This window comes from Neisseria sp. 27098_8_112 (genome assembly GCF_041433235.1).
Taxonomy (GTDB): Bacteria; Pseudomonadota; Gammaproteobacteria; order Burkholderiales; family Neisseriaceae; genus Neisseria.
On sequence record NZ_JAPWBB010000005.1, the window covers coordinates 1 to 115343 of the forward strand.

The following is a 115343-nucleotide window of genomic DNA, read 5'->3' on the forward strand; positions in this document are numbered from 1 at the left end:
ATCATGGCTTGTGCGGTTTGCTGGAAGAAGGTGCTCATGAGAAATCCCCTAAATGTCTTGGTGGGAATTTAGGGGATTTTGGGGAATTTTGCAAAGGTCTCAGTCTTTCAGACGGCCTTGTAGCCAGGTTTGCTATAATGTGCGCAATTAATTTTTTGGAAAGGACAAACCATGACGGCAAACTTTCAAGAAACGCTGAAGGCTTTGGGCAAACAGGCGAAAAAGGAAGCCGCGGAGCGGGAAGCGGAAGCAAAGGCTAAAAAGCTGGTAGAGGATGTAGATTTCAGCAAGGCGGTTGGTAAGGTTATGCCGTTGAAAAATGCCGGCAACTATTATGAACAGCCCCGCGATAAATCGCCTATCAAACCGCGACCTAAAGAAATGGCGACTTTGGAGCAGGAAGATTATTTTTATGTAGGCAGTGGCGGCTGGGAAGAACCGCCGGCTTCGTTCAGTAAAAACGGGCAGGGTAAAAATGATTTGATGCGTTTGCGAAACGGTCATTATCCTGTTGTGGCTGATGTGGATTTGCACGGCTATACGCAGGAAGAAGCGCAGCAGGTATTGAACGAATTTATTGAGTTTACGAAAAAACGTGGCGTTTGCGGCGAGATTGTCCACGGTAGCGGCTTGGGTTCCGCAGGCTATAAACCGGTTTTGAAAAATATGACGCGCCGCTGGTTGATGCAGCATCCTGATGTGTTGGCTTATGTCGAGCCTCGACAAGGCAATGATGGCGCAGTCAGGATCTTGTTGAAACGCCAACGCCGAGACGATGATTGGAAACAGTAAAATAAAAAAAGCAGTGTCGATAAAATGACACTGCTTTTTTATGTTTGTCAGACTAAGAAGATTTCTTTTTGGAAACCGATTCGCAACCTTTGCCATTGGTCATTGTAGTTTTGGAATCTTTGGCAGAGTCAATATCAGTGCATTTGTAAGCATTGCCCAAACTATCCATCCAAATAGAAAGGGTATAGCCTGTTTTTGTGGGAATGGCTTTCAAACGATAAGCTCGGCTTTTATTGGTATCAATCATTTCAGCAGAGTATTTGTATTTGTCTGCCAAATCTTTATGGCCTTTGTATGAGGAAATAAAGTCATCCAACTGAGTTTTAATCTCATCAGTTTTCCACTTTGGATTTTTAACCATCTGGTTTTTAAAAGCAGAATTGATGGCGACTAACTCGGCATGCGCTTGTGATTGGTAGCCGCGTTCAATGTAGCGGTTGTAAGAAGGAATGGCAATGACGCTCAGGATGGCTAAGATGGCGACGGCAATCATCATCTCAACCAGCGTAAAGCCTAGTTGTTTGGTAGAGGTGGTATTCATTATATTATTCGCTGGCAACGTAAGACTGAAGAACGACTTGGGTATTGGCATTCTTACCCCATGCTTTGGCAGTAACGCGGTAAGTAATTCGACCCTCTGTCGTTTTACCTAAATATTCGATGATGTAGCGTGGATTATTTACGATGCCGCTTTTTTTATCTAAAGGATATTCCGTACCATTGGCGTCAATACACAGGCTTTTGTCGCATTTGCGCTTCCAAGCATCTACGGTTGGGTTGCCTTCTTCAGTAAAATCGCCATTGGATTTGACGTTTGGTGTGGAACATAAACCTTTTTCACATTTTGCGGTAAAAGTAGTCTTTTTACCTTCAATATCAAAAATTTGATTTTCACCTTCACGCAGTGCCGCTTCGGCTAGGGTGGTTGCCAGTTTGCGGTCGGCATCATTGGTGCTGATACGCTGTTCGGTATTGTAGGACTGGGTGGCTGTGACCACGAGCAGGGCGATGACGACCATCATCATTAAGACGATAAACAAAGCATAGCCCTGCTGCCGCTCAGGTTTGATTAGAGTGATCGGTCGGCGCATACGTTTCCTCCGCGGATGGTGGCATTAATATTATAGATATCGACTTTATTGTCTTGTTCTTTTGATGGGTTAATGCTGCCGTTATTCAGTACGATTTGGATAGAAGCCGGAGACTTGGCCTCAGCTGAGATATCCAATGCGTTTTTGTAATTAAATGATTCTGTATTCAATCCGCTGGCAGATGCATTTTCAGAATCAGGACATTCTGCATAGATATAGTGGATATCCATAGCAGTGATACCTTTAATTAACAGCTGCGGATTACTCCATGAGCCATCATTTGATAATTGGAAACGGAACAAACCGTTCTCTTCGCCAAGTTTACCGACAGCGTAGGCAATCATCTCATGTTTCATGATGGCGATACTGCCGTCTTGATCAGAGTCGGTAATTTTTAAAGCCAATTTTGCGGCAGCCAAATCTTTAATTTTTGTGTAAGGTTTGGCAATACCGGAGCAGCTGCTGGCAATGGCAGTTTTTTCAGTTGAGTCTGCTTTGTCGATACCGTATTGGAACAGTAGGGCTTTGCCAGTTTGAGCAAAGCCAGTATAGCTTAATTTATTGATTTCTTTAACCGGTAACAGCTTATTAACACCGGCTGTTTTCAAGGCATATTCAGCTGAGCTTTTGTCTTCTATCACTGCAGAGGCAGGAGAATTCGACATATTGAAGCAGCCGAAATTGCCTGCCATACGCGCATCACGGACGATCATATTGGCGGCGTTGCGCAAATCTTGTTGAATACCGATACGGGCGTTGGCAGACTTGTTTAATCCGCGCGCAGTAAAGTAGGTGGAGCTGACAGCCATTAAGACGATCATGCTGAGCAGGCTGGCAACCAGAAATTCAAGGATGCTGAAGCCTCGAATAGCACTTTTATTTGGAATATGGTTGAGTAAGCGTTTATTGTTCATTGTTAGTCTCTTACGCGTGATTGGTAGGTATAGACAACATGATGCCCCGATGTATTGAGATGTTTTGCGCTATTTTCTTCTTCGACATCTTGCAGCCATAAAACTTTAACAATGGTCGTGTCGCCTTTGCCATCGCAGTTTGCTTGGAAGCCATTTTCGTAAGTCGGCTCTGCACCGGAAGAATCTTTGCAGATGGTTGAGAACACTTGGGCTTCGGGAAGGGCTTTGGCTAAGTCGGCCTTAAACTGTGCAATTTGAGCCTGTGCAAGTTGGGCTTTGCTCATTTTGGCTTCAAATTTTCCAGTTTGTTTAGAGTCGGATTTTAGATAGGCATCATAGGATTTTTTATAACGGGTAGTTTTTTCGCCTGCAGTATCGGTTTCTTCAGAGAGAGTCGGATTAATGAGCATACCTTCGATTAGATTTTGTGTAATTTGGGCGACTGTGGTTTGATTTTCAGACTCGCGCACGCTGGATACGGTACGCAATTGAACAGCTAAAAGGGCGAGCACACCGATGGCAAGGACAAACATGGCAATCAAAACTTCAATCAGGGTCATACCTGATTGAAGTTTTGGAGTAAAGCTTGTTGAGCTCGTTTTCAGACGGCCTTTAAATGATCTGAGATGAGTAGGATTAGTAATGTTCATAAGATACCGTTGTTATTATTTGGAAGAGTATTCGCACATTTTGCGCTCATCGTTTTTAGCACAGATTTCGACATGCCCATTACCATTGATTAAAAGTACGGTAGCACGGGCTTTCTTGGTTTCAGCATCGGCGGCGGATTTATCCGTCAGGCTGATTTTGATGTGGCCGTCTGAAAATTGATAATTCTTTCTATCGGTTGAATGGCCAAATGTACCATTAGGCAAGAATCTCCACCAGACTTCTTTTGAAGCTGAGGTCGAGAGGGTGGAACGGTCATTGCCGATAGGAATATATTTGAAGCTGTATTCCACTTTGTCGGTGTCTCCATTGAGAATAATGGAGCGGATGGATAAATCGACTGTATCGTTTTTATAGTTGGAATCTCCGTTTTTATCGGCGTAGGCCAACATACCATTACCAGCATATTTGGAATCGCAACCATTATTGGGCGAGCCATCGGATTTGATTTTGACCGGGCAGATGTAAACGGGAAGATTGAGACGGACGGCTTCATTTCGCGCGAAGCGCAGCAGATTGGCAATTTGCTCTGCTTGCGATGCCGCACGTCTGGAGGCAATCCATTGATTCATATTGGGAAGTGCGATGACTGCCATTACTGCTGCAATAGTAATGACGATCAGCAACTCAATTAGGGTGAAGCCTTTTTGTGTCTGATACATGAGTGATTTTTTGGTAGTAATGTGTTGGGTAACTGACGTTTTCTCTTTTGCATTTGCCTGTGGCAATGCTTTTGCTTTTATTAGATTTATTCTAAACGATTTTGTAATGCGTGACTAATGAAATATGAAATTCGGTTAGTTTTTCAGACAATCTGTCTCAATCTTCCATCAACATGGATTCTGGAACATAGGCAGCATTATCAAATTTGGTAAATTGCCCCATCCAAGTGAGGAATACTTTCCCGACGGGACCGTTACGGTGTTTACCGATAATACATTCCGCCAAGCCTTTTGCGGGTGATTCTGAGTTGTAGTATTCATCACGATACATGAACATAATCAAGTCGGCATCTTGTTCGATTGCGCCGGACTCACGCAAGTCGGACATCATCGGGCGTTTGTCGGTACGTTGCTCAACTGTACGGCTCAACTGCGACAGGGCAATGACGGGAACTTGCAATTCTTTAGCCAATGCTTTGAGGGAGCGGGAAATTTCGCCAAGCTCGGAAGCACGGTTGTCAGAACGGCCGGAGCCTGACATTAACTGCAGGTAGTCGATGACGATCAAGCCCAATTTGCCGTTGAACTGGCGCGCAAGACGGCGGGCGCGGGCGCGCAGTTCGAGCGCGGTCAAACCCGGAGTTTCATCGATATACATGGGTGCATCGGAGAGTTTAACGACCGCCTCGTTCAGACGGCCCCAGTGTTCGTCTTGCAATCTGCCGGTTTTTAAAACGCTTTGATCCAAACGTCCTACCGAACCCAGCATACGCATAACCAGCTGCGCACCACCCATCTCCATCGAAAATACGGCGACAGGCAGCTTGCCCTCTACGGCAACGTGTTCTGCAATGTTGATGGAAAAGGCAGTTTTACCCATGGAAGGACGGCCTGCGACGATGATCAAATCGCCCGGTTGAAGGCCTGATGTTTTTTTGTCGAGGTCGATAAAACCAGTCGATATACCGGTTACTTCATCAGGATTGTCGCGTGAATAAAGCATATCGATGCGCTCGACCACTTCTTTCAAAAGATCGGGCATCTCAAGAAAGCCTTGTTTGGATTTGGCGGTACTTTCGGCGATTTGGAATACTTTGTTTTCTGCCTCGTCCAAAAGTTGGCCTGCATCGCGCCCTTGCGGATTGTAGGCGCTGCGTGCAATTTCCGTACCGACTTCGGCAAGCTGGCGCATGATGGAACGTTCGCGCACGATTTCGGCGTAGCGGCGGATATTGGCTGCGGATGGTGTGTTTTGCGCCAGCGTAATCAGATAGTTGAATCCGCCTGCCGCTTCCAATTCTTCATTGCGTTCCAAACTTTCTTGAACGGTAATGACGTCGGCAGGGCGGCTTTCGTTAATCAGGTTGGCAATGGCACGAAAAATCAGGCGGTGTTCGTGGCGGTAGAAATCTTCGCCGGAAACGACATCGGCAATACGGTCCCAAGCAGAATTTTCCAGCATCAGGCCGCCCAATACGGATTGCTCCGCTTCGGTGGAATGTGGCGGCAGTGACAATGCGCTGATTTCACGGTCTTCAGACGGCATATCGGAATAATTGCTCATGACGGGCATCTCTGGCTGGAAAATTGCAATCCACTATTATAGCGCAGTGTAAGTTCAATTGGTTTGTTTAGGCTAAAGCAGGTAAAATAGCAATGTTGTCGATTTGACAACACACACTACCAAAATATAAATATCAATAATTAGGAGCATAAAAATGGAACACAAGCTGCCACAATTGCCTTATGAACTGGATGCGTTATCCCCCCATCTGACCAAAGAGACTTTGGAGTTCCACTACGGCAAACACCATCAAACTTACATCACCAATTTGAACAATCAAATCAAAGACACTGAGTTTGAAGAAATGCCTTTGGAAGAAATCGTGAAAAAATCTTCCGGCGGTATGTTCAACAACGCTGCCCAAACTTGGAACCACACTTTCTACTGGCTGGGCTTTACCCCTAAAGGTCAAGGCAAACCTGCCGGTGAATTGGCTGCGGCCATCGACGCCAAATGGGGCAGCTTCGAGAAATTTCAAGAAGCGTTCAATGCTTGCGCGGCCGGTACTTTTGGCTCCGGTTGGGCATGGTTGGTGAAAACGCCTGCCGGTGAATTGGATCTGGTTTCTACTTCCAATGCAGGTACTCCGCTGACTACTGAAAACACTCCGCTGTTGACTTGCGACGTATGGGAACACGCCTATTACATCGACTACCGCAACAGCCGTCCTAACTACCTGAAAGGTTTCTGGGAAATCGTTAACTGGGATGAAGTTGCCAAACGCTTTGCCGCATAAAACGATATGAATGAAAAGGCCGTCTGAAAAATTTTCAGACGGCCTTTTTGTCGATATGGACGCGAAGAGATGGTTTAGATGAATGTTTTTTCTGTCTGATGCGCAAAATTATCATGGAGCAGAAAAAAGGATAAACGGGAGATTATGCTAAAATATTGTCAACAATTTTCTGATTCCGCATGATATGGAATCAGCGTTTGACACACATAGACAAGAGGATTTTATGAAATTTCTAGACCGTGAGGCGACCATTGCCAAACCCGGCTTTAATCGTTGGCTGGTACCGCCTGCCGCTTTGGCCGTGCATCTTGCCATCGGGCAGATATACGCTTATTCCGTGTTCAATGCGCCGCTGACCAAGCTTATCGGTATCACTGAGTCGGCTGCAGGAGATTGGAAGCTGACCACGGTTGGTTGGATTTTCAGTATTGCCTTGGCGATGTTGGGCGCGTCAGCGGCCATGTTCGGTACATGGATGGAGCGCGTTGGACCGCGTAAGGCGATGTTTGTTGCAGCCTGCTGCTTCAGCTTGGGCTTTTTTGTATCGGCGATCGGCGTCCATACGCACAATCTGTTTTTGCTTTATTTGGGCAATGGTGTGATTGGCGGGGTTGGCTTGGGCTTGGGCTATATTGGGCCAGTATCGACACTAATGAAATGGTTTCCCGATAAACCGGGCATGGCGACAGGTTTGGCGATTATGGGTTTTGGTGGCGGTGCGATGTTGGCTTCGCCTTTGTCGGTATCGCTGATGAGTTTTTTCTCCAGTGAAACTTCGGTTGGCGTCGCGCAGACTTTTGTGGTTTTAGGGTTGTTTTATTTGGTGTTGATGATGTTCGGTGCATTTACGATCCGTGTGCCTGCCGATGGCTGGAAACCTAAAGGTTATGTTGCGCCGAAAAACAAAAGCAAATTGGTCAGCAGCAATCATGTCAATGTTTCCGAAGCCATGAGAACGCCGCAATTTTGGCTCTTGTTTTGGGTGTTGTGTCTGAACGTGACGGCGGGTATCGGCGTTTTGGGTCAGGCTTCTGTCATGATTCAGGAGCTGTTTTCTGAAACTTCTGTCGGTAAACAGGCTGCCATTGGCGCGGGTGCGGCGGCAGGTTTTGTGAGTCTGTTGAGCCTGTTTAATATGGGTGGCCGCTTTTTATGGTCCAGCGTGTCCGACAAAATTGGGCGTAAAAATACTTATACCATTTTCTTTGTGCTTGGTTCGCTGTTGTATTTTGCCATTCCGTCGATTGGCGAGAGCGGGAACAAGGCTTTGTTTGTTATTGGATTCTGCGTCATCATTTCCATGTATGGCGGCGGTTTTGCAGCAATTCCGGCGTATCTGAAGGATTTGTTCGGCACTTATCAAGTCGGTGCAATCCACGGTAGGATTTTGCTGGCATGGTCAACTGCGGCCGTTATTGGTCCGGTGTTGGTCAACTATATCCGCCAAAGCCAAATTGAAAGCGGCGTTCCGGCTGCTGAAGCTTATAGCATTACCATGTATATTATGGCGGGTTTGTTGATTGTCGGTTTGTTGTGTAATTTGAGCGTCCGTTCGGTTCACGAAAAGCATCACGAAAAAAACATTAAGGTCGCGGCACATAGCGGCAATCCCGATGATGAAACCGCTGTGTCCGATGCCTATCTGATCAGCAAGAAAGTATCAGCCGGCGGTATCGGCGTATGGTGGCGCTGGGCTTTGGTCTGCATTCCTTTGGGCTACGGCGTCATTATGGTGTTTGTGAAAGCCTTAAGTTTGTTTAATTGATTGTTGAAAATGAAAGGCCGTCTGAAAGTTTCAGACGGCCTTTTAAAATATTAAGCAACTAATCTTTCGATACGCTGATGGTATGTTTAATATGTTTTAAATTCGCAACGATGGTAAAAGTCATCATCACCAATAAAGCCCATGAACTCCATTTGCTGATGTGTACCGATGCCCACGCGCCGATTTGGTTGGGATAGCGCCAAACGCCGAATAGGGTTCCCAAATTTTCCGCCAGCCAAATAAAAAATCCGATCAGGACGAAAGCGAGCAGGAGCGGCATTTTGCGAGTGGTGTCATAGGGCGTGTATAAGACCGTTGTCCGAGCGTATAGGCCGAGAGCAAAAGCAGCAAGATACCAGCGATAGTCGCCGATATAGTGATGGGTGAAAAAATTGATATAAATCGCCAGCGCGCACAAAGTACCCAGCCAATACGGCGGATGACTTTTGATTTTAAGGTCAAACAGCCGCCATGCTTGAATGATATAGCTGCCGACTGCGGCATACATAAAGCCCGCAAATAGCGGTACGCCGCCGATTTTGGTGTATGCCTCATCCGGATAGCTCCAAGACTGGATATCGCCTGATGTTTTGAACCATTCTAAAGCAAAGCCCACCAAGTGAAACAGCGTAATCGATTTCACTTCATCCCAAGTTTCCAGCTTGAAATACAGCATGGCTGCTTGCACGGAGACGGCAAAAATCAGCAGTAGGTCGTAGCGCGAAATTCCCAACCAGCCTGTTTTCGGAACGAGGAACATGGCAATGAAAAACAAGCCTGCAAATAAGCAGGCTCGTGCTTCTTTCAAACCGAAAAACCAAAATTCAACGATAAAGCGTCGCCAACCATACAAATCCTTGCGTTTGGGATGTTCAGTCAGCCAAGTATCCAGTTTGCCCAACATATTTTCAGACGGCCTCTTTATCTTGAAAATGTTTTAGGCAGATTGAATCGGAATGATACGGTTTTGCTTACGTTTTGCGCCACCTTCGCAGTAGTTGGTTTTGACATAATCTTCAACGATTTGTAAAAACTCGGCAGCGATATTGTCACCTTTGAGGGTCACTTTGCGTTCACCGTCTACATAAACCGGTGCAACCGGAGTTTCGCCTGTACCGGGCAGGCTGATACCGATATCGGCAAGCTTGCTTTCGCCCGGGCCATTGACTACGCAACCCATTACGGCAACGTTCAATGATTCAACGCCTGGATACTCAGTGCGCCAAATAGTCATTTTTTGACGTAAATAGTTTTGTACGTCTTGCGCCAATTCTTGGAATACGGTACTAGTGGTACGACCGCAGCCTGGGCAGGCTGTAACCATTGGTGTGAAGGAACGCAAGCCCATGGTTTGCAGAATTTCCTGACCGACAATGACTTCTTGTGTACGCGGGGAGCCAGGTTCGGGCGTAAGGGAAATTCGAATGGTGTCGCCGATGCCTTCTTGCAACAATACGGCCAAAGCTGCTGTGGAGGCTACAATGCCCTTGCTGCCCATGCCTGCCTCAGTCAGACCGAGATGGAGCGGGTAACGGCAACGGCTGCCTAATTCGCGGTAAACCTGAATCAAGTCTTGTACGGCGCTTACTTTGCACGACAAAATGATTTTGTCTTCGGGCAAGCCCAAAGCCACGGCTTTTTCTGCCGATTCCAGCGCCGAAACAATCAAAGCCTCTTTCATGATTTCTTCAGGCGGCTTTGGTGTGGCAGAAGCTAGGTTGGCATCCATCATGCGCTTGGCAAGGCTTTGATCAAGCGAACCCCAGTTCACACCGATGCGTACGGCTTTATTGTTTTCTGCCGCTGTACGAATCATAAAGGCAAATTTCTCATCGCCTTTTGCACCTTTGCCGACATTGCCCGGGTTGATGCGGTATTTAGACAGAGCCTTTCCACACTCGGGAAATTCAGCCAATAAGCGTTCGCCATTAAAATGGAAGTCGCCGATCAGGGGCGTGGTATAACCCATATCGTCTAAGCGGCTGCGGATTTCGGCGACTTTGGAAGCAGCTTCCGGAGTATTGACCGTGATGCGTACCATTTCCGAGCCGGCATCGCTCAACTCTTTGACCTGTCGGGCGGTTGCTTCTGCATCTGCGGTGTCGGTATTGGTCATAGATTGCACAACAACGGGCGCATCGGAGCCGATGATGAGATGGTCAATTTTGACTTGATGTGTCTGACGGCGTTTAGGTGTGGTCATTTTAGTTTTTTCCTGCAACAAAAGAGGCGGATTTTTCACCGGTAACACGGTATTTCAAAGGTTCGATAGGTGTGCCGCCGTAATTGGCTTCCGAGCCGGCTGCAATACCGATCCAAACATTGTAAGGTGCGCCGCCTCTCAGACGTTGTTCGCTTCCGGCTGGAACGATACGGCTGAATACAACTTTTCCATCTTTGTCTGTAATAATCAGATTGCTTCGGTATTGGACTTTAATCCAAAGTTCGTCTTTCTCAACTTTGACGGCAGGCTTCTCATCTTGTACGACGGCGGAAGCTGCTGAGGCTGCTTGATCATTAGCCACTTCAGGCTTATTGGTGATTTCTTTTTTGCCGTCTTCTGTCATTTCGCTAACGGCAACATTATCCGTTTTTAAGGCAGGCGTTTTCATCGTATCAGCAACATCTTTGCTGTTTTGAATATTTGCCTGTTCGTTTTCATAGCTAGATTTACTTTGCCAAAAGTAAACACCGCCTATTGCTAAAGCCAATGCGGCTACTCCCAATATCCATTTTGGGAAGCCTTGCTTTTCAGTGTCTTTGTAGCTTAAGCCGGTGTTGGCACTGCGTGTTACCGCGTATACATGGTCTTCAAGTTGCGGAGTAATGGAGCGCAAATGTTTGGCGATGGTTTGTTCATCGATTTTCAGAAATCGTGCATATGAACGCAGATAGCCTGAAACAAAGACTAAACCGGGAAAGCCTGAATATTCGCCTTTTTCCAAAGCATCAATTTGTTCGGTAGACAGTTTCAAACGTGAAGCAACATCTTGAATATCGATTTTGGCATCAGTTCTGTGTTTGCGTAATTCATCCCCCAATGTTTTGGCGGCTTGTGTGTCGTAGTTGATTTTATCGTTATTTTCCATTTAGTGGCCTGTTGTGACAGTTTGCAGTTCGTCTGAATAAGGGAAGTTTGCCCTAAGTTGGGCTTCGTATTCGTATGCGGCGTGTTTATTGCCTAGGGCGGTAGCCAAACGCCAGCCTAAAAGCAAGTCGTCAGCCTGAAGGACATCAACTTTGCTTTGGTATTGGCGGAAATAATAGTCGGCATCGTTCAGATTGCCTGCCATCATTTTGGTTCGGGCAAGTTCTTTGAAAGCAGGGAAGAATTGTGGATTGGCCGCCAAAGACTTTTCCAAATAGGCTTGAGCCAAAGAGTATTGGCCTAACCTTGCGCTGCAAATGCCTTTATTCATATTGGCAATAAAGGGGCTTGGGTAGGTTGGGTCGGCCAGTGCTTTGTCAAAATAAGCCAAAGATTCGGCTGGTGCATTCATTTGATTGCACAAGAACCAACCGTAGTTGTTGTTGACTTCCGCACTATCAGGTTTTAAAGACAATGCTTTAAGAAAGCTTTCCTGAGCTTTGTCTTTGACCTTCAAATACTGATAAATCTCGGCGCGTACCAGCCAAGCAATATCGTTTTTTGAATTGAATTTAAGTGCCTCTTCGATACTTTCGGTAGCTTGGCGGTAGTTTTGGCCGCGCATATATTCCACGGCAAGCTGGGTTTTGATATTGGAAACTTGAATGGCACGTTCTTTGGGGCTTGGTCCGGAAGAGGAAGCGCAGGCAGAAAGAGTCAGTGCGGTAAGTAAAGCGAATCCGAACTTGATTTTCATAATTAACCTTATTGTTCGACCAAAATTTGTTGCCATTTTTGTTGGCGGCGTGTTTTATCTTGTACTTGTCCGGCCAATTGTCCGCAAGCGGCATCAATATCGTCGCCGCGAGTTTTGCGGACAGTAACGACAAAGCCGGCTTGTTGCAGAATATCGCGGAAGACACGGATATTTTCGTTGGTAGAACGTTCGTAGCCGGAATTTGGGAAAGGATTGAACGGAATCAGATTGAATTTGCAGGGTACGTCTTTAACCAATTCAATCAATTCACGTGCATGTTGTGCTTTATCGTTGATGCCGTCGAGCATAACGTATTCAAAGGTAATAAAGTCGCGGGGGGCTTTGACCAGATAACGTTGACAGGCCGCCATCAATTCTTTGAGCGGGTATTTTTTGTTGAGGGGAACAATCTGATCGCGCACTTCATCGTTGGATGCGTGTAAAGATACAGCCAAAGCAACAGGCATTGCATCACGCAGTCTGTCCATTTGTGGAACCATGCCCGAAGTGGAAACAGTCACGCGGCGACGGCTCAAGCCGTAGCCGTGATCATCCAGCATAATGCTTAAAGCGGTAACAACATTGTCAAAGTTTGCCATGGGTTCGCCCATGCCCATCATCACAACATTGGAGATAACGCGTTCATTTTTAGGGGTAACGCCCATGGCTTTATTGGCCCACCAAAGCTGACCGATAATTTCAGCGGCAGTCAGGTTACGGTTGAAACCTTGTCGTCCGGTAGAGCAGAAAGTGCATTCCAATGCGCAACCTACTTGGGAAGAGATGCACAAAGTACCGCGTTCGGCTTCGGGAATAAAGACGGTTTCTACACCGTTGCCCGTGCCTACATCCAGCAACCATTTGCGTGTGCCATCAGTAGATTCTTGTGCCATCATTAATTTAGGCACTTCGATTGTGGCTTGTTCATTTAACTTGGCACGCAATGATTTGGCTAAGTCAGTCATTTCTTCAAAGTTTTGTGCACCCGCTTGATGCATCCAACGCATTACCTGCTTGGCACGAAAAGGCTTTTCACCCATTTCGGCAAAGTGTTGCGTCAGTCCGTTTAAATCGTAATTCAGTAGATTGGTTTTCATGTATTTTTATGTTTCTCAGTAAAGCTTTTAAAGCAAAGAGGCTTATTGGGCAGCTTTGCTTTAAAAGCCTTTGGGTTTTCAGACGGCCTTTAATTTGTAGGACATACAAAGCAGTTTTGCCGTCCGATATAAATCGGACGGCCGTAAAGCGGCTACAGGCTTTTACTCTTAGCGTGGGCAGATTTCGCTTTGGCTGAAGAAGTAAGCAATTTCAATTGCAGCATTTTCAACGCTGTCAGAACCATGTACGGCATTAACACTGACAGATTCTGCAAAGTCGGCACGGATTGTGCCCGGAGCTGCATCTGCTGGGTTGGTTGCGCCCATCAATTCGCGATTTTTGGCAACGGCGTTCTCACCTTCCAATACTTGAATCATGACAGGATTGCGAGTCATGAATTTAACCAAGTCTTCATAAAAAGGGCGATCTTTATGTACGGCATAAAACTCTTTTGCTTCACGCTCAGACAGATGTTTCATTTTCGCCGCAATAATGCGCAAGCCGTTTTCCTCAAAGCGGCTGTAAATCTTGCCGATGACGTTTTTTTCTACTGCATCGGGTTTGATGATGGAAATCGTACGTTCGATGGCCATGTTATGTCCTTGTTTTTATTAATAGGTAAGTTGCCGTAGCCAAGAGGCGAGGGAAGTGTATTCTACCAAATTTCGCCTCTTTTTGGGAAAGGCATTATTTGCTTAAAGTCAGGTGTGGTTGTTCCAAATAGACTTCGGATTGCATTTCGATCATACGGCTGGCTGTACGGGTAAATTCCTCGGCGAAATCGCCTTCGACATAAATATCGTTTACGCCAACTGCACTGGTGGCGCACAATTTCACACGGAAATCATATAAAACGTCAATTAACCATGTCAGACGGCGTGCTTCTGCTTTTTCTTGAGGGGTTAGGCGTTCTAATCCTGAAAGGAAAACCATCTCGTAATGTTCGGCTAAATACAGATAGTCAGCCTGTGAGCGTGGGCCAAAACATAATGCGCGGAAATCAAACCAGATGGCACGTTCTGACTGGGCTTTATGGGGAATTTCCCGTCCATGAATAATGCTGATGCCTGGGTTTAATTCAGAGATTCCACTCATTTCCTTAAATAAAGCAGCCAGTTTTTGCTCGTTCTCTTCATTATTAGGAACAAAGAAAATTTCGGCAGGACGCAAGGTACGCAAGCGGTAATCTTCGCCGCCATCCACATTTAAAACGGTCAGGTTGGACTCGATAAGGGCGATGGTTGGGAGAAAGCTGCTGCGGTTTTGGCCTTGAGGATAGAGTTCGGATGGGGCGTAGTTGGAAGTGGCTACCAAGACTACACCTTCACTCAACAGGTTTTCCAGCAAACGGCCTAGAATCATGGCATCGGCAATATCACTGACGTGAAACTCGTCAAAACACAAAACTCGTGTTTCTTTGGCAATTTCTGTTGCAACGGCTTTTAAGGGATTGGCTTCGCTTTTCAAGACTTTAAGGCGTTGATGGATTTCGGCCATGAAGGCATGGAAATGCACGCGACGCTTACGACGATAAGGGAGGCAGCCGAAAAAAGCATCCATCAAAAAACTTTTGCCGCGTCCTACACCGCCATAAAAATAGAGTCCTTTAGGTACTTGGGGGGAACGCAAGCTACGGCCGAGAAAACGGTTGCGTTTGCGTTTGAACATCATCAGCTCGGTCCACAAACGATCCAAATATTCAATGGCTCGCGCTTGGGCTTCGTCGCGGATGAAGTTGGGCTGCTCGGCTGCAGCTTGATACCAAGTCAATGGGCTGTGGTTTTCAAATGGAGGTGGTGTGAATAGTTGGTCTCTATTGCTCATGTGTAACCTTTATTATGCTTTACTGGCGATAGTTGAAACATCATCCGCAATAGTTTGGACAGTAGTTGGAATGATGTTTTCATTACAGAATAGTCGGTCTATTATAAATGATTTCAGACGGCCTGCGTTTTTTGCAAAAGCATTGTAGTAAATATAATTGAAATAGTGTGTAATTAAGGTATGCATGAAAAGAGCTGGCTTTGGTATTTCTTGAGAAAACAAAAAAACGCCGCATTTCTGCGGCGTTTTGCTACTAAGTATTAATGAGCACTTTCTTGCAATGCCAAGTCTACACGCTCACGCAACTCTTTACCCGGTTTGAAGTGAGGAACATGCTTTTCTGGCACTTCCACGCGTTCTCCGGTTTTCGGGTTGCGCCCGATACGGGCAGGGCGGTGGTTCAAGTCGAAGCTGCCGAAGCCACGGATTTCGATACGTTGTCCACGAGCCAGTGAGCGGGTCATGGTATCAACCAAGACTTTTACACTGTATTCGACATCTTTAGCCAGCAGTTGGTTGCCATTTTTTTCGGCAAACACTTCTGCGAGGCGAACCATCAATTCAGACTTCGTCATGTCTGCAACCTTATTCTTGGTCGCCGGACAGTTTGGCTTTCAGCAAGTCGCCCAGGCTGGTAGTACCGGCATTGGCAGTTGCAGCGGCGTTAACTGAATTCAGCGCTTCGCGGTTTTCTTTAGCGTCTTTCGCTTTAATAGACAGACGGATGCTACGGTTTTTGCGGTCAACGGTAACGATAACGGCTTCAACTTCGTCGCCTTCTTTCAGTTTGGTAGTCAGGTCTTCAACGCGGTCAGCGGCGAATTCAGAAGCAGGCAGGTAGCCTTCAACTTCTTCAGACAGAGCAACTACGGCACCTTTGGCGTCAACAGATTTCACAGAACCTTTAACCAAAGAACCTTTGTCGTTTACGCTGATGAAGTTGCCGAACGGATCACCTTCCAGTTGTTTGATACCCAAAGAGATGCGTTCTTTTTCAACGTCGATGGCCAATACAACGGCTTCAACTTCTTCGCCTTTTTTGTATTTGCGTACAGCCTCTTCGCCAGCCTCAGTCCAAGACAGGTCAGACAAGTGAACCAGACCGTCGATGCCGCCAGGCAGACCTACGAATACGCCGAAGTCAGTGATAGATTTAACCGCACCGGAGATTTTGTCGCCTTTGTTGTGGTTGGCGGCAAATTCTTCCCAAGGATTGGCTTGGCATTGTTTCATACCCAAAGAGATACGGCGGCGGTCTTCGTCGATTTCCAGGATCATTACTTCAACTTCGTCGCCCAATTGTACGACTTTGCTTGGGTGTACGTTTTTGTTGGTCCAATCCATTTCGGAAACGTGTACCAAACCTTCGATGCCTTGTTCGATTTCAACGAATGCACCGTAGTCGGTCAGGTTGGATACTTTACCGAACAGGCGGGTACCTTGTGGGTAACGACGGGTCAGGCCGCTCCAAGGATCTTCGCCCAGTTGTTTCATACCCAGAGAAACGCGTTGTTTGTCTTGGTCGAATTTCAGGACTTTGGCTTCTACTTCTTGACCAACTTCCAAAACTTCGCTTGGGTGTTTCACACGGCGCCATGCCAAGTCGGTGATGTGCAACAGGCCGTCGATGCCGCCCAAGTCAACGAATGCACCGTAATCGGTGATGTTTTTAACGATACCTTTGATAACTGAACCTTCTTGCAGGTTTTCCAGCAAGGCTTTGCGTTCTTCGCCCAAAGTAGCTTCCAGAACAGCGCGGCGGGACACAACAACGTTGTTGCGTTTTTTGTCCAGTTTAATCACTTTGAATTCAATTTCTTTGCCTTCGAAGTGAGAAGTGTCTTTTACAGGACGTACATCAACCAAAGAACCCGGCAGGAATGCGCGGATGCTGTTGATCATAACAGTCAGACCACCTTTGACTTTGCCATTGATAACGCCGGACAGGATGTCGCCGTTTTCCATAGCTTCTTCCAAAGCGATCCAGTCGGCAGCGCGTTTGGCTTTTTCGCGGGACAGTTTGGTTTCGCCGAAGCCGTTTTCAACAGATTCGATGGTAACGGTAACGAAATCGCCAACTTTAACTTCAATCTCGCCCTGAGCGTTTTTGAATTCAGCAACATCAATCAGAGATTCTGATTTCAGACCTGCGTTAACAGTAACGAAGTTTTGATCGATGCCGACTACTTCGGCAGTAATCACTTCACCTGGGTTCATCTCTTGCAGGGTAAAGCTTTCTTCCAGCAGCTGGGCAAAATTTTCCATAGTCATATATACTCTTTTCGGTACACCGCCAAGGGGTGTGGGTTAGGTTTGAAATGACCTGCCGTCCTTGGCGCGGCAGGTTGGGAAATGTTTTCAGACGGCCTTGTTATAGGATTAACAGGCCGCCTGAAATGAAAACTTCGCGATTATACTCCAAATTTTAAACTTTATGATACCAATCAAGCACTTTTTTTACAGCTTCTTCGATAGAAAGGTTATCGGTATCTAAAAGCAGGGCGTCGGGCAGTTGTTTCAACGGAGCAACAGGGCGGCGGCGGTCTGCTTCGTCGCGCGCTTCAATGTCCGACAAAATGCGCTCGAATGCAACGCCTTCGCATGGGATACCGAGTTGTTTGGCACGACGTTGGGCGCGGACATTGGCACTTGCTGTCAGGAAAATTTTTAATGCGGCATCAGGGAAAATAACCGAGCCGATATCGCGGCCGTCGGCGACCAAACCTTTTTCGGTCAGGAAGTCGCGTTGGCGTTGTAAAAGGGCGGCACGCACTTTAGGCAACTGCGCGACAGCAGATGCGCCCATGCCGATTGCTTCGGTGCGGATTTGCTCGGATACATCTTCGCCGTTTAATAATACGGCGCTGCCTTCAAATTGTGCGGGCAAAGTTTCTGCCAGTGTGCTGACGGCATCTTCATCTGTCCAGGCAACATTTTGTTTTTGTGCGTAAAGCGCAGTCAGGCGGTAAAGCGCACCGGAGTCGAGGTAAAGAAAACCCAAGGCTTCGGCTACGCGTGAGGCAACCGTCCCTTTACCGGATGCGCTGGGGCCGTCGATGGCAATGACTTTTTGCTTGAGGCTCATGTGTTCTCCTGAATGCGATAGTTATTTGAATTAACCGGTTATTATACGTTGCTTTGGCCGTCTGAAAACGAAAATTTTTGTGTGATTTAAATTTGAGGGAAAAGTGGCTCGGCCTTATCGGGTATAATGGCCAAAATCATAATTTAACCGCTTTATCTGATTGTTCGGGCCGTCTGAAACAAGGGGTCGGGAATGATCTTCGAATTTAGAAACATTATGTTACAAACCGATAATCTTACTTCTGCACAACCTCAGCGCATTATCACTGCTCAAAATATTTCCGCTCAGGAAGAATTGCTTGAACGCGCTTTACGTCCGAAAACTTTAGACGACTATATCGGACAGGATAAAGCAAAAGAGCAGTTGGCCATTTTTATTCAGGCGGCGAAAAAACGTGGCGAAGCGCTTGACCACACTTTGCTGTTTGGCCCTCCGGGTTTGGGTAAAACTACTTTGGCGCATATTATCGCCAAAGAGTTAGGCGTTAATTTGCGCCAAACCAGCGGCCCGGTTTTGGAACGTGCTGGCGACCTTGCAGCCTTGTTGACTAATCTCGAGCCGCATGATGTGCTGTTTATCGATGAAATCCACCGTTTAAGCCCAGTGGTTGAAGAAATCCTTTATCCTGCGCTTGAAGATTATCAGTTGGACATCATGATAGGCGAAGGACCGGCCGCGCGTTCGGTCAAAATCGATTTGCCGCCGTTTACATTGGTAGGCGCGACGACCCGCGCTGGTATGCTAACCAATCCTTTGCGCGACCGTTTCGGTATCGTGTCCCGATTGGAGTTTTATCAAAACAAAGACCTGGCGACTATTGTTGCCCGTTCTGCTCAACTATTGCAGTTGGATATGGGCGAAGAGGGTGCGATGGAAGTGGCCAAGCGCAGCCGTGGTACGCCGCGTATTGCCAACCGTCTTTTGCGACGTGTACGCGATTATGCCGATGTGAAAAACAATGGCATCATTGATGCGGAAATTGCCGATGCTGCCTTGAGTATGCTGGATGTGGACGGGCAAGGTTTGGATGTGATGGACAGAAAATTCCTTGAGGCGATTCTGCACAAATTCAGCGGCGGTCCTGTCGGTTTGGAAAACGTGGCCGCTGCGATTGGCGAATCGACCGATACCATCGAAGATGTGATTGAACCATATCTGATTCAGCAGGGCTTTTTACAGCGTACACCGCGCGGACGCGTAGCAACCGAACGAGCCTATCTGCATTTCGGTTTGAAGGTTCAAGAATAATAATGAAGGCCGTCTGAAAACCGCTTTCAGACGGCCTGATACTTTCAATTTCATATGATTGTCGGCAAATATCTGCCGATAATCGGTTAAAATATCCCCCTTTTCTTTTTTGAAGTTTCCCCATGAATATCTTATCCGTAGAAAATGCTTCTTTTGCCGTCGGCCACGTCGCCTTGCTCGACAAAACTTCTTTTCAACTAGACAGCGGCGAGAAAATCGGTTTAATCGGCCGCAACGGTGCGGGTAAGTCTTCGTTTTTAAAAATCCTTGCAGGCGTACAAAAGCTCGATGACGGGCAGATTATTGTTCAAAATAATCTCAAAATCGTTTATGTACCGCAGGAATCCTTTTTTGATAAGGACGCAACCGTATTTGATACCGTTGCCGAAGGTTTGGGCGAAATTCGTGATTTATTGCGCCGTTATCATCATGTCAGCCATGAGTTGGAAAATGGTTCGAGTGAGGCTTTGTTGAAAGAGCTCAACGAATTGCAACTTGAAATCGAAGCGAAGGACGGCTGGAAACTGGATGCGGCAGTCAAGCAGACTTTGGGGGAACTCGGTTTGCCGGAAAACGAAAAAATCGGCAACCTTTCCGGCGGTCAGAAAAAGCGCGTCGCTTTAGCGCAGGCTTGGGTGCAAAAGCCCGACGTATTGCTACTGGACGAACCGACCAACCATTTGGACATCGACGCGATTATTTGGTTAGAAAACCTGCTCAAAGCATTTGAAGGCAGCTTGGTCGTGATTACCCACGACCGCCGTTTTTTGGATAATATCGCCACGCGCATCGTCGAATTAGACCGCGGCATTCTGCGCTCCTATTCCGGCTCATTCTCCAAATACAGCGAGAAAAAAGCGCAAGAGTTGGTAGTCGAAGCAGAACACAACCGCCTGTTTGACAAATTTCATGCTCAGGAAGAAGCATGGATACGCAAAGGCATCGAAGCGCGCCGTACCCGTAATGAAGGTCGCGTGCGCCGTTTGGAAGAGCTGCGCCGCCAGCGCGCCGAACGCCGCAATGTGCAGGGACAAGTCAACTTCAAGCTCGACAGTGGCGAGAAAAGCGGCAAAATCATCGCCGAGCTGGAACACGCTTCGTTTGCCTATGGCGACAAAGTCATCATGGACAAATTCTCCGCCATTTTGCAGCGCGGCGACAAAATCGGCTTAATCGGTCCAAACGGTATCGGTAAAACCACCTTCCTCAAGCTGATTTTGGGCGAATTGCAGCCGACCTACGGCAGAATCCGTATCGGTAGTAAGCAGGAAGTTGCTTATTTTGACCAGTTCCGCAGCGCCTTGAATGAAAACGACACTGTGTTTTACACGCTCGGACAGGGCAACGATTACGTTGAAGTCGGCGGTAAGAAAAAGCATGTGATGAGCTATTTGGAAGATTTCCTGTTCCATCCAGCCCGCGCACAAAGTCCCGTTTCATCGCTCTCCGGCGGCGAACGCAACCGCCTCCTGTTGGCAAAACTCTTTACCCGTCCTGCTAATATTTTGGTCTTGGACGAACCGACCAATGACTTGGACATCGACACCCAAGAGCTGCTCGAAGATTTGCTGCGTGATTATCAAGGCACGGTATTCCTTGTCTCGCATGACCGTATGTTCTTGGATAATGTGATTACCCAAAGCATTGTTTTTGAAGGAAAAGGCCGTCTGAAAGAATATATCGGCGGCTATCAGGACTATATCGACGCAAAATCGCGGGAAGATAAAATTCAGACGGCCTCTGCTCCTAAAGCGGTTGCCGAGCCTGAAAAAGTCAAACCCAAAGCCAACCGCACGGTAAAACTTTCCTACAAAGAACAACGCGAACTCGACGCCCTGCCTGATGAAATCGCCGCTTTGGAAACCGAACAAGCTGAAATCAATATCCAGCTTTCCGATCCTGAAATTTTCAAAGATTACGAAAAAGCAGGTGCACTGCAAAGCCGTGCTGAAGAAATCGAGATGTCGCTTTTGGAAAAGCTGGAACGCTGGGAATGGCTGGAAGCGAAACAAAATGGCGAAGCGGTTTAAATTAGGAATTTTGTCCCAGAGTAGGGCAGATATTTTTCTAAATCATGCCGTCTGAACCCCGAATATTCAAAAACAAGGTCTACAACCAACATGAAAAAAGTCGAGAAAAACGTATTGGTGCTGCATAGCGCTAAGGAAATGTTTGAGCTGGTGGACAAAGTTGAGGACTATCCAAAATTTTTGCCGTGGTACAGCAAGACCGAAGTCATCGAACGCAAAGGCAATGAGCTAAAAGCGCGCTTGTTTATGGACTATATGCGTGTCAAGCAGTCGTTTGCAACGCACAACCACAATATCCCGGGGCAGGAAATCCGCATGGATTTGCTCGAAGGGCCGTTTAAAACCCTACGCGGCACTTGGAAATTTATCGACTTGGGCGATGATATGTGCAAAGTCGAATTCAGATTAGAATACGATTTTTCCAATGCCGTACTCTCTGCCATGATTTCCCCAGTGTTCGGCCATCTTGCCGGCACGCTGGTGGATGCTTTTATTAAAGAGGCCGACCGCCGCTATGCTTGAGATTGAAATTGTTTACGGACTGGCCGATAGGCAAGTGTTGAAGAGTATGACCGTTACCGAAGGTACAACCGTACGCGAAGCTGCCCTGCAAAGCGGTTTGGAGGTGGAGTTCCCAGAGTTGGATTTACAGCAAGCGCCTTTGGGTATTTTCGGCAAGGCAGTAAAAGACAAGACTGTTTTGCGCGATGGCGATCGGATTGAGGTTTACCGTCCATTGTTGATTGATCCGAAAGAAGCGCGACGTAAACGTGCCGGGCAAGAATAAATCGAAGGCCGTCTGAAACTTTTTCAGACGGCCTGTCAAACTGAAAGAACAGTAATGAGCTTGAAAATTAAATTAATCGTCGGTTTGGGCAATCCAGGCCAAGAATACGAACAAACGCGCCACAATGTCGGCTTTTGGCTGTTGGACGAACTGGCATGGAAATGGAAAGTTAATTTTAAAGACGAAAAGAAATTTTACGGCGAAGTAGCGCGCGCCACTATGCCTGATGGCGATGTTTGGCTGCTCAAACCCATGACTTTTATGAACCGCTCCGGTCAGGCTGTTGCCGCTTTGGCTCAGTTTTACAAAATCAAGCCGGAAGAAATCTTGGTGGTTCATGACGAGCTGGATATTCCATGCGGCCGTATCAAATTCAAACTTGGCGGCGGCAACGGCGGACATAACGGCCTTAAAGACATTCAGGCTCGTTTGGGTACGCCTAATTTCTACCGCCTGCGCTTGGGTATTGATCATCCGGGCGACCGTAATCTGGTTGTCGGTTATGTGTTGAATAAACCGTCAGCGGAACACAGACAGCAAATTGATGATTCCATCGCTAAATCCCTGCAAGGATTGCCGGCCGTGTTGAATGGCGAATGGGAAGAAGCAACACGTTTTTTGCACAGTAAGTAAGCGTACCCGAATCAAACGGGTTAGTCTTGCACATCATGTTCAGACGGCCTGAAAATAGACGGCGCGGTCTGGCTAGCGATAACCAATCAAAGAAACAGTAAATATGAACGAACTGACCAGTCTGATGCAGACCGAAGCCCCAGGCATTGTTGGCGAAACATTAGACTTCTGCCTTTACGAATGCAGTATTGAAGATGCCCCGGATGCAGAAGAAGTGGCACAATGGCGTGATATTTTGAAGACGCGGGGTGGGAAATTTGTCCGCTTGGCAGATATCTGCCAAACATGGTTGGATGAAGAGGCCGACAAATGAAAGCCTTACCATTAAACAAATTCACTGCCGCTGCCTTGATTTGGTTTGCCGCCGCCATTTATGCCTTGCTTTTCAAAGAGGGCGGCAATAGCGCTCCACCATTTCCCCATTTTGATAAAGTCGGCCATTTCGGACTGTTTTTCGGACAGGCATGGCTGTGCGCAAAAATATTTATTCAAGACAATAGGACTATTCCCTATAAAGGCATTCTGTTTGCTGCTTTATTGTTTGCAGTAGGAAGTGAGCTGGCGCAGGCACTTCTGACTGCTACGCGCCAAGGTTCGATCGCGGACGGTATTGCCGATATGGCAGGTACGGCTGCGGCGCTGTGGTTTGCAGAAAAAGTTAAAGCAGCAAAAAGTTAGACATATTTAAAGAAGTTAAAAGGCCGTCTGAAATCCTGAGAAACAGGTTTCAGACGACCTTTTTTTACTTAATGCTTGAAGCAATCGCTGCTTCATGCCAAGGATTCAAATATTAGAATTTTACGCGTACACCGGCAGATACTTCGTGAGAGTGTACTTTGGTCTCTTCAAATTTGCCCCAGTAGTTGTAGCGGTAGCCAGCGTCCAAAGCAACGTTAGGAGTTACTTCGTAGCTTACACCAGCCAATACCCCAATACCAGCTTGAGTTTTGCGATAGCTTTCTTCGAAATAAGAGTTGCTTACTTTGCTGGTTGAACTCTCATCTGAAGATACACGGTTAATTCCTAAGCGTGCTCCGACATAGGGTTTGACAGGTGAGTTGATGTCAAAATCGTAAATTGCCGACACACCAACACTTTGGAATTTAACTTTCTCTTTGTCAGTGGTAGTTGGAGTTTCAGAATCTGATTTAAAAGATTTATAGTGGGTATAATCAGCAGCAACACGGAAATCGCCGAAATCGTAACCGGCAGAGATACGTGGGCTAAAGCCTTTAACCGATTCACTTACATCATCATATTTTGCTTTTACAGTAGCATGACCAGCATCAGCCTGAACATAAAAACCTTTGGTTGCATCAGCCAATGCAAATGTAGGCAGGGAAAGAGCAATCAGTGTTACCAGAGCTTTTTTCATTGTTTTGTCCTTAACGTAGGATTAAAAGTAGTAGATAATCGTTGGGATTGTTCACTCCCAACAATTATCCTGATTGTATTTTCTTGTCGTAAATTAAGCAAATCTAAAAATGTTTCAACTGTTGTAAAAAAGCACTTATAAAAAACACTGTAACAAATCGTTTAAGAACAAACGGCCTTGTTCGGTCGGTCGGAACACGGTCGGGTCTGATTCAAGCAGGCCTTTTTGTCTGGCGGTTTCGATTTGTGCCATGATTTTTGCAGTGGGTACGCCGGTACGTTCTTGCAGCATTACGGCAGGTACGCCGTCGGTTAGGCGTAGGGCGTTCATCATGAATTCGAATGGAAGGTCTTCGACAGCAACGGTTTTACGTTCAACGGCTTCATGCGGATTGCTCTGCATGGCGGCAAGATAGTCGTTGGGATGACGACGGCGGACAGTTCGCTCGATACGGTCGGGATAGGAAATTTTACCGTGTGCGCCCGCGCCTATACCCAAGTAATCGCCGAACTGCCAGTAGTTCAAATTATGGCGGCACTGCATGGCAGGTTTTGCAAAAGCCGATGTTTCGTAGTGAATAAAGCCTGCTCCTTCCAATTCGCTATGTACGGCATCTTCAATATCCAATGCTGCTTCATCTTGCGGCAATCCTTTTGGCGGCGTATGACCAAAAGGCGTGTTCGGCTCCATGGTCAGATGATATGCGCTGATATGAGATACGCCTGTTGCAATAGCGGTTTGCACATCGTTTAAGGCCGTCTGAACCGTTTGGTTTGGCAGGGCATACATCAAATCGATATTGACTCTATCAAATAATTTCAATGCAGTATCAATGGCTGTCAGGGCTTCTTTACCATTGTGAACGCGTCCCAATCGAGCAAGCATATCATCGTTAAAACTCTGTACGCCGATAGACAGGCGCGTAATGCCCGCGTCTTTAAATCCCTGAAACTTCTCAATTTCAAATGTGCCAGGATTGGCTTCCAAAGTAATTTCCGCTTCGGGTTGTAAACGCAACAGCGAGCGCACGCCGCTTAACAAACGGTCAATTGATTTCGCTTGAAATAGGCTGGGGGTGCCGCCGCCGAAGAATATCGTTTCTACCGGTCTGCCCCAAATATTGGGCAACTCAAGCTGCAAGTCGGTTAATAGGGCATCGATATAGGCTTCTTCCGGCAGGCCGTTTTTCAGGCTGTGGGAATTAAAGTCGCAATATGGACATTTTTTGATGCACCACGGGATGTGGATATAGAGTGATAAAGGAGGCAGGGCGGTTAGCTGGCCGGGGCGTTGGAAAGTGATTTGGGTCATGGTATGTGTTGAGGCTCAAGGCCGTCTGAAATTTTTAGGCTGTTATTTTAACTGAAATGTCGGCGGGGAAAGTTATCAGTAGGAAATATGCGAAGTCTAAGCGCTCAAAAAAGCTTCAATTTCTTCTTCTGATAATTTGGAATTGCAGACAAATTTTATTTTGCCTTGTGAGATGTTGAGTAATGCGGGAACAGTTTTGATGCCGTATTGTTCACGAAAAGTTTTTAAAGCTGCTTTATTGCTGCTGTCAGTAAAGTGGATGGTAAGTTGCTTGTTTATGGAAACGGTAAATAGTTTTGCAACAAAACGGCGACAGTATGAACAGCTTGGTTTGCCTAGAAAGACGATAGCAGCTTCTTGACTGTCAATGAGTTGCAGAAGTTCGTCAGGTGTGGTTGGGATGAAGGCAGCAACGTGTTTTGCAAAGGCTGCCAATTCTTCAGGCGAGGGTTTGGGCATGGGAATGAATGTGAGGTAGGCCGTCTGAAGGTTTCAGACGGTCTGTTATCGATTTATAAGGATTCGATTTTTCTTAACAATTCACGCAATGCTTGGGCGCGGTGGCTTTCGGCATTTTTGATTTCAGGGTCAAGCTCGGCGGCGGTGCAACCGTGTTCGGCCAGATAGAAATGTGGGTCGTAGCCGAAGCCGTTTGTGCCGGCTGCTTCTGCCTGCCATTGTCCGCGCCAGATGCCTTCGGCGATGATGGGCTGCGGGTCGTTTTCGTGGCGGACAAGGACGAGTACGCAGACGTAGTAGCAGCTTTTGTCGTCTTTATCGGCAAGATCGGCAGATAGTTTGGCGTTGTTTGCGGCATCGGATTTGGGGTTTTCGCCTGCATAACGTGCGGAGAAAATGCCGGGTGCGCCGTTTAAGGCGTTGGTGCAAATGCCGGAGTCGTCAGCAAGTGCCGGTAAGCCGCTGTATTTGGCGGCATGGCGTGCTTTAGCCAGGGCATTTTCAACAAAGGTATGGTACGGCTCAGGGCATTCGGGCGTATTGAACTGCGATTGCGGCAGGACTTCGATGTTTAAGTCGGCAAAGAGGCGGGAAAATTCTTTGAGTTTGCCTGAGTTGCCACTGGCAAGGACGATTTTTTCAAACATGGTTTTTCCTTAATGGTTTTCGGTTTGCTGCATACGAGCCATTTGTGCGCGTGCTTTGTGGCGGATGTAAAGGGCAAGGCTGCCGATTTGGGCAAAAACGGCGGCAAAGGCAAACAGAAAGGCGGCAACGGCAAATTGTTTGCTGTGAATGCTCAGAAGATAAGCGCCCAACAGAATCAGTACGATAAACATCAGGGTAAACAGGGCGGTCAGGAGCAGATAGGCTTTTTGTCGGGTCATGGCAGCTTGGGGGAGGGGGAAAAATGTTCTGATTATAACGTCAGATTGGGAATTTGAAACCATGCCGTATTCGTTAAAAAGGCCGTCTGAATATTTCAGACGGCCTTAAGTCGAATAACGGATTAACGCAATTCTGTGTGCAGGCGGCTCAACAATGTGGAGGCATCGCTGCCTTTGTATGGGCTGCCGTCTTTATTCAACAGATGGAGGCGTGCGCCATTGTTGATAGGCTCAACATACACGATAATTTCAGGATAAGTTTTTGGCGCTTCTGCTTTGCCTTTGCCAAATACGCGTTTGAACAGGCCTGGTTTTTTATTGGCAACTGCTTCGCCTTCGGTTGGCGCTTGTTGAACCAAGAAGGCGCGGCGTTCGGCATTTTGACCGATAACAGTCAGGCCGATGCGCTCAAGCGCAAGGGCGGTACGGCGCCAGTTGCGGCCGTAATCGCCAGCCAGCAGCAGGGTGCCGTTGTCCATACGCGCCAATTCAGATGCATTGCTGCGGGTGGCAACGCTTTGGGTCAGAGCCTGTTCGGCTTGCTGACCGTCAACGCCCAAGTATTGCATAAAGCGGGCGAGGAATGCGGCTTCGAGGTTAGGGTCATTTTCCCCCGGCTGCCACATCGTAGTGTCTTTTTTACGGTCGGCATAAACTTCTTTCATGCCTTTGTGGGCGAAGAAGATGTCGGTCGAACCGTTTTTACCTTGTTCGATGCGGATGATGAATTTGTCGCGTTCGCTGGTAGAGTAGATACCGCCCAAGCCGACTTTGTCCAACAGGCGGCGCAGGCTGTCTTGAGGGATTTTGGCTCGGTTTTCAGCCCACTCGGTTTCCATTTGGCCGATGGCCGGTTCTTCAGATTTGATGTCGAAACCGTTTTCTTGCCAGAACACTTTCAGCAACGGCCAAATTTCGCGAGGCGATTTGCCATCGACAACCAACCAGCGTTGGTTGCCGTCACGCTCAAGGCGTACGCCTTTAACGGATTTCAAAACTTCTGCATTGGCAGGTTGTTGTACGGCTTGAGTGCGGCGTTTGTTGAAGTCGCTGGCGCGGACGGCGCCGCTGCCTGCCGGTAATTGATAGAGGTTGCCTTGGTCTGGGTTGTTCAAATCAGGTGGTACTTCCAGTTTGACCAAGCGGTGTGATTGACTTTGATAGTCGAGTTTGGGTTGTTCTTTTTTGCTGCCGGAACAGGCAGTCATGCTAATCAGGGCGAGGGCTACTACGATGGGTTTGATATAGGTCATCTTGTTTTCCTGTGGATGAAGTTCTTAACAGGGAGGCCGTCTGAAAAGGGTGTTTGGGATTCAGACGGCCTTATTTCCGGATCAGATTTGTCCTGATTTTTCCAGAGCGGCTCGGACTTTGGCTTGACCGGCTTCGGTCAGTGCTACCAAAGGCAGACGAACATGGGGTTCGCATTTGCCCAATAAGCTCAGGCCCCATTTAGGCGCGGCCGGGCTGGGCTCGCAGAACATGGTGTTATAAATTGGGATAAGTTGCTCGTTTAGACGACGGGCGGTCGCAATATCGCCCTCAAGGGCGGCTCGGCACATGTCGGCAAAGAGTTTCGGTGCAACGTTGGCTGCAACGGTTACCACGCCATGACCGCCACACAGCATGAAAGGCAGGCCGGTAGGGTCATCGCCGGATAAAACGGCAAAACCTTCAGGAACGCTGTTGATCAATTCGATGTTGTTACCGATATTGCCGCTGGCTTCTTTCACACCGACGATATTCGGAATCTCGGCCAAACGCAAAATAGTGTCGTTGCTCATGCTGACGACGGTACGGCCGGGAACATTATAAATAATCATCGGAATCGAAGTGGCTTCGGCGATGGCTTTGAAATGTTGGTAAATGCCTTCTTGCGAAGGTTTGTTGTAGTAGGGAACAACAGATAAGGTGTAGTCCGCACCGGCTTGCTCAGCGGCTTTGGAAAGTGCAATGGCTTCGACAGTATTGTTGGCGCCTGTACCGGCGATAACGGGAATGCGCTTGTTGACGTGTTTGACGGTGGCTTCAATAACGGCCAAATGTTCTTCGACAGGCAGGGTGGCTGACTCGCCGGTGGTGCCGACTGCGACGATGCCGTCGGTGCCGTTTTCAATGTGCCAGTCGATTAAGTCATGAAGTTGTTCGTAGTTGATGCTGCCGTCTTGATTCATCGGAGTAATCAGGGCAACCAGACTGCCTTTTAACATACGGAAACCTTTAATTTTATGGTGTGGGTGAATTATGCAGTGGATTGTAGCTTACTTTGTTGTTTGTGTGAAACATATCCGCTATGAGGCTTTGCTGTTTAATGGTGACTTGTCATTATCTTAATGAATAATACATTTTTAAATCATTGGTTTGTTTGTTTTGAGATGGAAAAATGATGTCAAGAATTAAAATGTGTTAAGGCGGTTTGAGGCCGTCTGAAAACGGTTGGGCGGAATTTTCAGACGGCCTGATGGTTTTGAATTTGCTGATACATTTCAAATTGGTTAAAATATGCATCTTAATATTTTTTAACGATTCTTGAGAGAAGGTTCAACATGGCCGGAATGACTGAAAAACAAGCGGAATCGCTTGATTTAGTTTATGGTTTGGAAGATAAGCCGCCGTTTGGTAATGCGTTGTTAAGTGCGGTTACGCACCTTCTGGCGATTTTTGTTCCGATGATTACTCCGGCACTGATTGTTGGCGGGGCGTTGGAGCTGCCGGTTGAAATGACGGCTTATTTGGTGTCGATGGCGATGGTGGCTTCCGGTGTCGGTACTTATTTGCAGGTCAACCGTTTCGGGCCGGTCGGTTCGGGTATGTTGTCGATTCAGTCGGTTAACTTCTCTTTTGTTACCGTGATGATTGCGCTCGGTACCGGTATGAAAGAGGGCGGCTTGACTGAAGATGTGATGATTTCAACGCTCTTGGGCGTGTCCTTTGTCGGCGCGTTTTTGGTGTGCTTCTCCGCTTGGCTTTTGCCTTATTTGAAAAAAGTGATTACGCCGACTGTAAGCGGCGTGGTCGTCATGCTGATTGGCCTGAGCTTGGTGCATGTCGGTATTACCGATTTCGGCGGCGGCTTCGGTGCGAAAGCAGACGGTACGTTCGGCTCGATGGAAAACTTAGGTCTGGCATCGCTGGTGTTGCTGATTGTATTGGTTTTCAATTGCTTGAAAAATCCTTTGTTGCGCATGAGCGGCATCGCGGTGGGTTTGATTGTCGGTTATATTGTTGCGCTGTTTTTGGGTAAAGTGGATTTTTCCGCCCTGCAAAACCTGCCGCTGATTACCCTGCCTGTTCCGTTTAAATATGGTTTCGCATTTGATTGGCACGCGTTTATCGTTGCCGGTGCGATTTTCTTGTTGAGCGTATTTGAAGCAGTTGGCGATTTGACGGCGACTGCGATGGTCTCCGAGCAGCCGATTGAGGGTGAGGAATACACCAAACGTCTGCGCGGCGGCGTATTGGCAGATGGTTTGGTTTCTGTAATTGCGACTGCGTTGGGCTCTTTGCCTTTGACTACTTTTGCGCAAAATAACGGCGTGATTCAAATGACCGGCGTGGCTTCGCGTCATGTCGGCAAATATATTGCGGCAATTTTGGTATTGTTGGGCTTGTTCCCTGTTATCGGCCGCGCGTTTACCACGATTCCAAGTCCGGTTTTGGGTGGCGCGATGGTATTGATGTTTGGACTGATTGCGATTGCCGGTGTGCGGATTTTAGTCAGCCACGGTATTCGCCGTCGTGAAGCGGTTATCGCGGCGACTTCTGTCGGTTTAGGTTTGGGCGTGGCGTTTGAGCCGGAAGTGTTCAAAAACCTGCCGGTATTGTTCCAAAACTCAATTTCCGCCGGCGGTATTATGGCGGTATTGTTGAACTTGGTTTTGCCGGAGGATAAAACCGATAAAGCGGTTAAGGTTGAAACCGATAGTTTGGATCACTAAGCAAGCTTTATTCAAAGGCCGTCTGAAGTTTCAGACGGCCTTTTGGTTTTTCGGCTATAATATTGTTTTTATTTGTTATCCGAGTGGTTCGGATAGCTCTACCCGGAAAGGTTTTATATGACGGTTTATTCACTTTTTATCACTTGTCCTCGCGGTTTGGAAGCGCCTTTGACGCAGGAACTCGAAAGCATGGCATGTCAGGATATCCGCGCTGTTGACGGCGGAGTGGCATGTAAAGGCACGATGGAGCAGGTGTATCGCATCAACCTGCATTCGCGCGTTGCCAGCCGAGTTTTACTGCGTTTGACCAAAGGCGGTTATCGCAACGAACACGATATCTACAAACTGGCACGAAATCTGCATTGGACAGGTTGGTTTAAGCTGGAGCAGACCTTTAAAGTCAAAGTCGAAGGCAAGCGCGCCAATGTGAAAAGCTTGGATTTTGTCGGCTTGAAAATCAAAGATGCCGTCTGCGATGCCTTCCGCGATATTTATGATGCGCGTCCGAGCGTGGGTAAAATCAACCCCGATATCCGCATTCATGCCTTTATCGATGAGCGCAATGTAGAGATCTTTATCGATACTTCCGGCGAAGCACTCTTCAAACGCGGCTATCGTCAGGATACCGGCGAAGCGCCATTGAGAGAAAACTTGGCGGCAGGTTTGCTGCTTTTGGCGGGTTACGACGGTACGCAACCTTTCCAAGACCCGTTTTGCGGCAGCGGCACGATTGCCATTGAGGCTGCATGGATTGCGACACACCGTGCGCCGGGCTTGATGCGCCGTTTTGGTTTTGAAAAACTGCAAAACTTCGACCAAGAAAAATGGCAAGCCCTGCGCCGTGAAGCTGAAAAACAAATCAAACCGGCAGCCGCGCCAATTTCCGGCAGCGACAACGATCGTTATATGATCCGCGCCGCATTGGCCAATGCCCAAGCCGCCGAAGTGGATAATTTCATCCGTTTTGACGTGCAAGATGCGCAAGCCGCGCGGCCGAACGGCGAACACGGCATTATGATTTCCAATCCGCCTTATGGCGTGCGCCTTGCCGAAATTCAGGCTTTACAGGCGCTTTATCCGCAACTGGGCACATGGTTGAAACAGCATTACGCAGGCTGGCTTGCCGGAATGTTTACCGGCGATCGAGATATGCCGAAATTTATGCGCCTTTCTCCGAAGCGTAAGATTCCGCTGTTTAACGGTAATTTGGATTGCCGATTGTTTTTGATGGATATGGTTAAAGGCTCGAATCGGGGCTAAAACCTGAAATAGAGGCCGTCTGAAAGATGATTTCAGACGGCCTTTTTATTGGTTTAAAACTACTACTTTATAGTAATTCGCAATTAGTTAAATAATAAAAATCTATTATATAAGTAAAATACATTGTTAAATAAAAATACCATATCTAGTAGTCTTGTGTTTTAATTCGCACCATATCTTGTGTTTTATGGCATTGCAATGAGCGGTTTGAAATTTACAGTTGAGCAAATTGTATGGCAGGAAGTGCCGGGCGAAGTGTCGCTGGCATTTTTGTTTTCAGGCTGTCCGCTGCGTTGCAAAGGTTGCCACAGTGCCGATGCGTGGAAAGGAGGTATCGGCACGGAATTGACCGAGGATTATTTGAGAGGCCGTCTGAAACGCTATCGCGGGCTGATTAGCTGCGTGTTGTTTATGGGCGGGGAATGGCAGCCGGAAGTTTTGCAGAAAATGTTGGGCATCGTGACGCAGGCGGGTTTGAAAGCCTGTTTGTACACCGGTTTGGAGCGTGAGGAGCTGGAAGCGGTTTCAGACGGCATTCTGCCTTATCTGACGTATCTGAAAACCGGCCGCTGGCAGATGGAGCTGGGCGGCTTGGACAGCCCGACCACAAATCAGAAGTTTATCGATTTGCGCACGGGCGAAGTGTTGAACCGATTGTTTATCAAAGACAAACCCGTGCCTAAAGTGTTTCCAGTGGCTTCAATTTAGCTCAATGCTGTATTGCACTGATTTAAATTGAATTTATTGTATTCGCTGACAGCGATGTTTCAGACGGCCTGACCGTCATTGCTTGATAAATCATCCAAACTATACAGGAGAATTAACATGATTCGGCTGCATCCCGAACAGTTAAACGGAAAACTACAATTCATGCGCGACTACATCAGCGCGCAAAACGCGGCGGACGGCTCGAAAATGGACGCCAACGCCAACGTAACGCAAAAAAACATCGCCACGATGGAAGCGGAAATCATGAAAGACTTTTTCGTGCAGATTAACCGTGCCCAAGTGTCGCGCAAAATCGCCGAAATTTTCGACCAATCCGTCGCCGACGAATACATCCGGCAGATTGAGGCACATGAGATTTATGTGCATGACGAAACCAGCCTCAAGCCTTACTGTGTGTCGGTTACGCTGTATCCTTTCCTGCTCGACGGCTTAAGCAAACTCGGCGGCGAATCTAAGGCGCCGCAGCATCTGGCTTCGTTTTGCGGCTCGTTTATCAATCTTGTGTTTGCCATCAGCGCGCAGTTTGCCGGTGCGGTGGCGACGGTGGAATTTCTGACCTATTTCGACTACTTCGCCCGCAAGGACTACGGCGACGATTATTTGGAAACCCACGGCAAAGAAATCGCTAACCATATGCAGCAGGTGGTGTACAGCATCAACCAGCCCGCCGCCGCGCGCGGCTATCAGAGCGTATTCTGGAATATTTCCGTTTACGATCAATACTATTTTGATGCGATGTTCGGCGATTTCGTCTTCCCCGATTTCAGCAAACCGGTGTGGGCGAGCTTGGCGAAGCTGCAAAACTTCTTCCTTAAATGGTTTAACCAAGAGCGCAGCAAAGCCGTTTTGACTTTTCCCGTCGTGACCGCTGCGATGCTGACCGATGGCGGCAAATGTAAAGATACCGTGTTTGCTGATGAAATGGCGAAAGAGTTGGCGGAAGGCAATTCCTTCTTCGTCTATCTTTCCGACAATCCCGACTCGTTGGCTTCCTGTTGCCGACTGCGCAACGCCATTGAAGACCGCACCTTCAGCTACACACTTGGTGCGGGCGGTGTGGCAACCGGTTCTATCAACGTCATCACCATCAATATGAACCGGCTGGAACAAGACGGGCGCGACCTTGCCGCCGAAGTCGCCAAAATCCACAAATACCAATACGCCTACCGCAAATTGATGGAAGAATACCAAGCTGCCGGCATGCTGCCCGTTTACGATGCAGGCTTCATCACTCTGGACAAACAGTTCCTCACCATCGGCATCAATGGCATGGCGGAAGCCGCCGAATCGCAAGGCATCAAAGTTGGCTACAACGACGACTACATCAACTTTGTCCAAGGCCGTCTGAAAACCATATTTGAAGCCAATCAAGCCGCCAGCAAACACTACGGCGTGAAGTTCAACACTGAGTTTGTCCCCGCCGAAAACCTCGGCGTGAAAAACGCCAAATGGGACAAAGCCGACGGCTACAAAGTCAGCCGCGAATGCTACAACTCCTATTTCTACGTCGTCGAAGACGAAGAAATCAACGCGCTCGACAAATTCCTGCTGCACGGCAAAGAACTGGTGGACTGGCTCGACGGTGGCTCCGCGCTGCACCTGAACCTCGACGAAGCACTGCCCGAATCCGGCTATCGCTCGCTGCTGGACATCGCCGCGCAAACCGGCTGCAACTATTTCTGCGTGAACGTGCGCATCACCATTTGCAACGAATGCGGCCATATCGACAAACGCACCCTGCACGCCTGTTCTGCTTGCGGCAGCCACGACATCGACTATGGCACCCGAGTGATCGGCTACCTGAAACGCGTATCCGCCTTCTCAAGCGGAAGACGTAAAGAACACGCGCTCAGACATTATCACCGTAAAGCGGCGTAATCATTGAAAAAAGGATTACTTAAAAAAAGCAAAGGCCGTCTGAAATTTCAGACGGCCTTGATCATGTTGAGATAGGCTGGCTCTTTTAATGATATAGTTTTGATTAAATTAAACAAAAACGCTTGACGTCTTCATATAATGAATTAACATATAACATCCTTTAACCTAAATTTAAAAAAGCGAGAGACACATGAAAACATCAGCTTTATTGGCAGCTTTGTTGGCTGCTCTGTCCCTGTCAGCATGCGGTGGCGGTTCAGGCTCATCTTCTTCTGCCGTTTGTGACGAGTACGAAAAAGCATTTGCCGAGGCAACTAAAGACGTAGATGCTGCAACCAAAGACATGATGCAAAAATCTTTCGAACAAACCAAAGAAGCGTTGAAAAACCTGCCTGCAGACCAACGCGATGCAACTTGTAAAACTTCTTTGGACGCTTTGAAAGGCGTTCCGGCTGCAGAAACTCCTGAAGAAAAAGCCGAAGAAGCCAAAGATGCCGCTGAAGAGGCTAAAGAAGATGCAAAAGACGCAGCGGAAGATGCCAAAGAAGCTGCCGAAGACGCTAAAGAAGAAGCTAAATAATACGGCTAAGCTTTACAGAAAAACGGATTCCAATGATTTGGAATCCGTTTTTTGTTTTGTGAGTTAGGAGAGTTATTTTAGATAAAATATTTTCAATTTTCAGACGGCCATTTTTCATGCCGTCTGAAAGCGTTAGTTTAAACTAAGTTGAAATTTACAACAGCAAATCGTCAATTAAGCAACCGCGTGCGTACCGCCCCCTTCCTACGCGTTGATTTTGAAGTTCCTCATGGTTCATGGGTAGGGTGTGCGGTACGCACGCACGCGGTCGGTAGTTTTTTATAGCATTCACTCTCCGAAACTCATTACCGCTGTTTCTTTTGTTCCGCCCCAATCTAACAGCAGCCATCCGTCCCGCACATAACGGTGAAACCACGAAAACGGCCAATCGCGGACATTGCCACATAATCCATGTTTGACAGGATTGAAATGGATGTAGTCCGCGCAACGTTACAAATCCGTTTCGTCGCGCACGGTGTGTTCGTAAAAACGCCGTTGCCAAATACCGCGTTCGTTCCGCCGCTGTTTGCTGGTGGAAAGGTTCTCAGCACGAGGGAAATGTGCGGAAAATTTGGTTTTAATCAGCCGCCAGCGTAGGGAATAATCCGCATCATCGGGCGGCAGCGTCCAAATGGCGTGAATATGGTTCGGCAGCACGCATACGGCGACGGTTTCAAAGGGATATTGTTTTTGCACATCCATATAAGCCGCACGCGAAGCCGATATGTTCGACAAGCAGGCGCGATTTTGGGTCGGCGAGTTTGACGGTGAAAAAGAATGTGCTGCCGGCAATGAAGTTTCTGCGATAACGCGCCATAGGATTTTTGTTTTTTGTTTGGAGGTTAGGGAAGGAATGGTTTGTTGTTTAAGGTTTTAACTTTGTTGAAGCTGATGTTTTCAGACGATATTGGAGGCCGTCTGAAAGCGCTAGCTTCAGCAAAGTTAAAAGTTGAAATGGCAAACCGTCAATCAAGCAACCGCGTGCGTGCGTTCCGCACACACCCTACACGTTGATTTCGAAGTTCCGTGTAATTCACAGGTAGGGTGTGTGGCGTAGCCACGCACGCGGTGGGTTGGGTTTACAGTTTACGACTTGCTAACCACGAGTTTTATCTCTTGTCTTTCGTTTTCTTTCCATTTTGCTCTGAAATTCTAAAACATCCAACCAAATAGGGTCTTTACTAAGAGATAATTGATCTTTTATGGCCCTCATTCTCTCAGTGTAATAGCGATTGGGGTTATATATGTTTTTTGAACTATCTTTACTTTTGGTAATATATCCTTCCTGTACTAGATATTTCAAGATTGAATCGATTAACTCTTTATCAAAATCTGCTTGATAGCCACCTTTGTAAAGAGAATCTTCCTGCCTTCCGCCGCCTGATTGGAAAAATATTTTCTGAATAATTGAAAGGAGTAATTTTTGGGATGTAGGTAAGTTGCTGTCTTTAATTCGGGATGAATTAGATGTATTTTGTTTATTTTCGATTGAAGACTTCACAAGCCATTTAGGTAAAGAATGCTCTGCAGCAAAACCTGTTACCATATCAATCATACACTCATCAAATATCACATGCGCAGAATCATCAATTAAGCAATTTTCAAAAGTCAATTTATCAAAAATACATTGGTAAAATTTAATGTTTTTGAATAGAGTGTTTCCCAAAGAGAAAAGAGGAGATTGAGCATATTTAAGTTGGAGGCCTGATAAATCAATTGGATTCAATTTTAATAAACTTAATGCAGATAATATCTCTATAATTGCCTGTGAATTACCGTTGTCAGGCATTCTAAAAACTAATGAAAGGGCATCATCTAATAAGTCATATAATTGTATCCATGATGCTAAGACTGAAATGCCAAACTCATCTAATCTTTGTTTCCAAGTTTCTTGTAGTATACTTTCATTTTTATATGAAATATCGTTGAATATATTCTCAGCGAATAATAGCTGCAAAACATATTTATCCACAAATTGCCTATCTGGTGACTCAGGTTCAATTCTTCCAATCATACACAGTCTGCTAAGCATTAATTGCCCTGCTTCATCAGGAGAAGTTCCTGTTGCTTTTTCATAACATTCATTAAAATCTTTAGGTGTCAATCTACCAAGATTAAAATCACTAAATCTAGTAATCTTAGCCAATTCAATAAGTACATTTCTAACTGATTTTGAATTGATGGAACTATGAATTCTTGCTTCACGCTCACAAACTGCATCTAGGAATTGCCCCCAAAAAGACAATTCTCCATTCTCATTTTCTAATATTTTAATTCTTTCATCATTAGGTATTAATGAAATAATATTAAAAATTAAAGGTTTTTTAGGAAGCCAGATAGGACATTTTGTGGTCACGCCTAACTTGCTTAGATATAAAGAGGTTTGGGCATCATTAAATTCTTCTGCACATTTAATGAGTCTTAATCCTATATCTTTAACAGATAATCCTAGGCAATCCAGCATTTCTTCGTGGCTATTGAAATAATGAGGTCTGCCAGTTACTAAAACCCCTCCTTTATTTAAACTAATTAATTCTCTAACTCCTTGTAATGCTTTTTTGCGGATAGATAAACGCTTTTCAGGGCTATTGCCGAATGTTTGAGAGCCTACTTCGTCAAAACCATCTAAAACCAAAATAAACTTTCCTGATTCCAGTAATGATAAAATTCTTTCTAGTTTTACCTCAAACCCGACTCTCTTTAAATGACCAACAATAATTTCCTCTGCTGTTCCTGCGCCCCAGTGTTCGCGGAGGTTAATTGATAGTATAAATTTATTTGAATATTTTTCATTTTGGGTAATATGTGCAAATATTTCTTTTGTACATCTACTTTTCCCCGTGCCGTATTCACCAAGTAAGATAATCTTATTGTTTTGTGATAAAGTTTCACACAAATCTTCTATTGAGAAAGTTTTTTTTCCATTTTCACTAAGATAAGTTGCAGGGATATATTCTTGTGTGTCAGATTCCCCTGTTGATGGATTAATTGCACTACCAAAAACCTTATTACTCCGTAGTGTGATATATTTTTCAAAATCAATTACCTGATTTACAAATTGCTCATATGAAAGTAATTGAATATGGGCACCATTTGCAGTAGTCTCCATATCAGTTGTTGGCTCTTTGTGTATCACAAGAATACATTGTGCCATTTGCCCTTTCAGAAACAGATTCGTTCGTGCAGTAGATAATCTATTAATATCGCCACGAATTTTGTCTAAGGTAAAATTTCTAGTTATTTCAATTAGTATGAGCTGGTTTTGAGGGAGATGGATTACCGCATCAAAATTAATACCTTCTATATTTTCTTTCTTAGCAGGAGCTCCATATAAAATTGAAGAAAATGTAAGGACATCATTTTCCAGTTTTTTCCAATCTTTTTCTTGCTTCATATTACTTACCTTTTTATCCAAACGTTAGTCTAAAACCACCTTCAAATACTTCCCAGTATAACTTCCCTTAACCTTAGCAACAATCTCAGGGCTGCCTTCCGCAATAATCCTCCCCCCGCCATCACCCCCTTCCGGCCCCAAGTCCACAATCCAATCCGCAGTTTTAATCACATCCAGATTATGCTCGATAATCACTATCGAGTTGCCTTTGCCTTTCAGACGACCTATGACTTCCAGCAGCAGGGCGATGTCGGCGAAATGCAGGCCGGTGGTGGGTTCGTCGAGGATATAGAGCGTTCTGCCGGTGTCGCGTTTGGAGAGTTCCAAGGCGAGTTTGACGCGTTGGGCTTCACCGCCGGAGAGGGTGGTGGCGGACTGGCCGAGGCGGATATAGCCGAGGCCTACGTCCATGAGGGTTTGCAGTTTGCGCGATACGGTGGGGACGGCGTCGAAAAAATCGCGGGCTTCTTCGACGGTCATGTCGAGGACTTGGCTGATGTTTTTGCCTTTGTATTGGATTTCGAGCGTTTCGCGATTGTAGCGTTTGCCATGGCAGACTTCACAGGGGACGTACACGTCGGGCAGGAAGTGCATTTCGACTTTAATCACGCCGTCGCCTTGGCAGGCTTCGCAGCGGCCGCCTTTGACGTTGAAGGAGAATCGGCCGACGTTGTAGCCGCGTTCGCGCGAGAGGGGTACGCCGGCGAAGAGTTCGCGGATGGGGGTGAACAGGCCGGTGTAGGTGGCGGGGTTGGAGCGCGGGGTGCGGCCGATGGGGGATTGATCGACGTTGATGACTTTGTCGAGGTGTTCGAGGCCGTGAATGTCGTCGTATGGGGCGGGTTCTTCTTGGGCGCGGTTGAGTTCGCGGGCGGTGATTTTGGCGAGGGTGTCGTTAATCAGGGTGGATTTGCCGCTGCCGGATACGCCGGTGATGCAGGTAATCAAACCGAGCGGCAATTCGAGGGTAACGTTTTTGAGGTTGTTGCCGCGCGCGCCTTTGAGGACGAGCATCCGCTCGGGATTGATGGGGGTGCGTTCAGACGGCACGGCAATGGATTTTTTGCCGCTGAGGTATTGTCCGGTAACGGAGTTTTCGCATTGGGCTACGTTTTCGGGTGTGTCGGCAATCAATACGTTGCCGCCGTGTTCGCCCGCGCCGGGGCCCATATCGACGACGAAATCGGCTTCGCGGATGGCGTCTTCGTCGTGTTCGACCACAATCACGCTGTTGCCCAAATCGCGCAGGCGTTTGAGGGTGGCGAGCAGGCGGTCGTTGTCGCGCTGGTGTAGGCCGATGGAGGGTTCGTCCAAAACGTACATCACGCCGGTCAGGCCGCTGCCGATTTGGCTGGCAAGGCGGATGCGTTGGGCTTCGCCGCCGGAGAGGGTTTCGGCGGAGCGGGAGAGATTCAGGTAATCCAGCCCGACGTTAATCAGGAAGCCGAGCCGCTCGGTGATTTCTTTGAGGATTTTTTCGGCGATTTGTTTTTTGTTGCCGTCCAAATCCAGCGTTTCAAAGAATTGGTGGGTTTTGGTGAGCGGCCAGGCTGAAACTTCGTGCAAAGGTTCGCCGCTGACGTAAACGTAGCGGGCTTCTTTGCGCAAACGTGCACCGCCGCAGCTCGGGCAGGCGCGGTGGTTTTGGTATTCGCGCAGTTTTTCGCGCACGGTTTCGCTGTCGGTTTCGCGGTAGCGGCGTTCGAGATTGGGAATGATGCCTTCAAAGGCATGACTGCGGTTGAAGGTAGTGCCACGTTCGGATAGGTAGGTGAAGTCGATGACTTCTTTGCCCGAGCCGTGCAGCACGACTTTTTTGACTTTTTCAGGTAGCGTTTCCCAAGCAGCCTGCACATCGAAACCATAATGCCGCGCCAGCGATTGAATCATTTGGAAATAGAATTGGTTGCGCTTATCCCAGCCATCAATTGCACCTGCGGCTAAGGATAATTCAGGATGGGCGACCACTTTTTCGGGATCGAAGAAGTTGGTATTGCCCAAGCCGTCGCAAGTTGGGCAGGAGCCCATCGGGTTGTTGAAGGAAAACAGGCGCGGCTCTAATTCGGGCAGGCTGTATGAACATACGGGGCAGGCAAAACGCGCGGAGAACCAATGTTCTTCGCCGCTTTCCATTTCCATGGCCAGCGCGCGCTCGTTGCCGTGGCGCAGCGCGGTTTCAAAACTTTCCGCCAGCCGCTGTTTGATGTCAGCTTTTACTTTAACGCGGTCGATAACGACGTCGATATTGTGTTTGATGTTTTTTTCCAGCTTCGGTACTTCGTCAAGCTGATAGACTTCGCCGTCCACGCGTACACGCGCAAAGCCCTGCGCCTGTAAGTCGGCAAAGAAGTCGACAAACTCGCCCTTACGCTCGCGCACTGCCGGCGCAAGAATCATCACGCGCGTGTCTTCCGGCAGTTTTAAGACGGCATCAACCATCTGCGACACAGTTTGGCTGGACAACGGTAGATTGTGTTCGGGGCAATACGGGGTACCGACGCGTGCGTACAAAAGACGTAGGTAGTCGTGGATTTCCGTTACCGTGCCGACGGTGGAACGCGGATTGTGGCTGGTGGATTTTTGCTCGATAGAAATTGCGGGCGACAGGCCTTCAATTAAGTCAACATCGGGTTTGTCCATCATCTGCAAAAACTGGCGCGCATAGGCAGAAAGGCTTTCAACATAACGGCGTTGGCCTTCGGCATACAAAGTATCAAACGCCAGCGACGATTTGCCGCTGCCTGACAATCCTGTTACCACTACCAGCTTGTGGCGCGGAATGTCCAAATCGACATTCTTCAAATTATGTGTACGCGCGCCGCGGATGCGGATGGTGTCATTATCGTGTGAATGTTTAGGATGATGGTTGCACATGGTGTCAGGCCGTCTGAAAAATAAAATAAACGGCTATTGTAGCACTTTTCAAATGACAGACTGGATAGATAAAGCATTTGATATAAAAGAAACAAAGAGGCCGTCTGAAAATATGTTTTCAGACGGCCTTGATATAGATGGATCAGCTTATCAGTCGATTGTGCGGAGAATTTCGCGCAGGGCTTTTTGCCAGTCGGACGGTTTGATACCAAACTCGGTCTCTAGGCGTGAGCAATCCATAATGCTGTATGCCGGACGCGGAGCGGGCAGGGGGTATTGATCGGTGGTAATCGCGTTCAGTTCCGGAATGCGGAAGCTGTTGTCTAATTGGTGGGCCGTCTGAAAGATGGCTTTGGTAAATTCGTACCATGTTGCCGATTTATTGCCACAGTAATGGAAGATGCCGCGTGGGGAAGTAGGCTGTTGCAATAAACTGATGATGGCATGAGCCAAGTCGCCTGCATAAGTTGGGCAACCAGTTTGGTCATGAACGATGGAGAGAGAATCACGTTCTTTGGCAAGGCGCAACATGGTTTTGACGAAATTGCTGCCGTATTCGCTAAACAGCCATGAAGTACGGACGATTGTACTTTCCGGATGCGCGGCTAAAGCCAAAAGCTCGCCTGCAACTTTGGATTGACCGTAAGTACTGCGCGGATTGGTGTAGTCGGTTTCGCGGTAAGGGCGTTTGCCTTCGCCGTCGAATACATAATCAGTGGAAATATGGATAAAGCGGGCGTGTGCGGCGCGGGCAGCTGCGGCCAGGTTGTGAACAGCGGTTGCGTTGACGGCAAAAGCAGCCTCTGCGTTTTCTTCTGCTTTATCGACGGCAGTGTAAGCCGCGGCATTAACGATGGCATCGGGTTGGAAATTTTTGATCATGTGATGCACGGCTTCGGTATCGGTAATGTCCAGCGAAGTAGAATCGGTAGCAATCAGTTCCCAATCTTCGGGCAGGCGGTCGCGCAGACAACGGGCAAGCTGGCCTTTGGCTCCGGTCAATAAAGTACGCATGGTTGAGTATCTCCTCTGATAGCTGTTAAATAGGTGTTCGTGTCATTATAGTGTAAATACGACAAATTCACATTATTGGCGTAGAACAAAATGCAGAGGCGGCTGTATTTGGGTAAATTGTCGATATTATCTATTCATAATAATAACTGCTTATTGGTATTATGTTTGTTTACTATAACTAGAGTTAAAATTTAGCTTTTAACAAGATAGATAAAGGATCTATGCTGTTTGAGAGAGTGTGAATCAATGTTAATGTTTTTATTGTTGCTAGGATAATGGAATTTAAAAACAGGCGAAACTCCATCCTTTTATCGGCAAATTCTACCGTTTGATATTTTTGAGTAAATATTTTGCAAAATATTACTAAAATAATAATTGGGCAAGGGCGGATTTGCTCGTTCCGTCAACCCAATATTTTATTAACTTTTGGGAGTAATTATTATGGCATACTGTTACGGGGGGTATTATACTAGACCCCTGGTTAGTTCTTACTGCGCACCCGCGCCTAAGGCTTCCTACTCTTCTTACTACTGCGCTCCTGCAGCAAAATCTTCTGTTTCTATCGGCAGCATCGCTAGCATTGCCAGCGTCGGCGTGTCAGTAGTTAATGCGGTAACCGGTTTGGTTTCTGCTATTGCGGCTTTCTGCCCACCGGCAAAAACGCCTAACTACAAATGTGTTCCGGTTTGCCCACCTTACAACTGCGATCCAATCAAACCGATCCCATGTCCAAAACCACAACCTAAACCTCAGCCTAAGCCTCAACCAAAACCTGAGCCTAAACCTGAGCCACAGCCAGAACCGCAACCAGAACCAAAACCACAACCAAAACCTGAGCCTAAGCCAGAACCGAAACCTGAGCCTAAACCAGAACCAAAACCTGAGCCTAAGCCAGAGCCAAAACCTGAGCCTAAACCAGAACCAAAACCTGAGCCAGACTGCAAAGACTGTGTTGACGACCATAACCAAAACAACTCATACGGTCACGAAGACAAAAACCCAGGTAATGTTATTCGAGCTGAAGACTGCAAAGACGGCAACGTTATCCGCGGTACCGATGCTAAAGATACTATTTATGGTACTGCTTGCGAAGACATCATCTACGGTGGCAACGGCACAGACGTAATCTACGCCGGTGCCGGTAACGACACCATTTACGGTGATGCCGACGGTGACTCTCTGTATGGTGAAGAAGGTAAAGACTACCTGCAAGGTGGTGCCGGTAACGACTACCTGAACGGTGGTTCCGGTGCTGACATCATGCGCGGTGGCGATGGTAACGACGTTTACTTCGTTGACAATGCCAACGACCAAGTTATCGAGTACGGCAATGCACAAGCCGGTATCGATACTGTTCGTACCGTTATCGACTACACCCTGACCGATCACGTTGAAAACCTGATTTTGCAAGGTATGCAAAACTTGAACGGTACCGGTAACTCTTTGAACAACAACATCGAAGGTAACGGCGGCAACAACCATCTGTACGGTTTGGCCGGCGACGACTGCCTGGTGGGTAAAGACGGTAACGACTACCTCGACGGCGGTGTCGGCAACGACATCCTGATCGGCGGTACCGGTAACGATACTTACTTCTTCGACAAAGGTTACGGTCACGACACCATCCGTGAAGAAAGTGGTAATGACACCCTGTTGTTCGGTAAAGGCGTTGCAGCTTCCGACGTATTGCTGAGCAAATCTGGTGCTAACCTGACTGTTTCTGTCGGTACTAACGACAGCATCACTATCGACGATTGGTTCACCGGTAACGATCACAAAGTTGAAAACTTCAAGTTTGCTGACGGTAGCACTTACCAAGTAACCGGCCACGGCGACTACTACTCTCTGTCTGCTGTGAACCAAATCCAAGATCAGACTCAGGCTCCTGCCATCTGATAGGATGATGGTTTTTAGGGTTTGTCCCTAAAATCAAAGTCTAAGGCTGTCTGAAACCGAGCTATAAGGTTTCAGACGGCCTTTATTTTGTAAACAATCTGACGAAAGATGCCAAATTGGGCTAAAATACCAAATTCTTCTGTTTACCAAAGAGATACCCGAAATGTCTGAAATCAGCTTGAAAAAAATCTACTCCGGCAAAGTCCGCGATTTGTACGAAATTGACAATAAACGTATGTTGATGGTTGCTTCCGACCGTCTGTCTGCATTCGATGTGATTTTAGATGATCCGATTCCGGGTAAAGGAGAGATTCTGACGCAGATTTCCAATTTTTGGTTTAAAAAACTGGCTCATATCATGCCTAACCATTTTACCGGTCAGACAGTTTACGATGTTTTGCCTGAAAATGAAGCTAAAGCTTTGGAGAAACGCGCCGTCGTGGCTAAAAAGCTCACTCCGGTGAAAGTGGAGGCTATTGTGCGCGGTTATCTGGCAGGTAGCGGTTGGAAAGATTATCAAAAGACAGGCTCTGTTTGCGGTATTCAACTGCCTGAAGGTATGCAGGAAGCGCAACAACTGCCTGAAGTGATCTTTACGCCATCGACCAAAGCTGCAGTTGGCGATCATGATGAAAACATCAGCTTTGAAGAATGCGAACGCATTATCGGAAAAGAATTGGCGGCGGAAGTGCGCGTCAAAGCAATTCAGCTTTATACAGAAGCGGCCGAATATGCGAAATCCCGCGGTATTATTATTTGCGATACCAAATTTGAATTTGGTTTGGATGAAGAAGGTACGCTGACTTTGATGGATGAAGTGTTGACGCCTGACTCCAGTCGTTTTTGGCCTGCAGACCAATACAAAGTCGGCACCAATCCGCCGTCTTTTGACAAACAATTTGTCCGCGACTGGCTGGAGCAAAGCGGTTGGAACAAAAAAGCGCCTGCGCCTAAAGTGCCTGCCGATGTAATTCAGAAAACAGTCGAAAAATATCAGGAAGCATTGACTTTGCTGACTCAGGATTGATTTTTAAGTTTGAAGGCCGTCTGAATAGGATATGTTTCAGACGGCCTTTTTATTGTATAAATACTGGATTTTAAGGATGGTTGCCTTTATAATCGAGAGTTGTTTTCAGCGCCTTAAAGGCCGTCTGAAAGCTTGTTTATAACCTGCCGCACGGTCTGAAACCCTAACTATGCACATTCGGATTTTAGTGTGCATTATTAGTGTTTTAGCAGTGCGGTATTTTGAAAGGAACAATAATGTTCAATAAACACGTTAAGACCTTCCAATACGGTAATCAAACCGTTACTTTGGAAACCGGCGAAATCGCTCGCCAAGCCGCTGCTGCCGTTAAAGTATCTATGGGCGACACTGTTGTTTTGGTTGCCGTTACCACCAACAAAGAAGTGAAAGAAGGCCAAGACTTCTTCCCTCTGACTGTCGATTACCTCGAGCGTACTTACGCAGCAGGTAAAATCCCCGGCGGTTTCTTCAAACGCGAAGGCAAACAAAGCGAAAAAGAAATCCTGACCAGCCGTCTGATCGACCGTCCGATTCGTCCTCTGTTCCCCGAAGGTTTCTACCACGACATCCAAATCGTAGCGATGGTGGTGTCTGTTGACCCTGAAATTGATTCTGACATTCCTGCAATGTTGGGCGCATCTGCCGCGCTGGTGTTGAGCGGCGTACCGTTTGCTGGTCCGATTGGTGCGGCACGCGTGGGTTATGTAAACGGCGTGTACGTTTTGAACCCGACTAAAGCCGAATTGGCTAAATCACAATTGGACTTGGTTGTTGCCGGTACTTCTAAAGCCGTGTTGATGGTGGAGTCCGAAGCCGACATCTTGTCTGAAGAAGTGATGCTGGGTGCGGTTGTTTATGGTCACGATCAAATGCAAGTGGCCATTAACGCCATCAATGAGTTTGCCGACGAAGTCAACCCAGAAGTTTGGGATTGGAAAGCACCTGAAACCAATGAAGAATTGGTTGCCAAAGTGCGCGAAATTGCTGGCGAAACCATTAAAGAAGCGTTCAAAATCCGTCAAAAACAAGCGCGTTCTGCCAAATTGGACGAAGCTTGGAATGCTGTAAAAGAAGCGTTGATTACTGAAGAAACCGACACTTTGGCAGCCAATGAAATCAAAGGCATTTTCAAACACTTGGAAGCCGATGTTGTCCGCAGCCAAATTTTGGACGGCCAACCGCGTATCGACGGTCGCGATACCCGCACTGTTCGTCCGTTGAACATTCAAACCGGCGTATTGCCGCGTACTCACGGTTCTGCACTGTTTACCCGTGGCGAAACCCAAGCTTTGGCCGTTGCAACTTTGGGTACTTCACGCGACGAGCAAATCATTGATGCACTGTCCGGCGAATACACCGACCGCTTCATGCTGCACTATAACTTCCCTCCATACTCTACCGGCGAAGTGGGTCGCGTAGGCGCGCCAAAACGTCGTGAAATCGGTCACGGCCGTTTGGCTAAACGTGCATTGTTGGCCGTATTGCCAGAACCTGAAGATTTCAGCTACACCATGCGCGTGGTTTCTGAAATTACCGAATCCAACGGCTCTTCCTCTATGGCTTCCGTCTGCGGCGGCTGCTTGAGCCTGTTGTCTGCCGGTGTGCCTTTGAAAGCACACGTTGCCGGTATCGCCATGGGTTTGATTTTGGACAACAACAAATTTGCCGTCCTGACCGACATCTTGGGCGACGAAGACCACTTGGGCGATATGGATTTTAAAGTAGCCGGTACAACCGAAGGTGTAACCGCGCTGCAAATGGACATCAAAATCCAAGGTATTACCAAAGAAATCATGCAAATTGCTTTGGCTCAAGCCAAAGAAGCACGTTTGCACATTTTGGATCAGATGAAAGCCGCCGTTGCAGGCCCACAAGAGCTATCTGCACACGCGCCGCGCTTGTTCACCATGAAAATCAACCAAGACAAAATCCGTGATGTGATTGGTAAAGGCGGCGAAACCATTCGTTCGATTACTGCTGAAACCGGTACTGAAATCAATATCGCTGAAGACGGTACCATCACTATCGCTGCGACTACTCAAGAAGCAGGCGATGCGGCGAAAAAACGCATCGAAGAAATCACTGCCGAAGTGGAAGTGGGCAAAGTGTACGAAGGTACTGTGGTTAAAATCCTCGACAACAACGTTGGCGCGATTGTCAGCGTGATGCCGGGTAAAGACGGTTTGGTACACATCAGCCAAATCGCCCACGAGCGCGTACGCAATGTCAGCGACTACCTGCAAGTAGGTCAGGTTGTGAACGTGAAAGCATTGGAAGTAGACGATCGCGGCCGAGTACGCCTGTCTATCAAAGCTTTGCTGGAAGCTCCTGCTCGCGAAGAGAAAGCAGCTGAATAATTTGATTGTGCAAGCTTGAAACAAAAGGCCGTCTGAAAATTTCAGACGGCCTTTTGTTTATTTGAATGATGAATTTAAAAATGAGTTTGCCTTTACTTTGATAAAAGGGATTACTACAATGTTTGTAATTTAATAAATATATTCATTTCTCAAGGAGTATGCAATGAATGCTACACAATTAATCAGCCGGTTGACGCAAACCGTCGGTGAAAAATACATCATCACAGACCCGGCAAAAACTGAACAATACCGTCAAGGCTACCGTTTTGGCGAAGGCAAGGCGCTGGCAGTTGTCCGTCCGGGTACGGTTTTGGAAATGTGGCAAATCTTGCAGGCGTGTGTTGAGGCTGATGTTATCGTGATTACGCAGGCCGCCAATACCGGCCTGACCGGCGGCTCGACTCCTGACGGTAATAATTACGACCGCGATATCGTGATTGTAAATACCATGCGTTTGAACATCATTCAGCCGATTAACAATAACGAACAGGTCGTCTGCCTGCCCGGTTCTACCTTGAATCAATTGGAACTGCTGCTGAAACCTTTAGGCCGTGAGCCGCACTCCGTGATCGGTTCGTCCTGTATCGGCGCATCTGTATTGGGTGGCGTATGTAATAACTCGGGTGGCGCACTGGTGCAGCGTGGCCCGGCTTATACGGAAATGGCGCTGTTTGCACAAATCAACGAAGAGGGCAAGCTGGAGCTGGTCAACCATTTGGGCATTGATTTGGGCGAAACCCCTGAAGAAATTTTGACCAACTTGCAAGGTTTCCATTATCAGAAAAAAGACATTGTTCAAAATGCAGGCAAAGGGCATGACCATGCGTACTGCGATCATGTCCGCCAAGTGAATGAACCGACTGCCGCACGTTTTAATGCCGACCCTGCGCGTCACTACGAAGCTTCAGGCTGCGCGGGCAAGCTGATGGTGTTTGCCGTACGCTTGGATACGTTCCCACAAGAAAAACAGACTGCCGTTTTCTATATTGGTACAAATGATATTAATGAGCTGACCGATATTCGTCGTGCCGCTTTGAGCGAGTTTAAAAACCTGCCTATTTCCGGTGAGTATATCCATCGTCATGCTTTTGATATTGCTGCCGTTTATGGTAAAGATACGTTTTATATCATCAAGACGTTCGGTACCCACCAACTTCCGAAACTGTTTGATCTGAAAGCCCGTGTGGATAGATTCAGCAAAAAGATAAGTTTCTTACCGAAACACTTCTCTGATAAATTCATGCAACTGATCAGTAAAATTTTGCCTGATCACTTGCCGAAATCTATGCGCAACTATCGGGATAAATATGAACATCACCTGATTTTAAAAATGGGTGGCGAAGGCGTAGAAGAAGCGCGTGCTTTCTTGAAGGAATATTTTGCAACCCATGGCGGCGCATTCTTCGAATGTAATGCCGAAGAAACGCAGGCGGCCATGCTGCATCGCTTTGCTGTGGCTTCTGCCGCAATCCGTTACCGTTCTGTACATGATGATGAAGTAGAGGATTTGGTTGCACTCGATATCGCCTTGCGCCGTGATGATCGTGATTGGTTTGAAACACTGCCGCCCGAAATCGACAATAAAATCATCCATAAATTGTATTACGGACATTTTATGTGTCATGTGTTCCATCAGGACTACATCATTAAAAAAGGCAACGACTGTATGGCTTTGGAACATGAAATGCTCCATCTGCTTGACCAACGCGGTGCGCAATATCCTGCCGAGCATAATGTCGGTCATCTGTATGAAGCCAAGCCTGAGCTGAAACAGTTCTATAAAAAACTCGACCCGACCAACAGCTTCAACCCCGGTATCGGTAAAACCAGTAAGAAGAAAAACTGGGCAGAATAAAGCATAGTTAAAATAAAGGCCGTCTGAATTTTTCAGACGGCCTTTTTATATGTTTGCTTATCAGAACAGGTTACTGATGAAAATCAGCAGAATCACCAAGGGCACGAGGTATTTCACATAGGTAAACCAGATATTGACGGTGGTATGGTTGCCTTTGTAGAGCAATTCGTCCTTCGCTTCATCTTTCATCACGAAGCCGACAAACAAGGCAGAGCCAAGCGCGGTCAGCATAAACAGGATGTTGCCGCTGATATAGTCAAAGGCATCAAAAATGTTTTTACCAAACACGGAAATATCTTTCCATGGGCCGTAGCTCAAGATGGAAGGGATATTGCCGAAGATAAAAATACCTGCCAGTACGATGGTAATCGCGGCTGCGCGGCGGATTTTGGTTTTTTCCTGAATGGTCGTAATCAACACTTCATAAATGGTCAGAGAAGTGGTCAGCGCGGCAATCAGAAGCAGAGAGAAGAAAATCACTGCAAATACAGGGCCTGCCCACATATTGGAGAACACGATCGGCAGGCTTTGGAACACCAGCGTCGGGCCGGAGTTAGGGGCAACGCCAAAGCTGAAGAGGGATGGGAAAATCATAAAGCCAGCCAACACGGCAATCAAAGTATTGGTAATCGCGGTAATTACGGCCGTCTGAACCAGATTTTCGTTTTTATCCAGATAGCTGGATAACGTAATCATCACGCCGAAACCCAAGCTCAAGGCGAAGAATACTTGTCCTAGAACGAAGACGAACAGTTCGGCCGTAATTTTGCTGAAATCAGGCTTCAGATAGAAAGTAATCCCTTCCATTGCGCCCGGCAGGGTAACGTTGCGCACGACCATGGCAATCAGGAACAAAAATAGCAAAGGCATCAGGTATTTTGCCGCTTTTTCAATACCGCCGATCACGCCTTTGACCAAGATCCATTGGTTCACAACCACAAATAGGAAGGTGTAAAACGCAATTTCCCAAGGGCTGTTTTCGATGTGTTCGGTAAAGAAGCTTTTAGTGACTTCGCCGGAAACCGGGCTGGAAATGTCCAAATTGCCGCCGATGATATTGATGATGTAACTGATAACCCAGCCGCCGAGTACCATGTAATAGGCCATGATGCCGAATGCGCCGAGTAAGCCCATCCAACCGACCAATTTCCAAACTTTGGCAACGGGTTTGCCATTCATTGTGCCGCCAAACGCATCCAGCGCGTTCACGCCTTTACGGCGGCCGATGACGTTTTCCACCAAAATCATCGGAATGCCGATGACCAGCATGGCGATACAGAACAGAAACACATACGCGCCGCCGCCGTTTTCACCGACTAAATACGGAAAACGCCAAGTTGCGCCAAAGCCGACAGTTGCGCCGGCAACGGTAAGGATGTAAGTCAAACGGTTGGACCAGGTTTGACGGGGTTGATTGGAAGACATAAATACTCAGATGCATAAAAATAAAGACAACATTTTACCGCAAAGATTTAACGAATCTTGACTAAAGTCTGAAAAGAAAATTAGTTAAAAAAACCATGTAATGAAGAATTTTTAGTGGGTTTCTCTGGTTTGCTTGGTATTGAAACCTGCAAACAGAGAATTTGTCTGAAGCGATACGAATGATTGAAAGAGCCCTAACGATAAAGGCCGTCTGAAAAGTGGGATATGGGAAAGGGTTGTTGTGAGGAGATTGGATAGCACTAAGGTGTGCTTTCAAATATGTCGGCAACAAAGATGGTATTTCTCTAAGGTTGTCTAATAACATCCTGTAACCTTAGCTTGGATAGTCGCCGATGGTTTTTCTTTCTATAAAACGATTTGTCTGAAATTGGAATGGTACAGATTGATGCGGAAGAGACGAGAAAGAGAAAAGGAGGAATGGCAAGGTAATGAGTGGGAGATGAGGTTTAGTAATGATGGCTTCTTTAGATGAGAAAGGCCGTCTGAAAGTACGCCCGCTTGATTGCCAAATTTTAGATAAAAAAAACCATCTATACTAAGGGGAAAGTATAGATGGCCAAACACATTACGGGGAAAACGTCTTACTCACTTACTCACTTCTTTCGAAGCAAGTGTTACTCAGACAGGCGAATTATACAATAGTTCAGTCTTCACAGTGTTAAATTTTGTTAAATAAAAATAATAAGGTTTAGATATTTGATTTTAAATAAATAAAAAATCCATATTGTTTAAAAATTTATCAAAAAAAATTTGGAATTTTTTTAAATTTGGATAAATTTCCATTCTCCGGCGACCAAATCATCAACATTCCAGTCGCCGAATTTCTCACGGTGGAGCTGCTCGACACGGTTGCCTGCGGCTGCAACCATGCGTTTGACCTGATGGTATTTACCCTCGGTAATGGTCATCATCAATGTGGTTGGGTCGGCCAATACCGCTTCGGCTGCGGCGACGGTTTCATTATCGTCATGCAGGAGGACGCCGTTTTTGAGTGTAGCGCAAAGGGTATCGTCGGCAGGATGTTTCAAAGTGACGCGGTAGAGCTTCGGAACTTTGTGTTTGGGCGAGGTAACACGGTGGTTAAATTGCCCGTCGTTGGTAATCAGAATAATACCGGTTGTGTCTGCATCCAAGCGGCCTACTGCCTGCATATCGATATTGCGCATGTGGTCGGGAAAAAGGCTGAAGATGCTTGGATATTGCTGAGGTTTGTGCGAAGTTTCGTAATCTGCAGGCTTATGAAGCAGAATGTAGAAATAGGGCATGGGGACGGCGGCAATTTCTTCGCCGTCAACAGACAGGGTGTGCACTTGAGACGGGTCGATATCGTCTTTGGCACGATTATGGATTTCGCCGTTGATGGCGATGCAGTCATTGTCTATCAGCCATTGGCATTGCTTGCGGCTGCCGAGGCCTTGCGATTGGATGTATTTGAGCAGTTGCATGGTTGAAAAGTAGGAAATGTTCAGACGGCCTTTATTGTACTGGAAAACCGGTTTTAAGGCCGTCTGAAAAGCAGAGGCAAAAAAATCGCCCCTTTAAAATGTTAAGGGGCGCAAAAGGAACACAAACCACTACCAAAAACTGTTACAGGGCAAATTCTCCTATTTGATGTGTTGCCGGATAAAGTGCTTTCATCAAGTCATGTGGTGAAAGCGAGAAATCTTTGCTATTTGTCGTCAGACGGCCTTGCTGAGGCGTAAGTTCAAGCAATCGGACGTTTGCCGACTGGATAAACTTGTTTTTCGTGCGCTGCATTTTTCTTTGCAGGGCGGAAACAACGCGGTTGTACAGACTGTCTTTTTGTTTGACTTCGCGTGTACCGGCAACCCAGCTCAAACGCGTATTGCCGTCTTCATCTTCAATCAGCAGGATGCCGGTTTCTGATTGGGGCGATTTGCCCATACAAGGGAGCCAAACATAATATCGGCCATCTAAAGTAATGAATACTGCGTCATGTACTTCGCATTCGTCGCAACACTTGGTGGCGATTAAAGAGCGGATGGCTTGTTGGTGCAGTCTCAGAATATCAAGGGAGACTTGCTTAAAAATACTTTCGGGCATTTTCTTCTCCTTTCATTCTGTTGTGCGGTTGTTTTGTCTCGATGGGTTGTATTATACGGTGATTTTTTAAATTTGCAAATGATAATTGTTCCTATTATTTAAATAATAAGTAAGGTGTTCATTATTAAAGAAATTAAATTTTAAAAATTTTGTAGAAATTGGGTTTTCTACTCAAAATTGGAGTAATAGCTGGCCAATAGATGAAAAAAGAATAAAGGCCGTCTGAAAAAATCCAGCTATAAAAGGGTATTTCAAAAGCAGCTAAAGTTTTGCTGACTATACATTTCAGACGGCCTTCAGTATGATTCAAGGCGTTTTGATAATTGCAGAAACCACCAACCATGAGCCAACGTCAGATTATCCTCGATACGGAGACCACGGGTCTTTATCCTGAAAACGGCGACCGTCTGGTCGAATTTGCCGGCTTGGAAATGATCAACCGCCAAATGACCGACTCCAACCTTCATTTATATGTCCACCCAGAACGCGATATGCCTGAGGAAGCGGCGAAGGTGCATGGTTTGACGATTGAAGTATTGGAAGCGAAGAATGCGCCGCCGTTTGCCCAAGTGGGTAAACAGATTGCCGACTTTATCCGTGGCGCAGAGCTGATTATCCATAATGCCAAGTTTGACGTCGGCTTCCTGAATATGGAATTCCGCCGCATGGGCTTGCCTTCTATTGAGGAACTCGGTTGCAAAGTCACCGACACGCTGGCCATGGCGCGTGAAATGTTTCCGGGGCAAAAGGCAAGCTTGGATGCATTGTGTAACCGCTTTTCCGTTGACCGCAGCAAACGTGTCTTGCACGGTGCGTTAATTGACTGTGAGCTTTTGGGTGAAGTCTATCTTGCTATGACGCGTCAGCAGTTCGACCTGATGGGCGGCGAGGCGGAAGAAGAGGGCGAAGTCAAACAAACCGTTATTGCGGAAACCAAACGTACGTCGCAGTTAAAAGTTATCAAAGCCAATGCGGACGAGTTGGCCGCACATGAAAAATATTTGGACGATTTGGGCGAAGCGTGTGTATGGCGCAAGGCTGAAACGCCTGATGAGGCCAATGCCGGAGCGTCAGCATGATGCGCTGCAATATCGCTTTGATTCCTGCTGCCGGTGTGGGAGCGCGATTTGGCGCAGGAAAACCCAAACAATATGTTGAAATCAATGGTAAAGCTGTATTGCAACATACCATAGAAATTTTTGAGCAACACCCCCGTATAGATTTAATTGCCGTTATTCTTTCGCCGGAAGATTCGGTTTTTCAGACGGCCTTGTCTGAGAAAGTACGCGTCTTTCGAGTAGGAGGGGCAAGTCGTGCCGAAACGGTACGCAATGGTGTGTCCACTTTATTAAAGCAAGGTTTGGCCGAGGCGCAAGACAATATTTTGGTTCATGATGCCGCGCGCTGTTGCCTGCCTGCTGAAGCGTTAACGCGTTTGCTTGATGAGGCGGGTGAGAATGATGAAGGCGGTATTTTGGCCATACCGGTGGCCGATACGCTCAAGCGCTCAGACGGCACTCATCATATTGATGAAACTGTTGCGCGCGCAGGATTATGGCAGGCGCAAACGCCGCAGCTTTTTCAGACGGCCTTGTTACACCGTGCTTTATCGGTTGATGATTTAAGTGAGATTACGGATGAAGCGTCAGCGGTTGAAAAACTGGGTATCCGGCCGCGCTTGGTGCAGGGCGATACGCGCAATTTGAAATTGACGCTGCCGCAAGACGAATACATTGTCAGATTGTTGCTCAAGGCCGTCTGAACAATCAAAACCCATTATTTAAGGAAACAAACATGAATATCCGTGTCGGACAGGGCTACGATGTCCATCAGTTGGTTGAAGGCCGAGATTTGATACTCGGCGGCGTCAACATTCCGTTTGAAAAAGGCTTGTTGGGTCATTCAGATGCCGATGCGCTGTTGCATGCGATTACCGATGCCCTGTTGGGTGCGGCTGGTTTGGGCGATATCGGCAGTCATTTTCCTGATGCTGCCGCCGAGTTTAAAGATGCTGACAGCCGTGTGCTGTTGCGCGAGGCTTATCAAAGCGTGCAGGAGTTAGGTTGGAAGGTGGTTAATGTCGATACGACCGTAATTGCGCAAAAACCCAAACTCGCACCACATATTCCGGCAATGCGCGCCAATATTGCCGCAGATTTGGGTTTGCCTGAAAACTGCGTGAACATCAAGGGTAAAACCAACGAAAAACTTGGCTATCTGGGGCGTATGGAAGCCATTGAAGCGCAAGCGGCAGTATTGCTGATTAAAACCTAAGAGCTTAAAATTACTTTATTATTCAAACTGAAAGACTGACAACATGGCAACTCAAGACGAACTCAAACGTATTGCCGCCGAAAAAGCGGTGGAATTTGTTCCTGAAAACGAATACATCGGTATCGGTACCGGATCTACCATCAACTTTTTTATCGAAGCTTTGGGTAAAAGCGGTAAGAAAATCAAGGGTGCCGTGTCTACTTCTAAAAAATCCAGCGAGCTTTTGGCGAAATACGAGATTCCAGAAGTTTCGCTGAATGAGGTGATGGGTTTGGCGGTTTATGTTGACGGCGCAGACGAAGTCAACCACGCGCTGCAAATGATTAAAGGCGGCGGCGGTGCGCATTTGAACGAAAAAATCGTGGCCAGCGCATCCGATAAATTTGTCTGTATCGCCGATGAAAGTAAATATGTTTCCCGTTTGGGCAAATTTCCATTGCCGGTAGAAGTGGTTGAAAATGCCCGTTCGCTGGTGTCGCGCAAACTGCTTGCCATGGGCGGACAACCTGAGTTGCGTGTCGGCTATACTACTTTCTATGGCAACCAAATCGTCGATGTTCACGGCCTCAATATCGACCAAGCCCTGAAAATGGAAGACGAAATCAATAAAATCACCGGTGTACTCGAAAACGGTATTTTTGCCCGCGATGCCGCCGATGTGTTGGTTTTGGGTACAGCAGAAGGCGCAAAAGTCATCCTGCCTTGTCAGGATTAATGGAGATTAATCAATCTTAAAGGCCGTCTGAAAGTGCATTAGGTCTTTCAGACGGCCTTCAATTTGGCAAAATATGCAAATCAGTAAAATTATAAAATGGTTGCCCGTTGTTTTATCCGTGTTGGGCGCACTTGGTTACAGCTCACGCGATACTGAGTTGATTCGTACCGGGGTAAGCGTTTCCGCAACATTGGCACAAAGCGACAATATCGGTTTAGAAAAGGTCAATGAATGGCTGGGAGAAAATGTTGTCAAAGCCACATCTGACACCAAAGCCGAAGCTAAACCCAAGCAAGAACAGAAACAAAAACAAAAGTCATCGCGACAAACTTACACATACAACGGAAAAATCATCAAAATCCATGATGGCGATACCATGCATATTATCGATAGCGACGGCCGGAAACACAAAATCCGTATGGCCTATATCGATGCGCCGGAAATCAATCAGGCTTATGGTACGCAATCACGAGACAATCTGATTGATGCTGCATTGAATAAAAAAGCCAAAGTTCGCGTGTTTGAAGCCGACCGTTACCAGCGCGAAGTTGCCCAAGTATCAGTCGGAACGATTGACCTGAATTTGATGCAGATACGGGATGGCGCCGCATGGCATTATGAAAGTTATGCCAAAAAACAACAAAGTAAAACCGCCTATACCGACTATTCGGCCGCGCAAAAACAAGCCAAGGAAAAGCGTAAAGGCTTATGGAAAAGAGACAATCTGCAAGCACCTTGGCAATTTCGCCGTCAAAACCACGAGCAGCAGAACGGTGATAAAAAGCAGTCTGATAAACAATGGTTTGGGATTTGGTAAGTTTTAAGAAAGAGGCAGTCTGAAAACTTTCAGACGGCCTTTAATCATTACGGTTTAGTATAAGACAAGAATGCGTCGGAGGTTTCTGATTAGAATGTAAGGGAAATAAAAGTGTGATGTAATATTTTTAAGAAGGGCAGATATGAAAAAAGACACCGCTAGCTGGTGTCTTTAGTATCTGGCAGAGAGGAAGGGATTCGAACCCTCGATACGCTATTCACGTATACACGCTTTCCAGGCGTGCGACTTAAACCACTCATCCACCTCTCTGTGGACTATTATCCTGACTTGTTATTCAGAATAATGTGAAAACTTGACTGATTGATTTATCAGTGGTGCCCAGGAGAAGACTCGAACTTCCACACCCGTGAGGATACTAGCACCTGAAGCTAGCGCGTCTACCAATTCCGCCACCTGGGCAATTCAAATTTTCTTAAGCAAAGAAGCACCAAATTACTTGGTGCCCAGGAGAAGACTCGAACTTCCACGCCCGTGAGGACACTAGCACCTGAAGCTAGCGCGTCTACCAATTCCGCCACCTGGGCTTTGCTTTATTCTTCAATTTAAGGTAGAGTTGACTACCTGAACTGCGAAGAAGCAGCTATTATATATTTTAAAAAAAGAATGTCAACTATCAAAATGAACAAAAATACTAAATCTTTAAATTTACGAGAAAAAGACCCGTATTTGGAGCGGGAGAAACAACGTTACGCTCATCCGTTGCCCAGCCGTGAATGGGTCATTGAATTATTGAAACAAAAAGGTGTGCCGACAAAAATTGAAGCTTTGGCACATGAATTGTCGATTGCAGAAGATGAATATGAATTCTTCGAGCGCCGTCTGAAAGCGATGGCGCGCGATGGCCAGGTGTTGATCAATCGACGTGGCGCGGTGTGTGCGGCAGAAAAATTGGCATTGGTTAAATGCCGTGTCGAAGCGCATAAAGACGGTTTTGGTTTTGCCGTGCCGCTTACGCCGACAGACGAGGGCGATTTCGTTTTGTATGAGCGTCAGATGCGCGGCGTGATGCACGGAGATATTGTTACTGTGCGTCCTGCCGGTATCGACCGCAGAGGCCGTCGCGAAGGTACGGTTTTAGATGTGGTGGAGCGTGCGCAGTCTAAAGTGGTCGGCCGTTTTTATATGGATCGCGGCGTGGCCATTTTGGAGGCCGAAGATAAGCGTTTGAGCCAAAGTATCGTGTTAGAGCCTGAAGGCGTGGCGAAATTTAAACCGCAATCCGGCCAAGTGATTGTGGCTGAAATTGAGACGTATCCTGAAGCGCATCGTCCTGCTGTGGCTAAGCTGATTGAAGTGTTGGGCGATTATGCCGACAGCGGTATGGAAATCGAAATCGCTGTACGCAAGCACCATTTGCCTCATCAATTCAGCGAAGCATGTGTCAAAGCTGCGAAAAAAATTCCCGATCATGTGCGTAAAACCGACTTGAAAGGGCGCGTGGATCTACGCGATTTGCCTCTGGTAACCATTGACGGCGAAACTGCGCGGGACTTTGACGATGCGGTTTTTGCCGAAAAAATCGGCCGTAATTACCGCTTGGTGGTGGCGATAGCTGATGTCAGTCATTATGTCCGCCCTGATGACGCGATTGATGTAGATGCTCAAGAACGCAGTACCAGCGTGTATTTCCCGCGCCGTGTGATTCCAATGCTGCCAGAGAATTTGTCCAACGGCATCTGCTCGCTCAATCCTGATGTCGAACGCCTGTGTATGGTGTGCGATATGGTGATTACTTATGCCGGCAATATCAAGGAATACCGTTTCTATCCGGCAGTAATGCGTTCGCATGCGCGACTGACTTACAATCAAGTTTGGGACTGGATTTCAGACGGCCGGGATCATCCGTTTAAACCGCAAATTGATACTCTGTATAAATTATTCAAAATCTTGCAGAAAAAACGTTTCGAGCGTGGCGCGGTTGAATTTGAGAGCGTTGAAACCCAGATGATTTTTGACGACAACGGTAAAATCGACAAGATTGTTCCCGTTGTCCGCAACGATGCGCACAAGCTGATTGAAGAATGTATGTTGGCGGCGAATGTTTGCGCGGCAGAGTTCTTGCTGAAAAACAAACATACGGCTTTATTCCGCAATCACTTGGGCCCGACTCCCGAAAAACTGGCTACTTTACGCGAGCAGCTTGGTTTGCTGGGGCTGAGTTTGGGCGGCGGCGATAATCCGACACCGAAAGACTATGCTGCGCTTGCCGAGCAATTTAAAAACCGTCCGGACGCGGAACTGTTGCAAGTGATGATGTTGCGTTCTATGCAGCAGGCGGTTTATGAGCCGCATTGCGACGGCCACTTTGGTTTGGCTTATGGTGCATATGCACACTTTACTTCGCCTATCCGCCGTTATCCCGATTTGACAGTACATCGTGCCATCAAGGCTGTATTGAACGGACAAACTTATCAGCCTAATAAAACCTGGCAGGCATTGGGCGTACATACCTCGTTCTGCGAGCGTCGTGCCGATGATGCCAGCCGCGATGTGGAAAACTGGCTGAAAACTTATTATATGCGCGATAAAGTCGGCGAAGTCTTCAGTGGCAAGATTTCGGGCATGACCAGCTTCGGTATTTTTGTAACCTTGGACGATATTCATATCGACGGCTTGGTACATATCAGCGATTTGGGAGAGGATTATTTCAACTTCCGTCCTGAAATTATGGCGATTGAGGGCGAACGCAGCGGTGTCCGTTTCAACATGGGCGATACGGTCACTGTAAAAGTTGCGCGTGCCGATTTGGATACCAGCAAGATTGATTTGACCTTAATCAGCGGCGGTTCAGTCGGTAAGAAGCGCGGTGGTAGAAAAGCAAAACCTGTGAGTAAGCCGACAGCTGCTGACAAGCCTGTCGAAAAGCGTAAGCGTAAACTTTCGGCTAAAGAAATCGATGAAGCGTTGGCTGCTCCCGTGAAGGCAAAGAAGGGTAAGGTAAAAAGCAAACCTGCCTCCAAGCCTGCCAAGCCAAGCAAACCTAAAGCCGCAGGCAAGAAAAAAGCGCAGGCGAAAATAGCTTCCGTCAAAGCCGGGCGTAAAAATAATGCTCAAGGCAAAAGCGTGAAGATTAAAGTGAAGAAAGTAGCTAAGAAATAAGCTGTATTCAATTCAGGCCGTCTGAAAAGTTTCAGACGGCCTGAATTCGTGATTTACGAATAAAACTAAGGATAAATAAGATGATAAAACTGTACGGTATTCCCAATTGCGATACGGTTAAAAAAGCGCGTAGTTGGTTGGTGGAAAATGGAATCGAGTTTGAGTTTGTAGATTTTAAGAAAAACGCCCCGACTGCCGAATTGATTGATAGCTGGCTGGAGCAGGTAGCTTTGGAAATTTTGCTCAATAAAAGAGGCACGGCTTGGCGCAAATTGGATAAAGATGCGCAAGAATCTGCCGCCACAAAAGAAGGGGCGATTGCTTTGATGGTAGAAAATCCCAGCATCATCAAGCGACCTGTATTGGTCAAAGAAGGACAGGTTCATGTCGGATTTTCAGTAGAAGCGTATCAGGAAATTTTCGGATAAGGCATTTTTAGGTTTTTAGGCCGTCTGAAAAAGCAAGCCTCGAAAAAATACGTTACAATACGCGCTTTGAGCCTGTTTTCAGGATTTTAAGATTTTTGCGGCAGCATTTTCCGGCTGCCGCGCCAAACTTTTCTTTCGGATAAATATGTTCCATATTGTTGAAAAATATAAAACACCCGCCCAGATTATTTTAGGTGTCATCGGTCTGACCTTTATCGGATTCGGTGCCAATAACTTGTCTTCGCCGGGTTCTGATTACATTGTCAAAGTCGGGGATGAGAAGGTCAGCGAGCATGCTTTACAGATTGCGATACAAAATGAGCAGGCTGCCGGCAATAATGCGCCTTCGCGTGATGCTATATTCCAATCTTTATTGCAACGTGCTTATCTGAAGCAGGGCGCCAAGCTGATGGGCATCGCTGTATCTCAGGAACAAATCAAGCAAGTTATCGTGGATGATCCGAATTTCCATGATGCTTCCGGCAAATTCAGTCAGGATTTGCTCAAGAAGTATTTGGATCAGCGCAAAATGACCGAGGATCAGTTTGTTGAAGATATCCGCGAACAGTTCCAGTTGCAAAATCTGTTGAATTTGGTGCAAAACGGTGCGTTGGTCAGCGATGAGCAAGCGCGTCAGTTGATTAACCTGACCCAAGCCACCCGTACCATCCGTTCATTTACGTTCAGCCCTGAAGCATTTGCGGCACAAGTAAAAGTAGATGATGCGGCTTTGCAAAAGTATTATGAAGCGCATAAGAAAGATTACTTGATTCCTCAAGCCGTTAAGCTAGAATATGTGGCTTTGAACATCAAAGATTTGGCTGACAAGCAAACCGTCAGCGCGGAAGAAGTACAAAAAGCTTACGACAGTAAAAGCGTAGATTTGTCGCCAAGAGCCGAAATTGCGCATATTTTCATTCCTGTTATGCCTAACGGAGATGAAGCAAACAATGCGGAAATTAAAGCAGAAGTGGACAAAATGGCTTCAGAGCTCAAAGCGCACCCAGATGCTTTTGTCGAACTGGCAGCCAAGTACTCCAAAGATTTGTCCAGCAGCAACAAAGGTGGCAATTTGGGCTACCTGAGCAAAAGCGGCGGTAGTGGCTTTGGACCTGAATTCGATAAAGCGGCGTTTGCATTGGGCAAAGGCGAAGTCAGCGATACCGTTAAATCATCTTTGGGTTATCACGTTATCAAAGTTTTGAATGTCGAAGCTGAGCCGACTTTGGAACAAGCCAAAGCGCGTATCGAAGTAGCCTTGAAACTGAAAAAAGCAGCTTCTGCCTTTAATGCTGCGAAAGAAAAACTGGGTGAAGATACCTTTAATGATCCATCTTCTTTGGCAAAAGCAGCCGCCAATTCAGGTTTGAAAGTGGAAAGCCTGGATGAATGGGTAACCAAAGCAGGCGCGAAAGAAGCCGGTTTGCCTGAAACGTTGATTAATGCGGCGTTTAGTGATGATGTACTGAAGAAAAAACACAATTCTGAAGTGATCGCCATCAACAATGATACCGTTTGGGTCATTCGTGCGAAAGAAGTGCGCGAAGAGAAAATCGCACCATTTGCGGAAGTTAAAGACACTGTCCGTGCAGCATATCTGCGTTCTGAAGCCGCCAAACTGGCAGAGAAAAAAGCCCAGGAAACTTTGGCCGCATTGAAAGCCGGTAAAGCTGCCGATGTTCAATGGTCGCCTGTTTCTCAATTGAGCGCACAAGATGCACGTAAAACCATGTCTCCGGAGGCTTATGCAGCTTTGCTGAAAGCGCGTCCTGTCGGCGGCAAACCTGCGTATACATTGTTGGAAGGTATGCCTGCACCGGTGATTATGGAAGTTCAGAGCGTTTCTGCTCCTGAAAATGCCGATTCACAGATTCCTGCTGCCAAACAGGCTTTGGTTCAGCAGCTTTCTGCCAATGTGTTCGATAATTTACTCCAGTATTTGGGTAAGAAAATCGATCGTAAGCAAGGTGCACAGCAAGTTAATAATGCTGCCGAATAAGCAGAGTATTTGAGTAGGGCAGCCGGATGAATTCCGGCTGTTTTCTTATTTTTAGCTATCTTTTTAAAAGGCCGTCTGAAATCATGAGTAAAAATCCTGATGCCTTTGTCCGCTTGATTGATGCATTAAAAATCCTGCCTAATGTCGGCCCGAAATCCGCTCAACGCATGGCTTACCAGCTTTTACAGTACAAACGCGAAGAAGCGCAGGAGTTGGTGGATGCTTTGCAATTTGCCTTGAGACAGGTGCAGCATTGTCGGATGTGTAACACATTTTGCGAAGGCGATTTGTGTGAAATTTGTGCGGATGAAAAACGTGAGAAAAGCCGCTTGATGATTGTGCATATGCCGGCGGATGTTTCCAGTATGGAGGCGGCTAATTGCCATGATGGCCTGTATTTTGTTCTGATGGGGCAAGTCAGTCCGGCGCAGGGCATGGATATTTCGGCAGTAGCGTTAGATAAACTGGTTGCCCGTTTGCAGGCGAGTGATATTGAGGAAATTATCATTGCAACCAACTTCACAGCTGAAGGTGACGCGACAGCGTATGTATTGGCGGAATTGTTTAAAAATCTTCCTTATAAAGTCAGCCGGTTGGCAAGGGGAATCCCTTTAGGCGGCGAGATGGAATATGTGGATGCCGGTACTTTGGCTCAGGCTGTTTACGACAGAAGAAATATCCAATCTTAAATGCCAATATAAAAAGGCCGTCTGAAAATCTTTCAGACGGCCTTTTTATCGATTAAATCAGATTATTTGCAGCTGACGCCTTGAATTTGAGGCGTATCGCCGTTGCCGACTTTGAATGCGCATTTGGTTGCGCTGCTGCCGGATACGGTAACAACACCGTTTCCGCTGTTGAGGCTGACAGGTTCTTTTACACCCATGCCGACAGCAGTAGCTGCCAGTTTTTGAACATCGGCGTCGGAGTAAGCGGTATTGTTTGAACTGATTTTGATTTCTTTGGCGGCATATGCATTGAGGCTGAATGACAAACCTACAGCTACGGATACGAGAGCCAAGAATTTCTTGCTGTTCATTAGTGTATTTCCTTTTTGATGGTGACAAAGTGTGTTACAGCTTCAGAATAAGGGTGATTGGCCGATTGTGCAAGTTTTTCGGCGGAATTTACGGGAAGATACATGGTTTTACATACACTTTATCCCTGAATACTACATCAGTCGGGCAATCGGACGACCTGTCGGTTTTACGGTACAATAAGCCTTTTTTGACAAACGAATGAGGCATTTTTGAATGGCTTCTTTAGAAACTTGGATAGGCTTGCGCTATTTGCGTGCGAAAAAACGCAACGGCTTTATGTCATTTATTACCATGATTTCAATCGCCGGTATCGCCTTGGGCGTAACGGCGCTTATTGTGGTGCTATCAGTGATGAACGGATTTCAGAAAGAGATACGCGGTCAATTGTTGAACGTGGCGCCTCATGCGGAAATCGGCTATTACGATGTCGGTAGTGCGCCGGATTGGCAGAATTTGCGCGAATTTGTAAAAGGCAAAAAGGAAGTGTTGGCCAGCGCGCCTTATGTTTCCGATCAGGCTTTACTTGCCAACGCCGGTGAAGTGCGCGGTGTGCAGATACGCGGTATTTTGCCGTCTGAAGAAAAAAATGTCGTCGATTACGGCAAAGATATGCCGGCCGGCAGTTTTGACGATTTGAAGCCGGGCGAGTTTGATATTATTTTGGGTCAAGGGCTTGCTGAGGCATTGGGAACGGAGATTGGCGGCAAGGTTACAGTGATTACACCAGAGGGTAACGTTACCCCTGCCGGCGTAGTACCGCGCTTGAAGCAGTTTAATGTAGTCGGTGTGGTAAAGACAGGTGTTTATGAAGTCGATAATACCTTGGCCATGACGCATATCAAGGATGCACAAGTCTTGTATCGACTGGGAGAAAATGTCGGTGGGCTGCGTTTGCGACTGGCTGATCCGCAGAATGCACCATCTTTCATTGCCAAGTTGATTCCTGATGCTAAAAAAGATGAAGTATGGGTGCGCGACTGGACGTTTAATAACCGCAGCTATTTTGAAGCCGTTGAGTTGGAAAAACGCATGATGTTCATCATTTTGACACTGATTATCGCGGTTGCTGCGTTTAACCTCGTCTCTTCTTTAGTTATGGCGGTAACGGAAAAACAAGCCGATATTGCGATTTTGCGCACTTTGGGTTTATCCCCGGGCGGCGTCATGAAGATTTTCTTGGTACAGGGTGCTTTCGCGGGGTTCTTTGGTACGCTTGTTGGTGTCGTATGCGGTGTATTGCTGGGTTGGAATGTCGGCAAGATTGTCGCGTTTTTTGAAGACCTGTTCGGCGTACATTTGATTAACTCGCAGGTTTATTTCATCGATTACCTGCCTAGCGATGTGAATTTAAAGGATGTCGCCGTTATTGCCTGCATTTCGCTTGGCTTGGCATTTATTGCCACACTGTATCCGAGCTGGCGTGCTGCAAAAACCCAACCTGCGGAGGCTTTGCGTTATGAGTAAGACAATTTTGAAATGTACTGGCGTTGGCAAAAGCTATAATGACGGCGCATTGAATGTACAAGTGTTGAATCATTTAGATTTTGAAGTTGCCGAAGCGGAAAGCGTGAGTATCATCGGTTCGTCAGGCAGCGGTAAATCTACATTGCTGCACCTTCTCGGTGGCTTGGATATGCCGTCTGAAGGCAAGGTAATATTGATGGATCAGGATTTGGGCGGTTTGAGCCAAAAACAGTTGGGCGAGTTGCGCAACCGTTATTTGGGCTTTGTGTATCAGTTCCACCATCTATTGCCTGAGTTTTCTGCTTTGGAAAATGTCATGATGCCGCTTTTAATCGGCAAAATGCCCAAGGCAATGGCTGAGGAGAAGGCTGTAAAGATGCTGGAAAAGGTTGGCTTGGACAAGCGTATGCTGCATCGTCCGAGCGAACTTTCCGGCGGCGAGCGTCAGCGTGCGGCGATTGCCCGTGCTTTGGTTAATGAGCCTAAATGCCTGTTGGCGGATGAGCCGACGGGGAACCTTGACCGTAAAAATGCGCAAAATGTGCTGGACATGATGCTGGATTTGAAACGCGAATTGAACACCAGCCTGATTGTGGTGACCCATGATGACGAGCTGGCTGAGCGTTTCGACAGGGTAATGACCATGAAAGACGGCAGTCTGCAAGTGTTGCAATAAGGTTATTATTTCAGGCAAATATTTTATGCTTTGAACGGTATAATAGAGGCCGTCTGAAAAATAGGTTTTCATTTATGGAAACGCTGTTTTTCAGACGGCCTTTCTTTTTTCCGTATCAATCAATCCTGAGCCATGAATCCGACCGACTCTATCCTTTCCTCTGCCGCAGATGCGGCCATAGCGTTTTTCCGCCGCCACGAAGTACAGGGTGCATCCGTTATTGAGCCTTATGTGGTTCGACTGTTTGCAGCTTTGCAAAATGGGCATTCGTTTATTTACTTGGATAAAGCGGATGTTGATGCCTTAAGTAACTTGCCGAATTTGGTCGGCAATGTGGACAAACCGCTTATCCTGCAAGGCCGGAAATTGTTTTTAGGGCGGATGTGGCAGTTGGAGCATGATTTGGCTGTCGAAATCAAACGGCTGGCAAGTGCCGAGGCGGAAGAAGTGAATTTCATGGCGGCTTCAAAAAGCCTGAGCGACTGGTTTGATACTAAAGACAGCAAAGAGCAACGGGATGCTGCTGCTTTGGCCTTGCTGCAAAACTTTATGCTGATTACCGGCGGGCCGGGTACGGGGAAGACGACGACTGTCGCAAAGCTTTTGGGTCTGATTTGCAATAACAGTACGAAGCTGCCCCGTATCGCGTTGGCGGCGCCGACGGGCAAAGCGGCTGCGCATATGGCACGGGCTTTGCAGCGTGCTTTGGACGGTTTTGATTTGTCTCCGAGCGTCAAAGCGCATTTGGAAAACTTGGAAGGGCAGACTGTTCATCGTTTGTTGAAACTGCGTCCGCCGCAAATGCGCCCTGCGTTTAATCATGAATATCCGCTTGCTTTGGATGTTTTGGTGGTGGATGAGGCCTCAATGTTGGATTTGCCGCTGGTGTTGGATTTGTTGCGTGCCGTGCCGAGCGGTTGTCGTTTGGTGTTGCTTGGCGATGAAAACCAGTTGCCGTCGGTTGGTCTGGGTGCCGTATTGGCGGCGTTGTCGCGTCCGACAGCTTTGGATAAAGAAACTGCTGAAAAGTTGGAAGTTTATCTGCCCAATCATGGTTTTGAGATTAAAGAGCGGCCTCAGGCTTTATCGCAAAACAATGCCAAATTGACGTTCAGCCACCGGTTTGGTGCAGACAGCGGTATCGGCTGTTTGGCAAGGGCGGTGGTATCCGGGGAAAAGCAAACTGCGGTCGAACAGTTTGACAAGTTCCCCAAAGAATTGGAAATGAAATCAGGCCGTCTGAAAGAGCAGGTCGCCTTGCTGTATCAAAAGCAACAGGATTATTGGCAGGCTGTGGCAGAGAATAATGTTGCACTCGCTTATGGTCATGCGGCCGATGTGGTGGTATTGGCGGCTTGGCGGCAGGATGCGGATGATTTGAATCAGGCTTATCAAGAATACTTGCAACGACAAGGTAAGGTTTCGGGCGAAATGCCTTGGTTTGCCGGACAAATCATCATGATTACGCACAATGATTACATGCTGGAAGTGTTTAACGGCGACATCGGGCTGATTATGAAAGATGAAGAATCGTTGAATGGTTTGTCTGCCTATTTTCCTGAGAAAGATGGATTCAAAAAAATTGCCATCAGCCGTTTGCCTGATTTTGAATCGGCTTTTGCCATGACGGTGCACAAGAGCCAAGGTTCGGAATATCGGGAAGTATGGCTGTTGCCCCCGTCAGTGCCCGCAACAACGGAAAGCGAAGAGGAAGCCCGAGGTTTGGATAAGGCTCTGCTTTACACAGCCATTACTCGTGCGCGTGAACGTTTTGTGTTTTGGGGAAATGCGGAGGAATTGTGTCAGGCTGTGGGATGCCACCAAAAACGCAGGACGGCATTGGCCGATGCTTTGGAATGGCAGTTTGAACAGCCTGATGAGCAGGCTTCCGTTTGACCTGAATCAAGAGGCCGTCTGAAAGAGGATAAAGCGTTTAAATCTGCTTGACTGATTACACTAATTTACATACGATAAAAATTATTAGTAAATAAAATGAATGATTTATACAAAATTCATAGTTTTGTACGCTTTATCGAATACTTCACTTTCAATACCTTCTTTTGGAGAGTCGGCATGAAATTTCAAACCAAACTGATTGCAACCTGTATTTTATTGGCTTCATCGTCTTATTCTTTGGCAGAAAATGCTGATGGCGGACGTGATGCGGCGGCTTTGTCCACCACCAACGATTACGTCAATTCCGGCAGTATTATTCGAAAAGACGACGATAAAATCAGTATTTTCAATGATTTGTTGACTGTGAATGGTGGCTTGCGCGTGCGTGCGGATACCAAAGATATCAATGCCAACAACAGCAGCATCAATCCGACGCCTGAAGACACCAATGCCAACTTTAATGCAGAGTTTTGGTTACGCGCGAAACTGTACAAAGATTGGAAATTGGTTGCGCAAATCGAGCCGAATATTGATTTGGAAACCGGTAAGTTCAACGGCGATCATGATGTTCCGGTGAATAAACTGTATGCCGAAGGTACTTTGTACAACAATATTAAAGCGCGTGTCGGTAAATTTGGTGCGTTCTCTTCATACGGTCGCGTATGGGATACCGAAGTAACCGGCGGCGAAATTTTCTTCGACAATAAAACCCTGCCTACTAAAATCTATGCGGGTCGCCGTACTGGCAATCTGAACGACAACGCATGGGGCATTGGCGGCCGTCGCAGACATTTTGCCGCGGTTCAAAGCATGTTGCCTGTGAATGAGAATATCAACGTCGGCGCAACCGTTAGCTACATGAAAGACATCGATGTACGCGGTGCGAAGAAAAATGCGGTCTTCGGAGAAATCGGTACGGACATCAAGTTTAATGATGATTGGTATTGGATGGCAGCAGTCAGCAAGTCCAATATCAAAGCCTATAATGATGCCGGACAAAAAATCAAAAATGATGGCGTGTTCACTGAAGTACGCTATAAATTGGCCGACTGGAACGTCCGCAATTCTTACGATGTATTCTTGAACTACCGCCGTGTCGGTTCGTTGTCCGGTGTCTCTTCCGTTGAGGATTACAGCAAAAACGTCCAAGGCGTGCAAATCGGTGCGACCTATATTCCTTGGAAAAACTGGAAACTTAAAGGCTTCTATTTGGCCGGCAAACAGGTTACGCCTACTGTCGGCACGGATAAGCAGGACGTAAACGTTATTCGTGGTCAGTTAGAATATAAATTTTAATCATCACAAATAAAAAACAGGCAGGATGTCCTGCCTGTTTTTAGTTTTCAGACGGCATGGATATAGGGCCGTCTGAAACAATGGATAAAACGCTTTACCAGCTATCGCGCTTCATACGGTCAAGCTGGCGACGGTCGCGTTTGGTTGGGCGTCCGTCCGGATAAGCAGCACTGATGCGGCTGGCTTGGTCGAGCTGTTTTTGAGCTTCGCGTTCGGCAGCCGTTTTCATGTCTTCTTCGTAGAGTAAACGCGCTTCCGGTGCCGGTCGGCGTTGATGATTGAGCGCGGCAACTTTGAATTTATAGGGCAGGGAGTTCAAAGTCATGTCGATGGTGTCGCCGGCAGAAATATTTTTGCTGTTTTTCACCTTTGAGCCGTTTACCAAAACCCTGCCCAGCTCAATATGTTTTTGTGCCAGCGCACGGGTCTTGAAAAAGCGCGCGGCCCACAGCCATTTGTCCAAGCGCATGGACGAATTGTCATGATCGTTTTTCATAGCCTGTTTGAAATGATTGAACTGAATTGAAGTTTATCATAAGATACGGCACTTCATTCATTTAGTGCAGATATACTATTTCTTTGTTAAAGGCCGTCTGAAAGATTTTTTATTGCAAAAGATGGCAGTTTCCCTTTGAGAAATGCTGTCAAATACGTCTGATTAGCGTATCATGTCAGCAACCGTTACCGAGAGCTTTGTTTTATGAAACCCGTTTTTTTGGACTTCGAACAACCCATCGCCGAATTAACCAATAAAATCGACGAGTTGCGATTCGTACAAGATGAATCTGCCGTTGATATTTCCGACGAGATTGCCAGACTGCAAAAGAAAAGCAGCGAGTTGACCAAGTCGATTTTCAGCAAGCTGACTCCGGCTCAAATTTCACAAGTGTCCCGCCATCCGCAACGTCCTTATACTTTAGACTATATCAACGGTATTTTTACCGATTTTGAAGAGTTGCACGGCGATCGCCATTATTCTGACGATCATGCCATTGTCGGCGGTTTGGCACGTTTCAACGGCCAAAGCGTGATGGTTATCGGCCATCAAAAAGGCCGCGATACCAAAGAAAAAATCCGCCGTAATTTCGGTATGCCACGTCCTGAGGGTTACCGTAAAGCACTGCGCTTGATGCAGACTGCCGAAAAATTCAATATTCCGGTCATGACCTTTGTCGATACCCCGGGCGCGTATCCGGGCATTGGCGCAGAAGAACGCGGCCAGTCTGAAGCCATCGGCCGTAATTTATACGAACTGACCCGTCTGCATGTGCCAGTATTGTGCACCATCATTGGCGAAGGTGGTTCAGGTGGCGCGTTGGCAGTGGCTGTCGGTGACTACGTCAATATGCTGCAATACTCGACTTATTCGGTAATTTCTCCCGAGGGTTGCGCCTCTATTCTTTGGAAAACTGCTGAAAAAGCAGCAGATGCCGCGCAAGCATTGGGTATTACCGCCAAACGCCTGCAAGAGTTGGATGTCATCGATAAAGTAATTGATGAGCCTTTGGGCGGCGCACACCGTGATTTTGAAACCACGATGAAAAACGTCAAAACCGTTTTGGAACAGCAATTAAGCGAAGCGCAAAGCATGACCATGCCTGACTTGCTTTCTCGCCGTTTTGACCGCATCATGGCTTACGGTAAATTTACCGATAAATAAGTTTGACAGTTGAAAAAGCAAGCAGATGTCGCTGCTTGCTTTTTTTGTGTTCAATTTTTGAGTAATTCACAATTTCAGGTCGTCTGAAATGTCGCAAGTATCCCCTGATTCCCTATTTAAAAGTTTTCAAGCAGCTTTTCCTGATTTACCGAGCCATACTGTTGTTGAAGTTGGCTTGAGTGGCGGATTGGATTCTGTCGTCCTGCTGCATCTTTTGCATCGGATGCGCGAATTTCGCTATTTTGATTTGCGTGCCGTCCATGTTCATCATGGTTTAAGCACCAATGCCGACAGTTGGGCAAAATTTTGTCAGGATTATTGTCAGCGTCTGAATGTTGCCTTGCGAGTGTGCCGTGTCAATGTGGAAAAACAAGGAAAAGGTTTGGAGGCTGCGGCCAGGGCTGCACGATATCAGGCATTTTCAGACGGCCTGAAGAAAATCATTGTTTTGGCCCATCACCGTAATGATCAAATCGAAACATTTATGTTGTCGGCTGTGCGTGGGGGCGGATTGCGCGGTATGGCGGCCATGCCGGTATGGCGTGATTTAAATGAAGAGATTCAAATTTGGCGGCCGCTTTTGGCATTTTCCCGTCAGGAATTGGCTGAGTATGCGCAACAATGGGGATTGTCTTTTGTTGAAGACGAAAGTAATGAAGACTCCGGCTATTTACGCAATTGGATGAGAAGTCAGGCTTTGCTGCAATGGCAGCAGCGTATTCCGAATTTTGAGCAGCAAATTTGTGCTAATGTTCGATTATTGCAGGAAGATTTGCAGCTTTTAGATGAATTGATTGAGTCTGAATACCAGCGCATCAGTCCAAACGGAATATTCAGCATCAGTCTGTGGAGGCAATGTATGCCGCTTTTGCGTCGTCGGCTGCTTTGGTATTTTTTGCGAAAGCAAACGGAATCATTGCCTTCTTATCACAGTATTGCCGATTTTGCCCGAGTATTGGAAACCGCAGATCAGGCGCAGTTGAATTTACCAGACGGAGAACTGGTCGCATATCGAGATAAGCTGTTTGTTTGTCAGGAAAGTGAGTTTCAAAAACTGCCTTGGTGTAATGGTAGCGAAGTTCGAGGCCGTCTGAAAGATATTTTGTTGGAAAACGGTTTCGTTTTATTACCCTTTAAGGGAGGTTTGTCAGAAGAGGAGTTGGAGAAGCCGGCGGTACTTAGAAGTGTGGCCAAAGGTGATGTGATTCAGTTTGGACAGAGGGAAAAATCAGTCGAAAAACTATTGCAAGAGTGTCATATTATGCCACTCGTCCGTAAATATTGGCCGATTATCCTAAGTATGGGCAACAAGTGCCTTGCTGTTGTTAATCTTCGGGTGGGAAGCGATGTTCGAATGGAACAAGGTTATTTACCTGTTCATGAAAAGTTAGCCAAATATATAGCAAAAGATAAAGTGGTTGACTCTAAGTTTAGTAACTATTAGTAATTAAACTACTTTTATTAAGCCCATGTATATCAAGAAATATAGTCAATGTTAGAGTATCTATACGAATAAACTTTGGCAATTGAGTGTAATTTCGTGGAACTATTTCAAAGCGTTACTGTCTTTACTGTGCACAGCACGCTTTACTATTTTTGGTTTAAAGCAGTAAAACGATTAAAGGTTGAATATGAACGATCGCCAAATAGATCAAGTTTTGGTGGAGCGCGCACAGAAAGGTGACCATAAGGCATTCGAGATGCTGATGTCCAAGTATCAGCGTCGGCTAAACAGACTGATTTCCCGTTTTATTCAGGATGAGCATGAAGTGCACGATGTAACCCAAGAGGCAATGATTAGGGCTTATCGTGCATTGGCAAATTTTCGTGGAGAAAGTGCATTTTATACATGGCTGTACCGTATCGGTATCAATACGGCAAAGAATTTCCTGACCACTTCGGGTCGTCAGTTTTTTGTCAGCTCGGAAGCGGCCAATGAGGAGGGAGATGTTCTTGATTTAACCGATCAGATTGCGGATTACCATACGCCGGAAGCTGAAATGATGAATCGGGAAATCTTGCAGACCGTCGAAGCAAGCATTGCGCAACTGCCAGACGATATGCGTCAAGCCATTACGCTTAGGGAAATGGATGGCTTGTCTTACGAAGAAATAGCTCGGGTAGTGGATTGTCCGATAGGTACTGTACGTTCGCGTATTTTCAGAGCGCGTGAACTGATTGCAAAAGATTTGCGGCCGCTGTTGGATACTTCTGAAGATCAAAGGTGGTAATAAAAATGAACGACAAAACAAATAAAGCATTGGAGTATGTGTCTGCATTGATGGACGGTGAAGCATTGACTGATGAGATGCTGGATGCCGTATTGGCAGACGAGGAAGCTATGCGCGCTTGGCATGAGTACCACATTATCGGCGACTGTATCCGTCAGGGTGCGGTGGCGAGTGTTGCCGGTGAAACCATGCAAAGCAAAGCATTTACAGTGCCTCAAGCCGAAGCTGAAGGCAAACAGGAAAAATATTCTCAGCGTGAAGCGGCCAATAGCGGTTTCTTCAAATTTTTCGCAGCCACTGCCAGTGTGTGTGCGATTGCTGTTGCAGTATGGCAATTTACACCGCAAACTTCTCGTGACGCTATGCCGGTTGCAGAGAAGTCTAATACTCAGCCTGCCCAAAATATTATTCCGGTAAGCGGTACGCCTGTTGATAAAGCAGCTTCTGAGCCTGGCGAGACTGTTGTGCCGAATGCGGCAAAAAACGGTAAACTTGAAAACCGTCCGACTGTCCGTACTGAGCAAAAAAATGATCAACAGACTGTTGTGCAGTAAAAAATGAAATTATGTGAAACCCTTGCTTCATTGCAAGGGTTTTTTATTTTCGTAGCAAAACCGTCAGGCCGTCTGAAAGCATAGCTTCAATGAAGTCAAAACAGTTATAATGCGCTCCATGAAACTGATTACCTCTGCTCAAAACGAACAGCTCAAACATTTATTCCGTCTGCTGACGCAGGCCAAAGCAAGGCGCGAAAGCGGTGAAACCGTATTGGAAGGCGTACATCTGCTGCAAACTTATTTGCAAAGCAGCGGTACGCCCAAACAGGTTTACCTGCCTGAAAAGAAACAGCAACATCCTGAAATTCAAGAAATTACGGCACAGTTGGATGAGGGATTGATTACCTGGGTCGGTAACGAAGCGCTATCTAAAATCACCAGCCTGACCGATGCCGATGATGTGATGACTTGGATTGATATTCCGAAGCAAACTGGTTTGCCTTCAGACGGCGATTGCGTGGTATTGGAGCGGGTACAAGACCCCGGCAATGCAGGGACAATTTTGCGCAGCGCAGCGGCGGCCGGAGTCAGGCAAATCGTGTGCGGCAATGATTCCGTGGATATCTGGTCGCCCAAAGTGTTGCGAGCGGGGATGGGTGCGCATTTTCTGCTGTCTATTTTCAGCCGAGTGGAATTATCCGCTTGGATGGAAACGTATCAGCATCAAATTTGGGCAACTGCCTTGGGCGGTCGCAATATCGGTTTGTATGAAATGGACCTCAGTCAACCTTGTGCTTGGGTATTTGGCAATGAAGGCAGCGGCGTGAGCGAAACGGTAAAAGAGAAGGCTACTGCCTGTGTCAAAATCCCCATGTTGGGGCAAACCGAATCCTTGAATGTCGCGATGGCGGCAACGGTTTGTCTGTTTGAACAAATGCGGCAACGTATCCATGCCTAGGCCGTCTGAAAACAATAATACGATTTTATTTTAAGGAACAAAAATGCAAATACTGACTTTTGATGAAGCGGCACGCAGCCGCTTGATGGAATTGCTGGATGCCAAATCTGAAGCCCATAACACCATGCGTTGTGATGAGGTTCAAGGTTTTATGATGGCTTTATTGAGCGGTCCGGATGCTTTGAATCCGACCAACTGGCTGCCAGAGATTTTGGGTGAGGAATCTTTGTTTGATGCCAAAGAGCGCACCGAAATCGAACGTTTGGTCATGGCAATGGCCGCCGATATGCGCATGAAGCTCAACGAAAAAATCCTGCCTGATCTGTGGTTTTATGAAGATGAAGCCGGTAATCCGGATTTCTACACTTGGTGTAATGCCTACCTTTACGCACTGGATATTGTGCCTACCGATTGGTTTGAAGCAGTCGATCAGGAAGAGTTTGAAGATTTGTTCTATCCGATTATGGCTTTGGGTGGTATCTATGATGATGAGGAAAACGGCGAAGTCATCTTGCATCTGAATGAAAAAGAGCTGACCCAGCTGGAATCTGATTTGCCACATGCCCTGCTGGATATTTACTGGTACTGGCAGGCCATCATCAATAAGCCGCAAACCGTACGCCGTGAAGGCGAAAAAGTGGGGCGTAACGATCCTTGCCCATGTGGCAGCGGTAAAAAGTACAAAGCTTGCTGCGGCAAATAACCAATGAAATAAAAAGGCTGTCTGAATACTTGAAATTCAGACGGCCTTTAATGTTTTGTCTTAGAACAACGAGGCCAACCAAACAAACAGGATGGTCAGTGCGATGGTCAAGGCGCAGCCGATTTTGGCTACGGTGCCGATGATGAAGCCGATAAACGTACCGATACCGACTTTGCCTGCCTGCCAAGTGTCTTTGCGTGCGATAAATTCGCCGATGGCCGCACCGGTCAACGGGCCGAGCAACAAGCCGGGAATGGAGAAGAATGCGCCGACGATGCCGCCGATAAATGCACCCCAAACCGCGGTTTTACTTGCTCCGGTATATTTTGCACCCAATGCCCCTGCCACATAGTCCATCGCAGTACCGAAGACGGCAACGATAGCCAAAAAGGTCAGCGTACCCGAGCCAAACACTTGATAATCGCCGGCATAACCCAACAGCCATGCGCCACCAAACATCAAACCCAATCCGGGTAAGGCAGGGTAAATCGTGCCTAAAATGCCGACAGCAATGGCGATCAAGCCGAGAATGATGAGAACAGCAGTCATGAGGTTCCTTTTAAATTTAAGAGTGTAATAATGGCAGTATTATGGGCACGTTTTGTTATATTTTCATGAGAGATTGTGCAATAAAATGAAAAATTATCCGGAGGCACGCCCAATTAAAATCGATGGATAAATATCTAAGCGAATTATTGTGAATCACGCTCTGAATGATTGAATAAATTTCTATTCAAATATAAAAGCAGGCCTACCAATACGGCTAAGTACACTGCAACCCAATACGCATCTGTATAACCAATAGCCTTTGCCAGCTGCAGGGCAACGAAACCGGCCGCGTAACTGCCGAGCAGGACGACGGAAAATTGCAGGCTGCTGTCGAGTGCGGCGGTGGCGCGGTCGGATTTGTCCATCACCAAGGCCAGTATCACCGGCAGCAGCAGCGTGTAGCTCAGGCTCAGGGCGACGATTTGCGCGGGCGGCAGCCAAGAGCCGACGCGGGCGAGCGTGTCGATGGCAGTCATGGACGCCAAAAGCGGCAGTTGCAGCGCGTAGAGTAGGAACACGAGTTTGCGGCGCGGATAATTGCGCGAAAACCAGCCCGACAGCGGCGTCACAATCAGGCAGGCAACAGGAATACCCACCGCCAGAATTCCGCCCGTCTGCTTCGGGGTGAAGCCCAAATCCGCCAGTTTGGGCACAAAGGTTGCCGCCATAAACGCATACGGTGCGGCAACGGCAAACAGCAAAAACAGCCACCGCCAGCCCGTTTCAGGTTGCTGCCAAAAAGAAACCAGCCGTGCTGCCAATGCCGTCCAATTGCCTTGCTCAGTCGGACTTTCCGGCTCGCGGTAGTACAAGAGTTGCTGCAGCATCAGCAGGCTGAACGCCAGCATCAAGCCCGCAGCCGCCGTCTGTCCGTATTCCTGATACAGCCACAACACCAGCGCGCCGCCGATCATCTTGCCGCCGCGCGCCGCCATCGTCTGAATTACGCCGCCGAAGCCGCGTTCGCGGTGCGGCAGGACGATGCACGACAAACCCAGCATCGCGCAGCCGTACACCGCCGACATCGCCGAGAGCAGTATGCAGCAGGTCAAAAGCAGAGCAAAGTTCTGCGTTATGTCGGTACAGGCCATCAGCCCGAACACTGCCGAAAGCCCCAGCGTCGCCGCCAGCAGCCAGCCGCGAAACCGTCCGAACCGCCCCGCCGGCCGCCGCTCCATCAGTGCGGCAAACAATACCTTCGCCGCTTCGATACTGCCGATTAAATGTATCCAGCTCAGTTGGTTCAGGCTGTAACCGTGATTTTTCAAAATAGCGACTAGCGCGACCAGATAAAAACCGGTTAGCGTGAATTTGTAAGTGCTGCCGCCGATAAGCAGCAGCCAGTCGCGTGAGTTTGGGGAAGTCTGATTGTCGGACATCACATGATTCTTTTGAAGATAAGGCAAATAAAGGAACAAGGCCGTCTGAACATATTGGGTGGCAATACTTGATTTGTATTTAAATAGGTTTAGTATCTTTTCAGACGGCCTTCAACGCTTCTTCTGCGCGAAGCAGGGCGGTTGTTTCATCTGCTTCGACGATGTAGTTCACACCCAGCGCGGGGCCGAGTTTGGACGATTGTTCGCGGAAAAACGCCAGTTGCGCCGCGTCGGGTTCGATAAGGAGCATGGCGGCGCAGCGTTCGGACAGTTGCGGCCGGTGTGCCTTTATCCATTCGATGTAAGTTTTGCGGTCGGCAATGCGCTGTTCATCGCTTACCTGCCGCCGCATCGGGGTGCAGACGGTGGCGAAGCGGGAGGTTTGGTTTAACAGGGTTTCGAATTCGGTCAGCCAGTTGGCGAAGTCGGCGACGTGGGTCAGGTCGGTCAGGTAGATGGTGCCTTCGGGCAGGGTTTTTGCGGGGGTGAAGTAGTGCATGGGATTCCTTTGGGTGTTTTGGAGGAATAAACGGTAGGTCGGGCATAAATGTCCGACCTATGTTTTTTCAGACGGCCTCCATCATTTCAGCTTCATTTAAAACTTCCATTCCGCGCTCACGCCTACGCTTCTGGGGCGTTGGTAGAGTGCGTCTTGGCGGTCGGCGCTGGAAATGAATATGGGGCGGCGGCGGTTGAACACGTTGTCGGCGTAGAGCGAGACGCGGCCTTGTTTGAAGTTGTAGGCGGTGTAGAGGTTGACTTGGTTGTATGCGCTGATTTTGCCTGATTCGGCATTGTCGGCGGCGGAGTAGTAGCCGCCGTAGAAGCGCACGTCGCCGCCGGCTTCCCAGCCTTTGTCGTTCAGGTATTTCACGCCGATGTTGGCGGTGTATTTGGGCGCGCGGCCGAGTTTGTTGCCTTCGATGCCGCTGTCGGGATAGCTTTTAATTTTGGTGTTGAGCAGCCCCAGTCCGGTGGTGAGTTTCAGGCTGTCGGTCGCCTGCCAGTCGGCGGCGAGTTCCGCGCCGTAGGTATGGACTTTTTTGGCGTTGCGGATGACGACGGAGTTGGTACCGAGATAGAAGGGGAGCTGCATGTCGCGGTAGTGGTTCAGGAACAGGTTGCCGGAGAGTTGCAGGCGGCGGTCTGCGCTGCGCCAGCGGGTGTACCACTCGTAGTTGTTCACATATTCGGGTTCATAAGAGTAGGCTACGACAGGGCGGCCGAAGGTGATGCCTGCGCCGCCGGGGTTGTAGCCGCGCGCGGCTTTGATGCCGCTAACCCATTGGTCGGTGGGTTTGAAGGCGATATCAATTTTGGGCAGGAACACGGTCTGGCCTTTGTCCAAATCAAGGTGCAGTGCGCCGCTGCCGCCGCTTCGTTTGTGCGTTTCTTTTTCAAGGCGTGCGGCGGCTGTGATGTCCCATTTTTCGCTGGGGCTGTATGTGGTTTCGGCAAACAGGGCGCGCACGCTGTTGCGGTCGTCAAAGGTGTTGCGGCCGCCGACGCTGCGGATGTCCACCCATTCGTCTTGTTTGCTGCGGAAGTAGTGCAGTCCGGCAAGACCTTTCAGACGGCCTTTGTTTGAAAAATGCAATACCGGCTCCCATTGCAGTTCGCGGCCTTTGAGTTCGGCGGGCACGCCTTGCGGGCTGACGGTCATCGGCAGGTGCAGCCGCTCGTTGTGGTAGCGGCTGTAAACCAGTTTGTTTTCCAGTTTCAGATAGTCGTTAAGCTGCCACGATACATCCCAGATGCCCGATGTCGAGCCGGTTACGAACACGGGTTTTTCCTTTAAAAAACGGCGGCTGGCGGTGTTGCCCATGATTTCGTTTTGCGGCGTGCGCGAACGGATGTGGTTCAGCGTCAGGCGGCTGTAAAAATCGGGATGGTTTTCGGGCGTGAGCAGGAGTTTGAAGCGCACGCTGGTGTTTTCCACGCGGCGCGGGTTGCCGGTCGGCTCGTAGGACATGAACGGCTCATAGCTTTCGCGTTGCTGCCGCTCCGCGCTCAATCTGAAGGCAAGGTTGTTTTTCACAATCGGGCCGGACACTACGCCGGCGATGTTGCGCGTTTTCTGGTTGCCCAAACCCAAGCGCAGCGCGCCTTCCCATTCGTCGGTCGGGTCTTTGGAGCGCATCACCACTGCGCCAGCCACCGCGTTCTGCCCGCGCACATGGCTTTGCGGCCCGCGCAAGACTTCTACCTGCTGCATGTCCCACAGCGACTGCGTGCCGAAGGCGTATTCGTTGTAAGTGGCGGAGCGGCCGTCTATGGACAGGTTCAGGCGCGGCCGCGTGCCCGCAAAAAATGCCACCGCACCGACGGCAGGACCAGAGCCGTCCACGCCGCGCACGGTCGGCAAATCGTTGCCGCTACCCAAGTCCACCGTGTTCACAGTCTGTTTGAGCAGGTCGGTTGCGGAAAGATTGTGGCCGCTGCGGTCGATGTTCGGCGCGGTGAAAACGCGGTTGGACGTGGCGGTTTCAAAGCCGCTGCGATTGGTGCGTTCGCCGGTGACGACGACTTCTTCCAACTGCACCTGTTCCGCATCTTGCGCCGCATCGGCGGCATAAATCCATTCGGAGGCAAAGGCGACGGCAAGCAGCAGCGGCAGGCGGCGGAGGGTGTGTTTCTGCATTTCCTTATCCTTTCAGACGGCATACGTCGGGGTGGATTGAACATCGGGTAATCCAATTGCTCCGTCAGTATGCAAATATTTGTGTTTACACATTTACATAAAATAAACTATTAATGTAAAGTATAAGAAATAAGAAACAGGAATGCAAGTGTTTATCATTCACTTTACTTCCCTTCTTATCTTGTGAATCGCCCAAAAAAATCCCTCTCCTATCCTCTCCTATTTTGAGGAGAAGGTTGGAGGAGGCAGATTCTGTAATCTTCATGAATTTGGCCTGCTAAGCATCCGATAGCCCTCATTCGTAGGGCGGAGCGGAGGGATAAGGAAAGAGGTCGTTTGAAAGCCGCCATATTGCCATTGCCGCCGTGGGGAAATATGATAAGCATCCGACTTGCGGATAACTTTAACGAACCTCCTTTATGAACAAAATCAAAATCTTCTTACCGTCATGACTGCCAGCAAACAACAAACCATCGCCGACACCGCCCGCCGCTTATTCCGCGAACATGGCTTTTCCGCCGTATCCGTAGGCAGCATCTGCGCCGAGGCCAGCGTCAGCCGCGTCACTTTTTACAAATATTACAGCGGTAAAAACGCACTCTTGCAGGAAATTGTTACCGAGCAGAAAAACCGCGTCCGTGCCGAATTTGAAAATCTGCTTGAACGGCAATGCTGCCTCCGCGAAGCCGCCGAGGCTGTGTTTGCCCTGCAAAAACAATCGTTTGAAGAACTCTATTCCGCCGCTTTCCTGCGCGACATTGAAGAGAACACCGATTTGGAGCTGGAGCGATTTTTCCACGAATTGAACGAAGAAAAATACGCTTTTATGCGCGGCTTCTTCCATACTCTACAACAACGCCGCCTGATTCAGCCCGATTTGCCGGTGGAGCTCATTGACCTGTTCATCCGTCAGGCAGATATATTGATGCACCATCCGCAACTGACTGCACTTTATACCGCTGCACCACAAAAGCTGCCGCAGGATATATTGGGGTTGCTGCTGCACGGTTTGTCAGGGAAAGAATAGATAAAAAAGAATAGAAAAAATTTCAAATATGAATATTCAGACGGCCTTTCGGTAAATAGCTACCGAAAGGCCGTCTGAAAATTAAATGGAATTATAAACCGCAGGTTTTAGGTTTGTTTGCCAAAATATTGATGACTTTGCGTTCGGCTTTTTGAGGTTCGATTTTGATTTCGCTTTCGTCCTCTTCGCTGCCGTCGGAGAAACGTTCCGGCATTTTTTCGCTGTCAAACGCCAAGTCGCCGCCGTGTTTCAGGCTTTGACCGCGTTCCAAGCCGACAAAGTCGAAAAGTTCGGTATCGGCCAAATGCGATGGAACGACGTTTTGCAGGGCGGAGAACATAGACTCGATACGGCCGGGGAAGCGTTTGTCCCAATCGCGCAGCATGTCGCCAATGACTTGGCGTTGCAAGTTGGGCTGAGAGCCGCAGAGGTTGCATGGGATAATTGGGAATTGCTTCAGCTCGGCGTATTTGATCAAGTCCTTCTCTTTGACATACGCCAGAGGACGGATGACGATGTGTTCGCCGTTGTCGCTTACCAGTTTGGGCGGCATCGCTTTGAGTTTGCCACCGTAAAACATATTCAGGAACATGGTAGCGAGGATGTCGTCGCGGTGGTGTCCCAAGGCGATTTTGGTGCAACCCAATTCTTTTGCAGTGCGATAGAGAATACCGCGGCGCAAACGGCTGCACAGCGAACAAGTCGTTTTGCCTTCGTCCAACACGCGTTTAACGGTGGAGTAGGTGTCTTCTTCAACGATTTTGTAGGGAACGCCGATACTTTCGAGATAGGTCGGCAATACTTCTTCGGGGAAGCCCGGCTGTTTTTGGTCGAGATTGACGGCGACCAGTTCAAAATCAATCGGCGCGCTGGCTTGAAGCTGGCGCAGGATGTCTAAAAGGGCGTAGCTGTCTTTGCCGCCTGAGAGGCAGACCATGATTTTGTCACCCGGTTCGATCATGTTGAAATCATTAATAGCATCGCCGACGGCGTGGCGTAGGCGTTTGCTGAGTTTGTTGTTTTCTAATTCTTGCTTGGTTTTTTTGGACATGGCTGTTTGTGCTTTGAAATAATAGAAAAATTTAAGGGCGGTATTGTACCGCAAAAGAATAAAGGCCGTCTGAAAAACTGCGCTTGCTTGATTGAAGCGGCGTTTTCAGACGGCCTGACATTTGTGCTTTATTTGGTTTGAAGGGCGGTGATTTTGATTTCAACCTTCCAGTCGGGCGAAGCCAGTTTCGCCTCCACGCAGGCGCGGGCCGGAGCGCGTTCAGGGGCTGTCCATGCGTCCCAGGCTTCGTTCATGGCGGCGTAGTCGTTCATATCAGGCAGATAGATGGTAGCCTCCAAAATATGGGCTTTGTCGGATTGGCATTGCACGAGCCATGAATCGATTTGCGCCAAAACGTTTTCAGTTTGCGCTTTGGCATCGGCTTCAGGATTTTCGGGAACCATGCCGGAGAGGAAAACCAAGCCGTTGGCTACGACGGCTTCCGAATAGCGTTTGCTTGCACCAAGATAGCGGATGTCCATGTTGTCTCCTGATTTCAAAAAGAAGGTATGGTAACATTGCAGTTGTTTACGTTCCACATTTAAGAGAGGCCGTCTGAAAAGGATGGTGGAAAACAATCCATGAGTAAAGCAGAATATCCGGTTACGCAGGCAGTACGTTTTTTACGCAATAAGAAAATCGATTTTGTTCCTTATGTTTACGCGTATGAAGAACACGGCGGTACGGCGCGTTTTGCCGAATGTACGGGCAAGCCCGAGCATCAGGTCATCAAAACGATTGTTTTGCAGGATGAGCATAAAAAAGGCTTGGTTGTTTTAATGCACGGCGACAAACATATTTCTACCCGCAATCTGGCGCGCGAACTGGGCTTGAAACACATCGAGCCGGCAACGGCAGATCAGGCCGCGAAATGGACGGGCTATTTGGTCGGCGGTACGTCGCCGTTCGGTATGAAAACTGCGTTGCCGGTTTATGTGGAAGAAAGCATTTGGGCTTTGGACGAGATTTTTATCAATGGCGGCAAACGTGGGTTTATCGTGGGCATGAAGCCTGAAAACCTGCGGGCGCTCAATCCGCAAGATGTTCATGTTGCAGTAGATTCATAAAGGACTGGAAAACAGATGGAACAATTAAATTTATACGAAGTTTTGGGTGTGTCTCAGGATGCTGATATCAACGTTATCTGCGAGGCTTATGGCAAATTGGTGGCCAATCCGGATATTCAGAAAGATGCGGAGCGGTTTAAAGTCATCGGACAGGCGTTTGAAGTATTGTCTCATCCGGAAAAACGTCTGGCTTATGATGCGGCTATGCAGTACGAGCGTCAGGAAGTCAATACCGACAACTTCACTAATATGGCGACAAATGTGGTCAATACGCCCAACTCTGACGTGAAAAACTATGTTTTTATTGCTTATGTTACATATGCTGTGGGCTTATTAATTTTGTTTACCCCCGTTGTCGGTGTGATTATGGCGTATGTTAAACGCGATGAGGCTCAAGGTACCATTTACGCCAGCCATATCGATTATTTGATTAAGACATTTTGGGTGTCTTTGGTGGGTACGGTTTTGGGAACTTTTACTACACTTATCTTGATTGGTTGGTTGATTCTGTTGGTAACTGCCATTTGGTTTATTTACCGTGTAGTCATCGGACTGATTAAACTGAATGAGGATAAGCCTGTCTCCACTCAAGGATGGTTCTAAAGCATGGCATATTTATTGGCAAGTATCGTTTGCAGCGTGTTGGTTTCCGTATTGCTAAAAGTGGCGCGCAAGCAAAAAATCAATATCGAGCAGGCGGTGGCGGTAAACTATATCGTTGCCGTCACTTTGACCATGCTGGTGTTAAAGCCTGATTTGAGCAATCCGCAGGTATTTTTACCGACTTGGTGGCTTTTTGCGGCCTTGGGCATATTGTTGCCAACTGTGTTTGTCATTATGGGCAAATCCGTAGATGCGGCAGGTATCGTCAAATCGGACGCAGCGCAACGCTTATCGCTGTTTCTGCCGATTGTCGCTTCATTCACGCTTTTCCATGATCAGTTGACCGAAGGCCGTCTGATTGGTTTGGTATTGGCATTTACGGCACTGTTTTTCTTGCTTTGGAAAAGCGATGGTGGCAAGAAATCCGGAGGCCTCAGTACGCAAGTGATGCTGCTTTTAGGTGTTTGGTGCGGCTACGGTGTCATCGATATTTTGTTCAAACAAGTGGCGAAAAGCGGTACCGCGTTTGCCGGCAATTTGCTGGTGGCGTTTTGTTTGGCCGGCATCTTGATGTTTGGCTACCTGTTTGCCAAAGGAAGCAAATGGACCAAAGAGGGCATAGTGGGTGGTATGATTTTGGGTTGCCTGAACTTTTTAAATATTGTTACCTATATCTCAGCACACCAAATCATGAAGGATAATCCGACCTTGGTGTTTGCCGGTATGAACATCGGCGTGATTGTTTTAGGTACGCTGATTGGTGCAGCAATATTTAAAGAAAAAATCAGTAGCATTAATGCAGCCGGTATCAGTATTGCTATTTGCTCGATAGCCTGTCTGTTTTATTGGCCGCAAATTCGAAGCTTGGTAGGTTAAAAATACTTATGCCGTCTGAAAATTTTCAGACGGCCTTATTTTTATTATAAAATAGCCATTCATGCGCCGATTTGGCCGTATGGGAATTATTTTGCGCTTACGGGCGTTTCTATGTTAAACAAAGAAGTTGAACTCACACAATAATATCGATAGTTACATCATGAAACATATTAAAAAACACATTCAATGCGCCGTTTTCGGCATGCTGGTATTGTCCGGCTGTCAATCGTATCAGGAAGATCAAAGCCGCCGCAGTAAAATGGCTCAATTCGCGCTTAACCATCCCGTAGCCGCCCAAGTTATCGGCATGGAAGACGAAGGCTTAATCAATATGACCAGTAATGCCACACGCTTTGCCGAGCGTACAGGTTTGGACGACAAAGCAAACGGCGACAGTAGGGGAACACAGGTCAATGCCGTACGCCAAGCATTATGGCAGGCAGCGATTGCTTCTAAATTCGACAGCATTATTGCCGAAAAAGCAGGTAATGCGCGCCTGACGGATATGGAGTTGAGAGAAGGTAAAGACGACTACTTCAGCCGTTACCTTGCCGACCAGGCAGTCGATCAACGTAACAACCGTATCGGCCGCAGTATCGGCAGTGCCAAACCCGATAGCGATATGAAGACGCTGGCGGCAAGCATTTTGTTCTACTACAACAAAGTAGGCTTATGGACGGCTTCCGAAGTGAACAACCGTTGGCGCATCAAACAGGAAAAACTTTCAGACGGCCAGTATGCCGAGGCATTGAAAAATATCGACAAATTGGATCAAAACGGTATGACCGAACAGGAACGTAATAGTTATAAAACCGGTACGCTCAGCAAAATCAAACGTTCGGTCAAAGCCATACGTCAAGTCGAAGACTAATTTTAAGACTTCATTATTGAAAGGCAATTGTTATGAATTTCCCTCCGCGTTATGTCTCAAACACCCGTATGCGCCGTATGCGTAAAGATGATTTTTCACGTCGTCTGATGCGCGAGCATACTTTGACGGCAGATGATTTGATCTATCCGGTTTTTGTATTGGAAGGCCAGAATCAGGAAGAGGCAGTCCCATCCATGCCGGGTGTCAAACGCCAAAGTTTGGACAAATTGTTGTTTACCGCTGAAGAAGCACTGAAGCTCGGCATTCCTATGCTGGCTTTGTTTCCCGTAGTAACGCAAAACAAAACCGAGTTTGCGGAGGAGGCGTATAACCCTGAAGGCTTGGTGCCGACAGTAGTACGAACCCTGCGTGAGAAATTCCCAGAGCTGGGTATCATGACCGACGTTGCCTTGGATCCCTATACCATTCACGGCCAAGACGGTTTAACCGATGAAAATGGCTATGTCCTGAACGATGAAACCATTGAAGTTTTGGTAAAACAGGCTTTGTGTCATGCCGATGCAGGCGCACAAGTTATTGCCCCGTCAGACATGATGGACGGACGTATTCTTGCCATCCGTGAAGCCTTAGAAGATGCTGGACATATCCATACGCGCATTATGGCGTATTCGGCAAAATATGCTTCAGCGTTCTATGGCCCGTTCCGCGATGCCGTCGGCAGCTCCGGCAATTTGGGTAAGGCAGACAAGAAAACCTACCAAATGGACCCTGCAAACACTAATGAAGCCTTGCACGAAGTTGCATTGGATATTCAAGAGGGTGCAGATATGGTCATGGTAAAACCAGGACTGCCGTATCTGGATGTCGTCCGCCAAGTTAAAGACGAGTTCGGCGTCCCGACTTATGCTTACCAAGTTTCCGGCGAATATGCCATGCTTCAGGCAGCCATTCAAAACGGTTGGTTAGATGGCGAAAAAACCATTTTGGAAAGCCTGTTGGCATTCAAACGCGCCGGCGCCGATGGTATTTTGACTTACTATGCGATTGAAGCGGCAAAATTGTTGAAGAAGTAAAATAAAGAAATAAATCAAAAAGCGGCAAACAGTATTTATCCTGTTTTGCCGCTTTTTTGTATTACTTAAAATTGACTCAATAGAGTCCGACTAAGGTTTATTTTTTTAAATCTAAAAAATCTTGTATAGTTATTTTGACTAAATAAAGGCCGTCTGAAAAATCAGAGAACTGTTTTTCAGACGGCCTTATATGATTTAAACCTTAGTGGTGGCTACAACCGCCGTGGGTTTCACGCAAAGCTTCGGCTGCTTGTTCGTCTGCATGGTAGCTGGAGCGAACCATTGCACCGATGGCGGCATTGGTAAAGCCTAATTCGTATGCTTCTTTTTCAAAAACTTTGAATTGGTCGGGCGTTACATAGCGCAAGACGGGCAAGTGGCCGTCTGAAGGTTGCAGATATTGGCCGATGGTAATCATCTCGATATTGTTGGCACGCATATCGCGCATGATTTCGCGCACGTCCTCGTCTGTTTCGCCCAAGCCGACCATGATGCCGGACTTGGTTGGGATATGGGGCATCATTTCTTTGTAGCGGCGCAGAAGCTCGAGGGAGTGTTGGTAGTTGGCACCCGGACGGGCTTTTTTATACAGGCTTGGATGGGTTTCCAAGTTGTGGTTCATCACGTCGGGCGGTGTTTCTGCCAAGATTTCCAGTGCGATGTCTAGACGGCCGCGGAAATCGGGAACAAGGATTTCGATTTTGGTATTCGGGCTGGTTTCACGGATGGCTTTAATGCAGTCGGCGAAGTGTTGGGCGCCGCCATCACGCAGGTCGTCACGGTCGACGGAAGTAATCACGACATAGCGCAGGTTCATGGACTTGACGGATTCAGCCAAGTGTTTAGGCTCATCAGGATCCAACATATTGGGGCGGCCATGACCAACGTCGCAGAACGGGCAACGGCGAGTACAAATATCGCCCATGATCATGAATGTGGCCGTACCCTTGGTAAAGCATTCGCTGATATTTGGACAAGATGCTTCTTCGCACACGGTATGCATTTTTTGTTCGCGAAGAATGTTTTTGATTTCAAAAAATTTCTTGCCCGGTAATTTGGCGCGGATCCATTCGGGCTTTTTCAATTTTTGTTCCAATGGAACAACTTTAATCGGAATGCGTGCAGTTTTATCTGCGCCTTTCAGTTTGATACCGCGTTTTGGGTCGTTTTTTACTTCTTCACTCATGGTGATGTGTTCTTTCTGTCGTTATAAAGGCCGTCTGAAAAGCTGATTGCGGCCTTTATGGCCTAAGGGCTTGTGGGTTCAGAGGGGCAGTTAAAAGATGGCGTTAAGGTTGAATATTTTCAGACGGCCTTATGCCAGCTCTTTTTGTAAATGCTTGGTCAGTTTGTCTGAAACTTCTGCCAAACTGGGTGCCGGAGAGACGTAGTCGGCAATTTGGGTCATTTCCATACCGGCATAACCGCAGGGATTGATATGGGTGAACGGACTTAAATCCATGTTCACGTTAAGCGCCAAGCCGTGGTAAACGGAGCCGTCTTTAATACGCAGGCCTAGGGAAGCGATTTTACGCTCGCCGACGTAAACGCCGGGACGTTTGGGGTCGGCGGCTGCTTCGATGCCGTATTCTGCCAAGGTGGCGATAATGCTGTTTTCAAGTGCGGAAACGATATGGCGGACGCTGGTTTTACGGCGTTTGAAATTGATCATCGTATAGACGACTAATTGTCCGGGACCGTGGTAGGTAATTTGACCGCCTCTGTCAATTTGGACAACAGGAATATCATCGCGGATGAGGAGGTGTTCGGGTTTTCCGGCCAAGCCTTGGGTAAATACGGGCGGATGTTCGACTACCCATAATTCATCTTCGGTGTTTTCGTCACGCGAGGCATTAAATGCCTTCATGGCTTCGAAAGTCGGCAGGTAATCGACCAAGCCTTTGTGCACGATTTTCATTACAGCACCACTTTTACCAATTCGTGTGAAGTCAGGTCGCGGTAGATATTGTCGAGCTGCTCTTGGTTATCGACATTTACTTTGACGGTTGCGCTGGTGTAGTTGCCTTTGCTGCTTGGGCGCGTAGTAATGTGGTGCGGCTCGGTGTCGGGAGCGTGTTTACGCACGGTTTCCAAGATGGCGGATTCAAATTCCGGATGAACCGCGCCCATGACTTTTACAGGAAAGGTGCAAGGGAATTCAATTAATGATTTTTTTTCAGTTGAGTCTGTCATGGTTTACTACCTTGTTTGGTTAGCCAGGGCCGTCTGAAAAGTTTTCAGACGGCCCGAAATCCGATATATTTTATCGTAAACGTCCATATCGGGCTATTAAAAATGATGTTTTCGAAAATAGGTGCGGATAAGCTGTTTTCAAGTCTTGAAATGGAGCGCTTCAGCCCAATTTTGAGCTACATTCTGATTTAACAATGATTGAGATTATTAACTATGCCGACAAAAGACAAATATTTCGAGGAATACAGTGCGCTGGCTACTTTGCCTTTACGCGATGTCGTGGTGTATCCGCATATGGTATTGCCGCTGTTCGTCGGTCGTCCTAAATCGATTGCGGCCCTTGAGGCGGCAATGGCCAATGATGATCCGGTTTTCCTGTTGGCCCAGCTTGACCCTAATACAGAAGACCCTAAAGCCGAAGATTTGCACCAAACTGGTACGGTTGCCCAAGTTTTGCAGGTTTTGAAGCTGCCTGACGGCACCGTTAAAGTATTGGTAGAAGGTATCCGTCGTGCGCGCGCATTGACGGTTGACGAAACAGGCGGACTGTTTTTATCCCATGTTGAGGCGATTGATGAAAACAGCGACAAGGACAATTCCGAAATTGAAGCCTTGCGTCGTACCTTGCTGACTCAATTTGAGCAATATGCGAAATTGAACAAAAAAATCCCTGCCGAAGTTATCAGTACCATCAGCAGTATCGATGACAACAGCCGTCTTGCCGATACTATTGCCGCGCATTTGCAGCTGAAATTGGAGCAACGTCAATATGTGCTGGAGACTGCCGGCATTGTTGAGCGTTTGGAATTTCTGTTGGCGCAGTTGGAAGCCGAACTCGACATCATGCAGGTCGAGAAGCGCATCCGTGGCCGTGTGAAACGTCAAATGGAAAAATCCCAACGCGAGTATTACCTGAATGAGCAAGTGAAAGCAATTCAGAAGGAGTTGGGCGAAGAAGACGAGCGCGACGAGTTGGACGCGCTGGAAAACAAAATCAAAGAAGCAGGCATGAGCAAAGAGGCTGAAGAAAAATGTCTGTCTGAATTGAAAAAACTGAAAATGATGCCGCCGATGTCTGCGGAATCTACCGTCGTGCGCAACTATATCGATACTTTGCTTGAGCTGCCGTGGAAGAAAAAATCCCGTGTCAGCAAAGATATTGCCAAGGCTGATTTGATTTTGAATGCCGACCATTATGGTTTGGAAAAAGTCAAAGAGCGCATTTTGGAATATTTGGCCGTTCAAAAACGTATGGACAAGCTCAAAGGCCCGATTTTGTGTCTGGTTGGTCCTCCGGGGGTGGGTAAAACTTCCTTGGGTGAGTCGATTGCCAAAGCGACAGGCCGCCAGTATGTGCGTATGGCCTTGGGCGGCGTGCGTGACGAAAGCGAAATCCGCGGCCACCGCCGTACCTATATCGGCTCTATGCCGGGCAAAATCCTGCAAAACATGGCGAAAGCGGGGGTGAAAAACCCATTGTTTCTGCTTGATGAAATCGACAAGATGGGCAGCGATTTCCGTGGTGATCCAGCCAGTGCATTGCTTGAAGTGCTCGATCCTGAGCAAAACAATAAGTTCGCCGACCACTATGCCGAAGTCGATTATGATTTGAGCGATGTGATGTTTATTGCCACTTCAAACAGCTTGAATATCCCGACTCCGCTGCTTGACCGTATGGAAATTATTCGTCTGTCCGGTTATACGGAAGACGAAAAAATCAATATCGCTATGCAATACCTTGTGCCGAAACAAATGAAGCGCAATGGTGTGAAAGAGGGTGAGTTGGTGGTTGATGAAAGTGCTGTGCGCGATATTATCCGTTACTACACCCGCGAGGCCGGTGTCCGCTCGTTGGATCGCGAAATTGCCAAAATCTGCCGCAAAGTGGTAATGCAGGTTACTTTGAATGAGGACAAGAAAAAAGCGTCCAAATCCAAAACAGTAAGCAAGGCCAAGCCTAAAGCGATTAAAGTTACTGAGAAAAATCTGCATGACTATTTAGGCGTGCGCCGTTTCGACTATGGTGTGGCCGAAAGCGAAAACCGCATCGGTCAGGTAACAGGTCTAGCTTGGACCGAAGTCGGTGGCGAGTTGTTGACTGTTGAGACGGTTGCCTTGCCGGGCAAAGGTACGATTCAATGCACCGGCCAACTGGGCGATGTGATGAAAGAATCGGTATCGGCTGCATGGTCGGTTGTCCGTTCTCGTGCTGAATCAGTGGGTTTGGCTCCTGATTTTTACGAGAAGAAAGACATTCACGTCCATGTGCCTGAAGGTGCGACGCCAAAAGACGGTCCGAGCGCAGGTATCGCCATGACTTTGGCGATAGTTTCTGCTTTCACCAAAATTCCGGTGCGTGCAGACGTAGCAATGACCGGCGAAATCACTTTGCGTGGCGAAGTCTTACCGATTGGCGGTTTGAAAGAAAAACTGCTGGCTGCTTTGCGCGGCGGTATCAAGCATGTATTGATTCCAAAAGACAACGTCAAAGATTTGGAAGAAATCCCTGAAAATGTCAAAATCGGTCTGACCATTCATCCGGTCAAATGGATTGATGAAGTGTTGGCTTTGGGTTTGGAAGCTCAGCCTGAGCAATGGGCGGCTGAATTGGCGGTTGCTGAGACCCCGCAAACTTCTAAGACGAAGTCAAGAACAAAAGCAACCAAGCATTAAGTTGGTCGTCTGATGTTGCAAAAAATGTGGTTTTGCCCTGAATGCCACAAAAATAGGGCAATTCCACATCTTTTACTTGACATGATAATTTCAGAATTGCTATAAAGTGCGTATGTGCTTTAAAAGTGCTTAAGCCCCGAGTATTCGGGCATTTCATCATTTTTTACGATAGGAAGGGACTAATTGTGAACAAGTCTGAATTGATCGAAGCAATTGCTCAAGAAGCCGGCATTTCCAAATCTGCTGCGCAAAAAGCTTTGGATGCTACTACTAATGCCGTAACCAACGCGTTGAAAAACGGCGACACTGTTACTCTGGTCGGTTTCGGTACTTTCTACGTCGGCGAACGCGCCGAACGTCAAGGCCGCAATCCTAAAACTGGCGAGCCTTTGACTATTGCTGCTGCTAAAACTCCTAAATTCCGTGCCGGTAAAGCATTGAAAGACGCTCTGTAATTTAGAGTCTTTCCCTGAATGGGAATAAAAAACCGATTTGATTCGGTTTTTTATTTTGAAGGCCGTCTGAAAGTTTTCAGACGGCCTTTAGTTTGTTGAGTGTATAAAAAGGCTGAAATCCTAATGATAAAAGGATTTCAGCCTTTTTAGTTTATCTTGTTACATTTGATTTTTATATCAATATACCTTATCATTAACGGAAACAATAACAGTATTCAAAACAAACTGCACTTATCGAAAGAAGGGGCAAATAGCCACTCATAACCAATCTTTCAAATGTGCCGCACATTCGTCATTCTTCTCACGTTTTTTTAATAATCTACTTTTAAAACAAATGAAAAGAGAGGCTTATGTCTACCATTCCTTTGTCACGCCTGAAAAAAGGCGCAGTCGTACATATTGATTCCATCATTTCCAATCCTGCTTTTGGTGATTTGGATACCTTGGTAACCCGTCGCCTTGCAGATTTGGGTTTTTCCAGCGGAATGCCGTTGCAAGTGATTGCAGTGGGTGGTTTTGGGAGAGGCCCGTTTGCGGTACGTTTGGGTAACCAATCTCAATTTTCCCTGCGTTTGGAAGAGGCCGGGAAGATTATGTGTCGTATCGTTGAGGCCGTTTAAGGCCGTCTGAAAGAATAAGGAAAAATGATGGAACTAAGCTATTTTGCCTTGATTGGCGCGCCAAACTGCGGCAAAACCGTTTTGTTCAACGGTTTGACCGGCTCACATGCCAAGGTTGCCAATTATCCGGGCGTAACTGTCGATAAGCGCGAGGGCGCCTTCCTCGACGACGAGGCCGTCCGCATTATCGACCTGCCGGGCACATACAGCCTACGCACGACCAGCCCCGACGAAGCGGTGGCGAAAGATGTAATGGTAGGCAAGATGGGCATTCCGCCCGATGCTATTATTGCCGTTGCCGACGCGACCAACCTGCGTATGACCCTGCGCATGATTTTGGAACTGAAAACGCTGGGACTGCCTATGGTGGTGTCGCTGAATTTGAGCGACGTGGCCCGCAAAAGGGGCTTGAATATCGACGCGGCCAAACTGAGCGAGTTGTTGGATGCACCTGTTTTGGAAACAGTTGCAGTGAGCGCGTCGGGTGTACAGGCTGTACGCGAAGCCGTGGCGAAGCTGCCGCGCAAACGCTCTTTCCCCGCAAACCCCACCTCTGCCGAACGCACGCTCGATGCGCTGGATAGCGACAAACTTTATCAAGAAGTCGAATCGATTTTGGCACAAGTGGTACGCACCCAGATGACGCTGCCCGCATGGCACAAAAAACTCGACGACATCGTGCTGCACCCCGTCTGGGGCATGATTATGCTGCTGGTGATCCTGTTTATGGTGTTCCAAGCGGTATACACTTGGGCGGCACCGATTATGGATGCCATTGAAGGCGGTTTTACCGCACTGGGAGAATGGATAGGCGCGAACATGGAACCGGGCATCCTCAACGATTTGCTGGTCAACGGCGTTATTGCCGGTTTGGGCAGCGTGTTGGTGTTCCTGCCTCAGATTACGATTTTGTTTGCCTTTATCCTGCTATTGGAAGACTCAGGCTATCTGCCGCGTGCAGCCTTCCTGCTGGATAACATCATGGCAAAAAGCGGTTTGTCCGGCCGTTCGTTTATTCCCCTTTTGTCCAGCTTTGCCTGTGCCGTTCCTGCCGTGATGTCGGCGCGTACCATTAACGACCCGCGCGAACGCCTTGTTACCATCGCGGTTGCGCCGTTGCTGACTTGTTCCGCACGTTTGCCAGTGTATGCGCTGATTATCGCCGCTGTTATTCCTGACCGTACAGTGGGTGGGATTTTCAACCTGCAAGGCCTGACATTGTTTATTCTTTATATCGTAGGCATTCTGTCGGCCGCATTGGCAGCGTATATCATGAAACGCTTGGCGCGGATGAAAGGCAATGTGCAACAATTCCCACTTTTGATGGAATTGCCGACTTTCCGTACGCCTAACTTCAAACACATCATGACCAGCTTGTGGGATAGGGTAAAAGCCTTCCTGAAACGCGCGGGTACCATCATTTTTGCGTTGGCCGTGGTTCTGTGGGGCTTGGTAAGCTGGCCGCAACCGCCTGAAGGCGCAACCGGTGCCGCCATCGATTACAGCTTGGCAGGTACGCTTGGTCATGCTATTCAGCCGTTTTTTGCACCTTTAGGCTTTACTTGGGAAATGTGTATCGCCATGATTCCGGGTATTGCCGCGCGCGAAGTGGTCGTTGCCGCTTTGGGTACTGTTTACGCCGTCAGCGCATCGTCTGAAGATGCAGTACAAAACGCACTGATTCCTATCATACACAACAACTGGGGCTTGCCGACTGCCTTTGCCTTCTTGGCTTGGTATGTGTATGCTCCGATGTGTGCCGCAACTTTGGCCGTAATTAAACGCGAAACCAAATCCACGAAAAATATGCTTATGATTACAGGCTATTTGTTCCTGATGGCTTATTTTGCCGCATTCGTGGTTTACCAAATTTCTTCAAGGATACTATCGTCATGACTCAATATATTATCGTCGGCTTGATTATGCTCGCCTGCATATTCTTCCTCTTGCGAAAATTCGTGTTCAAACCGAAAAAACGCGACTGCAGCAGCGGCTGCGGCAAATGCGGCGGTTGCGGTTAAATAAAGAGGGTTAGGTAAAAGTAAAAGGCCGTCTGAAATGGTTTCAGACGGTCTTTTTGTATGTTTGAACTATGGTTCAATTGTTGTTGTAGGGCTTTCTAAGATTCTGTGACAAAATGTTTAAACTGTCTTTTTTCTTGGGAATAGGATACAAGTGATTAAGAATATCAATGCTCCCCCTACGAAATCAATCAAATGGTGTTGATAGACAAATAAGACCGAAATGGCGAGTAAAAATCCCCATATACCAAAAAATGATTTTAAGAATTTGGATTTGAATTCTCTACAATAAACCTCAGCTGAAAGAAAAGCGAAACTCACATGTAATGACAGGCATTGATTAAAACTACTGTCCAATTTTCCCAAAATATAAAAGAAGGATTTTAAAATTTGGTTATCGACTTCAGGCTTGGGAAAATAAAATTTCATGGGAAATATTACAAATAGAGCAGTAGAAACTCCGATTAAAAAGGTTGCTCTTTTTATCAGTAATTTCAGACTGCTTTCGTTCTTTTCCAAAAATATAGTGACCAAGAAGAAAAACGGTGATGTCATATAAGGCAACATAAATATGGGCAAGAAAGGAATATTCCTTTCCCAGTCCATAAAATATGAAGGCACATTATCGACTGTATAGGTATAAAACTCAGCTTCCTTGTAAAAAACGACAAAAAATATTGATATAAAAATTGTATATTTAATCTTTAGTTTCGATAGCTTATCCACTTACCGATTCTCTCCATCCATGATTCCAATATAATTAAAATCGTAAAAATCCATCACATTATCATATGTATCAGTGATATGGAATATGTCGCACTGTCTCTAATATTTTGTCGGATGGTTATCCCACCTATGGTTTCAGACGGCCTCGAAAGGTGGATTGCAAAAAAAGCGCAAAACTACAGATTGGATATGATATTGAAGTGAATTTTTCAGTAGTCTCATGATTTATTGAACGGGAAGCCTGAAATGTCCGGTAATGGTGTAGCGGTAGAGGATATCGTCTTCACGGGTTCCCGAACCGATATTATGGATAATCAGAGGCCTATCGCCGATTTTTCGATCGGAGACGATGCCGATATGGGGACGGTTGCCTTTCAGTTCCCAAGTTACAATATCGCCAGCTTGATAGTTTGTATCTTGAACTGCCCAGCCTTGACGCGTGAAATAAGTCATTAGGTTAGGCACGCGGCGATGGTCGATATTAGTATCAGGTTGTTTCAAACCCCAGCGTTTCGGATAGACGGAAAAGTTGCGGCTCATGTCTTGATGAACAAGATCTTGCAAATCTATATTTTGGTCGCGCAAGGCACGGATGACCACGTCTGTGCAAACGCCTTTTTCCATCGGTACATCGCCCATTGGATATTTGAGCTTGGTGTAAGCAGGGTCGTAACGAAGGGTTTTGCCAATTTGGTTTCGCGCAGATTGTACGATTTGCGGTGATGGTTCTTCGGGTTCGGTAATCTTCTGTTGTAGGAAATTGGTATTAATACTTGAGATAGAGTTGTGATGACGGGCAAAAAATACAGCTGTTGTAATCAGAAGGATGGAAAGCGCAATACTGAGAACTATGGGCTTAAAGGCAGTTTTGTGTTTCATGATATATGTACGGCTTAGATGTTGTCTGCATTATTATCAGATTTTGGGGAGGATTGGCAATGCATAATGAAAAAATGGTCTTGAGCAAGTATGTATGGGCTAATAATGGATGAGTGTTATTTGGGTATTACTAAAACGTTTTTCTTAAATATAGATTTTAAATTGGCACATGATAAAAGGCCGTCTGAAATTGTTTCAGACGGCCTTGGTTATTGGAGAAGGCTTATTTCAACGCTTCCAACAGCTTTCCGTGTATTCCGCCGAAACCGCCGTTGCTCATGACCAAAATATGGTCGCCTGCTTCGGCATTTTTCACGATTTCGGCAACAAAGGTATCGAAGTCTTTGCCGACGTGTAGCTTGCCGCCTAAAGGTGCAAGGGCTTCGGCGACGTTCCAGTCCACGCCGCCGGCGTAGCAGAATACTTGGTCTGCATCGTTTAAGCTTTCGGGCAGGGCGGCTTTCATAGTGCCGAGCTTCATGGTGTTGGAACGAGGCTCGAGGACGGCGAGGATGCGTGCGTTACCGACGCGCTGGCGCAGACCTTCGATAGTGGTTTCGATGGCGGTCGGGTGGTGGGCAAAGTCATCGTAAACAGTGATGCCGTTTACCGTGCCTTTGATTTCCATACGGCGTTTGACGTTTTTAAATGCACTTAAAGCTTCGCAGGCCGTCTGAATATCGACGCCGGCATGACGTGCAGCGGAGATAACGGCGAGGGCGTTCATACGGTTGTGTTCGCCCATCAGTTCCCACGCGACGTGTCCGACTGTTTCGCCGTGATGGCGTACGTCGAACGAGCCGTCGGCATGGACGGTACCAACCTGCCAGCCTTGTTCGGTACCAAATTTTTCTACGGGCGTCCAGCAGCCTTTGTCTAGAGTATCTTGTAGGCTTTGCTGCTGGCCGTTGCAGACGATGAGGCCTTCAGACGGCACGGTGCGTACCAAATGATGGAATTGGGTTTGAATGGCGCCCAAATCGGCAAAAATATCGGCGTGGTCGAATTCCAGATTGTTCAAAATGGCGGTACGCGGACGGTAGTGTACGAATTTGGAGCGTTTGTCAAAAAAGGCAGTGTCGTATTCGTCGGCTTCAATAACGAAGAATGGGGATTTTGAGTTAGGGTCTTGGCGAGGCGTTTGCGGCAGACGGGCGGAAACGCTGAAGTTTTCCGGTACGCCGCCAATCAGGAAGCCCGGCGCGAGTCCGGCATATTCCAAGACCCATGCCAGCATGGAGGCTGTGGTCGTTTTGCCGTGTGTTCCGGCTACGCCGAGTACCCAGTGCTGGTGTAATACGTTTTCAGCCAGCCATTGTGGGCCGGAAGTATAAGGCAGGCCTTTGTTCAAAATGGCTTCAATCACATCCATGCCGCGTTTGGCGACATTACCGATAACGTAAATATCGGCTTGAAATTCGTCTAATTGAGCTGCATCAAAACCTTCGTGTACGTCTATGCCCAAGGCTTCAAGCTGGGTGCTCATCGGCGGATACATTTTTGCGTCGCAACCGCTGACTTTAAAACCTGCTTCTTTGGCAATAGCCGCTACGCCGCCCATAAATGTGCCGCTGATACCGATAATGTGGATGTGTTTCATGATAAGACCGTTTTGGGAATGAATTAATTTTAAAGCCGTCATTATAACGGAGTTTGGATAAAGAAAGGGGTCGTCTGAAAAGTTAGGCAACAATAAGAATAGGAAAAAAAATACGAGGAATTTGATTTTAGAAGTAGGGCGTTGAGGTTTTTAAGTATGGGATTGGGTAATTTATTTTTTGGAAAAAGTTATTTGATACGGTAAAGTCGTTCATGAAGGCCAAGGGAAGCATTGCCTTGAATTCCTCCATACTTGATAGCGTGAGGTTTTCGGTAACCGGTTTATTTGGATAGACTTTAGAAAATGGATGGTTGTTGTTATTAAAATAATGCCGTCTGAGAAATAAGTCTTGATTAAAACAAGTCATAACTTTTTTCAGACGGCATTTGTATTCTGTGTTTTGCGATTTCTATTAAAGCGCTGCTTCTGAGCGTTCACCGGTACGGATACGGATAGCCTCTTCAACCGGATAAATGAAGATTTTACCGTCACCAATTTTGCCGGAATGTGCGGTTTCTAAAATGGCATCAACAGCCTGATCAACTTTGTCATCAGCCAATACCAATTCAATTTTCACTTTAGGCAGAAAATCGACTGCGTATTCTGCGCCACGATAAATTTCCGTATGGCCTTTTTGGCGACCGAAACCTTTGACTTCGCTGACGGTCATGCCGGTAATACCGATTTCAGTCAGGATTTCACGTACATCGTCGAGTTTGAAAGGTTTGATAATAGCTTCGATTTTTTTCATATTGAGTCTCCTTGTTTGCAAAAAGGCCGTCTGAAACATTCAGACGGCCTTTGTTCCATCAAGTTCGTTCAAATTTTATTTGAGTGAACTTATTTCTTTTTCTGAGCAGGCAGGTCGGTACATACGCCCAATGCCACTTCCGCAGCCATACCGATGGATTCGCCCAGGGTTGGGTGTGGGTGGATGGTTTTACCGATATCGGCTGCATCACAGCCCATTTCGATGGCCAAGCAGATTTCGCCGATCATATCGCCGCCGTTAGGACCAACGATACCGCCACCGATGATGCGACCGGTTTCAGCATCAAAAATCAGCTTGGTGAAACCATTGTCGCAACCGTTGGCAATCGCACGGCCGGAAGCAGCCCATGGGAAGTTGGCTTTGGTGATTTTGCGGCCGGAGGCTTTGGCAGACAACTCGGTTTCGCCAACCCATGCCACTTCAGGAGAAGTGTAGGCAACACCCGGAATAACGCGTGCGTCGAAGTAGGCTTTATGGCCGGCACAGTTTTCAGCGGCAACGTGGCCTTCGTGAACGGCTTTGTGTGCCAGCATAGGCTGACCGACGATATCGCCGATAGCGTAGATGTGCGGCACATTGGTGCGCATTTGTTTGTCCACTTCGATAAAGCCGCGGTCGGTTACGGCAACACCGGCTTTCTCAGCGCTGATGAGTTTGCCGTTAGGCGCACGACCGGCAGCAACCAATACCGCATCGTAACGTTGTGGTTCTTTAGGCGCATTTGCACCTTCGAAGGTAACGTAAATACCGTCTTCTTTAGGATCGACAGCAACAGTTTTGGTGTTGATCATGATGTTGTCAAAACGGTATTCGTTTTGTTTTTGCCATACTTTAACCAAGTCGCGGTCTGCGCCTTGCATCAGGCCGTCCATCATTTCAACAACATCCAGACGAGAACCCAGAGTGCTGTAAACCGTACCCATTTCGAGACCGATAATACCGCCGCCGATGATCAACAGTTTGCCCGGTACTTCTTTCAGAGCCAAAGCGCCGCTGGAATCGATGATGCGTGGATCTTCAGGGATGAAAGGCAGTTTGGTTACGCGGCTGCCTGCTGCAATGATACAGTTTTTGAAGGCAACGATTTTTTTCTCACCGGTAGGAGTCGCTTGTTCGTACACTTCGCTGGTCGTCAGAGAAACTTCCAAGTGGTGCGGATCCAAGAATTGGCCGTCACCTTGGATAATGTCTACTTTGCGGCCTTTAGCCATGCCTGCCAAACCGGTAGTCAGGCGGGAAACCACGCCGTCTTTGTAGGCGCGCAGCATGTCGATATCGAGTTCAGGCTCAGGGTATTTGATACCGTTGGCAGCCAAGTGGCGTACTTCATCAATAACGGCAGCATTGTGCAACAGGGCTTTGGAAGGGATACAGCCGACGTTCAAGCAAACGCCGCCCAAAGTTTTGTAACGTTCAACGATGGCAACTTTCAAGCCTTCGTCAGCAGCGGCAAATGCAGCAGAATAACCGCCAGGGCCGCCACCCAATACAACTACGTCGTATTCAGCATCGGCAGAACCGCCAAATTGAGCAGCTTGAGGAGTAGGAGCGGCTGCTTTAGGTGCTTCTTGTGCAGGAGCGGCAGGCGCTTCGGCTTTAGGAGCAGCAGCTGCACCTTCGGCTTCAACGACAACAATCAAACCGCCTTCGGAGATTTTGTCGCCCACTTTAACTTTAACTTCTTTGACTACGCCTGCAACTTCGGCAGGTACGTCCATAGTCGCTTTATCGGTTTCCAAAGTAATCAGGGTATCGTCCACAGCAATGGTATCGCCCACATTTACTTCAACCGCAATAATATCTACATTTTCGTGACCGCCGATGTCGGGCACTTTCAATTCAACTAAGCTCATGTCTAATCTTTCTGAATGATGTTCGGACTTCTTTTTTCAGACGGCCTGTCTATTCAGGCCGTCTGAAAATGCTCGGATTACAGAGTAATGCGGCGGAAGTCTTTCAACAGGTTAGCCAGGAATACGGTGAAGCGCATACCGGCTGCACCGTCGATGACACGGTGGTCAAAGGACAGGCTCAACGGGCACATCAGGCGAGGAGCAAATTCTTTGCCGTTCCAAACCGGTTTGATTTGGGATTTGCACACGCCCAAGATAGCAACTTCAGGAGCATTCACGATTGGCGTGAAGCCTGTACCGCCGATACCGCCTAAGCTGGAAATGGTAAAGCATGCGCCTTGCATTTCTTGAGGTTTGAGCTTGCCTTCGCGGGCTTTTTTAGACAATTCGGTCAGCTCTTGGCTGATTTGTTTCAAGCCTTTTTGATCCACGTCTTTGATGACTGGAACAACTAAGCCGTTTGGCGTGTCTGCTGCGAAACCGATGTTGAAGTAGTTTTTCAGCACCAGGTTGTCGCCATCCAGAGAGGCGTTGAATTCAGGGAAGGCTTTCAGCGCAGCAACAGAGGCTTTGATGATGAACGCCAATGGGGACAGTTTCACACCTTCGCGTTCCCATTCTTTGTTCAGTTGTTTGCGGAATTCTTCCAATTCGGTCATGTCCGCTTCTTCGTGTACGGTAACGTGAGGAATCACAACCCAGTTGCGAGACAGGTTTTGACCGGAGATTTTCTTAATACGAGACAGTTCTTTAACTTCGACGCTGCCGAATTTAGAGAAGTCAACTTTAGGCCATGGCAACAAGTCCAGACCACCGCCCAAAGAGGCAGCGGCAGGTTTGCCTGCACCGCTTTGCATAACGGATTTAACGAAGGCTTTAACGTCTTCGCCCATGATACGGCCTTTCAGACCGGTACCTTTGACTTGGCCCAAATCTACGCCCAATTCGCGAGCCAGTTTACGGGCAGAAGGACCTGCATGCGCTTTTGCAAATGCCACTTCGTCGATTTTGGCAGCAACAGGCGCAGGAGTAGCAGCTGCAGGTGCAGGTGTGGCAGCTTGAGCGGCAGGAGCAGGGGCTGCTGCGGCAGAGCCGGCAGTTTCTACTTCGATAATGGCGGAGCCTTCGGATACTTTGTCGCCAACTTTCAGGAAGACGGCTTTAACTACACCGGCTTCGGTACATGGTACGTCCATGGTGGCTTTGTCGGTTTCCAAAGTAATCAGGGTGTCGTCAACGGCAACAGTGTCGCCGACTTTAACTTCAACGGCAATAACGTCTACGTCAGAGTGGCCGCCGATATCAGGTACAACAACTTGTACGGTAGCGCCACCGGCAGGAGCGGCTGCAGGCGCAGCAGCTGGAGCAGCAGGAGCTTCTGCTGCAGGAGCCGGAGCGGCATCAGCAGTGGCAGCACCGGTTTCAACGGTCAGAATCACGCCGCCTTCAGAGATTTTATCGCCCACTTTAACTTTAACTTCTTTCACGACGCCGGCTGCATCAGCAGGTACATCCATAGTGGCTTTATCGGTTTCCAACGTAATCAGGATGTCGTCAACGGCGATGGTGTCGCCCGCTTTGACTTCTACGGCGATGATGTCGACGTTTTCATGACCGCCGATATCAGGGACTTTGATTTCTACGATACTCATTTGAGTTCCTTTAACATTTTCAGTTTGATGTCGTCTGAAAACTGTTTCTTACGACATCGGTACAGTTTGTTCAAACCATTCAAGTATTCGGTTTTCAGACGGCCTGATGTCTGAATGAAGCAAACAGGCCGTCTGAAACATCAATTAGCGTTTCCAGCTAGGAGCTGAATCGGCTTTGATACCATATTTTTCAATGGCTTGTTGAACGGTTTCTTTGCTGACTTTGCCTTGCTCGGCCAATGCGCTCAATGCAGCAACGGCAACGTTGTAGCGGTCAACTTCGAAGAAGCTGCGCAGGTTGGCGCGGCTGTCGGAGCGACCGAAGCCGTCAGTACCCAAGACGTGGTAGTCGTTAGGGATATAGGCACGGATGCGGTCAGCATAGCTGCGGATATAGTCGGTAGCGGCAATTACTGGGCCGTCATGACCTTGCAGTTGAGAAGTAACAAACGGTACTTTTGCAGTTTCCAAAGGATTCAGACGGTTGAAACGTTCTACTTCGATAGCATCGCGATGCAACAGATTGAAAGATGGGCAAGACCAGATGTCTGCTTCCACGCCGAAGTCGGTTTTCAACAATTCGGCACCGGCAATGACTTCTTGCAGGATGGTACCGGAACCCATCAATTGAACTTTCTTGTCGCCTTTGCCACCAGCTTTCAGCAAGTACATACCTTTTAGGATGTCTTGTTCCACGCCTTCAGGCATATCCGGGTGAGCGTAGTTCTCGTTCATCAGGGTGATGTAGTAGAACACGTCTTCGTTATTGGCATACATACGGCGCAGACCGTCTTGAACGATAACGGCTACTTCGTATTGGAATGTCGGATCGTAAGAAACGCAGTTTGGAATCAAATCTGCTTGAACATGGCTGTGGCCGTCTTCGTGTTGCAGACCTTCACCGTTCAGCGTTGTACGGCCGGCAGTACCACCCAGCAGGAAACCGTGTGCATGCATATCGCCTGCTGCCCATGCCAAGTCGCCAACGCGTTGGAAACCGAACATAGAGTAGTAGATGTAGAAAGGAATCATGGCAAAGTCGTTGTTTGCGTAGCTGGTCGCAGCAGCAATCCAGTCAGCCATTGCGCCTGGCTCGTTAATACCTTCTTGCAAGATTTGACCGTCAACAGACTCTTTGTAGAACATCAGTTGGTCTTTATCTTGAGGAGTGTATTGTTGGCCTTTAGGGTTCCAAATACCGTATTGACGGAACATGCCTTCCATACCGAAAGTACGGCTTTCATCTGGAACGATAGGCACCACGCGTTTGCCAATTTTTTTGTCTTTCAGCAAAGTAGACAGGATGCGGACGAAAGCCATGGTGGTTGAGAATTCACGGTCACCGCTGGATTTCAGTTGAGCATCAAATGCAGACAGTTCAGGCACTTCCAGAACTTCTTGGGTAGGTTTGCGTTGAGGCAGGTAGCCACCCAAAGCTTCACGGCGTGCATGCAGGTATTTGTATTCTTCGCTGTCGGGAGCAAAAGTCAGGTAAGGCAGGTCGCCGCTGTCGATTTGCTCGTCAGTTACAGGAATGTCAAAGCGGTCACGGAATTGTTTCAGAGACGCTTTGTCCATTTTTTTGGCTTGGTGGGCAACGTTTTGACCTTCGCCGGATGCACCCATACCGTAACCTTTAATGGTTTTCGCCAAGATTACAGTAGGTTTGCCGTCGGCGTGGTTCACTGCGCGGTCGTAAGCGTTGTACACTTTTTGAGGGTCATGACCACCACGGTTCAATGCCCAAATTTGTTCATCGGTCATATCGGCAACCAATGCTTTCAGTTCAGGCGTATTGAAGAAGTGTTCGCGAACGTATGCACCGTCTTTGGATTTGTAAGTTTGGTAGTCACCGTCTAGGCACTCTTCCATACGTTTGCGCAGGATGCCATCTTTGTCTTTTGCCAAGAGGCGGTCCCAACGACGGCCCCAGATGACTTTCACAACATTCCAACCTGCGCCGGCAAAGTTGCCTTCCAGCTCTTGAATAATTTTGCCGTTACCGCGTACTGGGCCGTCCAAACGTTGTAGGTTACAGTTAATGACGAATACCAAGTTGTCCAAGCCTTCGCGTGAAGCCAGAGCAATAGCACCTTGGCTTTCAGGTTCGTCCATTTCGCCGTCGCCACAGAATACCCATACTTTACGGCCTTTGGTTTTAGCCAGGCCGCGAGATTCCAAGTATTTCAGGAAGCGTGCTTGGTAAATCGCCATCAATGGGCCAAGACCCATGGATACGGTTGGGAATTGCCAGAAGTCAGGCAACAGGTGAGGGTGAGGGTAAGAAGGCAGACCTTTACCGTCAACTTCTTGACGGAAGTTGTTCAGCTGGTCTTCAGTCAGACGGCCTTCAACGAACGCACGTGCGTAGATGCCAGGTGCAACGTGGCCTTGGAAGAATACCAAATCGCCTTCTTTGCCTTCGCCTTTAGCTTTCCAGAAGTGGTTGAAGCCGACTTCGTACATAGTGGCGGCTGATTGGAAAGATGCAATGTGTCCACCCAATTCCAAATCTTTTTTACCCGCGCGCAAAACGATGGCGGCAGCGTTCCAACGAACGAATGCACGGATGCGGTGTTCGATGTTTTGGTCGCCAGGGATGCCTTTTTCGTCTTCAACGGAAACGGTGTTCAAGTATGGAGTAGTGGTGCCGTGAGGCATACGGATGCCTTTGTCACGGCTGTATTTGACCAAACTTTCCAGCAGGTATTGGGCGCGTTCGCTACCTTCATATTCTAAAACAGAGCTTAACGCGTCTAACCATTCTTTGGTTTCAATTGGGTCAACATCGTGTAATTGGGTGGACATAATATCTATCCTTGTGTTGAGTGTTTTTCAATGACGGAGTATTACCCCGATATTTTCGTTTATCAACAAATGTGAGTTTAAAACGAAAATTCCTAGAGTCAAATTCGAAAAAAGTTTTAATTACTGAAATGTTTTCAATACGTTATAACCGTTGATGAAAAATCAGAAAGAATTGAACTTTTTACAAACAAGCTAACCTGCAAATGCTATCAGTAATTGGGCGAACTGGCAAATCATGCTGTAGATATTGATAGGATGTAAAGGTTGAAATAAGATTTTTTAAAAGAGTTATGTGGCTTGTTTTTAAATCGAGATATTGAGTGGATACAGTAAAAAATATTAGATATTTGAGGAAATTTATTCAAATACGAAAAATATTTTTTAAAAATTGTTGTAAATTGAAAGTTTAGATTGAGTTTAGGGTTTGAAAGGGAAGATTTAGATTATCTGATTCTTTACAAAGAGAATAGGCCGTCTGAAGACTTTAAAGGGATTAAGAAGAAATGGGATTTGAAGATAACGATTATTGAGGAAGGGTAAATAAAAAAATGACATGTACAGGCTGTTTAGTTTAGCTCTGACATGTCATTTATGTAGGAAGTTAGAATTTCAGACAGCCTTTAAGCAGCAGAGGCTTTTTGAGCGGATTGCTTCCATTGAGTCAAAAGCTCTTTGAGGACGTCTTGCTGTTCATGTCCATGTTGGATGGCTTCTTGCAACCAGAAACAAGCATTGTTGATGTCTTTTTCTACGCCCATACCGTGATAATACAGACAGGCAAGATTATATTGAGCCATCGTGTCTCTTTGTTTGGCCGCTGCTTCAAACCATTTTGCAGCTTGGGCGTAGTCGACAGGTACTCCTTGTCCGCTGTAATACATCATGCCAAGATTGGTTTGTGATTTACTGTGTCCTCGTTCTGCAGACTGAAGGTATAGCTCCAGTGCTTCAGCATAATTTTGTTGGCGTTTTAAACCATAGTGAGCCGCGAATGCCAGTTTGTATAGGCGCTCGGCCTCTTGACGTTGAAGGGCGATTTCTTTGGTTAACTCGTAGTTTTGCTGGTTATTCAACGCACTGTCAGATAGAAGTTTTTGGTAAGCGACAAGATTGCCTAAGTCGGCTGCGCGTTGATAATACTGACGGGCGGTGTCTGCATCAACTGCTCGTCCCAATCCGTAGCGATGGATATCTCCTAAAAGGCGCAAGCCTTCCGGGTCATTTTGATCCGCAGCAAACTTAGCGTGTTGATAGGACTTTTGAGGGTCTCGCTCGGTGTTTTTACCCAGAAGATAGATTTCGGCAAGTGCTACATGCGCATTGCTGTCACCTTGTTCTGCCGCTTTTTCAAACCATTCTAATGCCTCGGCAGGGTTTGATACTGACAAGAGTTCTGCAAGAGAGGTTTGCGCTGGAACAATGTCGTAATCGGCGGCAATACGCAAATGTTCGATTGCTTTTTCAGGGTTTTGTGCAACACCTTGCCCAAATTTGTATTGAAGGCCGAGTTGCCAGTGTGCCGCAATAAATCCCTGTGCAGCGGATTGCTGATAAAGTTTATGGGAATATTCCAAATCAGGAGAGCTGGAATATTGGTAATGCTGGGCTAAGAAGTATTGTGCCTGAGGATTTTGTTGTTCGGCAGCTTTCAGTGCCCATTTGACTGCTTCTTGGTCATTGCCATTGTCTGCATATAAACGCATCAGGCGCAGTTGGGCAGGAGCCAATCCTTCTTCGGCAAGCTCTTGATAGGCTGCGATGAGCTTTTCTACTTTTATTCCATTATTTTCTTGTAATTGGAGAAGATTATAGCGGGCGTATGGATGACCAGCTCTTGCAGCTTGCTTTAAATATTCAACTGCAATTGCCAAATCTTGTGCATTTTCGTGGTGTTCGATCAGGCATCCTGCCAGCTGAAATGCAGCCTCAATATACCCGGCTTCTGCAGCTTCGCAGAGCAATGGGATGGCTCGTGCAAAGTCAGGTGGGTCTTGAGTGATTAATTTTTCTGCTAGCAGAAAAGATTCTTCATATTGTTGAGCATTCATCGGTTTGCTTTTATATTTTGTGAAGGATTAAGAATAAAATAATCGGCCGACAGGATGCGGCCGTTATGATTTTGTAATTTTGAGGTTATTTACAAAAACAGACAACCGTATTTGTATTTTTATACTTAGAATAATGGAATAATTTGTTTTATGCTGCATAAATACAACAGTAAGGATATGATAAAGTGGGTTGAGAAAATACTTCTGCTGTTTATTCAGTTTAAATTATTCATCGTCAGGTTTTTTACGCCACAAAACAAGTAATTTGCCAATATGTTGCACCAGTTGAGCACCCAGTGTTTCACATAGTGCATCACAAATTTCAATACGTTCAGCACGATCATCGCCAAAAACACGGACTTTAATCAATTCATGCGCTGTCAATGCGGCATCGGTTTCTTTGATGACCGAGTCGGTCAAGCCTTGTTGTCCAACCATAACAACAGGGTGGAGGTGATGTGCTTGGGCTTTCAAGGCCAAAATTTCTTTAGTGCTTAATTTGTTGTCGTTCATATTAATAAGTATCCAATTAAAAAGAATAATGGCTATATTGTACGCGATTTAGAACATTTACGGGGGAAATAACGTACAATGCTGATTTTAACTTAAGCATTTCAAATCAAGATGGCTGTACGCTCAAAATCTTCAAAAGCATGGCTACATGAGCACGTCAATGATCATTATGTCCATATGGCACAAAAGGACGGATATCGTGCCAGAGCGGCTTATAAATTATTGGAAATCAATCAAAAAGATAAATTAATCAAGCCGGGTACGGTTTTGGCGGATTTGGGCAGCGCGCCGGGTAGTTGGTCACAGGTTGCAGCCAAGCTGGTCGGTAAAACAGGGGCAGTGTTTGCTTTGGATATTTTGCCGATGGATGCTATTGAAGGTGTGTCGTTTATTCAGGGCGACTTTAGGGAAAATGCTGTTTTGGAGCAGTTTGAAGCCTTATTGGATAATCGTCCGTTAGACCTTGTAATCTGTGATATGGCACCCAATATGTCAGGCAATGCCGTAACAGACCAGGCACGCAGTTTTTATTTGTGTGAACTGGCTTTGGATTTTGCTTCCCAACATTTGAAAACCGGAGGCAGTTTTTTAGTGAAGGTGTTTCAAGGCGCGGGTTATCAAGAGTATACGGCGGCTATGCGTGAAATTTTTGCCAGTGTACAAACTCGAAAGCCGGATGCTTCCCGCAATCGTTCCAGTGAGATTTACCTATTAGGTAAAAATAAACGCTGACAATGTAGGGTGGGTGCTTTAAAATTCTTTCCCTTAATTTTATTTATTTTGTAACTATGGAGCCTGTTCAGTGGGGAATACCATTAAAAACATATTAGTTTGGGTAGTAGGTGGTGCTATGCTTTTAGCAGCATTCAATGCACTCAGCGATAAGCAGGAAGATAAACAGCAAATCGAATATTCTCAATTTATTCAGCAAGTTAATAGTGGCGAAGTATCCAATGTCAATATTGAAGGATCTGTTGTCAGCGGCTATCTGATTAAAGGTGAGCGCACCGATAAAACTGCTTTCTATACAAATGCACCTTTGGATGATAACTTGGTCAAAACACTATTGGACAACAAAGTACGCGTCAAAGTGACTCCGGAAGAAAAACCAAGCATGCTGGCCAGTCTGTTTTACAGTCTGCTGCCTGTTTTGTTGTTGATCGGTGCATGGTTCTACTTCATGCGCATGCAAAGCGGCGGTGGCGGTAAAGGCGGCGCATTCTCTTTTGGTAAGAGCCGTGCGCGTTTGTTGGATAAAGATTCCAATAAAGTGACTTTTGCAGATGTCGCCGGTTGTGATGAGGCAAAAGAAGAAGTACAAGAAATCGTAGATTATTTAAAAGCCCCCAATCGTTATCAAAGCTTAGGCGGTCGTGTGCCGCGCGGTATTTTGTTGGCAGGCAGCCCCGGTACGGGTAAAACATTGCTGGCCAAAGCGATTGCCGGTGAGGCAGGTGTGCCATTCTTCAGTATCTCAGGTTCTGACTTCGTAGAAATGTTTGTCGGTGTCGGTGCGAGCCGTGTCCGCGATATGTTCGAGCAGGCCAAGAAAAACGCACCATGCATCATCTTTATCGATGAAATTGATGCGGTCGGCCGTCAGCGTGGTGCCGGTTTGGGCGGTGGCAATGATGAGCGTGAGCAAACATTGAACCAATTATTGGTTGAAATGGATGGTTTTGAAAGTAATCAAACCGTTATTGTGATTGCAGCAACCAACCGTCCTGATGTACTTGACCCTGCGTTGCAGCGTCCGGGCCGTTTTGACCGTCAAGTTGTTGTTCCATTGCCTGATATTCGTGGCCGTGAGCAAATATTGAAAGTTCACGCTAAAAAAGTGCCTTTGGATGCATCTGTAGATTTGACTTCTTTGGCTCGTGGTACACCTGGTTTTTCAGGTGCAGATTTGGCAAACTTGGTCAATGAAGCTGCTTTGTTTGCCGGTCGTCGTAATAAAGTTAAAGTCGATCAAAGCGACTTTGAAGATGCTAAAGACAAAATCTACATGGGTCCGGAACGTCGCAGTATGGTAATGCACGAAGATGAAAAACGTGCGACAGCCTATCATGAGGCCGGTCATGCAATCGTAGCGGAAAGCCTGCCGTTTACCGATCCGGTTCACAAAGTAACGATTATGCCTCGTGGTCGTGCATTGGGTTTGACTTGGCAACTGCCTGAGCGTGACCGCATCAGTATGTACAAAGACCAAATGCTGAGCCAGCTCTCAATCTTGTTTGGTGGCCGTATTGCTGAAGATATTTTTATTGGCCGTATTTCTACCGGCGCATCTAACGACTTCGAGCGTGCAACTCAAATGGCACGCGAGATGGTAACGCGTTATGGTATGAGCGACAAAATGGGTGTGATGGTTTATGCTGAGAACGAAGGTGAAGTATTCTTGGGTCGTAGCGTAACCCGTTCTCAAAATATTTCCGAGAAAACCCAACAAGATATCGATGCGGAAATCCGCCGTATTTTAGATGAGCAATACCAAGTGGCTTACAAAATCTTGGATGAAAGTCGCGATAAGATGGAAACCATGTGCAAGGCACTGATGGATTGGGAAACCATCGATCGAGACCAAGTTTTGGAAATTATGGCTGGTAAACAGCCTAGTCCGCCTAAGGATTACAGCCACAATGTCCGCGATGACAAAGTAGAAGAGCCTGAAGCTCCTGTTGCTGAAGCTGTTGAACCTGTTGAGCAAAATGAGGTTCAGAATACTGAGTCAGTAGAAGCAGACAAAACAGATAAATCTGTATAAGGTTTGTAACAGAAAACGGTAGCTTAAAAGCTACCGTTTTTATTTTGAGGATAATCTAAAGGCCGTCTGAAAAGCTTCAGACGGCCTGATTTTATTTGGTTAATTACAAAACAGCCAAAGCAGCTTCGTAGTCAGGCTCGTTCGCAATTTCAGAAACCAACTCAGCGTGGAGAACTTGGTTTTGCTCGTTCAAAACCACCACTGCGCGGGCAGTCAGGCCGCGTAATGGGCTTTCTGTCAGTGTAACACCGTAATCGTTAGAAAAGCTGCTGCGGAATGTAGAAAGTGTCACTACATTTTCCAAACCTTCTGCACCGCAGAAACGGGCTTGTGCAAACGGTAAATCGGCAGAAATGCACAAAACAACGGTATTATTCAAAGAAGAGGCACGTTTGTTGAAAGTGCGGACGGACTGGGCGCATACGCCGGTGTCGATGCTGGGGAAAATATTCAGCACTTTGCGTTTGCCTGCAAAGTCAGCCAATGATTTCTCAGATAGGTCTGCTGCTACCAATGTGAAATCAGGTGCAACTTGGCCGATGGCAGGCAAATTGCCGTTTGTAGAAATAGGGGAGCCTTGGAAAGTAACTTGAGCCATGATTCAGTCCTTGTGTCAGGGGGAAAATAGGATGGTCTGGGGTTTAGTAATGACGGCGACGGAAATAGAACATGCCTTCGCTATCAATTTCTAAAATATAGCGGCCGTTTTGTACAGCGGCATAACCGCTTTTTCCTTCAGTATAAGGTTGCAAAGCAGCGTGTGAAATCAGATAGTCGGTCAGTTTGCCGCCATCTTGGGCAATATTGTCCACCATTTTTGCAAAGGCAGTGTGGCAAACTCCGTTGGCTGACCAGCCGGCTGAAACGCCTTTTTCATTTTTTTCCATGCATTGGCCGCTGATGACTTCTAAGTCGGTAGGGTGCTTACCAATCAGATTGATAACACCGCCCTCTATGCCGTTAATCGGATAGGTGCGTTGTTTCTTACCTTCTTTCGTTTCGCCGTCTTGAGCTGTACCTAAATCCAAACCGGCTATGGCTTGTTCATCGATATATTTAACTTTGAAGGTAGGCTTGGGCGCTTTGCCTGAAGCAGCATCATTGGCGGCAGTATCTTCAGATTTACCGCCGCAGGCAGCCAATGAAAGGCTGAGCAAGATAAGGGGGAAGGTTTTTTTCATATGAGAAACCCTAGAATACGATTATATTTCAAATGATAAACGATATTATGGCCGTCTGAAATATTCAGACGGCCTTACTATTATTATTTCAACGGACGAATACCTACCGCATCGCGTACTTTATCCAACAATTCGCGTGCTTCTTTACGCGCTTTTTGTGCGCCGGCCTGCAAAATGTCTTCAATTTGAGAGGGTTTGGCTGTCAACTCATTGTAACGCTCGCGCGGTTCTGCGAGTTCGGCATTGATTTTTGCACCCAAGAGTTTCTTAGCCTCACCCCAAGCAAGGCCTTCGGCTAGCATTTGCGTGAACTCGGCAGTTTCAGACGGCGTGGAGAAGGCTTTGTAGATTTCAAACAGAGGACTTTCATCAGGCTGTTTCGGCTCGCCGGGTTCTTTCATATTGGTGATGATTTTGTTAACCGATTTTTGGGTTTTCTTGTCATTTTCCCAAAGCGGAATGGTATTGCCGTAGGATTTGGACATTTTGCGTCCGTCCAAGCCGACCAAGAGTTCAACATTTTCGTCGATTTTTACTTCAGGTAGGGTGAAGAGCTCTTGGAAGCGGTGGTTGAAGCGTCCGGCAATATCGCGCGCCATTTCGACGTGTTGGATTTGGTCGCGACCGACAGGCACTTCATGGGCATTGAATATAAGGATGTCGGCAGTCATGAGGATAGGGTAGCTGTACAGGCCCATTTCCACGCCATGATCCGGATCTTCCTGACCGTTTTCAGTATTTGCCTGCACTGCGGCTTTATAAGCGTGGGCGCGGTTCATCAGGCCTTTTGCGGTGATACAGGTCAGAATCCAGTTCAACTCCATCACTTCGGGAATATCGCTTTGACGGTAGAAAGTGGTCTGTTCCGGATTGAGTCCGCAGGCGAGCCATGTGGCGGCAACAGCTTGAGTGGATTGATGAATCATTTTCGGCTCATGACATTTGATGATGCCGTGATAGTCGGCCAAAAAGAGGAATGATTCAGTATTGGAATCTTGCGCTGCGCGGATAGCCGGGCGGATGGCACCGACATAGTTGCCCAAGTGTGGAATACCTGTTGTGGTAACGCCTGTTAAAACTCGTTTTTTGCTCATGAAAGTATCCTTCGGCACAAAGGCCGTATGAAAATAAATATGGTGCCGATTATACCTGATTATTCTTGATTTTTCAGACGGCCTTTTGAGTAAAGGGTAACTGGATAATAAAGTTATACACATAAAATTATAAAAATAAAACTTTATAAAACAACAAGATAATAAAACTTTTTAATTAATGGAGTAAATAGCTATTGAGTTATCCACATTTGCGCTTATATAGGCTCTAACAGAATATATTTGAAGAGGAACTTAAAATGAGATTTGATAAATTGACTGCCAAATTTCAGCAAGCTCTGCAAGAAGGTCAAAGTTTGGCTTTGGCTGCGGACAGCAGCTACCTTGAGGCCGGCTTTATCTTAAAAGCGTTGCTTGACGATCAAAACAGCGGTGCTGCTGCGTTACTGGCTCATGCAGGTGTGAATGTGCCTCAAGTAAAACAACGTTTGCAGCAACATTTGAGCAGCTTGCCAAAAGTATCCGGACAAGGTGGCGATATTCTGCCTAGCCGTGAGTTGCAAGCTGTATTGAACTTGATGGACAAGGCTGCAACCAAACGTGGCGATGCCTATATCGCCAGCGAACTTTTCCTGCTGGCTTTGGTTCAGCAGAATGATGCGACCGGCAAAATTCTGAAAGAAGCCGGTGCTACCGAACAAAATATCAATGCCGCGATCGATGCGGTACGAGGAGGACAAAACGTGAACGATGCGAATGCTGAAGACCAACGAGATGCTTTGAAAAAATACACACTTGACCTGACTCAACGCGCCCGAGACGGCAAGCTTGACCCTGTTATCGGTCGCGATGATGAAATCCGTCGTGCAATTCAGGTATTGCAACGCCGTACCAAAAACAACCCTGTGCTGATTGGTGAGCCTGGTGTGGGTAAAACCGCTATTGTTGAAGGCTTGGCGCAACGCATTGTTAACGGCGAAGTACCTGAATCCCTGCGTAACAAACGCCTTTTGGTTTTGGACTTGGCGGCTTTGATTGCCGGCGCGAAATACCGTGGCGAATTTGAAGAACGCTTGAAAGGCGTGTTGAACGACTTGGCTAAAGACGATGGCAATACACTGATTTTCATCGACGAAATCCATACTTTGGTTGGCGCAGGTAAAACCGATGGTGCAATGGATGCAGGCAATATGCTGAAACCGGCTTTAGCACGCGGCGAATTGCATTGTATTGGCGCGACTACTTTGGACGAATATCGTCAATATATCGAAAAAGACGCGGCACTCGAACGCCGCTTCCAAAAAGTATTGGTTGGTGAGCCAAGCGTGGAAGATACCATCGCTATTTTGCGCGGTTTGCAAGAGCGTTATGAAATCCACCATGGTATCGATATTACCGACCCTGCTATCGTTGCCGCAGCAGAGTTGAGCGACCGTTATATTACCGACCGCTTCCTGCCTGATAAAGCGATTGATTTGATTGACGAAGCAGCCAGCCGCATCAAAATGGAGCTGGACAGCAAGCCTGAGCAAATGGATAAACTTGACCGTCGCATTATCCAGCTCAAAATGGAAAAAATGCACGTTGCCAAAGAAAGCGATGATGCCAGCAAAAAGCGTTTGGAATTGATAGACGAAGAAATCGACGGACTGCAAAAAGAATACGCCGATTTGGACGAAATCTGGAAAGCCGAAAAAGCGGCATCATCCAGCACTGCCGACATCAAGAAACAGATGGACGACATCAAAGTCAAAATCGAGCAGGCCAAACGTCAAGGCGATTTTGCCCGTGCGTCCGAACTCGAATACGGTGAGTTGCCGAAATTGGGCGCACAGTTGCAAGCTGCGGAAAGTAACCCCGACGGCAAAAAACAAAACAAACTCTTCCGTACCGAAGTTGGTGCGGATGAGGTAGCTGAAATTGTTTCCCGTATGACCGGCATCCCTGTGTCCAAAATGATGGAAGGTGAACGCGACAAGCTGTTGAAAATGGAAGAAGTATTGCACCGCCGTGTGGTCGGCCAAGATGAAGCCGTGCGTGCTGTATCCGACGCCATCCGCCGCAGCCGTTCCGGCCTTGCCGATCCAAACAAACCTTACGGCAGCTTCCTGTTCCTAGGCCCGACCGGTGTGGGTAAAACCGAGTTGTGCAAAGCTTTGGCAGGTTTCCTGTTTGACAGCGAAGATCATCTGATTCGTATCGATATGTCCGAATACATGGAAAAACATGCTGTTGCCCGCTTAATCGGTGCGCCTCCCGGCTATGTTGGCTACGAAGAAGGCGGCTACCTGACCGAACAAGTCCGCCGCAAACCGTACAGTGTGATTCTTTTGGATGAAGTGGAAAAAGCCCATCCGGACGTATTCAACATCTTGCTGCAAGTATTGGATGACGGCCGCTTGACCGACGGACAAGGCCGTACCGTAGACTTCAAAAATACCGTTATCGTGATGACTTCCAATATTGGTAGCCAACATATCCAACAAATGGGTACTCAAGACTACGAAGCGGTGAAAGAAGTTGTAATGGAGGATGTGAAAGAACATTTCCGTCCTGAAATGATCAACCGTATTGACGAAGTCGTCGTGTTCCACGGTTTGGATCAGGCTAATATCCGCAGCATTGCGAAAATCCAGCTTAAAGGTTTGGAAAAACGTTTGGAAGCGCAACATCTGCATCTGAAAGTCGATGATGCTGCCTTGGATCTGATTGCCAAAGCCGGTTTCGACCCTGTGTATGGTGCCCGTCCGCTCAAACGCGCTATTCAGTCTGAAATCGAAAATGCGCTGGCAAAAGCCTTGCTTGAAGGCAAATATGCGCCCGATAGCACAATCCATGTTAAAGAAGAGGGTGGTAAGCTCTTGTTTGCATAAGGTTAAAATAATGTAGTATGTTGTTGTAAAAGGCCGTCTGAAAGAATTCAGACGGCCTTTCTTAATTATTGATTCATATCATATATTTATTATGTAATTTAATTATTCATTGAATTTTAGAGGATATTAATTGAAAATCTTGTACCGTGGATTGATAAAGAATGCGATATAATCCGACCTGTTTGCCGAAGTTCTTGCTAAATATCTCATCTTATGTAATAATACTACAATGCAAAAACTGACTAATCAAAATCTTCACATTATTTTGTCGGAACGCTTAAATGATACCGACTTTGTTCTTATTCTCAATGCATTAATCAAATTTTTGCGCCGAGGAGGCAAAAAACAGGCTTCCGAACGTTTCGATTTGATTTTATCTACTTTAAAACAAGACGATGCTCTATGTCGTCAATTCAGCCTGCGCTTTTATACTTGGCTGTCCAAAGTTCACATCTATCCTGCGCTGATTAAGCTGGGTATTTTCTCACGTCATAGTTTTACTCGGGAGATGGGCATACGGATTTATGAACGTTTCAGCCCGTCTTATAAAGATTTTTCCAATCTGCGCGAAGTATTTTTATATCTTTTTCATTCGAAAAACGATGATAAATGGTTGCAAACCCTGAGTTTGCGCCAATGGTTGAGTATGTATGAATTGTTGCAGGGTAAGGCGGATCCTGCTTTGCTTCAGACGGCCAGCC

Annotated in this window: 107 protein-coding genes, 3 tRNA genes and 3 pseudogenes (1 of these 113 running past the window's edge); 55 read left to right on the plus strand and 58 right to left on the minus strand. The window is 47.2% G+C overall.

All coding sequences use genetic code 11. From position 1 onward, the window contains the following. On the plus strand, positions 1–260 hold a 260-nt coding region (locus tag O3682_RS04405; protein WP_371508663.1), incomplete at its 5' end, for a hypothetical protein. After that, the gene (locus O3682_RS04410; RefSeq protein WP_371508665.1) at positions 172–792 is read left to right on the plus strand and encodes a Smr/MutS family protein; all 621 of its coding nucleotides are present in this window, start codon (positions 172–174) and stop codon (positions 790–792) included. The genes O3682_RS04405 and O3682_RS04410, both read left to right, overlap by 89 nt. Positions 793–844: 52 nt before the next feature. Here the strand turns inward: O3682_RS04410 and O3682_RS04415 are convergent, their stop codons facing one another. The 6 genes from O3682_RS04415 to dnaB form a co-directional block, all read right to left on the minus strand. Next, positions 845–1333 (minus strand): PilX family type IV pilin, encoded by a 489-nt coding sequence (locus tag O3682_RS04415; protein ID WP_371508667.1) that lies wholly within the window; start codon positions 1331–1333, stop codon positions 845–847. A gap of 4 nt (positions 1334–1337) precedes the next feature. Beyond that, the gene (locus O3682_RS04420; RefSeq protein ID WP_250589841.1) at positions 1338–1883 is read right to left on the minus strand and encodes a pilus assembly PilX family protein; all 546 of its coding nucleotides are present in this window, start codon (positions 1881–1883) and stop codon (positions 1338–1340) included. After that, positions 1862–2797, minus strand: a complete 936-nt coding sequence (locus O3682_RS04425) for a PilW family protein (RefSeq protein WP_371508670.1) — start codon at positions 2795–2797, stop codon at positions 1862–1864. Before O3682_RS04425 ends, O3682_RS04420 begins: the two co-directional genes overlap by 22 nt. 2 nt (positions 2798–2799) lie before the next feature. Beyond that, complete coding sequence (pilV, locus tag O3682_RS04430; RefSeq protein ID WP_371508671.1) at positions 2800–3447, minus strand: type IV pilus modification protein PilV; 648 nt, start codon at positions 3445–3447, stop codon at positions 2800–2802. A 15-nt stretch (positions 3448–3462) separates the two neighbouring features. Next, the gene (locus tag O3682_RS04435) at positions 3463–4128 is read right to left on the minus strand and encodes a GspH/FimT family pseudopilin (RefSeq protein WP_371508673.1); all 666 of its coding nucleotides are present in this window, start codon (positions 4126–4128) and stop codon (positions 3463–3465) included. A gap of 157 nt (positions 4129–4285) precedes the next feature. Next, positions 4286–5692: a replicative DNA helicase gene (dnaB, locus tag O3682_RS04440; RefSeq protein WP_036490624.1), complete on the minus strand. Its 1407-nt coding sequence runs from the start codon at positions 5690–5692 to the stop codon at positions 4286–4288. A 154-nt stretch (positions 5693–5846) separates the two neighbouring features. Between dnaB and O3682_RS04445 the strand changes: the two genes are divergently transcribed. Then, positions 5847–6428: a superoxide dismutase gene (locus tag O3682_RS04445; RefSeq protein ID WP_107723142.1), complete on the plus strand. Its 582-nt coding sequence runs from the start codon at positions 5847–5849 to the stop codon at positions 6426–6428. A gap of 223 nt (positions 6429–6651) precedes the next feature. Then, entirely contained in the window at positions 6652–8193 is a 1542-nt protein-coding gene (locus tag O3682_RS04450) for an L-lactate MFS transporter (protein WP_371508675.1), read from the plus strand. A gap of 58 nt (positions 8194–8251) precedes the next feature. Here the strand turns inward: O3682_RS04450 and O3682_RS04455 are convergent, their stop codons facing one another. The 10 genes from O3682_RS04455 to cmk form a co-directional block, all read right to left on the minus strand. Further along, positions 8252–9097 (minus strand): DUF817 domain-containing protein, encoded by an 846-nt coding sequence (locus O3682_RS04455; protein WP_314459046.1) that lies wholly within the window; start codon positions 9095–9097, stop codon positions 8252–8254. Between the two features lie 33 nt (positions 9098–9130). After that, positions 9131–10396: a flavodoxin-dependent (E)-4-hydroxy-3-methylbut-2-enyl-diphosphate synthase gene (ispG, locus tag O3682_RS04460; RefSeq protein ID WP_371508676.1), complete on the minus strand. Its 1266-nt coding sequence runs from the start codon at positions 10394–10396 to the stop codon at positions 9131–9133. 1 nt (position 10397) lies between these two features. Beyond that, positions 10398–11282, minus strand: coding sequence for a helix-turn-helix domain-containing protein (locus O3682_RS04465; RefSeq protein WP_371508677.1), 885 nt, complete (start codon positions 11280–11282; stop codon positions 10398–10400). Then, positions 11283–12038, minus strand: coding sequence for a type IV pilus biogenesis/stability protein PilW (gene pilW / locus O3682_RS04470; RefSeq protein WP_371508678.1), 756 nt, complete (start codon positions 12036–12038; stop codon positions 11283–11285). Between the two features lie 8 nt (positions 12039–12046). Next, positions 12047–13135 carry a dual-specificity RNA methyltransferase RlmN gene (gene rlmN / locus O3682_RS04475; protein WP_003683577.1) on the minus strand — a complete coding sequence of 363 codons (1089 nt, stop codon included), beginning with the start codon at positions 13133–13135 and terminating at the stop codon, positions 12047–12049. A 168-nt stretch (positions 13136–13303) separates the two neighbouring features. Further along, entirely contained in the window at positions 13304–13729 is a 426-nt protein-coding gene (gene ndk, locus O3682_RS04480) for a nucleoside-diphosphate kinase (protein WP_004519785.1), read from the minus strand. A gap of 94 nt (positions 13730–13823) precedes the next feature. Beyond that, positions 13824–14960 (minus strand): cell division protein ZapE, encoded by a 1137-nt coding sequence (gene zapE, locus O3682_RS04485; protein ID WP_049333700.1) that lies wholly within the window; start codon positions 14958–14960, stop codon positions 13824–13826. Between the two features lie 260 nt (positions 14961–15220). Beyond that, the gene (locus O3682_RS04490) at positions 15221–15535 is read right to left on the minus strand and encodes an integration host factor subunit beta (protein ID WP_003678992.1); all 315 of its coding nucleotides are present in this window, start codon (positions 15533–15535) and stop codon (positions 15221–15223) included. Between the two features lie 10 nt (positions 15536–15545). Further along, on the minus strand, positions 15546–17231 hold the full coding sequence (gene rpsA / locus O3682_RS04495) for a 30S ribosomal protein S1 (RefSeq protein WP_137040863.1): 1686 nt from the start codon (positions 17229–17231) through the stop codon (positions 15546–15548). Between the two features lie 154 nt (positions 17232–17385). After that, positions 17386–18045, minus strand: coding sequence for a (d)CMP kinase (gene cmk, locus O3682_RS04500; RefSeq protein ID WP_049344765.1), 660 nt, complete (start codon positions 18043–18045; stop codon positions 17386–17388). Between the two features lie 216 nt (positions 18046–18261). On the opposite strand from cmk, the gene ruvB reads away from it, so the two are divergent. The 7 genes from ruvB (at position 18262) to O3682_RS04535 (ending at position 23421) form a co-directional block, all read left to right on the plus strand. After that, entirely contained in the window at positions 18262–19293 is a 1032-nt protein-coding gene (gene ruvB / locus O3682_RS04505) for a Holliday junction branch migration DNA helicase RuvB (protein WP_371508679.1), read from the plus strand. A 122-nt stretch (positions 19294–19415) separates the two neighbouring features. Further along, the gene (locus O3682_RS04510; protein WP_371508680.1) at positions 19416–21323 is read left to right on the plus strand and encodes an ATP-binding cassette domain-containing protein; all 1908 of its coding nucleotides are present in this window, start codon (positions 19416–19418) and stop codon (positions 21321–21323) included. Between the two features lie 90 nt (positions 21324–21413). Continuing rightward, entirely contained in the window at positions 21414–21845 is a 432-nt protein-coding gene (locus O3682_RS04515; RefSeq protein ID WP_003683270.1) for a type II toxin-antitoxin system RatA family toxin, read from the plus strand. Further along, positions 21838–22110, plus strand: a complete 273-nt coding sequence (locus O3682_RS04520; RefSeq protein WP_371508682.1) for an RnfH family protein — start codon at positions 21838–21840, stop codon at positions 22108–22110. Before O3682_RS04515 ends, O3682_RS04520 begins: the two co-directional genes overlap by 8 nt. 54 nt (positions 22111–22164) lie before the next feature. Next, positions 22165–22743 carry an aminoacyl-tRNA hydrolase gene (gene pth, locus O3682_RS04525; protein WP_036490642.1) on the plus strand — a complete coding sequence of 193 codons (579 nt, stop codon included), beginning with the start codon at positions 22165–22167 and terminating at the stop codon, positions 22741–22743. Between the two features lie 103 nt (positions 22744–22846). Beyond that, positions 22847–23056, plus strand: a complete 210-nt coding sequence (locus tag O3682_RS04530; protein WP_371492189.1) for a dioxygenase — start codon at positions 22847–22849, stop codon at positions 23054–23056. After that, positions 23053–23421, plus strand: coding sequence for a VanZ family protein (locus tag O3682_RS04535; protein ID WP_371508683.1), 369 nt, complete (start codon positions 23053–23055; stop codon positions 23419–23421). Before O3682_RS04530 ends, O3682_RS04535 begins: the two co-directional genes overlap by 4 nt. A gap of 112 nt (positions 23422–23533) precedes the next feature. Here the strand turns inward: O3682_RS04535 and O3682_RS04540 are convergent, their stop codons facing one another. The 8 genes and pseudogenes from O3682_RS04540 to dapA form a co-directional block, all read right to left on the minus strand. Next, positions 23534–24118, minus strand: coding sequence for an opacity family porin (locus tag O3682_RS04540; protein ID WP_371508685.1), 585 nt, complete (start codon positions 24116–24118; stop codon positions 23534–23536). Between the two features lie 135 nt (positions 24119–24253). Next, positions 24254–25429, minus strand: a complete 1176-nt coding sequence (gene hemW, locus O3682_RS04545; RefSeq protein ID WP_371508686.1) for a radical SAM family heme chaperone HemW — start codon at positions 25427–25429, stop codon at positions 24254–24256. Positions 25430–25525: 96 nt separating this feature from the next. Continuing rightward, on the minus strand, positions 25526–25888 hold the full coding sequence (locus O3682_RS04550; protein ID WP_371508688.1) for a thioredoxin family protein: 363 nt from the start codon (positions 25886–25888) through the stop codon (positions 25526–25528). 53 nt (positions 25889–25941) lie between these two features. After that, the gene (rdgB, locus tag O3682_RS04555; RefSeq protein WP_371508690.1) at positions 25942–26535 is read right to left on the minus strand and encodes an RdgB/HAM1 family non-canonical purine NTP pyrophosphatase; all 594 of its coding nucleotides are present in this window, start codon (positions 26533–26535) and stop codon (positions 25942–25944) included. A gap of 9 nt (positions 26536–26544) precedes the next feature. Next, the gene (locus O3682_RS04560) at positions 26545–26775 is read right to left on the minus strand and encodes an NGO_0222 family membrane protein (RefSeq protein ID WP_003679018.1); all 231 of its coding nucleotides are present in this window, start codon (positions 26773–26775) and stop codon (positions 26545–26547) included. A 122-nt stretch (positions 26776–26897) separates the two neighbouring features. Next, positions 26898–27233, minus strand: a pseudogene (locus O3682_RS11725) (outer membrane protein assembly factor BamC); the annotation flags it as partial. 68 nt (positions 27234–27301) lie between these two features. Beyond that, positions 27302–28028 (minus strand): annotated as a pseudogene (locus O3682_RS11730) (outer membrane protein assembly factor BamC); the annotation flags it as partial. Positions 28029–28109: 81 nt separating this feature from the next. Next, positions 28110–28985, minus strand: a complete 876-nt coding sequence (dapA, locus tag O3682_RS04570; protein ID WP_150537426.1) for a 4-hydroxy-tetrahydrodipicolinate synthase — start codon at positions 28983–28985, stop codon at positions 28110–28112. Between the two features lie 336 nt (positions 28986–29321). Between dapA and O3682_RS04575 the strand changes: the two genes are divergently transcribed. From O3682_RS04575 to O3682_RS04595, 5 genes are all read left to right on the plus strand, one after another. Further along, the gene (locus O3682_RS04575) at positions 29322–30713 is read left to right on the plus strand and encodes a nucleobase:cation symporter-2 family protein (RefSeq protein ID WP_036490659.1); all 1392 of its coding nucleotides are present in this window, start codon (positions 29322–29324) and stop codon (positions 30711–30713) included. A gap of 117 nt (positions 30714–30830) precedes the next feature. Continuing rightward, positions 30831–31973, plus strand: coding sequence for a THUMP domain-containing class I SAM-dependent RNA methyltransferase (locus O3682_RS04580; protein ID WP_371508694.1), 1143 nt, complete (start codon positions 30831–30833; stop codon positions 31971–31973). Between the two features lie 198 nt (positions 31974–32171). Beyond that, positions 32172–32681, plus strand: coding sequence for an anaerobic ribonucleoside-triphosphate reductase activating protein (gene nrdG / locus O3682_RS04585; protein ID WP_371508696.1), 510 nt, complete (start codon positions 32172–32174; stop codon positions 32679–32681). 117 nt (positions 32682–32798) lie between these two features. Next, positions 32799–34580, plus strand: coding sequence for an anaerobic ribonucleoside-triphosphate reductase (gene nrdD / locus O3682_RS04590; protein ID WP_371508697.1), 1782 nt, complete (start codon positions 32799–32801; stop codon positions 34578–34580). Positions 34581–34770: 190 nt separating this feature from the next. Continuing rightward, on the plus strand, positions 34771–35160 hold the full coding sequence (locus O3682_RS04595) for a DUF5339 family protein (RefSeq protein ID WP_049344783.1): 390 nt from the start codon (positions 34771–34773) through the stop codon (positions 35158–35160). 154 nt (positions 35161–35314) lie between these two features. Here the strand turns inward: O3682_RS04595 and O3682_RS04600 are convergent, their stop codons facing one another. Together O3682_RS04600 and O3682_RS11735 are read right to left on the minus strand one after the other, a co-directional pair. After that, complete coding sequence (locus O3682_RS04600; RefSeq protein WP_371508699.1) at positions 35315–35452, minus strand: hypothetical protein; 138 nt, start codon at positions 35450–35452, stop codon at positions 35315–35317. Continuing rightward, positions 35449–35977: pseudogene (locus tag O3682_RS11735) on the minus strand (REP-associated tyrosine transposase). Before O3682_RS11735 ends, O3682_RS04600 begins: the two are co-directional and overlap by 4 nt. A 44-nt stretch (positions 35978–36021) precedes the next feature. On the opposite strand from O3682_RS11735, the gene O3682_RS04610 reads away from it, so the two are divergent. Beyond that, positions 36022–36174: a hypothetical protein gene (locus tag O3682_RS04610; RefSeq protein ID WP_164836728.1), complete on the plus strand. Its 153-nt coding sequence runs from the start codon at positions 36022–36024 to the stop codon at positions 36172–36174. An 82-nt stretch (positions 36175–36256) separates the two neighbouring features. On the opposite strand, the gene O3682_RS04615 is transcribed toward O3682_RS04610, so the two are convergent. From O3682_RS04615 to rfbD, 3 genes are all read right to left on the minus strand, one after another. Next, complete coding sequence (locus tag O3682_RS04615; RefSeq protein ID WP_128581454.1) at positions 36257–38554, minus strand: NACHT domain-containing protein; 2298 nt, start codon at positions 38552–38554, stop codon at positions 36257–36259. 24 nt (positions 38555–38578) lie between these two features. Further along, entirely contained in the window at positions 38579–41428 is a 2850-nt protein-coding gene (uvrA, locus tag O3682_RS04620; protein WP_371508702.1) for an excinuclease ABC subunit UvrA, read from the minus strand. A 150-nt stretch (positions 41429–41578) separates the two neighbouring features. Further along, positions 41579–42442, minus strand: coding sequence for a dTDP-4-dehydrorhamnose reductase (rfbD, locus tag O3682_RS04625; protein WP_371508704.1), 864 nt, complete (start codon positions 42440–42442; stop codon positions 41579–41581). Between the two features lie 441 nt (positions 42443–42883). Between rfbD and O3682_RS04630 the strand changes: the two genes are divergently transcribed. The 4 genes from O3682_RS04630 to dld all read left to right on the plus strand — a co-directional run bounded on the left by O3682_RS04630 (position 42884) and on the right by dld (position 49577). Continuing rightward, complete coding sequence (locus O3682_RS04630; protein WP_371508705.1) at positions 42884–44338, plus strand: calcium-binding protein; 1455 nt, start codon at positions 42884–42886, stop codon at positions 44336–44338. A gap of 163 nt (positions 44339–44501) precedes the next feature. Then, positions 44502–45365: a phosphoribosylaminoimidazolesuccinocarboxamide synthase gene (locus O3682_RS04635; protein WP_371508707.1), complete on the plus strand. Its 864-nt coding sequence runs from the start codon at positions 44502–44504 to the stop codon at positions 45363–45365. A gap of 236 nt (positions 45366–45601) precedes the next feature. Continuing rightward, complete coding sequence (gene pnp, locus O3682_RS04640) at positions 45602–47722, plus strand: polyribonucleotide nucleotidyltransferase (protein WP_003683274.1); 2121 nt, start codon at positions 45602–45604, stop codon at positions 47720–47722. 163 nt (positions 47723–47885) lie between these two features. Then, positions 47886–49577, plus strand: a complete 1692-nt coding sequence (gene dld / locus O3682_RS04645; RefSeq protein WP_371508708.1) for a D-lactate dehydrogenase — start codon at positions 47886–47888, stop codon at positions 49575–49577. Between the two features lie 60 nt (positions 49578–49637). Here dld and O3682_RS04650 read toward each other — a convergent pair whose 3' ends face one another. The 3 genes from O3682_RS04650 to O3682_RS04660 all read right to left on the minus strand — a co-directional run bounded on the left by O3682_RS04650 (position 49638) and on the right by O3682_RS04660 (position 53087). Next, positions 49638–51002 carry a sodium-dependent transporter gene (locus O3682_RS04650; RefSeq protein ID WP_371508709.1) on the minus strand — a complete coding sequence of 455 codons (1365 nt, stop codon included), beginning with the start codon at positions 51000–51002 and terminating at the stop codon, positions 49638–49640. A 782-nt stretch (positions 51003–51784) separates the two neighbouring features. Beyond that, entirely contained in the window at positions 51785–52468 is a 684-nt protein-coding gene (locus O3682_RS04655) for a 16S rRNA pseudouridine(516) synthase (RefSeq protein ID WP_371508710.1), read from the minus strand. 142 nt (positions 52469–52610) lie between these two features. Further along, positions 52611–53087: an NGO0322 family iron-responsive protein gene (locus O3682_RS04660; protein ID WP_263335939.1), complete on the minus strand. Its 477-nt coding sequence runs from the start codon at positions 53085–53087 to the stop codon at positions 52611–52613. Positions 53088–53428: 341 nt separating this feature from the next. Here O3682_RS04660 and dnaQ point away from each other — a divergent pair, with 341 nt between their 5' ends. The 5 genes from dnaQ (at position 53429) to O3682_RS04685 (ending at position 56893) form a co-directional block, all read left to right on the plus strand. Beyond that, positions 53429–54166, plus strand: a complete 738-nt coding sequence (gene dnaQ, locus O3682_RS04665; RefSeq protein WP_004519742.1) for a DNA polymerase III subunit epsilon — start codon at positions 53429–53431, stop codon at positions 54164–54166. Continuing rightward, positions 54163–54849, plus strand: a complete 687-nt coding sequence (gene ispD / locus O3682_RS04670; RefSeq protein ID WP_371508712.1) for a 2-C-methyl-D-erythritol 4-phosphate cytidylyltransferase — start codon at positions 54163–54165, stop codon at positions 54847–54849. The genes dnaQ and ispD overlap by 4 nt, the downstream gene beginning before the upstream one ends. A 32-nt stretch (positions 54850–54881) precedes the next feature. Further along, positions 54882–55361, plus strand: coding sequence for a 2-C-methyl-D-erythritol 2,4-cyclodiphosphate synthase (ispF, locus tag O3682_RS04675; RefSeq protein ID WP_371508713.1), 480 nt, complete (start codon positions 54882–54884; stop codon positions 55359–55361). Positions 55362–55404: 43 nt separating this feature from the next. Continuing rightward, positions 55405–56076: a ribose-5-phosphate isomerase RpiA gene (gene rpiA / locus O3682_RS04680; protein WP_003679072.1), complete on the plus strand. Its 672-nt coding sequence runs from the start codon at positions 55405–55407 to the stop codon at positions 56074–56076. A gap of 73 nt (positions 56077–56149) precedes the next feature. After that, complete coding sequence (locus O3682_RS04685) at positions 56150–56893, plus strand: thermonuclease family protein (protein WP_371508715.1); 744 nt, start codon at positions 56150–56152, stop codon at positions 56891–56893. Between the two features lie 179 nt (positions 56894–57072). On the opposite strand, the gene O3682_RS04690 is transcribed toward O3682_RS04685, so the two are convergent. The 3 genes from O3682_RS04690 to O3682_RS04700 all read right to left on the minus strand — a co-directional run bounded on the left by O3682_RS04690 (position 57073) and on the right by O3682_RS04700 (position 57438). Next, positions 57073–57163 (minus strand) — tRNA-Ser (locus tag O3682_RS04690). A 63-nt stretch (positions 57164–57226) separates the two neighbouring features. After that, positions 57227–57313 (minus strand) — tRNA-Leu (locus O3682_RS04695). A gap of 38 nt (positions 57314–57351) precedes the next feature. Then, positions 57352–57438: transfer RNA gene (locus O3682_RS04700), tRNA-Leu, on the minus strand. A gap of 94 nt (positions 57439–57532) precedes the next feature. Here O3682_RS04700 and rnr point away from each other — a divergent pair. The 4 genes from rnr to recR all read left to right on the plus strand — a co-directional run bounded on the left by rnr (position 57533) and on the right by recR (position 63129). Then, positions 57533–60013, plus strand: coding sequence for a ribonuclease R (rnr, locus tag O3682_RS04705; protein WP_371508717.1), 2481 nt, complete (start codon positions 57533–57535; stop codon positions 60011–60013). 80 nt (positions 60014–60093) lie between these two features. Continuing rightward, entirely contained in the window at positions 60094–60441 is a 348-nt protein-coding gene (locus O3682_RS04710; RefSeq protein WP_371508719.1) for an ArsC family reductase, read from the plus strand. A 145-nt stretch (positions 60442–60586) separates the two neighbouring features. Then, complete coding sequence (locus O3682_RS04715) at positions 60587–62440, plus strand: SurA N-terminal domain-containing protein (RefSeq protein WP_371508721.1); 1854 nt, start codon at positions 60587–60589, stop codon at positions 62438–62440. 83 nt (positions 62441–62523) lie between these two features. Further along, complete coding sequence (recR, locus tag O3682_RS04720; protein ID WP_128582772.1) at positions 62524–63129, plus strand: recombination mediator RecR; 606 nt, start codon at positions 62524–62526, stop codon at positions 63127–63129. A gap of 62 nt (positions 63130–63191) precedes the next feature. Here recR and O3682_RS04725 read toward each other — a convergent pair whose 3' ends face one another. Beyond that, entirely contained in the window at positions 63192–63479 is a 288-nt protein-coding gene (locus O3682_RS04725) for a hypothetical protein (RefSeq protein ID WP_070608287.1), read from the minus strand. A gap of 214 nt (positions 63480–63693) precedes the next feature. On the opposite strand from O3682_RS04725, the gene O3682_RS04730 reads away from it, so the two are divergent. The 4 genes from O3682_RS04730 to O3682_RS04745 all read left to right on the plus strand — a co-directional run bounded on the left by O3682_RS04730 (position 63694) and on the right by O3682_RS04745 (position 68812). Next, entirely contained in the window at positions 63694–64944 is a 1251-nt protein-coding gene (locus tag O3682_RS04730) for a lipoprotein-releasing ABC transporter permease subunit (protein WP_371508723.1), read from the plus strand. Then, positions 64937–65620: a lipoprotein-releasing ABC transporter ATP-binding protein LolD gene (gene lolD, locus O3682_RS04735; protein WP_371508725.1), complete on the plus strand. Its 684-nt coding sequence runs from the start codon at positions 64937–64939 to the stop codon at positions 65618–65620. The genes O3682_RS04730 and lolD overlap by 8 nt, the downstream gene beginning before the upstream one ends. Before the next feature lie 132 nt (positions 65621–65752). Beyond that, a complete protein-coding gene (recD, locus tag O3682_RS04740) occupies positions 65753–67516 on the plus strand; it encodes an exodeoxyribonuclease V subunit alpha (protein ID WP_371508726.1) in 1764 nt (587 codons plus the stop codon). 96 nt (positions 67517–67612) lie between these two features. Next, positions 67613–68812, plus strand: a complete 1200-nt coding sequence (locus tag O3682_RS04745; protein ID WP_371508728.1) for a hypothetical protein — start codon at positions 67613–67615, stop codon at positions 68810–68812. Between the two features lie 94 nt (positions 68813–68906). On the opposite strand, the gene hslR is transcribed toward O3682_RS04745, so the two are convergent. Then, on the minus strand, positions 68907–69308 hold the full coding sequence (gene hslR / locus O3682_RS04750; RefSeq protein WP_003679090.1) for an Hsp15 family ribosome-associated heat shock protein: 402 nt from the start codon (positions 69306–69308) through the stop codon (positions 68907–68909). A 204-nt stretch (positions 69309–69512) separates the two neighbouring features. Between hslR and O3682_RS04755 the strand changes: the two genes are divergently transcribed. From O3682_RS04755 to O3682_RS04780, 6 genes are all read left to right on the plus strand, one after another. After that, the gene (locus O3682_RS04755) at positions 69513–70472 is read left to right on the plus strand and encodes an acetyl-CoA carboxylase carboxyltransferase subunit alpha (RefSeq protein ID WP_049333774.1); all 960 of its coding nucleotides are present in this window, start codon (positions 69513–69515) and stop codon (positions 70470–70472) included. A gap of 88 nt (positions 70473–70560) precedes the next feature. Next, positions 70561–71916: a tRNA lysidine(34) synthetase TilS gene (tilS, locus tag O3682_RS04760; RefSeq protein WP_371508730.1), complete on the plus strand. Its 1356-nt coding sequence runs from the start codon at positions 70561–70563 to the stop codon at positions 71914–71916. 187 nt (positions 71917–72103) lie between these two features. Next, positions 72104–72703 carry an RNA polymerase sigma factor RpoE gene (gene rpoE, locus O3682_RS04765; RefSeq protein WP_036493687.1) on the plus strand — a complete coding sequence of 200 codons (600 nt, stop codon included), beginning with the start codon at positions 72104–72106 and terminating at the stop codon, positions 72701–72703. Between the two features lie 5 nt (positions 72704–72708). Then, a complete protein-coding gene (locus O3682_RS04770) occupies positions 72709–73257 on the plus strand; it encodes a sigma-E factor negative regulatory protein (RefSeq protein ID WP_371508732.1) in 549 nt (182 codons plus the stop codon). A 118-nt stretch (positions 73258–73375) separates the two neighbouring features. After that, positions 73376–74158 carry a TrmH family RNA methyltransferase gene (locus tag O3682_RS04775; RefSeq protein WP_371508804.1) on the plus strand — a complete coding sequence of 261 codons (783 nt, stop codon included), beginning with the start codon at positions 73376–73378 and terminating at the stop codon, positions 74156–74158. A gap of 43 nt (positions 74159–74201) precedes the next feature. After that, the gene (locus tag O3682_RS04780; RefSeq protein ID WP_371508734.1) at positions 74202–74861 is read left to right on the plus strand and encodes a UPF0149 family protein; all 660 of its coding nucleotides are present in this window, start codon (positions 74202–74204) and stop codon (positions 74859–74861) included. A 60-nt stretch (positions 74862–74921) separates the two neighbouring features. On the opposite strand, the gene O3682_RS04785 is transcribed toward O3682_RS04780, so the two are convergent. The 4 genes from O3682_RS04785 to O3682_RS04800 form a co-directional block, all read right to left on the minus strand. Continuing rightward, positions 74922–75410, minus strand: a complete 489-nt coding sequence (locus tag O3682_RS04785; RefSeq protein ID WP_371508736.1) for a DUF456 domain-containing protein — start codon at positions 75408–75410, stop codon at positions 74922–74924. 143 nt (positions 75411–75553) lie between these two features. After that, positions 75554–76789 (minus strand): MFS transporter, encoded by a 1236-nt coding sequence (locus O3682_RS04790; protein ID WP_371508738.1) that lies wholly within the window; start codon positions 76787–76789, stop codon positions 75554–75556. Positions 76790–76889: 100 nt separating this feature from the next. Continuing rightward, complete coding sequence (locus O3682_RS04795; RefSeq protein ID WP_371508740.1) at positions 76890–77288, minus strand: extensin; 399 nt, start codon at positions 77286–77288, stop codon at positions 76890–76892. A gap of 96 nt (positions 77289–77384) precedes the next feature. Next, positions 77385–79430 (minus strand): TonB-dependent receptor, encoded by a 2046-nt coding sequence (locus tag O3682_RS04800; RefSeq protein WP_371508742.1) that lies wholly within the window; start codon positions 79428–79430, stop codon positions 77385–77387. 448 nt (positions 79431–79878) lie between these two features. On the opposite strand from O3682_RS04800, the gene O3682_RS04805 reads away from it, so the two are divergent. Further along, entirely contained in the window at positions 79879–80457 is a 579-nt protein-coding gene (locus tag O3682_RS04805) for a TetR/AcrR family transcriptional regulator (RefSeq protein WP_371508744.1), read from the plus strand. Between the two features lie 91 nt (positions 80458–80548). On the opposite strand, the gene ttcA is transcribed toward O3682_RS04805, so the two are convergent. Further along, positions 80549–81508 carry a tRNA 2-thiocytidine(32) synthetase TtcA gene (ttcA, locus tag O3682_RS04810; RefSeq protein WP_004519719.1) on the minus strand — a complete coding sequence of 320 codons (960 nt, stop codon included), beginning with the start codon at positions 81506–81508 and terminating at the stop codon, positions 80549–80551. A gap of 128 nt (positions 81509–81636) precedes the next feature. Beyond that, positions 81637–81990, minus strand: a complete 354-nt coding sequence (locus O3682_RS04815) for a RidA family protein (protein WP_371508746.1) — start codon at positions 81988–81990, stop codon at positions 81637–81639. 99 nt (positions 81991–82089) lie between these two features. Between O3682_RS04815 and ybaK the strand changes: the two genes are divergently transcribed. The 5 genes from ybaK to hemB all read left to right on the plus strand — a co-directional run bounded on the left by ybaK (position 82090) and on the right by hemB (position 85959). Further along, positions 82090–82575 (plus strand): Cys-tRNA(Pro) deacylase, encoded by a 486-nt coding sequence (gene ybaK / locus O3682_RS04820; RefSeq protein WP_371508747.1) that lies wholly within the window; start codon positions 82090–82092, stop codon positions 82573–82575. Between the two features lie 15 nt (positions 82576–82590). Beyond that, complete coding sequence (locus O3682_RS04825; RefSeq protein ID WP_371508748.1) at positions 82591–83178, plus strand: DnaJ domain-containing protein; 588 nt, start codon at positions 82591–82593, stop codon at positions 83176–83178. A gap of 3 nt (positions 83179–83181) precedes the next feature. Continuing rightward, positions 83182–84054, plus strand: a complete 873-nt coding sequence (locus tag O3682_RS04830) for an EamA/RhaT family transporter (RefSeq protein ID WP_371508750.1) — start codon at positions 83182–83184, stop codon at positions 84052–84054. A gap of 160 nt (positions 84055–84214) precedes the next feature. Further along, positions 84215–84925, plus strand: coding sequence for a DUF6973 domain-containing protein (locus O3682_RS04835; RefSeq protein WP_371508751.1), 711 nt, complete (start codon positions 84215–84217; stop codon positions 84923–84925). Between the two features lie 32 nt (positions 84926–84957). After that, on the plus strand, positions 84958–85959 hold the full coding sequence (gene hemB / locus O3682_RS04840; protein WP_371508753.1) for a porphobilinogen synthase: 1002 nt from the start codon (positions 84958–84960) through the stop codon (positions 85957–85959). A gap of 202 nt (positions 85960–86161) precedes the next feature. Here hemB and lipA read toward each other — a convergent pair whose 3' ends face one another. From lipA to O3682_RS04855, 3 genes are all read right to left on the minus strand, one after another. Further along, positions 86162–87145 carry a lipoyl synthase gene (gene lipA / locus O3682_RS04845; protein WP_003683323.1) on the minus strand — a complete coding sequence of 328 codons (984 nt, stop codon included), beginning with the start codon at positions 87143–87145 and terminating at the stop codon, positions 86162–86164. 129 nt (positions 87146–87274) lie between these two features. Continuing rightward, positions 87275–87877, minus strand: coding sequence for a lipoyl(octanoyl) transferase LipB (gene lipB, locus O3682_RS04850; RefSeq protein WP_049352317.1), 603 nt, complete (start codon positions 87875–87877; stop codon positions 87275–87277). Beyond that, positions 87877–88152, minus strand: a complete 276-nt coding sequence (locus O3682_RS04855) for an HP0495 family protein (protein WP_049328369.1) — start codon at positions 88150–88152, stop codon at positions 87877–87879. The genes lipB and O3682_RS04855 overlap by 1 nt, the downstream gene beginning before the upstream one ends. Positions 88153–88365: 213 nt before the next feature. Here O3682_RS04855 and lon point away from each other — a divergent pair, with 213 nt between their 5' ends. The 5 genes from lon (at position 88366) to O3682_RS04880 (ending at position 93921) form a co-directional block, all read left to right on the plus strand. Next, complete coding sequence (lon, locus tag O3682_RS04860) at positions 88366–90825, plus strand: endopeptidase La (RefSeq protein ID WP_371508755.1); 2460 nt, start codon at positions 88366–88368, stop codon at positions 90823–90825. 185 nt (positions 90826–91010) lie between these two features. Next, positions 91011–91280, plus strand: coding sequence for an HU family DNA-binding protein (locus tag O3682_RS04865; protein WP_003683413.1), 270 nt, complete (start codon positions 91011–91013; stop codon positions 91278–91280). Between the two features lie 350 nt (positions 91281–91630). Further along, on the plus strand, positions 91631–91900 hold the full coding sequence (locus O3682_RS04870) for a FeoA family protein (RefSeq protein ID WP_314458934.1): 270 nt from the start codon (positions 91631–91633) through the stop codon (positions 91898–91900). A 27-nt stretch (positions 91901–91927) separates the two neighbouring features. Further along, the gene (feoB, locus tag O3682_RS04875; protein ID WP_049333813.1) at positions 91928–93796 is read left to right on the plus strand and encodes a ferrous iron transporter B; all 1869 of its coding nucleotides are present in this window, start codon (positions 91928–91930) and stop codon (positions 93794–93796) included. After that, positions 93793–93921, plus strand: a complete 129-nt coding sequence (locus tag O3682_RS04880) for a FeoB-associated Cys-rich membrane protein (protein WP_084824579.1) — start codon at positions 93793–93795, stop codon at positions 93919–93921. The genes feoB and O3682_RS04880 overlap by 4 nt, the downstream gene beginning before the upstream one ends. Before the next feature lie 120 nt (positions 93922–94041). Here O3682_RS04880 and O3682_RS04885 read toward each other — a convergent pair whose 3' ends face one another. From O3682_RS04885 to yhbY, 9 genes are all read right to left on the minus strand, one after another. After that, positions 94042–94647 (minus strand): phosphatase PAP2 family protein, encoded by a 606-nt coding sequence (locus O3682_RS04885; protein WP_371508757.1) that lies wholly within the window; start codon positions 94645–94647, stop codon positions 94042–94044. 225 nt (positions 94648–94872) lie between these two features. Further along, the gene (locus O3682_RS04890) at positions 94873–95526 is read right to left on the minus strand and encodes a DUF1287 domain-containing protein (RefSeq protein WP_128580990.1); all 654 of its coding nucleotides are present in this window, start codon (positions 95524–95526) and stop codon (positions 94873–94875) included. A gap of 223 nt (positions 95527–95749) precedes the next feature. After that, positions 95750–97126 (minus strand): UDP-N-acetylmuramate:L-alanyl-gamma-D-glutamyl-meso-diaminopimelate ligase, encoded by a 1377-nt coding sequence (mpl, locus tag O3682_RS04895; RefSeq protein WP_371508760.1) that lies wholly within the window; start codon positions 97124–97126, stop codon positions 95750–95752. 412 nt (positions 97127–97538) lie between these two features. Then, a complete protein-coding gene (locus O3682_RS04900; RefSeq protein ID WP_003683576.1) occupies positions 97539–97877 on the minus strand; it encodes a P-II family nitrogen regulator in 339 nt (112 codons plus the stop codon). 89 nt (positions 97878–97966) lie between these two features. Beyond that, positions 97967–99751, minus strand: coding sequence for a dihydrolipoyl dehydrogenase (lpdA, locus tag O3682_RS04905; RefSeq protein ID WP_371508762.1), 1785 nt, complete (start codon positions 99749–99751; stop codon positions 97967–97969). A gap of 77 nt (positions 99752–99828) precedes the next feature. Next, entirely contained in the window at positions 99829–101403 is a 1575-nt protein-coding gene (gene aceF / locus O3682_RS04910) for a dihydrolipoyllysine-residue acetyltransferase (protein WP_371508764.1), read from the minus strand. Positions 101404–101547: 144 nt separating this feature from the next. Beyond that, positions 101548–104211 carry a pyruvate dehydrogenase (acetyl-transferring), homodimeric type gene (gene aceE / locus O3682_RS04915; RefSeq protein ID WP_371508766.1) on the minus strand — a complete coding sequence of 888 codons (2664 nt, stop codon included), beginning with the start codon at positions 104209–104211 and terminating at the stop codon, positions 101548–101550. Between the two features lie 620 nt (positions 104212–104831). Then, entirely contained in the window at positions 104832–106259 is a 1428-nt protein-coding gene (locus tag O3682_RS04920) for a tetratricopeptide repeat protein (protein WP_371508768.1), read from the minus strand. A 225-nt stretch (positions 106260–106484) separates the two neighbouring features. Continuing rightward, positions 106485–106772, minus strand: a complete 288-nt coding sequence (yhbY, locus tag O3682_RS04925) for a ribosome assembly RNA-binding protein YhbY (protein WP_371508770.1) — start codon at positions 106770–106772, stop codon at positions 106485–106487. A 111-nt stretch (positions 106773–106883) separates the two neighbouring features. On the opposite strand from yhbY, the gene O3682_RS04930 reads away from it, so the two are divergent. Both O3682_RS04930 and ftsH read left to right on the plus strand, forming a co-directional pair. Further along, positions 106884–107504, plus strand: coding sequence for an RlmE family RNA methyltransferase (locus O3682_RS04930; RefSeq protein WP_371508771.1), 621 nt, complete (start codon positions 106884–106886; stop codon positions 107502–107504). Positions 107505–107574: 70 nt separating this feature from the next. Then, positions 107575–109536, plus strand: a complete 1962-nt coding sequence (gene ftsH, locus O3682_RS04935) for an ATP-dependent zinc metalloprotease FtsH (protein ID WP_371508772.1) — start codon at positions 107575–107577, stop codon at positions 109534–109536. Positions 109537–109639: 103 nt separating this feature from the next. Here ftsH and tpx read toward each other — a convergent pair whose 3' ends face one another. From tpx to trpS, 3 genes are all read right to left on the minus strand, one after another. Beyond that, entirely contained in the window at positions 109640–110134 is a 495-nt protein-coding gene (gene tpx / locus O3682_RS04940; protein ID WP_204788337.1) for a thiol peroxidase, read from the minus strand. Positions 110135–110177: 43 nt separating this feature from the next. Next, complete coding sequence (locus O3682_RS04945; RefSeq protein ID WP_070608317.1) at positions 110178–110717, minus strand: hypothetical protein; 540 nt, start codon at positions 110715–110717, stop codon at positions 110178–110180. An 83-nt stretch (positions 110718–110800) separates the two neighbouring features. Then, positions 110801–111811 (minus strand): tryptophan--tRNA ligase, encoded by a 1011-nt coding sequence (trpS, locus tag O3682_RS04950; RefSeq protein ID WP_371508774.1) that lies wholly within the window; start codon positions 111809–111811, stop codon positions 110801–110803. Positions 111812–112068: 257 nt separating this feature from the next. Between trpS and clpB the strand changes: the two genes are divergently transcribed. After that, entirely contained in the window at positions 112069–114642 is a 2574-nt protein-coding gene (gene clpB / locus O3682_RS04955) for an ATP-dependent chaperone ClpB (RefSeq protein WP_371508775.1), read from the plus strand. A 229-nt stretch (positions 114643–114871) separates the two neighbouring features. After that, positions 114872–115343 carry the 5' portion of a site-specific recombinase gene (locus O3682_RS04960; RefSeq protein ID WP_371508777.1) on the plus strand. 1517 nt of this gene lie beyond the right edge of the window, so the window shows 472 of its 1989 coding nt (coding positions 1–472); it begins with the start codon at positions 114872–114874; the stop codon falls past the right edge of the window.

What these genes read in the sequence shown, in the direction of transcription:
- O3682_RS04445 (WP_107723142.1), top strand. Translation starts at nt 5,847, where the DNA reads ATGGAACACAAGCTGCCACAATTGCCTTATGAACTGGATGCGTTATCC.
- O3682_RS04795 (WP_371508740.1), bottom strand. Translation starts at nt 77,288, where the DNA reads ATGCACTACTTCACCCCCGCAAAAACCCTGCCCGAAGGCACCATCTAC.
- O3682_RS04515 (WP_003683270.1), top strand. Translation starts at nt 21,414, where the DNA reads ATGAAAAAAGTCGAGAAAAACGTATTGGTGCTGCATAGCGCTAAGGAA.
- uvrA (WP_371508702.1), bottom strand. Translation starts at nt 41,428, where the DNA reads ATGTGCAACCATCATCCTAAACATTCACACGATAATGACACCATCCGC.
- O3682_RS04780 (WP_371508734.1), top strand. Translation starts at nt 74,202, where the DNA reads ATGCAAATACTGACTTTTGATGAAGCGGCACGCAGCCGCTTGATGGAA.
- lon (WP_371508755.1), top strand. Translation starts at nt 88,366, where the DNA reads ATGCCGACAAAAGACAAATATTTCGAGGAATACAGTGCGCTGGCTACT.
- O3682_RS04635 (WP_371508707.1), top strand. Translation starts at nt 44,502, where the DNA reads ATGTCTGAAATCAGCTTGAAAAAAATCTACTCCGGCAAAGTCCGCGAT.
- rpsA (WP_137040863.1), bottom strand. Translation starts at nt 17,231, where the DNA reads ATGACTATGGAAAATTTTGCCCAGCTGCTGGAAGAAAGCTTTACCCTG.
- ispD (WP_371508712.1), top strand. Translation starts at nt 54,163, where the DNA reads ATGATGCGCTGCAATATCGCTTTGATTCCTGCTGCCGGTGTGGGAGCG.
- O3682_RS04825 (WP_371508748.1), top strand. Translation starts at nt 82,591, where the DNA reads ATGGAACAATTAAATTTATACGAAGTTTTGGGTGTGTCTCAGGATGCT.
- cmk (WP_049344765.1), bottom strand. Translation starts at nt 18,045, where the DNA reads ATGAGCCTCAAGCAAAAAGTCATTGCCATCGACGGCCCCAGCGCATCC.
- hemW (WP_371508686.1), bottom strand. Translation starts at nt 25,429, where the DNA reads ATGACCCAAATCACTTTCCAACGCCCCGGCCAGCTAACCGCCCTGCCT.
- O3682_RS04785 (WP_371508736.1), bottom strand. Translation starts at nt 75,410, where the DNA reads ATGACTGCTGTTCTCATCATTCTCGGCTTGATCGCCATTGCTGTCGGC.
- O3682_RS04770 (WP_371508732.1), top strand. Translation starts at nt 72,709, where the DNA reads ATGAACGACAAAACAAATAAAGCATTGGAGTATGTGTCTGCATTGATG.
- O3682_RS04560 (WP_003679018.1), bottom strand. Translation starts at nt 26,775, where the DNA reads ATGACCCGACAAAAAGCCTATCTGCTCCTGACCGCCCTGTTTACCCTG.
- tpx (WP_204788337.1), bottom strand. Translation starts at nt 110,134, where the DNA reads ATGGCTCAAGTTACTTTCCAAGGCTCCCCTATTTCTACAAACGGCAAT.
- O3682_RS04650 (WP_371508709.1), bottom strand. Translation starts at nt 51,002, where the DNA reads ATGTCTTCCAATCAACCCCGTCAAACCTGGTCCAACCGTTTGACTTAC.
- O3682_RS04800 (WP_371508742.1), bottom strand. Translation starts at nt 79,430, where the DNA reads ATGCAGAAACACACCCTCCGCCGCCTGCCGCTGCTGCTTGCCGTCGCC.
- O3682_RS04835 (WP_371508751.1), top strand. Translation starts at nt 84,215, where the DNA reads ATGAAACATATTAAAAAACACATTCAATGCGCCGTTTTCGGCATGCTG.
- O3682_RS04890 (WP_128580990.1), bottom strand. Translation starts at nt 95,526, where the DNA reads ATGAAACACAAAACTGCCTTTAAGCCCATAGTTCTCAGTATTGCGCTT.
- O3682_RS04435 (WP_371508673.1), bottom strand. Translation starts at nt 4,128, where the DNA reads ATGTATCAGACACAAAAAGGCTTCACCCTAATTGAGTTGCTGATCGTC.
- pth (WP_036490642.1), top strand. Translation starts at nt 22,165, where the DNA reads ATGAGCTTGAAAATTAAATTAATCGTCGGTTTGGGCAATCCAGGCCAA.
- hemB (WP_371508753.1), top strand. Translation starts at nt 84,958, where the DNA reads ATGAATTTCCCTCCGCGTTATGTCTCAAACACCCGTATGCGCCGTATG.
- pilV (WP_371508671.1), bottom strand. Translation starts at nt 3,447, where the DNA reads ATGAACATTACTAATCCTACTCATCTCAGATCATTTAAAGGCCGTCTG.
- O3682_RS04575 (WP_036490659.1), top strand. Translation starts at nt 29,322, where the DNA reads ATGGCCGGAATGACTGAAAAACAAGCGGAATCGCTTGATTTAGTTTAT.
- O3682_RS04710 (WP_371508719.1), top strand. Translation starts at nt 60,094, where the DNA reads ATGATAAAACTGTACGGTATTCCCAATTGCGATACGGTTAAAAAAGCG.
- O3682_RS04540 (WP_371508685.1), bottom strand. Translation starts at nt 24,118, where the DNA reads ATGAAAAAAGCTCTGGTAACACTGATTGCTCTTTCCCTGCCTACATTT.
- rpiA (WP_003679072.1), top strand. Translation starts at nt 55,405, where the DNA reads ATGGCAACTCAAGACGAACTCAAACGTATTGCCGCCGAAAAAGCGGTG.
- O3682_RS04530 (WP_371492189.1), top strand. Translation starts at nt 22,847, where the DNA reads ATGAACGAACTGACCAGTCTGATGCAGACCGAAGCCCCAGGCATTGTT.
- O3682_RS04630 (WP_371508705.1), top strand. Translation starts at nt 42,884, where the DNA reads ATGGCATACTGTTACGGGGGGTATTATACTAGACCCCTGGTTAGTTCT.
- O3682_RS04745 (WP_371508728.1), top strand. Translation starts at nt 67,613, where the DNA reads ATGAATGATTTATACAAAATTCATAGTTTTGTACGCTTTATCGAATAC.
- rlmN (WP_003683577.1), bottom strand. Translation starts at nt 13,135, where the DNA reads ATGAAAACCAATCTACTGAATTACGATTTAAACGGACTGACGCAACAC.
- ybaK (WP_371508747.1), top strand. Translation starts at nt 82,090, where the DNA reads ATGAGTAAAGCAGAATATCCGGTTACGCAGGCAGTACGTTTTTTACGC.
- O3682_RS04415 (WP_371508667.1), bottom strand. Translation starts at nt 1,333, where the DNA reads ATGAATACCACCTCTACCAAACAACTAGGCTTTACGCTGGTTGAGATG.
- O3682_RS04520 (WP_371508682.1), top strand. Translation starts at nt 21,838, where the DNA reads ATGCTTGAGATTGAAATTGTTTACGGACTGGCCGATAGGCAAGTGTTG.
- O3682_RS04725 (WP_070608287.1), bottom strand. Translation starts at nt 63,479, where the DNA reads ATGAACAGCAAGAAATTCTTGGCTCTCGTATCCGTAGCTGTAGGTTTG.
- O3682_RS04450 (WP_371508675.1), top strand. Translation starts at nt 6,652, where the DNA reads ATGAAATTTCTAGACCGTGAGGCGACCATTGCCAAACCCGGCTTTAAT.
- lpdA (WP_371508762.1), bottom strand. Translation starts at nt 99,751, where the DNA reads ATGAGCTTAGTTGAATTGAAAGTGCCCGACATCGGCGGTCACGAAAAT.
- O3682_RS04420 (WP_250589841.1), bottom strand. Translation starts at nt 1,883, where the DNA reads ATGCGCCGACCGATCACTCTAATCAAACCTGAGCGGCAGCAGGGCTAT.
- O3682_RS04870 (WP_314458934.1), top strand. Translation starts at nt 91,631, where the DNA reads ATGTCTACCATTCCTTTGTCACGCCTGAAAAAAGGCGCAGTCGTACAT.
- hslR (WP_003679090.1), bottom strand. Translation starts at nt 69,308, where the DNA reads ATGAAAAACGATCATGACAATTCGTCCATGCGCTTGGACAAATGGCTG.
- O3682_RS04855 (WP_049328369.1), bottom strand. Translation starts at nt 88,152, where the DNA reads ATGACAGACTCAACTGAAAAAAAATCATTAATTGAATTCCCTTGCACC.
- rnr (WP_371508717.1), top strand. Translation starts at nt 57,533, where the DNA reads ATGAACAAAAATACTAAATCTTTAAATTTACGAGAAAAAGACCCGTAT.
- O3682_RS04410 (WP_371508665.1), top strand. Translation starts at nt 172, where the DNA reads ATGACGGCAAACTTTCAAGAAACGCTGAAGGCTTTGGGCAAACAGGCG.
- dnaQ (WP_004519742.1), top strand. Translation starts at nt 53,429, where the DNA reads ATGAGCCAACGTCAGATTATCCTCGATACGGAGACCACGGGTCTTTAT.
- ttcA (WP_004519719.1), bottom strand. Translation starts at nt 81,508, where the DNA reads ATGTCCAAAAAAACCAAGCAAGAATTAGAAAACAACAAACTCAGCAAA.
- O3682_RS04465 (WP_371508677.1), bottom strand. Translation starts at nt 11,282, where the DNA reads ATGGAAAATAACGATAAAATCAACTACGACACACAAGCCGCCAAAACA.
- nrdG (WP_371508696.1), top strand. Translation starts at nt 32,172, where the DNA reads ATGAGCGGTTTGAAATTTACAGTTGAGCAAATTGTATGGCAGGAAGTG.
- lipA (WP_003683323.1), bottom strand. Translation starts at nt 87,145, where the DNA reads ATGAGTGAAGAAGTAAAAAACGACCCAAAACGCGGTATCAAACTGAAA.
- recD (WP_371508726.1), top strand. Translation starts at nt 65,753, where the DNA reads ATGAATCCGACCGACTCTATCCTTTCCTCTGCCGCAGATGCGGCCATA.
- O3682_RS04425 (WP_371508670.1), bottom strand. Translation starts at nt 2,797, where the DNA reads ATGAACAATAAACGCTTACTCAACCATATTCCAAATAAAAGTGCTATT.
- lipB (WP_049352317.1), bottom strand. Translation starts at nt 87,877, where the DNA reads ATGAAAATCGTGCACAAAGGCTTGGTCGATTACCTGCCGACTTTCGAA.
- tilS (WP_371508730.1), top strand. Translation starts at nt 70,561, where the DNA reads ATGTCGCAAGTATCCCCTGATTCCCTATTTAAAAGTTTTCAAGCAGCT.
- O3682_RS04775 (WP_371508804.1), top strand. Translation starts at nt 73,376, where the DNA reads ATGAAACTGATTACCTCTGCTCAAAACGAACAGCTCAAACATTTATTC.
- pnp (WP_003683274.1), top strand. Translation starts at nt 45,602, where the DNA reads ATGTTCAATAAACACGTTAAGACCTTCCAATACGGTAATCAAACCGTT.
- aceF (WP_371508764.1), bottom strand. Translation starts at nt 101,403, where the DNA reads ATGAGTATCGTAGAAATCAAAGTCCCTGATATCGGCGGTCATGAAAAC.
- O3682_RS04930 (WP_371508771.1), top strand. Translation starts at nt 106,884, where the DNA reads ATGGCTGTACGCTCAAAATCTTCAAAAGCATGGCTACATGAGCACGTC.
- O3682_RS04685 (WP_371508715.1), top strand. Translation starts at nt 56,150, where the DNA reads ATGCAAATCAGTAAAATTATAAAATGGTTGCCCGTTGTTTTATCCGTG.
- nrdD (WP_371508697.1), top strand. Translation starts at nt 32,799, where the DNA reads ATGATTCGGCTGCATCCCGAACAGTTAAACGGAAAACTACAATTCATG.
- O3682_RS04455 (WP_314459046.1), bottom strand. Translation starts at nt 9,097, where the DNA reads ATGTTGGGCAAACTGGATACTTGGCTGACTGAACATCCCAAACGCAAG.
- O3682_RS04790 (WP_371508738.1), bottom strand. Translation starts at nt 76,789, where the DNA reads ATGTCCGACAATCAGACTTCCCCAAACTCACGCGACTGGCTGCTGCTT.
- pilW (WP_371508678.1), bottom strand. Translation starts at nt 12,038, where the DNA reads ATGAAAATCAAGTTCGGATTCGCTTTACTTACCGCACTGACTCTTTCT.
- O3682_RS04830 (WP_371508750.1), top strand. Translation starts at nt 83,182, where the DNA reads ATGGCATATTTATTGGCAAGTATCGTTTGCAGCGTGTTGGTTTCCGTA.
- O3682_RS04510 (WP_371508680.1), top strand. Translation starts at nt 19,416, where the DNA reads ATGAATATCTTATCCGTAGAAAATGCTTCTTTTGCCGTCGGCCACGTC.
- O3682_RS04660 (WP_263335939.1), bottom strand. Translation starts at nt 53,087, where the DNA reads ATGCCCGAAAGTATTTTTAAGCAAGTCTCCCTTGATATTCTGAGACTG.
- ispG (WP_371508676.1), bottom strand. Translation starts at nt 10,396, where the DNA reads ATGACCACACCTAAACGCCGTCAGACACATCAAGTCAAAATTGACCAT.
- rdgB (WP_371508690.1), bottom strand. Translation starts at nt 26,535, where the DNA reads ATGTTTGAAAAAATCGTCCTTGCCAGTGGCAACTCAGGCAAACTCAAA.
- O3682_RS04945 (WP_070608317.1), bottom strand. Translation starts at nt 110,717, where the DNA reads ATGAAAAAAACCTTCCCCCTTATCTTGCTCAGCCTTTCATTGGCTGCC.
- O3682_RS04755 (WP_049333774.1), top strand. Translation starts at nt 69,513, where the DNA reads ATGAAACCCGTTTTTTTGGACTTCGAACAACCCATCGCCGAATTAACC.
- O3682_RS04880 (WP_084824579.1), top strand. Translation starts at nt 93,793, where the DNA reads ATGACTCAATATATTATCGTCGGCTTGATTATGCTCGCCTGCATATTC.
- O3682_RS04535 (WP_371508683.1), top strand. Translation starts at nt 23,053, where the DNA reads ATGAAAGCCTTACCATTAAACAAATTCACTGCCGCTGCCTTGATTTGG.
- rfbD (WP_371508704.1), bottom strand. Translation starts at nt 42,442, where the DNA reads ATGCGTACTTTATTGACCGGAGCCAAAGGCCAGCTTGCCCGTTGTCTG.
- O3682_RS04730 (WP_371508723.1), top strand. Translation starts at nt 63,694, where the DNA reads ATGGCTTCTTTAGAAACTTGGATAGGCTTGCGCTATTTGCGTGCGAAA.
- feoB (WP_049333813.1), top strand. Translation starts at nt 91,928, where the DNA reads ATGGAACTAAGCTATTTTGCCTTGATTGGCGCGCCAAACTGCGGCAAA.
- mpl (WP_371508760.1), bottom strand. Translation starts at nt 97,126, where the DNA reads ATGAAACACATCCACATTATCGGTATCAGCGGCACATTTATGGGCGGC.
- O3682_RS04920 (WP_371508768.1), bottom strand. Translation starts at nt 106,259, where the DNA reads ATGAATGCTCAACAATATGAAGAATCTTTTCTGCTAGCAGAAAAATTA.
- rpoE (WP_036493687.1), top strand. Translation starts at nt 72,104, where the DNA reads ATGAACGATCGCCAAATAGATCAAGTTTTGGTGGAGCGCGCACAGAAA.
- O3682_RS04655 (WP_371508710.1), bottom strand. Translation starts at nt 52,468, where the DNA reads ATGCAACTGCTCAAATACATCCAATCGCAAGGCCTCGGCAGCCGCAAG.
- ruvB (WP_371508679.1), top strand. Translation starts at nt 18,262, where the DNA reads ATGTTACAAACCGATAATCTTACTTCTGCACAACCTCAGCGCATTATC.
- O3682_RS04615 (WP_128581454.1), bottom strand. Translation starts at nt 38,554, where the DNA reads ATGAAGCAAGAAAAAGATTGGAAAAAACTGGAAAATGATGTCCTTACA.
- dnaB (WP_036490624.1), bottom strand. Translation starts at nt 5,692, where the DNA reads ATGAGCAATTATTCCGATATGCCGTCTGAAGACCGTGAAATCAGCGCA.
- O3682_RS04805 (WP_371508744.1), top strand. Translation starts at nt 79,879, where the DNA reads ATGACTGCCAGCAAACAACAAACCATCGCCGACACCGCCCGCCGCTTA.
- clpB (WP_371508775.1), top strand. Translation starts at nt 112,069, where the DNA reads ATGAGATTTGATAAATTGACTGCCAAATTTCAGCAAGCTCTGCAAGAA.
- aceE (WP_371508766.1), bottom strand. Translation starts at nt 104,211, where the DNA reads ATGTCCACCCAATTACACGATGTTGACCCAATTGAAACCAAAGAATGG.
- O3682_RS04580 (WP_371508694.1), top strand. Translation starts at nt 30,831, where the DNA reads ATGACGGTTTATTCACTTTTTATCACTTGTCCTCGCGGTTTGGAAGCG.
- ispF (WP_371508713.1), top strand. Translation starts at nt 54,882, where the DNA reads ATGAATATCCGTGTCGGACAGGGCTACGATGTCCATCAGTTGGTTGAA.
- yhbY (WP_371508770.1), bottom strand. Translation starts at nt 106,772, where the DNA reads ATGAACGACAACAAATTAAGCACTAAAGAAATTTTGGCCTTGAAAGCC.
- O3682_RS04815 (WP_371508746.1), bottom strand. Translation starts at nt 81,990, where the DNA reads ATGGACATCCGCTATCTTGGTGCAAGCAAACGCTATTCGGAAGCCGTC.
- recR (WP_128582772.1), top strand. Translation starts at nt 62,524, where the DNA reads ATGAGTAAAAATCCTGATGCCTTTGTCCGCTTGATTGATGCATTAAAA.
- zapE (WP_049333700.1), bottom strand. Translation starts at nt 14,960, where the DNA reads ATGAGCAATAGAGACCAACTATTCACACCACCTCCATTTGAAAACCAC.
- O3682_RS04490 (WP_003678992.1), bottom strand. Translation starts at nt 15,535, where the DNA reads ATGACGAAGTCTGAATTGATGGTTCGCCTCGCAGAAGTGTTTGCCGAA.
- O3682_RS04595 (WP_049344783.1), top strand. Translation starts at nt 34,771, where the DNA reads ATGAAAACATCAGCTTTATTGGCAGCTTTGTTGGCTGCTCTGTCCCTG.
- dapA (WP_150537426.1), bottom strand. Translation starts at nt 28,985, where the DNA reads ATGTTAAAAGGCAGTCTGGTTGCCCTGATTACTCCGATGAATCAAGAC.
- O3682_RS04550 (WP_371508688.1), bottom strand. Translation starts at nt 25,888, where the DNA reads ATGCCCAAACCCTCGCCTGAAGAATTGGCAGCCTTTGCAAAACACGTT.
- ndk (WP_004519785.1), bottom strand. Translation starts at nt 13,729, where the DNA reads ATGGCCATCGAACGTACGATTTCCATCATCAAACCCGATGCAGTAGAA.
- O3682_RS04715 (WP_371508721.1), top strand. Translation starts at nt 60,587, where the DNA reads ATGTTCCATATTGTTGAAAAATATAAAACACCCGCCCAGATTATTTTA.
- trpS (WP_371508774.1), bottom strand. Translation starts at nt 111,811, where the DNA reads ATGAGCAAAAAACGAGTTTTAACAGGCGTTACCACAACAGGTATTCCA.
- O3682_RS04900 (WP_003683576.1), bottom strand. Translation starts at nt 97,877, where the DNA reads ATGAAAAAAATCGAAGCTATTATCAAACCTTTCAAACTCGACGATGTA.
- dld (WP_371508708.1), top strand. Translation starts at nt 47,886, where the DNA reads ATGAATGCTACACAATTAATCAGCCGGTTGACGCAAACCGTCGGTGAA.
- lolD (WP_371508725.1), top strand. Translation starts at nt 64,937, where the DNA reads ATGAGTAAGACAATTTTGAAATGTACTGGCGTTGGCAAAAGCTATAAT.